Genomic DNA, 93,865 nt, shown 5'->3' with positions numbered 1-93,865 from the left:
TGAAGGAACGTTTAAGACTAAGACGTTGATAGGCTGGGTGTGTAAGTGCAGCGATGCATTGAGCTAACCAGTACTAATGATCCGTGAGACTTAACCTTACAACACCAAAAGTGTTTTGATTTGAGAGTATGATTTTCAGCGAGTTCCGAGATTGGTTCTGGTGGTTACTGAGGTAACGGCCGAGAATGAAACAGAATTTGCCTGGCGGCAATAGCGCGGTGGTCCCACCTGATCCCATGCCGAACTCAGAAGTGAAACGCCGTAGCGCCGATGGTAGTGTGGGGTCTCCCCATGCGAGAGTAGGACACTGCCAGGCATCAAACAAAGTCGAAAGCCTCATGCGAAAGCATGAGGCTTTTTGCTGTGTGCGAAAGAAAGAGCAGACGCCGCTACGCTGCGCCTTTCATGAGTGAGATCGACTTGGCCGGGCATGTGAATGGCTATTATGGTCCTGCGTACTATCAGGTATTAGCCACTGCCGACAAACAAATAGAAACACTGCTCAGTGAGTTGGATAGGCAGGATTTACGTGAAGATACCCTGGTGATTGTCTCGCCAGATCATGGTGGTGGCACTGAACAAGTCGATGGAACCCAAACTCAGAAAGAGCGGGTTCAGCATGCTGAACCCGCTGGTTTATGGTTAATGTGAACTGCCCTGGGAAATACCCAGGCCGGTTTGTGAACGTACAAATTGGAAGCGGAAACGTTCACGCTCTTGCTGTCCGGCCAATGAGCTGTCGGTCACCGAGAACAGCCAGGTACCGATAAAGGCGGCCAGCATCGAGAACAGTGCCGGATATTCATAAGGATAAATGGCTTTCTCGTGTCCCAGGATCTGCACCCAGATGGTTGGGCTGAGGATCATCAGGATCACCGCCGTCAGCAGACCTAACCAACCGCCGATCATCGCGCCGCGAGTGGTCAGGCGTGACCAGTACATCGAAAGAATGATAATCGGGAAGTTACAACTGGCAGCAATCGAGAAGGCCAGCCCGACCATAAAGGCGATATTCTGTTTCTCGAACAAAATCCCCAGTGCAATGGCCACAATACCCAGGATCACCACGGTAATCTTTGAAACCCGCAGTTCATCACGTTCAGTCGCCTTGCCGTTTTTAATTACGCTGGCGTACAAATCATGAGATACCGCAGAGGCCCCTGCCAGCGTCAGGCCGGCAACCACCGCCAGAATGGTGGCAAAGGCGACCGCCGAGATAAAGCCGAGGAAGAAGTTGCCGCCCACCGCATTGGCCAAATGCACCGCCGCCATGTTGGTGCCACCCAATAGTGCCCCGGTGGCGTCTTTGAACACCGGATTAGGGCCGACTAACAGGATCGCACCGAAGCCGATAATAAAGGTCAGGATGTAGAAGTAACCGATAAAACCGGTGGCATAGAACACGCTCTTACGGGCCTCTTTAGCGTCACTGACGGTAAAAAAGCGCATCAGAATGTGCGGCAGACCAGCGGTACCAAACATCAGCGCCAGCCCCAATGAGAGTGCAGAAATAGGATCGGACACCAGCCCGCCAGGGCTCATGATGGCGATGCCTTTCGGATGAACCTTCACTGCCTCGGCAAACAGGGTATTGAAGTCAAAATTGACCGATTTCATCACCATTAGCGCCATAAAGCTGGCACCAGCCAATAACAGCACGGCTTTGATAATCTGCACCCAGGTGGTCGCCAGCATGCCGCCGAACAGCACGTACAGCACCATCAAAATACCGACCAGGATGACCGCCACGTGATAGTTAAGGCCAAACAGCAACTGAATCAGCTTACCGGCCCCCACCATCTGAGCAATCAGGTACAGCGCGACCACCACCAGTGAGCCACAGGCGGAGAGGGTGCGGATCGGCTTTTGCTTTAGTCGGTAAGAAGCCACGTCAGCAAAGGTATAACGGCCCAGGTTGCGCAGGCGTTCTGCAATCAGGAACAAAATGATTGGCCAGCCGATCAGGAAGCCGATGGAGTAAATCAGCCCGTCATAGCCAGAGGTATACACCAGTGCGGAAATACCGAGGAAAGAGGCGGCTGACATAAAATCGCCGGCAATCGCCAGACCGTTCTGCAAACCGGTAATTTTCCCACCTGCGGTGTAATAATCCTGGCGTGAGCGGGTGCGTTTGGAAGCCCAGTAGGTGATGTATAGCGTAGCGCCGACAAACAGCACGAACATGACGATCGCCTGAATGTTCAAGGGTTGACGCTGAACTTCTCCCCCAATGGCATCGGCAAATGCCAGGCCCGGTAGCGTCAGCAGAGCGGCGGCAGGTAGTAAACGCTTCATTTCTTCACCTCACGCAGGATTTCTGCAGTCAGGCGATCGAACTCGCCGTTGGCGCGGAATACGTAGATCCCGGTCAGCACAAAAGAGATCACGATCAGGCCTACGCCTACCGGGATCCCGCGGGTAATGGTAGATCCTTCGGCGATCGGCGTGCCCAACCACTGAGGATCGAAAGCGATCAATAAAATAAAGCTGACATACAGTGCCAGTGTAATCAGTGAAAGCAGCCAGGCGAAGCGGCTACGTTTTCGCACCAATTCTATAAAGCGCGGGTTTTCCTCAATCCCTTGATAAATGGTGTCATTCATCAGAGCATCTCCAGTAGGTATTGATAGAGTCCGCCGCGCTTGAAGCCGACCATCGGGGACTTCCCGCTGATCGGCCTGAGGCGGCGGAAATTAGGACGGAACTTTCATTGATTGTTTTTCTTCCAACAGCTTTTCGACTACGGCCGGATCTGCCAGCGTTGAGGTATCCCCCAGGTTGCTGGTATCGCCGGCGGCAATTTTGCGCAGGATGCGGCGCATGATCTTGCCGGAACGCGTTTTAGGTAGTGAATCTGTCCAATGCAGGACATCCGGCGTGGCGATCGGCCCTATCTCTTTGCGTACCCAGTTACGCACTTCGGTATACAGCTCAGGCGTAGGTTCTTCACCGTGGTTCAGCGTGATATAGGCGTAAATCGCCTGGCCCTTGATGTTATGTGGAATGCCGACCACCGCCGCTTCGGCGATTTTCGGGTGGGAGACCAGTGCTGACTCAATCTCGGCGGTGCCCAGACGGTGACCGGAGACGTTAAGCACGTCATCGACACGACCGGTGATCCAGTAGTATCCGTCTTCGTCACGGCGTGCGCCGTCACCGCTGAAATACATGCCTTTAAAGGTGGAGAAGTAGGTTTGCTCGAAACGATCGTGGTCGCCGAACAGGGTGCGAGCCTGGCCAGGCCAGGAGTCGGTGATCACCAGGTTACCCTCACAGGCACCTTCTTGCGGGTTACCGAGGTTATCGACCAGCGCCGGCTGTACGCCGAAGAATGGTCGCGTAGCGGAACCGGCTTTCAGTTCGGTGGCGCCAGGCAGCGGCGTGATCATAAAACCGCCGGTTTCGGTCTGCCACCAGGTGTCGACGATCGGGCATTTACCGTTGCCGATTTTATTGTAATACCACTCCCAGGCTTCCGGGTTGATCGGCTCTCCAACCGAACCCATGATGCGCAGCGAGTCACGTTTGGTCCCTTCGATCGCCTTGTCACCTTCGGCCATCAGGGCTCGAATGGCGGTCGGTGCGGTGTACAGGATATTAACCTGATGCTTGTCGATCACCTGCGACAGACGGTTAACACCCGGGTAGTTTGGCACCCCTTCGAACATCAGCGTAATGGCGCCGCAGGCCAGCGGGCCGTACAGCAGATAGCTGTGGCCAGTGACCCAACCGACGTCGGCGGTACACCAGTACACGTCGCCGTCGTGATAATCGAATACATATTTAAAGGTCATGGCGGCATACACCAGATAGCCGCCGGTGGTGTGCAGCACGCCCTTGGGTTTACCAGTCGAGCCAGAGGTATAAAGGATAAACAGCGGGTCTTCCGCATTCATCTCTTCCGGTGGGCAGTCGGCCGAAACATCCTGGGTCAGTTCATGCCACCACAGATCGCGCCCTTCCTGCCAGTAACCGGGTTTACCGGTACGCTGGAATACCACCACGTTGGCGATGCTTTTTACGCCTGGATTTTTTAGCGCGTCATCGACGTTTTTCTTCAGCGGGACGGCACGCCCGGCACGCAGGCCTTCGTCAGCGGTGATAACCAGTTTGGAGTTGGAGTCGATAATGCGCCCGGCGACCGCTTCCGGCGAGAAACCGCCAAAGATCACCGAATGCACTGCCCCGATACGGGCGCAGGCCAGCATGGCGACGGCGGCTTCCGGCACCATTGGCATATAGATAGCCACGACGTCGCCTTTCTTCACGCCCAGCTTTTTCAGCACGTTGGCGAATTGGCAAACATCATGGTGCAATTGTTTGTAAGTCACCTGTTTTGACTGAGTGGGATCGTCACCTTCCCAGATAATGGCGGTTTGGTCGCCGCGTTCAGCCAGGTGGCGATCGAGGCAGTTAGCAGCCAGGTTCAGGGTGCCGTCTTCAAACCAGCGAATGCTGATATGGCCCGGATCGAACGAGGTGTTTTTGACCCGGCTATAAGGTTTAATCCAGTCCAGGATTTTCCCCTGCTCGCCCCAGAACGTTTCTGGGTCTTGCACAGACTGTTGATAATATTGTTGATATTGTGTCGAATTAATCAGGGCGTGTTCTGCAATTGCAGAAGGAATAGCGTGTTTATGCACTTGGCTCATGGCTTTTCTCCTTGAAGTTGTTAATAATATGTCAACTGAAGGTTAAGTATAGTTTGCTCCGATTCTTTGTTTCTTTTTTGCGCGGCAGATCACGCAACGAAGATATTGATTTGTAATAGTTCTGCCTCATTTGCGTTGAGCATCCACCCGCTTGGTGGGGCAAAATGCTTAGATAGGCGGTTTTTGCCAGAAAGCGCTATCTAAAGAACTAAAAAGAATAAACAACTCGCCAATAAATTCACTTTTTATCGGTATTAGTTAATATAAAATGCCGAGATTAAAATCTCTGTTAAACCTTTTCGGACCGTAGAGCACCTTTAATATTCGATGTCGATATTAATAGCCAAGCCGTCAGCCAAGAGTGCTAATAAGGAGAAGGTTTCAGAATCATCCTATTAAATAGGAGGCCTGTGAGGCCCGGATATTTTCATTTTGAAAACGTTAATGTAACAGAATACAAACATCTCTATCGGACTAAATATGCAAGATTAACGAAAGTTAACGCATTTTCATCATGTATCAAACTCAAGATCCCAGATGCTATTGTGATTCACCTCACATAAAATTAAGCTTTTAATAACAATAAATTATGCCTAGCGACACTAAAAATCAAATCACGTGAGTTCGTTTTTTGCACAAAACCCAGATAAAACAAGGCTTGCAGAGTATGCCTGCCAAATGGTAAAGATTTAAACAGCGTCACACTAAGGGCAGGTGAACGCTTCCTGGTCATTAACATAAGCCTGTATTAAATGATTAAGTATTCTTTTCGGCGCGTTATTATAAATGTGCCGAAAAGAGTCTTTGAGGACTTTTAGGGTATGAAGAGTGTAAAAATCAGTCTTGCCTGGCAAATTATGATTGCATTGGCGTTGGGCATTATTGTTGGGGCGGTGCTCCATAATCAAACTGAATCACGAGAGTGGTTAGTCAGTAATATTCTAAGCCCGGCCGGTGATATATTTATCCGCCTGATTAAGATGATTGTGGTACCGATCGTTATTTCTACGCTGGTGGTGGGGATTGCCGGCGTGGGGGACGCGAAGAAGTTAGGCCGTCTCGGGTTGAAAACCATTATTTACTTCGAAGTGATCACCACTATCGCCATTGTGGTGGGGCTGACATTGGCTAATGTTTTTCAACCCGGCCACGGTATCGACATGTCGACGCTGACCGCGGTGGATATCTCGCAGTATGAAAAAACCACGGAGCAGGTGCAAAGTGGCTCACACAGCCTGGTTGCCACTATTCTGTCGTTGATCCCGTCGAATATTTTCGCCTCGATGGCGAAAGGCGACATGTTGCCGATCATCTTCTTCTCGGTGCTGTTTGGCCTGGGCCTGTCGTCACTGCCGAAAGAAACCAAAGAGCCGCTGCTGAAGGTATTTAAAGCCGTTTCCGAAAGCATGTTCAAAGTCACGCATATGATCATGCGCTATGCGCCGATTGGGGTGTTTGGTTTGATCTCCGTGACGGTTGCCAACTTTGGCTTCGCCTCATTGCTGCCCCTGGCCAAACTGGTGCTGTTGGTGTACTTCGCGATTGCCTTCTTTGCGTTGGTGGTGCTGGGGGCGGTCGCTCGCCTCTGTAACCTGCGTATCTGGACGCTGATCCGTATCCTGAAGGATGAACTGATCCTGGCCTTTTCCACCGCCAGTTCGGAAACGGTGTTGCCGCGTATCATCGAAAAGATGGAGGCTTATGGCGCACCCAAGGCGATCACCAGCTTTGTGGTACCGACCGGTTATTCCTTCAATCTGGACGGTTCGACGCTGTATCAGAGCATTGCCGCCATCTTTATTGCGCAGCTGTATGGGATTGAGCTGTCCCTGGGCCAGGAGATTGTGCTGGTGGTGACGTTAATGCTTACCTCTAAGGGCATTGCCGGCGTGCCGGGTGTTTCCTTTGTGGTGTTGCTGGCGACCCTGGGAAGTGTAGGGATCCCGCTGGAAGGTTTAGCGTTTATTGCTGGCGTAGATCGCATCCTGGATATGGCACGTACCGCACTGAATGTCGTGGGCAATGCGCTGGCGGTGCTGGTGGTGGCTAAATGGGAGCATCAGTTCGACAGCAAAAAGGCGTTGGCCTTCGAGAAAGAGTTCTTGTCCGGCAAGATGAAACAGATAAAAGAGTCTTAATCGCCATTCTGCGCGATGATTGGAAAACCCGCCTGGTGGCGGGTTTTTTTATCGTCTATCTCGGGATCAACATGCGGGTGCGGAGCCCTGAGGCGGCAGGAAGCGCAGTGGATCCAATGCGGTAGCACGATAACGGATTTGGAAGTGCAGCATCACCTTGTCGGTACCGGTGCTGCCCATGGTGGCAATCTTCTGCCCGGCTTTCACTTCCTGAGCGTTGCGAACCAGCAGGGTGTTGTTGTGGGCGTAGGCGCTGATGTACTCATCATTGTGTTTTATCATAATCAGATTGCCGTAACCCCGGAGCTGGTTGCCAACGTACACCACTCGTCCTTTGGCTGCGGCAAACACTGGCTGACCACGGTTACCAGCGATATCAATACCTTTATTGCCTCCGTCGGCGGTGGAATACTTGCTGACGATATTGCCCTGGGTTGGCCAACGCCAGCATTTGATACTGCTGCGGATCGGTGGCGTTACGGCTGCAATCTGGCTGGTAGACTGCGTTTTGCGTGATTTGCCCTTCTTCGCCGTCGCATTATTTAGCGCCAGCTTTTGGCCAATCTCCAGGTTGTAGGGTTTGGGGATCTTATTACGCCGCGCCAACTCGCTGACTTCACTGTTGGTGATCCAGGCAATATAGAACAGCGTATCGCCGCGTTTAACGGTATAGGTATTGCCGTTATAACTGCCTCTGGCCAACTGATCATAATCACGGTTGTAGCTGTTCGATTTTTTTCCGGAGCCGCACCCCAGTAATCCCAGACTGATCATGCACACGGCAATCAGTCGCCATACAGCGAATGTGCTTCCCATACTCAAATATCGTCCTTAAACGTCGTCGCGCCCTATTGTGATCTGCCTATAGTAACATCAACGGTCAGGTGGTCAAAAACGCCGCCATGGACTAAATTTTGCCGGGCTAAGGCAGAAGGTTTTACCTTTTGGCTCAAAATGTTCATGGATTGGGAACAGCAAATATGCAAGAAACCTTAACGCTCTCCGGTTATCTGGTGCTGGCAGCCACACTATTAGTGGCTTATGTGATCTTCGGCATCGCCGGTTTTGGTTCCGCGTTAGTCGCCAGTCCGATAATGGCGCTTTATATGCCGGTGGCGAAAATCGTCCCGTTGCTGGCACTGCTGGATATGTGCGCGGCGATAGTTAACGTCAGTCGCGACGGGCGGAACGCTCAATGGCCTGAACTAAAACGGCTGATTCCATTAATGGTCATCGGCAGTCTGCTTGGGGCGGCGATCCTGCTGAAAACTCGGCCAGAGATCCTGTTGCTGGCGCTGGGGATTTTTGTTGTGTTTTACGCGCTCTATTCACTCAGTGGTTTAAAACCTGACCGGCAATTTTCACCCAGGGCGGCTGTGCCTTTCGGTTTGGTTGGCGGGGTATTCAGCGCGCTTTTTGGCAGCGGCGGTTTTATTTACGCCATTTATCTCAGTGGGCGGATTGAGAAAAAAGAAGCTTTCCGTATTACCCAAACCACGCTGATAGGTATGAGCACCCTGACCCGAGTGGCGATTTTTGCCCTGGCTGGTGTTTATATGGACGTTGATTTACTACTGCTGGCATTGGTGCTGGTACCGGGCATGCTGGTGGGGATTACGATGGGCCGTTACTTCACGCTGAAGATGTCGCGTGAGCAATTCCTCAAGCTCATCAATGTGATCTTGTTGGCTTCCGGCGCTATGTTGATTATTAAGTACTTTAGTTGACGGCGATGGCGAGGCTGGTTATACCTCAGAAAGCAAAAAACCCGCCATAGGCGGGTTCTTCTAAAGATGGTGCCCGGACTCGGACAACTGGCGTTTACGCCGGGTTGAACAACGCTTCAGCGTTGGCCCGTAGGGTGAGGCCTCTGGCCGAATAATCGAACCTGTTCGATGCAGAGTCCATACCTCAGAAAGCAAAAAACCCGCCATAGGCGGGTTCTTCTAAAGATGGTGACCGGACTCGGACAACTGGCGTTTACGCCGGGTTGAACAACGCTTCAGCGTTGGCCCGTAGGGTGAGGCCTCTGGCCGAATAATCGAACCTGTTCGATGCAGAGTCCATATCTCAGAAAGCAAAAAACCCGCCATAGGCGGGTTCTTCTAAAGATGGTGCCCGGACTCGGACAACTGGCGTTTACGCCGGGTTGAACAACGCTTCAGCGTTGGCCCGTAGGGTGAGGCCTCTGGCCGAATAATCGAACCTGTTCGATGCAGAGTCCATATCTCAGAAAGCAAAAAACCCGCCATAGGCGGGTTCTTCTAAAGATGGTGCCCGGACTCGGAATCGAACCAAGGACACGGGGATTTTCAATCCCCTGCTCTACCGACTGAGCTATCCGGGCAACGCGCAGCATTAAACCGTATTGGCCGAAGGCAGTCAACGGCTTTGTGAATGAAATCAGGTAAAACGCGACTGGTTGCTGGCTTTTCGGTCAAAGGGTTCGAAAATTGTGCCGAGTTGGCTATTATTTTACGGCGGCGGTATACCGCCGCACACTGAATTAGCTTAACGCACCGTTTCTGCGGCACTGGGCCACCTGCAAGATATCTTCCGCCAGCCGCTTGGCGACGGATACGTCCTGTAGCTGGCGTTTTACCAGCAGTTTGCTCAGGCAGCCTTCCTGGATCAGCTCCATTTGCTGCGCCACCATGTCGGCGTCGTCGGCATCCATTTCCCGCAGCAGATCGCGGGTCAGATCCAGCGAGGTGAGTTTCTGTTGCTCAGCCAACTGGTGGATCGGGTGGTCCACTTCCGGGAAGAAACTGCAGGCGGCGATAAACAGGCAGCCGGGGTAGCGGTCGTGTTTGACGTATTCTTCCAAAACGTCATAGCGTGCCAGCAGCTTTTGCTGTGGACTCAGGGTCTCGTCCAGCAGTAACTGGCGGCGCCAGGTATCAATTTGCTGGCCATGATAGCGCAGGCAGTCATACAGCAGCGCTTCGCGATCCGGCCAGAACCGTTTCAGGTCGTCCGGTTGCACGTCGAGTTTATCTGCCAGCATTTCCAATGTGGTGGTCGCCAGGCCCTGTTGTTCCAACAGCCCCAGTGCCGTATCAAGGACGTGTTCACGTTGCACTTGTGCTTCCTCCAAATTCGGTTCCGATCCTCAGTGTTATTTATTGCACCGTTTTCTGCAAATGCGCGTTGAACGCCGTCGCATCCATAAATCCGGTAACCCGTTGGGTTGTTAACTCTTGCCCGGTACCGTTAAAGAACAGAATCGTTGGCAATCCCAAGACTTTCAGGTGCTTAAGCAATGCGACCTGTTCGGCATCGTTGGCCGTGACATCGGCCTGTAGCAGCACCGCGTTAGCCAGCTTAGCCTGAACACTGGCATCGCTGAAGGTATATTTCTCGAACTCCTTACAGGCGACGCACCAGTCGGCGTACAAATCCAGCATCACCGGCTTTCCCTGCGCCTGCTGTAGCGCCAGATTGAGCTGATCTACATTACTGATCCGTGTGAAGTTCAGGTGTTGCACCGCTGCCTGCTGTGCGCTGTTGGCGCCAAAGGCCCAGTCTTGCAGCGGTCGTGCGGCGATCACTGCTGCCGCCAGCAGCAATAATTGCAGTGCCCGAACCCAACCACGGGAAGTCTTCAGGCTTAACGCAAATGCCCAACCGAAGAACGCCAGGCCGAGCAGGCTCCACAACCGCAGTCCCCACAGATCGCCAATCACTCGCTCCAGCAGGAACACCGGCAGCGCGAGGATCACGAAGCCAAAAGCTTCTTTGACATACTGCATCCATGGGCCGCTGCGTGGCAGCAGGCGGTTGCCGAACAGGGTCACCAGCACCAGCGGGATTCCCATCCCCAGCGCATAGAGATACAAGGTGCCACCACCGGCCCACATATTGCCGCTTTGGGCGATGTACAGCAGGATCGCGCTGAGCGGAGCTGTGGTGCAGGGGGAGCAAATCAGTCCGGCCAGTGCGCCCATAAGGAAGACGCCGGGCAGCGAACCGCCTTGCTGGCTGTTACTCCAGCCCGCCAATCGCGTTTGCAGCGAAGAGGGCAACTGCAGCGAATACAGACCGAACATCGACAGGGCCAGCGCGATAAACAGCACTGACAGGCCAATCAATACATATGGGTGTTGCAGCGCCGCCTGGAACTGCAACCCGGCGGCAGCGACTACCAGGCCGAGCACCGTGTAGGTCAGTGCCATGCCCTGCACGTAAACCACCGCCAGCGCCAGTATACGGCCGCTGCTGTGTGGCTTTTCACGCCCAAGGATGATGCCGGAAATCAAAGGATACATCGGCAACACGCAAGGGGTGAAGGCAATGCCAATACCAATCAGTAGCGCCCACAAAGGGGAGAACGGCAGACTGGTGGGTGCCGGTTCTTCCGGTCCGCTGGCCGGCGGTGCGGTTGAAGCACTCACCGCATCCAGAGGGATCACCCGCGTCTCCGGCGGATAGCAGAAACCCGCTTCGGCGCAGCCCTGATAAGTCACGCTCAGGCTGGCACCGCTGGCCGCCTTTTGCAGTGGGATCGATAGATTCAGCTGTTGTTTGAAAATGGCGACTTCGCCGAAGAACTCATCCTTGTGGCTCAGCCCGGGCGGCAGCTCGAAGGAGTCTAACGTCGCTTGCTGTGGCACCAGTTTAATCTGCTGGCGATAGAGGTAATAACCGGGGCGGATTTGCCAGTTCAGCGTCAGCTGGTGGTCCTGCTGCTTAAAATCGAAGGCAAAAGCCTGATCGACCGGCACGAACTGGTTGCCGCCGTTCTGGGAGAATAGCGATGCCTGGGCCGCCTGCGGCAAAAAAAACAGGCTGCAAAGCAGGAATATCAATTTAATGAGGCGTTGATCCATAACAGGTAGTCTTTATCTCCAGCCATCACCGGCAGCACCAGCAGCTCGGGCGTTTGATACGGGTGATGTTGTTTCAGGTAGTTGAGCAGGGCGTCTTGATGGCGGCGATCGCTTTTGAACAGCATTTGCACTTCATACTCCTGTTCCAGTTTCCCTTCCCAGTAGTATAACGATGATGCGCCGGGCAGCAGCGTGACGCAGGCCGCCAGTTTTTCACCCAGAACCCGGGCCGCCAGGTCTTGAGCCGTGCCCTCATCGGGTGCGGTGCAGAGTATGACGACAGCTTCGCAATCAGACATCTTCAGCCCTCTCATCCAGATTATCAGTGGGCACTATACCTTGAAGGGCGGTCGGCTAGAAGGCGAGTTTATCGCCAATGGGGCGGGGGAGAAACCGGGGCCGCAGCCCCGGTGAAAGCATTACAGCATTACGCTGCCCAGCAGGAAGCCGAACAGCACCGCCAATATCACCCCGATGGTGCCGGGAATAAAGAACGGGTGGTTAAACACAAAACGTCCGATGCGCGTGGTACCGGTGTCATCCATCTGTACTGCGGCGACCAGCGTAGGGTAGGTCGGCAGGATGAACAGGCCGGAGACGGCGGCAAAGGACGCAACGGCGGTCAATGGCGAGACGTTCAGCGCCAGTGCCATTGGCATCAGTGCCTTGGCGGTAGCGGCCTGAGAGTACAGCAGCGCCGAGCAGAAGAAGAAAATCACTGCCAGCAGCCACGGATGTGATTGGATCACGGTACCTGCAGTTTCTTTGATCCAGTCGATATTGGCCTGTACAAAGGTGTCACCCAGCCAGGCCACGCCCAAAATACAGATACAGGCGCTCATACCGGCCTTAAAGGTGCTGGAGTTGAGCACCATATCGGTATCGACTTTGCACAGCAGGGTGGTCAGGGTGGCGACGCTCAGCATGATGATCAAAATCGCGTTAGTGGTGTTCATCAAGGGTTTTGCCACCAGGCCGAGACCCGGGCTGTTGATGATGGCGTAGGCCACCACGCACAGTACGCCGAACAGGAACAGCAACACCGAGACTTTGGCGCGTGGTTTGATTTCCACCACCTTGTTGCCGCGCAGGGTAACCAGACCTTCTTCAAGGCGTTTCTGATAAACCGGATCGTCAGACAGTTTGGAGTCGAACATCCAACTGACCAGCAGCGACATCAGCACCACGGCGCAGAAGGTAGAAGGCATTACCACCATCAACAAGTGCAGATAGCTGACACCGTGGCCTTCCATCACGGAGGACATGTAGACCACTGCAGCGGAAATGGGGGAGGCGGTGATGGCAATCTGGGCAGATACCACGGCGGTAGATAGCGGACGGCAAGGCTTGATGCCCTGTTCTTTCGCTACTTCGGCAATCACGGGCAAGGCAGAAAGAGAAATATTGCCGGTACCGGCGAAGATAGTCAGAAAATAAGTGACGATCGGCGCCAGAATAGTGATGTGCTTGGGGTTCTTGCGCAGCAGCTTTTCAGTTTGCTGCACCAGATAATCCATCCCGCCTGCGACCTGCATTGCCGAGATCGCGGCAATCACTGCCATGATGATGGAAATGACATCGAACGGAATGCTGCCCGGCTTCACGCCAATCAGTGCCAGGACCAAAACGCCGAGCCCGCCTGCAAATCCAATCCCGATACCGCCCAACCTGGCCCCTAAAAAAATGGCCAGCAGAACGATAACCAATTCTACGGCTAACATAGTATCTACTCCTCAAAATAAGATTATTTGAAAATAAAAAGTTAAATTTTTGTGGGCGATGGAAAGTAAAAAGGCACGCTATCAAAATGATTTAGCGTGCCTTTTTGGGCTACCGGGTGTGTCTGTTATTGTTCATTTTCATCCGTATAGCGTTTGGCTTTATACGCCGGGTGCATCAGGTTCTCCACGGAGAAGATGTCATCCAGCTCGGCTTCGGTCAGCAGACCGCGTTCCAGCACCACTTCGCGTACGCTCTTGCCGGTTTCGGCACAGATCTTCCCGACGATGTCACCATTATGGTGGCCAATGAACGGGTTCAGATAGGTGACGATACCGATAGAATTGAAGACGTAGTGCTCGCAGACTTCTTTATTCGCGGTGATGCCGTTAATGCATTTTTCCAGCAGGTTATAACAGGCGTTGGTCAGGATGTGGATGGACTCAAACATCGCCTGGCCAATCACCGGCTCCATCACGTTCAACTGCAACTGGCCTGCTTCGGCCGCCATGGTAACGCAAGTATCGTTGCCAATCACCTTGAAACACACCTGATTGACCACTTCCGGGATCACCGGATTCACCTTGGCAGGCATGATAGAAGAGCCCGCCTGCAGTTCCGGCAGGTTGATTTCGTTCAGGCCGGCGCGTGGGCCTGAAGACAGCAGGCGCAGGTCGTTACAGATTTTGGAGAGTTTGACCGCCAAACGTTTCAGCGCGCTGTGCACCATGACGTAGGCACCGCAGTCTGAAGTGGCTTCGATCAAGTCTTCGGCCAGCACGACCGGCAGATTACTGACTTCCGCCAGTTTCTGTACCGCCAATTGCGCGTAACCTTCGGGCGTGTTCAGAGCGGTACCGATCGCCGTGGCGCCAAGGTTCACTTCCAGCAGCAGTTCGGCAGTGCGGTGCAGGTTGCGAGTCTCTTCTTTCAGCAGCACGCTGAAAGCATGGAACTCCTGACCCAGAGTCATAGGTACCGCATCCTGCAACTGGGTGCGGCCCATTTTCAGGATGGTTTCGAATTCTTTGGCCTTGTGGTCAAAACCTTCGCGCAGCTGGTTGATGGCGTCGATCAGCTTTTGGTTGGAAGCGTAAACGGCAATGCGAAAACCGGTAGGGTAGGCATCGTTGGTGGACTGGCATTTGTTGAGATGATCGTTAGGGTTCAGGTATTGGTATTCGCCTTTCTGATGACCCATCAGTTCCAGGCCGATATTCGCCAGCACTTCGTTGGTGTTCATATTCAGCGAAGTCCCTGCACCGCCCTGGAACACGTCTACCGGGAACTGATCCATACATTTGCCTTTATCCAGTACTTCATCACAGGCCTGGATGATGACATCGGCGATTTTGCGTGGGATGGTTTTTAATTCTTTGTTCGCCAGCGCAGCGGCTTTTTTTACCATCACCATGCCACGAACAAACTCGGGCACATCGCTAATTTTGCTATTGCTGATATAAAAGTTTTCAATCGCACGCAGAGTGTGAACACCGTAATAGGCTTCTGCGGGGACTTCACGTGTTCCTAACAGGTCTTCTTCGATACGAATGTTATTTGACATGAGAACCTTCTTTATATTGCTGCCGAATTAATTAATTGTCAGGTAACCAAATTATGTTGCCGAAGGCTTCAGGCGTGAAACGATTAACCACAGTGCCCGTTGCTGCCCAGATCATATGCTGGTTAGTAATAAATGACTGAATCCAGATCACCTTCTTAGCCTTCTAAAATCACGTGTTTCCCGTTCTGTGATCTCATTCACGTTTACTAACTTTAGCAATAAAAAAGGGCCTTTGGTTGAAATGACCATCGGCTGACCCCATTGTATTTAGGTCGGCCGTTTACCGGCCCCTTTTTCGCGTCGTCGCCTCCGTGCGGCGGCGTAGATCTACCAGAGGAGAACCAGGTGCGCTGGTTACCGTTACTGCTGATATTTCTGTTGGCATACATAGAAATATCTCTATTTATCAAAGTCGCCACCGTAATGGGCGTGGCGATTACCCTGTTGCTGGTGGTGTTCACTTCCTGCGTTGGTATTTCGCTGGTGCGTAATCAGGGCATGAAAACCTTCATGCAGATGCAACAGAAGCTGGCCGCGGGTGAAAGCCCAGCGGCGGAAATGGTGAAGAGCGTTTCACTGGTGTTGGCGGGCTTCCTGCTGCTGGTGCCGGGGTTCTTCACCGACTTCCTGGGTCTGTTGCTACTGCTGCCGCCGGTGCAGAAGTCGCTGACGCTGAAGCTGATGCCGCATCTTTCGGTCTATCGCCCCGGTGGTTGGGGGCAGGGCGGAAATGCGGCCAACGGCAATACTTTTGACGGCGAGTTTCAACGTAAGAACGACGATCGTTATACGTTGGATCACCAGCCTGACGATCACGACAAACCTAATGATCGATGAAAAAGCGCGGCCCAGGCCGCGTTTTTTGCATCCGTAGCCCAGTATGGCCATCAAAAGCGAAAATTTTTTTGTCTGGCCCCTTGAAGGGGGATGGAATGCCCCCATTTCAAATCCCACGAGGCCGGTAATAACAATCCGGTGACAACCCTAAATCTGATAGAGACCTTCTTACAGGAGAGCGTTCAATGAGTATTCGTCCATTGCATGACCGCGTTATCGTCAAGCGCAAAGAAGTTGAATCAAAATCTGCTGGCGGCATCGTTCTGACTGGCTCTGCAGCGGGTAAATCTACTCGTGGTGAAGTAGTAGCCGTTGGTAAAGGACGTGTTCTGGAAAGCGGCAGCATCCAGCCGCTGGATGTGAAAGTTGGCGATATCGTGATTTTCAACGACGGTTACGGCGTGAAAGCAGAGAAGATCGACAATGAAGAAGTGTTGATCATGTCCGAAAGCGACATTCTGGCAATTGTTGAAGCGTAATAACGCTTTATCTTCTGAACTGAACGAGTTGAAGGGAAATACCAATGGCAGCTAAAGACGTAAAATTCGGCAATGACGCTCGCGTGAAAATGCTCCGCGGCGTGAATGTTCTCGCTGATGCAGTAAAAGTGACCCTGGGCCCGAAAGGCCGTAACGTAGTGCTGGATAAATCCTTCGGCGCTCCTACCATCACTAAAGATGGCGTATCTGTTGCTCGTGAGATCGAACTGGAAGACAAGTTCGAAAACATGGGCGCGCAGATGGTGAAAGAAGTTGCCTCTAAAGCGAACGACGCTGCGGGCGACGGTACCACCACTGCAACCGTATTGGCTCAATCCATCATCACCGAAGGCCTGAAAGCAGTAGCTGCCGGCATGAACCCGATGGATCTGAAGCGCGGTATCGACAAAGCGGTTATCGCCGCTGTTGAAGAACTGAAAAAACTGTCCGTACCTTGCTCTGACTCCAAAGCCATCGCTCAGGTAGGCACCATCTCTGCAAACTCCGACGAAACCGTCGGTAAACTGATTGCAGAAGCGATGGAAAAAGTGGGCAAAGAAGGCGTTATCACCGTTGAAGAAGGCACTGGCCTGCAAGACGAGCTGGATGTTGTTGAAGGGATGCAGTTCGACCGTGGTTACCTGTCTCCGTACTTCATCAACAAACCAGAAACCGGTTCTATCGAACTGGAAAGCCCGTTCATCCTGCTGGCTGACAAAAAAATCTCCAACATCCGTGAAATGCTGCCAGTACTGGAAGCCGTGGCGAAAGCCGGCAAACCACTGCTGATCATTGCTGAAGATGTTGAAGGCGAAGCGCTGGCTACCCTGGTGGTTAACACCATGCGCGGCATCGTGAAAGTGGCTGCGGTTAAAGCACCTGGTTTCGGCGACCGTCGTAAAGCCATGCTGCAGGACATCGCTACCCTGACTGGCGGTACCGTAATCTCTGAAGAGATCGGTCTGGAGCTGGAAAAAACTACCCTGGAAGATCTGGGTACGGCTAAACGCATCGTGATCAACAAAGACACTACTATCATCATTGATGGTAATGGTGAAGAACCTGCGATTCAGGGCCGTGTGTCCCAGATTCGTCAGCAGATCGAAGAAGCAACTTCTGATTACGACCGTGAAAAACTGCAAGAGCGCGTAGCAAAACTGGCTGGCGGCGTTGCGGTAATCAAAGTCGGTGCAGCTACTGAAGTTGAAATGAAAGAGAAGAAAGCTCGCGTTGAAGATGCTCTGCACGCAACCCGTGCTGCAGTAGAAGAAGGCGTGGTTGCTGGTGGTGGTGTTGCACTGATTCGTGCAGCGTCCAAACTGGGTGAACTGCGTGGCGTGAACGAAGATCAGAACGTGGGTATCAAAGTTGCGCTGCGCGCAATGGAATCCCCACTGCGTCAGATTGTTCTGAACTGCGGCGAAGAGCCATCTGTTGTTGCTAACACTGTGAAAGCGGGCGAAGGTAACTACGGTTACAACGCGGCAACTGAAGAATACGGCGACATGATCGCGATGGGTATCCTGGATCCAACCAAAGTAACCCGTTCTGCTCTGCAGTATGCGGCTTCTGTGGCTGGCCTGATGATCACCACCGAGTGCATGATCACCGACCTGCCAAAAGGCGACGCTCCTGATTTAGGCGGCGCTGGCGGTATGGGTGGCATGGGCGGCATGGGCGGCATGATGTAATCATCCCCCACACGTTTGTGTGCTGAAAACCCCGGTCAATTGGCCGGGGTTTTTTATTTGCGTGCTTAGTCGCACTGTATTTGATGATATTTTTGCAGACCGGGCTGATTTAGCTGGTAAACTGATCTTTCATCAGCTGTCGCTCAAGACGTTGGCCTGGCACCATTGGCAACGGATGCTTAAGAGATGGCATCGCTTTCTGATAAGCTTTTGCGAAATTCTCAATATCATATGGGGAACAAGATGCGGATTAAAGCCTTACTGGGTCTTTCGGCAGCTGTGCTGCTGGCAGGTTGCAGCAGCACCAATGAACTGTCCGCCGCAGGTCAGCAGGTTAAATTTACTGACACCAAACCGGCAGCAGAGTGCCAGCTGGTTGGCGAAGTGACCGGCACCCAGAGCAACTGGTTGTCCGGTAACGGGGGTGAAGGCAGCTCCATGCGTGGCGCGGCAAACGATCTGCGCAACAAGGCGGCAGCGATGGGCGGCAATGTGATTTATGGCGCAACCAGCCCAAGTCAGAACCTGCTTTCAAGCTTTGCCCCGCTGGACAGCAAAATGGCCGGTCAGGTTTATAAGTGCCCGTAACGGCCTAATGAGCAACTCGTAACATAAAAAAGAGGCATGCCCCGGCATGCCTCTTTTTGTATCTGCAATATACCCGTCAGTCAGTCTTGCATCAGGCGCAGATCGAGAGGGGTTTTGCTTGGCTTTCCGCCGACTTCGCGGGTCAAACGCGGCACCAAATAGCCGGAAACCTTGCTCAACAGTGACTGTATGATAGCGCGCGCCTCGTCGTCGCTGACCATAAAGTGCGCTGCACCCTGCACCTTATCCAACACGTGGATGTAATAAGGCAGAATACCAGCGTCAAACAGTGCGTTGCTCAGGGCCGCCAGCGTATCGGCATCGTCATTGATACCGCGCAGCAGCACGCTTTGATTCAGCAGCGTGACGCCAGCCAGACGCAGTTGTGTCATGCTGGCCTGCAGCTCGCGGTCAATTTCATTGGCATGGTTGATGTGGGTGACCATCAGTACCTGAAGACGCGACGCCGACAGCCGCCGACACAGCTCTGGAGTAATACGCGCGGGGATAACCACGGGCAAACGAGTGTGGATACGCAGGCGTTTTAGATGCGTAATGGCTTCAAGTTCACCGATCAACCAGTCCAGTTCATGGTCCTTCGCCATCAGTGGATCACCACCGGAGAAAATAATCTCATCCAGTTCCGGGTGTTGACGGATATAATCCAACGCCTGACGCCAGTTGGCCTTATTGCCCTGGTTGTCCTGATACGGAAAATGGCGGCGGAAGCAGTAGCGGCAGTTGACCGCACAGCCGCCTTTAACCAGCAGCAAAGCACGATTACGGTATTTATGCAGTAGTCCTGGCACCACGCTACGCTGTTCATCCAGCGGATCGGTGGTGAAGCCGGGGGCGTTGATGAATTCCTCGCTGACGGTCAGTACCTGACGCAACAGCGGGTCATTGGCATCACCCGGACGCATTCGTGCAGCGAAGGCGCGAGGAACACGCAACGCAAAGAGCTGGCGTGCTTCGCGGCCCTGTGGCAGTTCCGGATGCGTATTCAGTGACAAAAGCTGCAGTAATTCATCGGGATCGGTAATAACATCGGCGAGTTGATGCAACCAATCTTCTCTATATGCCGTATTTTGGGTTATAATGTGTGCCATTTTTTTGGCTAAGCTACCAGTTTAAATATTCAGAGGGCCATCATGGCGACTTATTCTAGCAACGATTTCCGTCCGGGTCTTAAAATCATGTTCGAGGGCGAACCTTACGCTATCGAATCCAGTGAGTTCGTTAAGCCGGGCAAGGGCCAGGCGTTTGCACGCGTTAAAATGCGTCGCCTGCTGACCGGCAGCCGCGTTGAAAAAACCTTTAAATCTACCGACTCTTGCGAAGGCGCAGACGTGGTAGATACCAACATGAACTACCTGTACAACGACGGTGAGTTTTATCACTTCATGCACCCAGAAACTTTCGAGCAGCACGGGGTTGAAGAGAAAACCGTATCTGACGCGGCAAAATGGCTGCAAGATAACGCGGAATGTATCGTTACCCTGTGGGATGGTCGTCCTATCGCAGTTCAGCCACCGAACTTCATCGAAGCTGAAATCACTGATACCGACCCAGGCCTGAAAGGCGATACTGCCGGTACCGGCGGCAAGCCTGCGACCCTGAGCACCGGCGCAGTAGTTAAAGTGCCATTGTTCGTACAGATTGGCGAAGTTGTCCGTGTTGACACCCGCTCTGGCGAATACGTTTCACGCGTAAAATAAGTTTCAAAACAAAGGAGCCCAGCGTGGCTCCTTTGTTTACCCCTCCCGCGTATTGTTGGCAGAATCCACATAATGAAGAAAACTCTGTTGGCCATTATCTCCCTGTTGTTACTGATGTCCCTTAGCGGTTGTAATACTTTCCGTGGCTTCGGTGAAGACGTTCAGCACCTCGGCGGCGCTATCTCGCGAACAGCCAGTTAATAAGTATCAAATGCACTAATGTAATAGTGCGAAATAAGACCGTTTTAAACAGCAACTCCCGCTGATATTTACTAAGCTTAGAAAGCCGTACTTTTTCCTCACTGACAAATAAGGGCTTTCATATGCTGAAGAAAAGTATTATCGCGATTTTCTCTTTGATGATCTTAACCTCATTGACCGCATGCAATACCACTCAGGGCGTAGGCGAAGATATTCAGGCTGGCGGTAAGGCCATCCAGCGTAGCGCGCAATAACTTACCTTGCTGATTTCTGCGGTATTCCGCGAACCGCCACGAACAGGCATCGTCGTGGGATACCGTTTCCCCTGCTGAACTTCCTCCTGCAAGCACCTTTGTGCTGTTATCCTCTCCAGCGGAAGGTATAATCTCTGCGCATATCACAACGCTAAACGGGACGACCTGTTTACGCATCTGCATTCGGGGACGACCCCACCGTAATGGAGCCTGTTACATGGCTTGGATTATTCTGCTTATTGCCGGTTTACTTGAAGTGGTTTGGGCTATCGGCCTGAAATACACCCATGGTTTTACCCGCCTGACCCCTAGCCTTATCACTATTGCCGCCATGGTGGTCAGTATGCTGTTGTTGGCACATGCGATGAAAACGTTGCCCGCCGGCACGGCCTACGCGGTATGGACCGGTATTGGTGCAGTAGGGGCAGCGATTATGGGGATGGTGTTACTGGGCGAATCAACCAATATTGCGCGCATTCTCAGCCTGTGCCTGATTGTTGTTGGTATTCTCGGTCTGAAGTTCAGCAGTCACTGATTCTGCGGCTGTTTTACCCAAATCAGCTTATCGATAGCAAAACCGCTGTTCTTCGCGGTTTGTAATAACCTGTCGCGTGTGGCAGCGTCCAGCTCTGGCGTGCGCGACAGGATCCACAAGTAATCCCGGTTCGGGCCGCAGACCAGCGCGTAGCGGTAATCCGCATCCAACTCAATCACGTTATACCCGCCATAGAAAGGTCCAAAGAACGACACTTTTAGCGCAGCCACCTGCGGTGAGCCAATGAAATAGGCTTTGCCGGTGCTTTCTTGCCACTGTTGTTTTTGCGTATTAAAGCCACGGTTAATCACTTTCAGGCCGCCATCTTCGCGTGGGCTGTAATTGGCGGTGACCTGTTCAAGGCCACGTTCGAAGCGGTGGTCAAGGCGAGCGATTTCGTACCAGGTTCCAAGATAGCGCTGGCTGTCGAAATTATTCACTACTTTGACGTCCTTCGGCGGGGAAACGCTGCAAGCGACAGAGAGCACGGCGGAAAGCATCACACAAAGTTTTGACCAGAAATGCATGGCTGACTCCTGTTTACCTGATTGAGTTAAACAGTGTAGCCCAAAGGCAGAGCTGGCGACCTACGAAAGTGGGCCGCCAGAAGGGGTTTACAGGGTCACTACGCCGATAACGGTCACGACGCTGAGGATTGCAGCCAGGCCGTAGAATACCCATTTACCGGCCGGCACATGGATTTTCAGATCATGCATCGCATGGTGGATACGGTGAAGACCGCACCACAGCGGCAGGATAATCATCAGCAGCAGGAACAGGCGGCCGATCAGGCTTTGGCAGAATGCCAGTACGCGGTCATAGCCCAGCGCATCGCCGGGAAACAACCCCAGCGGCAGCAGAATGCCGACCAACAGTACGATAGCGGGGGCAATGATCGCTCCCCACATGCCACCGGCGCCAAATAATCCCCAGAAAACCGGCTCGTCTGAGCGTTTAGGTGCTTGATTTATCATGTTTCCTCCGGATTACACCAAGGCTACGGCCAGGATGACCACGCTGGCGATCAGGGTCACCGCCCACAGCGTTTTCACTATGGGCCCCGGGCCCATTTTCTCGCTGTTGACCACTATATTGGCGGCTTTCGGCGCCAAATCGAACCAGGTCTTGGTATGCAGCAGCGCGGCCAGCAGGGTGACGACGTTAATCAGCAGTACCAGCGGGTTTTGCAGAAAACCGACGAAACCCGCCCAGCTGTCTACGCCGCCTTTCAGCGCAAAGACGCCGTAGATCAGCACGATACTGAACCAGACTGCCGGTACCGAGGTACTTTCTCGCAGCATATAGAAACGGTAGAAGCCGAGCTTTTGCCACCAGGTCGGCGTCATGGTGCGCACATAGGGCTTACGTTGTGTTGTCATTACTGTTTATCTCCCTTATTGCGGCTTCAGCATGGCGATCATGAAGTCTTTGGCACTCTCTACCTTGCCCTGCTGAATAGCAGCGGCCGGGTCGACGTGCTTCGGACAAACCTCAGAGCAGTAGCCGACAAAGGTACAACTCCAGACACCATTTTCACCATTGAGCTGCGCCATACGCTGTTTCTGGCCGTGATCGCGGTTATCCAGGTTGTAGCGGTGCGCCAGAGTGATGGCCGCCGGGCCGATAAACTCTGGATTCAGACCGAACTGCGGGCAAGCGGCATAGCACAGGCCGCAGTTGATGCAGCCGGAGAACTGGTGATACTTGGCCATCTGCGCCGGCGTCTGCACGTTAGGGCCATCTTCCGGTTTGCGGTTATTGCCGATGATGTAAGGTTTAATCGCTTCCAGACTTTCGATAAAGTGGGTCATATCGACCACCAGATCGCGTTCAATCGGGAAGTTGCCCAGCGCTTCTACCTTCATGCCGCCGGTATATTCGCGCAGGAAAGTTTTACAGGCCAGCTTCGGCACCCGGTTGACCATCATGCCGCACGAGCCGCAGATTGCCATGCGGCATGACCAGCGGTAGGAAAGGTCGGGGGCCAGGTTATCCTTGATGTAGCCCAAGGCGTCGAGCAACGAGGTTTGCTCATCATAAGGCACCGCGAAGGTCTCGAAATGCGGCTCAGAGTCGCGTTCCGGGTTATAGCGCATGACCTCGATTTTCAGCGTGTTCATCTCAGCCATTTGCCTGCTCCTTATCCTTTTTATCCTGCGCTTCGGCTTCAGCGCCGTACACACGTTTGGCCGGTGGCAGTTTGGTGATCTTCACGTCGCTGTATTCCAGGCGGGGGGCACCGTTCGGGTTATGGAACGCCAGCGTATGCTTGAGGAAGTTCACGTCGTCACGTTCGGTGCAGCCTTCGTCCAGACGCTGGTGGGCACCGCGGGATTCTTTACGGTTGAAGGCGGAGTGCGCCATGCATTCGGCCACGTCCAGCCCGTAACCCAGCTCGATGGTGTACAGCAGATCGGTATTGAATACGCTGGAGCTGTCGGTAATTTTGACGCGTTTAAAGCGTTCTTTCAGCTCAGCCAGTTTATCGACGGTTTTCTGCATCAGTTCCGGCGTACGGTAAATACCGCAGCCTTCTTCCATCGACATACCCATCTCGTCGCGGATTTTGGCCCAGTTTTCGTTGCCTTCCTGCTTCATCAGGTTGCTCAGCCGGGTTTCGACGTCGCGCCCTTGTGCATCCAGTGTACTGCCGTTGGCCGGGCCGGTTTCCAGCGCGCGGCGAGCGGCTTGCTCACCGGCCACCCGGCCGAACACCACCAGTTCCGCCAGTGAATTGGAACCCAGGCGGTTGGCTCCGTGCAGCCCGACGGAGGAACATTCGCCGACGGCAAACAGCCCCTTGATGCGGGTTTCGCAGTTTTGATCGGTTTCAATGCCGCCCATGGTGTAGTGCGCGGTTGGACGCACCGGGATCGGCTCTTTCACCGGATCGACACCGACGTATGCCTTGGCCAGTTCACAGATGAACGGCAGGCGTTCCAGCAGTTTCTTTTCTCCCAGATGGCGCAGGTCGAGATAGACCACATCACCACGTGGGGTAGGGACGGTGCGACCGGCACGCCATTCGTGCCAGAAGGCCTGCGAGACTTTGTCACGCGGACCCAGCTCCATGTATTTGTTCTTTGGCTCACCCAGCGGAGTTTCCGGACCCATGCCGTAGTCCTGCAGGTAGCGGTAGCCGTCTTTGTTTACCAGAATACCACCTTCGCCACGGCAGCCTTCGGTCATCAGGATACCGGAGCCCGGCAGGCCGGTAGGGTGATATTGGACGAACTCCATATCACGCAGGGGGATACCGTGGTGGAACGCCATGCCCATGCCATCACCGGTGACGATGCCGCCGTTGGTGTTATAGCGATACACGCGGCCGGCACCGCCGGTCGCCATGATCACGGCATTGGCGCGGATCTGTACGCGAGTACCTTCCATCATGTTCATCGCTATCAGGCCGCGGGCCTGGCCATCATCTACCAGAATATCCAGTACAAAGTGCTCGTCGAAACGCTGGATTTGCGGGTATTTGAGGGAGGTTTGGAACAGGGTGTGCAGCATATGGAAGCCGGTTTTGTCGGCGGCGAACCAGGTGCGTTCAATCTTCATGCCGCCAAAGCGACGTACGTTGACCGAACCGTCTTCTTTACGACTCCATGGGCAACCCCATTGTTCAAGTTGGGTCATTTCGCGCGGGCAGTTGTGAACGAAATGGTCGACCACATCCTGCTCACACAGCCAATCGCCCCCGGCAACGGTGTCGTTGAAGTGGTAGTCGAAGCTATCGTGATCCTGAGTGACGGCGGCGGAGCCTCCTTCAGCAGCCACCGTATGGCTGCGCATCGGGTAGACTTTTGAGATAAGCGCGATTTTCAGTTGGGGGTTGGCTTCCGCTGCGGCTATTGCTGCACGTAAACCAGCACCCCCGGCCCCAATAATGGCAAGATCGGCGTTAAAGGTTTGCACTGCATTCCTCCAATATTCTTGTTAAGAACGGCAAATTAAATATCTATGCTTAATATTTATAAAAAACTTCGGGTGCTAACTAACTGAGTTTATTGTCGTTGCATTAATACTAAGGATAGATATCTCCCACCAATAATGTGGAATTAACTATACCTAAAGTTAAGTAGAAGAAATTTGATGTGATCGATTGTTTTGCCTTTTAACCGCCGGCCGGGAGGATAATTTACCGCAGGCAGGATTTAACGTTTATTCACCTTTTATTAACCTTATTACTAACTATTTATCAGGTAATGTCGCGGTTAAAAGTCCAGGGCCTGTTAAGAATTTGTTTGCATGCCGGGATACGAGTAGACTGCATCCCCTGTTTGATTTCGGAGTAATTACCATGAGCGAAACGGCAAGCTGGCAGCCAAGTGCACCCATCGCCAATTTGTTGAAGCGCGCAGCGATCCTGACTGAGATCCGGCGTTTCTTCGCCGATCGTGGCGTATTGGAAGTTGAGACGCCAACCATGAGCCAGGCGACGGTCACCGATATCCACCTGTTCCCGTTCCAGACGCGTTTCGTCGGGCCCGGCGCGGCGGATGGCCTGACGCTGTACATGATGACCAGCCCGGAATACCACATGAAGCGCTTGCTGGCGGCGGGTAGCGGTCCGATCTATCAGATGGGGCGCAGTTTCCGTAATGAAGAAGCCGGCCGTCACCACAACCCTGAATTCACCATGCTGGAGTGGTACCGTCCGCATTACGACATGTACCGGCTGATGAACGAGGTGGACGATCTGCTGCAGCAGGTGCTGGATTGCGACAGCGCAGAAACTCTGTCGTATCAGCAGGCTTTCCTGCGCCATCTGGATATCGATCCGCTGTCAGCGGAGAAGGCACAACTGCGTGAAGCGGCGGCCAAGCTGGATCTGAGTAACATTGCCGATACGGAAGAAGATCGCGATACGCTGTTGCAGTTGCTGTTTACCGTCGGCGTGGAGCCACACATTGGCCGTGACAAACCGGCGTTCGTTTATCACTTCCCGGCCAGCCAGGCGTCGCTGGCGGAGATCAGTACCGAGGATCACCGGGTGGCGGAGCGTTTCGAGGTTTACTTCAAAGGCATTGAGCTGGCGAATGGCTTCCGTGAACTGACGGACAGCCGCGAACAAGGGCAGCGTTTTGCCCAGGACAACCGCAAGCGTGCGGAACGTGGCCTGCCACAGCACCCGATTGATAACAACCTGCTGGATGCTTTGCAGCACGGCATGCCTGAATGCTCCGGTGTGGCGTTAGGGGTTGACCGCCTGGTGATGTTGGCCTTGGGTGCCGAGAGCCTGAGTGAAGTGATTGCCTTCCCGGTTGGGCGCGCGTAACCGACGATTCGTCATTGTCGCAATAAAAAAGGGTTCGGCCATGGCCGAACCCTTTTTACATTCTGCGCTTACAGACTGCCCGATTCGCGTTTGGTGTTTGGCGCTGGCGTTGACGGCGGAGTACGGCCATTACTGGTCAAGCGCGATAGCGTTTCGCTGCGTACCTGGAACGGTGGGTATGGCAGTGTAATGCCATGCTCGCGGTAACCGGCCAGAATCAACTGATGGATCTCGTGGCGTAGCGGCATGCGGTGACCCATCTCGGCGGCGTAAATACGCAGCTCAAAGATTTGAATACCCTGCTGCAGATCGACCAGATATACCTCTGGTGCTGGGGTATCCAACACCAGCGAACAGCGCTCGGCGGCGTTGGTCAGGATCTTGGTCACCTCTTCGCTGTTGGCTTCTCCCGGCGCGGGCACGGTCAGTACTACACGGGTCAGGTTGTCCGACAGCGACCAGTTAATGAACTGCTCGGTGATAAACGCCTTGTTCGGCACAATGATCTCTTTGCGGTCCCAATCCGAAATGGTGGTGGCGCGAGTATTGATCTTGGTAACGCTGCCGGTCAGGTTGCGGATCGTTACGGTATCGCCGATGCGGATCGGTTTCTCGAACAAAATGATCAGGCCGGAGATAAAGTTGGAGAAGATCTCCTGCATACCGAAGCCCAACCCCACGCTGAGCGCGGTCACGACCCACTGCAGTTTTGACCATTCAATGCCGATCCACGAGAAGCTGAGCAGGGCGCCGAACAGCAACAGCAGGTACTTGGTGATGGTGGTAATGGCATAGCCGGTGCCCGGCGTCAGGTCCAGGTGTTGCAGTACCGCCAGCTCCAGCAGTGCCGGCAGGTTACGTACCAACTGCATGGTGACAATCAGCACCAGAATGGCGATCAATACCGCACCCAGGGTAATCGGGTGCGCGGTATCGACGCCATTGACCGTCGAGCTGACGTTCCACAGGGTGATATTTTCCAGGAAGCTAAAGGCGGAATGGATCTCTGACCACAGCACGATCACCGACACCAACGCGATCATGGTCAGGATCGAACGAACCAGCCGCAACGACTGGGCGCTGATGGTGTCCAGATCGATCTCCGAATCATCCAGGTCCATCGAGCCTTCGGTACTGTTAGGCGTGTGTGAGCTTTCTTCCTCACCGCGAGCACGCTGGGCCAGGATATCGGCGCGGCGCTGCTTGGCACGGTCAAAGGCGATACGACGCCGCTGGATCAGCATCCAGCGGCGAATAATATGGTAAATCACCAGCAGGAAGAACCAGATGGCGACCGAGGTTTCCAGACGCGCCAGCAGCGCCTGTGAAGTGGTCAGGTAGCCGACGGCCGAGGCCAGCGCTGCCAAAACCGGTGCCGACAGCAGCAACCCCCACAGCGCGGTGTTGACCATGTTCTCGCCGGAGCCTTTCTTGTCCAGATACAGCGGGATCCCGGCACGTTTCAGGCTGTTGGTCACGAGAGCCAATGCCAGACACAGCAAGATAAAGCACAGCCGGCCGAGAGTGTTGGCAAATTCGCGTTCTTTCAGGCTGTCGAAGGTGATCAGAGCCATGATCAGCGGCACGATCAGCCAGATCGACATTTTGTAGTAACGCATGGCGCGCGAAACCTGTTTCGCCGGCCAGCGGAAATGAACGATAAACAGCCCTTGTGGATGGGCGAAGGCGGCGCAGATCATACAGACCCACAAGATCGGCAACGTGGCGGTGACGCCCTTACCGATGGCTTCGGCTACCGGGTAGTTCCAGGCACTTTGCAGGCCAAAGCCGAGCGCAGCCCACAGTACCGGCAGCGGCAGCGCCACCAGAATCGACCAGAACACGGTGCGTACCGTCAGGAAGAACTCATCCTGGGTGACTTTGCCCACCCGGCTGCTGGCGCGTGTCAGGAAGGCGTGGTAGTGCTTGCGGGAACTGATGCTGAAAATCACCAGCAACAGGGCGCCGAAAATGGGGATCAGCGTTTCTTTGCTGGTGACCATCATCATAAAGGCGCCGCCGAGCTGCGACAGCGTATCCAGTGACAGTAACAGGGTGAGATCGTGCGCCACGTTAATCGGGTAGGACAGGTTGATCGGATTAATGTCCGGTACCCAGAACAGATAGCGGTGGGTGGCGTCCCGGATTTCGTTCAGCGCTTCAATCAGCTGGGTGTTGGCGACTTTCAGCTTGGTCAGTTCGAGAATTTGGGTATCACAACCCGAGAGCAGTGAATTCAGCAGTTCGCGCTGGGTACGCAACTGGGCGTCAACGATACGCCGTTCCGCGCTGGTCAGCTCACTGCCGTCGTCGCGCTTAAACTCACGCTGTGAGAGCTTCTCCAGCTGGCTTTCAAACTGCAGCCGTTGCACGCGGAGTTGGGCCATATCACCGTCCAACTGCTGCGGCTTGGGCATTTCCGGCAGTGTCGCCACCTGGGCACGCAGGGTTTCACCCAGCGCCGATGAGGAGCCGAGCCACTGGGCCTGTTCGATGATGGTGCTTAATGCCTGGCGCACCTGCAGCGTTTGCGCGGCAGCCTGACGTTGTTGGGATGAGATCAGATCCATGCGCTGGGCCTGATTGTTCAACGCGGCGGAAAGCTCGCGGTTGATCTGTAGCTGCTGGCTGATGCTTTTCGGCAGGTCACCGTTCTGCTCGGCCAGCTGCTCGGTTTTTTCCAGTGCCAGTTCGGCTTCACGCTGCCGCTGGGCATTGAGGTTATTACGCAGCGCCTGCAGCTGGATGTCGATTTTCTCGTGGCGCTTTTTGTAGACCTCGGCGCGCATCCGCGCCAGTTCCTGGCGATTATTGGCCGACAGTTGTGCCAGTTCGAGTTCATCGACTTTGGCCTTGCGCGCAGCGGCTTCGGTTTGTAATAACGCCAGAGCGGCCTGAGCATGCGGGGTGGTCGGGTTGGCGGGCTGAGCCTGCAGGCGGCGCTGTACTTCCGTCAGCGCCCGGCGAGCATCGGTCTGCTGCTGGGGCAATTGGCCAAGAGAATCGCTGATTTCCCGCGTTCGCTCCTGTTCCTGCTGTAACAAACGAGCCTGTTCCAGCAGCAGGCTGCTGGTTTGCAGGATCTGCTGCTCGAGATCGCTGGCCGGCAGGTTATCGCCGTTCGGCAGGATCTTACTGTCTTCCACCACTAATTGACGGCGCAGTTCCTGCGTCATCTTCGGGAAATCGTCGATCACCCGCTGATACTGCTCAACGCGGGTCAACGACTCTTTGCGTTCCGATAACCAGTTAAGGGCGCTTTGCAGCGCCTCAGTGGTTTCCGCCTGATTAGGTGCGTTCTTGGTGCTCTCTACCTGCTTCAGCTCCTGTTTAAGCTGATTTTCGGTAGGCACCGTGGCGGCCAGCACCGATTGAGACAATAAACAACCGAGCAATAGCGTGATAATCAGGCGCACAGTATCAATTCCCTTAGATCTGCGGTGTTTGTGCGGCGGCAGGTACAGCCGGGATTTCTGCGAAGGCCTCGCCCATGCGGGTCACGGTGCCGTTGTTCAACTGCGGGGCAAACTGCACGCTGCCTGGGGTAAACAGGTTGATGACCGTTGAGCCCAACTTGAAGCGGCCCATTTCTGCCCCTTTCTCCAGTGTGATAGCGCCTTCAGTGCCTTCTGCCGGATAGGTCCAGCGTTTGATGACGCCTTCGCGCGGTGGCGTAACGGTGCCGGACCAAACGGTTTCGATGCTGCCAACGATGGTGGCACCCACCAGGATTTGCACCATGGGGCCGATGGCGGTATCGAATACGCAGATCACACGCTCATTGCGGGCAAACAGATTTGGCACGTTGGCGGCAGTCAGCGGGTTGACGGAAAACAGGTCGCCCGGGACGTAAATCATTTCGCGCAGCACGCCGTCGCACGGCATATGCACGCGGTGATAATCACGAGGTGCCAGGTAAGTGGTGGCAAACAGGCCATTGCGGAACGGCTCGGCCAGCATGTAGTTGCCGGCCAGCAGTGCTTCCAGGCTGTAGTAATGGCCTTTGGCCTGGAAAATCTGGTCGTCGTTGATTGGGCCGAGTTGGCTAATCGCACCGTCGGCAGGCAGCGCCAGCCAGTTGGCATCGCTGACGATAGGACGCACGCCATCACGCAGCGGGCGCACAAAGAATTCGTTGAAGCTGGCGTAAGAACTTAGCTCTGGGTGTTGCGACTCTTGCATATTCACACGGTAGTAACGGGCGAATGCCTTCAGTACCAGCTGGGTCAGCCAGCCGGCCTTTTTATCCGCGCCCCAGCCAGCCAGACGGGTCAGCGCCAGCTTGGGTAACCAATACTGCAATTTAATTTTGATGCTATCCAGCACATTAACCTCGTGAATCGGGGTAAAGGGCGCGCATTGTAACCGTGGCTCCGCCACAGTCAACGCCGCCCGGTATTATCAGCCTGCGGCGTCGGTAAAGTTCTTGCGAACCTTCACGGATGCCATGCTTTCCAGAATGCGATGGTAGTTTTCAAAACGCTCTTTCGCGATATCGCCTTTCTCCATCGCGCCGCGGATGGCGCAGCCTGGGTCGGTGTCGTGGCGGCAGTCGCGGAATTTACAACCGCCCAAATAGTCACGGAATTCGACATAGGCTTGAGTCACTTGTTCCGGCTCCAGATGCCACAGACCAAACTCACGCACACCCGGTGAATCGATCACATCGCCGCCGTGCTGGAAATGGTACAGCCGCGCGGCGGTGGTGGTATGTTGCCCGAGGCCTGAGACATCGGAAACCTGATTTACCAGAATTTGCTTATCGCTCGGTGGCAGCAGGGCATTCAACAGGCTGGATTTACCCACCCCGGACTGGCCGGCAAAGATACTGATGCGATCAACCAGAGCTTGTTCAAACGCCTCCATGCCTTCACGCGTCTGGCTGGAGACTTCCAACACCCGATAGCCGATATGGCGATAGATATCCATCATGCCGTCGACGTGCTTGCGTGCTTCGGCATCCAGCAGATCGATTTTGTTCAGTACGATCAGCGGTTCGACCTCCAGTGTTTCACAAGCCACCAGGTAGCGGTCGATCATATTCAGTGACAGCTCTGGCAGGATCGCGGAAACGATGACGATCTGATCGATATTGGCGGCGATGGGTTTCACGCCGTCGTAAATGTCAGGACGATTCAGGACGGAAGTGCGTTCATGCACAGCCTCGACGATGCCTTTGACCCCTGCATGAGTGCCGACGCCAGGGCGCCACACTACGCGATCGCCGGTTACCAGCGAACGCAATGTCCGGCGGATATTGCAGCGGTGCTGGGTGCCATCCGCGGCTTCAACGTCGGCATGCATGCCGAAGCGGCTGATGACGATGCCGTCCTGCGGCTCGCCCAGTTGGGAATCATCCAATTCCGGTTTCTTATCAGTGCGTTTCAGGCGACGTTGATGGTTCGCCTGCACGCGGCGTTCTTGACCTTTGGACAGTTTGTTCTTGCTCACTGCGCCTCACTTGAATCCGCTTTATCGCTCATGGCGACCAAAACGACTATGATACACGCTATTTTATATTAAATAACCGTTGTTAGCCGCTACGCGCAGCGGACCTCCGTCGGTAAATAGCCAGCGCCGGTCGCCGCCTTGTCTGCAGTTTGTTTATCTTTTGGCTTTTACGCAGGAAATATCATGACAGGAAACGAAAATAACCTGATTTGGATCGATCTGGAGATGACCGGATTGGATCCTGAACGCGATCGTATTATCGAGATCGCTACATTGGTCACTGACGCCAATCTGAACATTCTTGCGGAAGGGCCGGTGATCGCCGTGCATCAATCCGATGAGCAGCTTGGCCTGATGGATGACTGGAACGTGCGCACTCATACCGGCAGTGGGTTGGTGGAGCGGGTGAAGGCCAGCCAATTCGATGATCATGCCGCTGAGCAGGCCACCATTGCCTTCCTGCAGCAGTGGGTGCCGGCAGGTAAATCACCGATCTGCGGTAACAGTGTGGGCCAGGACCGCCGTTTCCTGTTCCGTTATATGCCTGAGCTGGAAGCCTACTTCCATTACCGCTATCTGGACGTCAGTACCTTGAAAGAGCTGGCGCGCCGTTGGAAGCCGGAAATTCTCAGCGGTTTTAAAAAGCAGGGCACTCATCAGGCAATGGATGATATCCGTGAGTCGGTGGGCGAATTGGCCTATTACCGTGAGCATTTCATTAAGTTGTAATGGATGCACGACCCCTTAACCGGGGTCGTATTGTCAAAAGCGGCCGATCCCGCCGCTTAATTAGCCAGTTTGGCGCTTTAATCGGCAATCAAACAAAAAACGTGTTTTTTTGCTTTCAGGGGCTTGCGGCAGAAAGGATTTCTCGTATAATGCGCACCCCGTACCGATGAAGAATTTCGTTTAGTTCCGACATCGTTACGCCGGGCGGGAATAGCTCAGTTGGTAGAGCACGACCTTGCCAAGGTCGGGGTCGCGAGTTCGAGTCTCGTTTCCCGCTCCAAATTCAACAATGCTGCTTTATGTGGCGTGATGAATAAAAAAGTATCAGGTAGTACCCATGCGACGCGGGAATAGCTCAGTTGGTAGAGCACGACCTTGCCAAGGTCGGGGTCGCGAGTTCGAGTCTCGTTTCCCGCTCCAAAAAATTCAAAGGCCATGTTGTTGTTTGATGGCCGGATGCACAAGCATCTCAATGCGGGAATAGCTCAGTTGGTAGAGCACGACCTTGCCAAGGTCGGGGTCGCGAGTTCGAGTCTCGTTTCCCGCTCCAATTTTATCTTCGGTTTAACTTAGTCCAACGCCTTTATCGGCGCGGCTTCTTGTCCCGTTATACATACCCTGTCGAAATGTTGTGAACAGACTTATCCACAGGTAGCGTACATAATACCCTCAGCTCAAAAAATCAACGCCACAGAAATGAAATATTTATTGCATTGATTTGTAAGCATTTTTATTTATCGAAAAACGTTATACCGATCACTTGCTCTTTTTGTTGCAGTTGAAAGACAAAGCATTTTTATTTTTATGCACAAATCCACAGAGTGACTGTTGGGCCTGGAAGCAAGGGTTTAGGCATCCCTCGGTAATCCTTTTTCCACAGCCCGAATCAATCGTTTTTTCTGCGTTGTCTGTACTTCTATACCCTGTGCCTCGCGCCGTCCCAACTGCTGCTCCAGCGCCCAATGAATATGTTCGTCCAGCATGGCGTCCTGTTCCAACCGGGAGCGCAGCGCAATGACTATCGCATCCTGATAAGGGGCATTGCCTAATGCCACGGCAATATTACGCAACCAGCGCAAATGGCCGATTCGCCGGATAGCGGACCCTTCGGTAATGCGCAGGAATTTCTCTTCCGTCCAATCGAACAGTTCAATCAGTTGCGGCGCATGCAACGCAGCTCGTGGGCTGAAGTCATCTTCGTCTGTGAGCTGTGAGAAACGGTTCCACGGGCAGATCAGTTGGCAATCATCGCAGCCGTAAATACGGTTGCCTAACAGTGGGCGGAACTCTTCCGGGATCGCGCCCTCCAGTTCGATGGTGAGGTAGGAGATGCAGCGTCGGGCGTCCACCGTGTAGGGCGCGACGATGGCGCCGGTCGGGCAGGTGGTGATACAGGCGACACAGCGGCCACATTGTTCCTGTTGCGGCTTGTCTACCGGCAGGGGCAAATCGATCAGCAGTTCGCCGAGAAAGAACCAGGAACCGGCTTCGCGATTGAGAATGAGTGAGTGTTTACCAACCCAGCCAATCCCGGCCTTGGAGGCCAAGGCGCGTTCCATCACCGGTGCGGAGTCAACAAAAGGGCGAAAATTTAGCTCGCCGCAATAGGCCTGGATCTGGTCGCCGAGCTTTTTCAGCCGTTGGCGCAGCAGTTTGTGATAGTCCCGCCCCAGCGCATAGCGGCTGACATAGCCCAATTCAGGGTTTTGTAATGTGCTGGCAAAGGCCGCTTTGGCCGGCAGGTAGTTCATGCGAACACTGATGACTCGCAGCGTGCCGGGCAGTAGCTCATGCGGCCGGGCGCGCAGCATGCCGTGGCGCGCCATCCATTCCATTTCGCCGTGGTATTGTTTGTCCAGCCACGCCTGCAGTTTGGGCTCTTCCGCGCTGAGATCGGTGTCGCAGATGCCTACCTGCTGGAATCCTAGCGATTGGCCCCATTGCTTGATATGTTGGGCTAGCTGATTGAGATCGAGGGGGTGAGTCATGACGGGCCACAGTGAAAAACAATACTCTGACAGTTTATCACACTCTGTCTGGTCTGCGGACTGGATCCGGCGTGCGGAAGCCCGCGCCGCCGCCTCGCAAGGTATTTCACTATACCAACTGATGCAACGTGCCGGAGAGGCCGCTTATACCCTGGCGCTTGACCAATACCCGGCCGGCCACCACTGGCTGGTGCTGTGCGGTCATGGCAACAATGGCGGTGACGGTTACGTGGTCGCCAGACTGGCTGCGGCGGCTGGTGTCAAGGTCAGCCTGATCGCCTGCGAAGGCACGCGCCCACTGCCGCCTGAGGCTGCCGAAGCACGGCAGGCCTGGCTGGCTGCTGGCGGCGAAATTCTTCCGGCTGAGAGCCATTGGCCGGAAAGCATCGACCTGATTATCGACGGCCTGCTTGGCACCGGGTTGAGCAGCGCACCACGAGCGCCGTACCCTGCCCTGATTGAAACCGCTAATCGCCACCCCGCACCGGTTATCGCACTCGACATTCCCTCTGGCCTGTTGGCTGAAAGCGGCGCTGCGCCTGGGGCGGTGATCCGCGCCAGGCACACTATGACGTTTATTGCCCTCAAACCGGGCCTGTTGACCGGTCAGGCCCGTGACTGGGTCGGGCAACTTCATCAGAGTACGCTAGGATTATCTGGCTGGTTGGCGAAGCAACCGACACAGATTCAGCGGCTTACTGCCGAGTCCTTGCCCCAGTGGCTGAAACCGCGTCGTCCCTGCTCACATAAAGGTGAACAAGGGCGTCTGCTGGTGGTCGGTGGCGATCACGGCTTTGGTGGCGCGATACGTATGGCGGCAGAAGCGGCATTACGCAGCGGTGCAGGACTGGTGCGAGTACTCACTCACATTGAGCATGTTGGACCCTTGCTGACCGCCAGACCTGAGCTGATGGTGCAGCCTTTGAGTGATGAGGCGCTGCAACAGGCACTCGAGTGGGCTGATGTGCTGGTCGTGGGACCGGGATTAGGTCAGGGAGAATGGGGTAGGAATGCGCTGAAAGTATTGCAAGCCAGTGATAAACCGGCGTTATGGGACGCGGATGCGCTTAACTTACTGGCATTAAACCCCGAGAAGCGTCAGAATCGTGTGATTACCCCGCATCCTGGGGAGGCGGCACGCCTATTGGGGTGCCGTACCGCCGAGATTGAGAGTGATCGCTTACTTGCAGTGCGTAACCTGGTGGCGCAATACGGTGGCATAGCCGTGCTGAAAGGTGCCGGCACGCTGATTGCCGATCGGCAAGGCCAAATGGCGATCGCTGACGTCGGCAATGCCGGCATGGCTTCTGGCGGGATGGGTGATGTCCTGTCGGGCATCATCGGCGGTTTGCTGGGGCAAAAGCTCTCGCTGTATGATGCTGCCTGTGCCGGATGTGTGGTGCATGGCGCAGCCGCCGATCGCGTGGCGGCAAGACAAGGAATCAGGGGGATGCTGGCGAGTGATTTACTGCCTGAAATTCCTTATTACGTTAATCCTGAGTTGGCATAAATAGAAACTATCGAATGAAAGAACTCGTTTTACCTCTGCCGGATGAGGCAGCGACTGTCGCATTGGGAGCCGTCTTGGCTAAGGCGTGCGATCGTGCCAGCGTAATTTATCTTTATGGTGACCTGGGTGCCGGTAAAACCACCTTCAGCCGGGGTTTCCTGCAGGCATTGGGGCATCAGGGCAACGTTAAAAGCCCAACTTACACGCTGGTGGAGCCGTATGCGCTGCAACCGCTGGCGGTGTACCATTTTGATCTGTATCGCTTAGCCGATCCGGAAGAACTCGAATTTATGGGTATTCGCGATTATTTTGCGCAGGATGCCATTTGCCTGGTGGAATGGCCACAGCAGGGCACGGGCGTATTGCCGGAACCGGATCTGGAACTGCATCTCAGCTATCAGGATCAGGGGCGAGAGGCAAAAATTCAGGCGGTTTCCGCCTACGGCAGCCAGCTTTTAGACCGTATTCACGGGCCACAGGAATGACGCCGCAATGACGTATGCGTTGAGAAAACTACTCGTAATCGCCCTGATCGCCGTATTGGGGCCCTTGGGTGCGGCCAGTGCGCTGGCGGCATCGTCGCTGTCTGATATTAAAGTCACCAATGCCCAGCGCGAAGCTACGGTTTCGGTGAGCTTCAATGGCCCGCCGGATTATGCCTTCTTCCCTTTGCACGGACCTGACCGGGTGGTCCTGGACGTTAACCAGAAAGGCAAAGTTGGCGGTCTGCCGCTGAATTTTAGCGGACAAAACCTGGTGAAAAGCATTCGCTCCAGTACGCCGAAAGATGCCCAGAGCGTGCGGTTGGTGTTTGATCTGACCCAGCGCGCGAAGACCCGGGTGGCGACACGCCAGAGCGGCAGTATTTATACCGTGGTGTTTACCATTGCCGCCGAAGGCCGTGCGAATACAAATGTCGTGCGTAAAGCCCCGGTGCCGGTGCCTGCTCCGGTGGCCGTGAGCCAGCCAACAGGCCAAACGCCGGTGGTGAGTGAACCTGAGCCTGAGCCAGTCCCGGTGCGTAAAGCACCGAGCGGTTCGAACCCCTTCACCAATAAGCCAACAGTGGTTGCAGGTACCGCATCGGAAGTTACGCCGCGCAGCAGCCGCGTTTCCGCAGGTTCCGGCGATCGGGTCGTGGTGGCGATTGATGCCGGTCACGGCGGTCAGGATCCGGGTGCCATCGGGCCGAACGGTCTGAAAGAGAAAAATGTCACTATTGCCATCGCTCGTCGCCTGCAGGCGTTGCTGGATGCCGATCCTCAATTCAAACCAGTCTTAACCCGTAATGGCGACTACTTCATCTCGGTGATGGGACGTTCCGACGTGGCGCGTAAGCAGGGCGCAAACGTGCTGATCTCCATTCACGCCGATGCTGCGCCAAACCGCAGTGCCAATGGGGCCTCGGTTTGGGTGTTGTCCAACCGCCGCGCCAACAGTGAGATGGCGGGCTGGCTGGAACAGCATGAGAAACAGTCTGAATTACTGGGTGGGGCGGGTGATCTGCTGGCCAACAGCCAGGCGGACCCTTACCTGAGCCAGGCGGTGCTGGATCTGCAGTTCGGTCACTCGCAACGCGTGGGTTACGATGTCGCGGTTAAAGTCTTGCAGCAGTTGCAGAGCGTCGGTTCATTGCATAAACGTCGTCCGGAACATGCCAGCCTTGGCGTGTTGCGTTCGCCGGACATTCCATCATTGCTGGTGGAAACAGGATTTATCAGTAATAGCACGGAGGAGCGGCTGCTCGGCAGTAGCGCGTATCAGGAAAAAATTGCCAAGGCGATCCATAACGGCCTGCGCAGTTATTTCCTGGCGCATCCGCTACAAGCCGACCCAAAGGTGGAAAACCGACCGCTGGACGTCGCAGCGGCGGTTAACTCCTCAACACCAGACGTCAGTCAGCCTGCACCGATCGTCAGTTCGACCGGCAGCAGCCGCATTAGCGGTAAAACACAGATTCACGTGGTGAAACGGGCGGAAACGCTCTCCGGTATCGCCGACAGTTATGGCACCACCATGGCGGCGTTGCGTGAGTTGAACAAGCTGAAGAAGGATGGCGTGTGGGTCGGCCAGCGCCTCAAAGTACCGGCGGGTAAAACTGCCGCTGCCAACACGGTCGCCAAGGCCAAGCCCAGCGTGAAGAAGCCGTCGAAGCACAAAGTGAGCCGCGGTGATACTTTGACATCTATTGCCAGTCGTTATGGTGTCAGCGTCAGCGACCTGAAACGCGTGAATAAACTGAAGTCGGACGTCGCGCCGCTGGATCGGACGCTGACCATTCCGCAGGCCTAGTGCCCACATTACAGGAGTCAGCATGCCCATCCAGGTGTTACCGCCCCAGCTTGCCAACCAGATTGCCGCCGGTGAAGTGGTCGAGCGCCCCGCGTCTGTGGTCAAGGAACTGGTGGAAAACAGTCTGGATGCCGGGGCGACGCGCATTGATATTGATATCGAACGCGGTGGCGCCAAGCTGATTCGCATCCGCGATAACGGCTGCGGTATTGGCAAGGATGACTTGGCTCTGGCGCTGGCCCGTCATGCCACCAGTAAAATCAGCACCCTCGATGATTTGGAAGCCATTGTCAGCCTCGGCTTTCGCGGTGAAGCTTTAGCCAGCATCAGCTCGGTTTCCCGTTTGACTCTCACTTCTCGCACCGCAGAACAAACCGAAGCCTGGCAGGCTTATGCCGAAGGCCGCGATCAGGCGGTGACGGTCAAACCAGCGGCGCACCCGACAGGCAGCACGCTGGAAGTTTTGGATCTGTTCTACAACACCCCGGCGCGGCGCAAATTTATGCGCACCGAGAAAACCGAATTCGGCCATATCGATGAAGTGGTGCGACGCATTGCGCTGGCACGCTTTGATGTGGCAATTAACCTGAGCCACAATGGCAAACTGATGCGCCAGTATCGTGCGGCGAAAGATGAAAGCCAGTACGAGCGTCGCCTGGGCAGCATTTGTGGACCGGCTTTTTTACAGCATGCGTTGAACATATCCTGGCAGCACGGTGATCTGACCATTCGCGGTTGGGTGGCCGATCCTGCCGGCGTGCGCCAACTGGGCGAAATGCAATATTGCTACGTCAACAGCCGCATGATGCGCGATCGTTTGATCAATCACGCCATCCGCCAGGCCTATCAGGATCAACTGAAAGACGACCAGCAGCCGGCTTATGTGCTGTATCTCGAGGTTGACCCGCATCAGGTGGACGTGAATGTCCATCCGGCCAAGCACGAAGTGCGTTTCCATCAGGCGCGGCTGGTGCACGACTTTATCTATCAGGCGGTAACCACCGTATTGCAGCAGGTTGGCAATGCACCATTGCCGCTGGCCGAGGAAACAGATCAGCCATCTGCACCCGTCTGGCAGCCGGAAAACCGCGTCGCCGCCGGTGGCAACCATTTCTCGCAGCCGGCACCGCGCCGCGAAACCGCATCGACCGAACCTGCCGTCGCGCGTGAGCGTGCGCCACAACCTGCTTATCATTCGGGCGGTGGTTATCAGAAACGTGAAGGTGAGCTGTACAGCAAACTGTTGCAGGCCACTCCGGCTGCTGAGCCTCTACGGCAAGAAACACCGAAACAGCCGCTGTTCCCTCCGGTAAAAACCGAGCAGGAAACGCCGCTGGCCGGCAGTCAGCACAGTTTCGGTCGGGTGCTGATGATCTACCCTCCCTGCTATGCGCTGATTGAAAACCGTCAGCAATTGATGTTGCTTAATCTGCCGGTGGCCGAACGCTGGCTACGCCAGGCGCAACTCAATCCTTCGCCAGAAGGTTTGCGGCCTCAGCCGCTGCTGATCCCGATCAAGCTGACGTTGAACAAGCAAGAGGCGGCTGCCTGTGTGCACCATCAGCCGCTATTGGTAAAAATGGGGCTGGATCTGCAGTCAGATCATGGGCGTGTGACGCTGCGCGCAGTACCTTTACCATTACGCCAACAAAATTTACAAAAACTGATACCCGAACTGTTAGGCTACTTGGCCGAGCATCAGGAGATGTCGCCCGCGGTATTGGCTACCTGGTTCGCCCGCCATTTAGGGAGCGAACATGAGCAATGGAATACCTCGCAAGCGATACAATTGTTGACCGACGTTGAACGACTTTGCCCGCAGCTGGTCAAATCACCACCGAGCGGACTTTTACAACCTGTTGATTTACAGGCTGCACTGGCAGCACTTAGGCATGATTGAAACTGAAATGACACCACGTCCCCCGGCTATTTTTATCATGGGGCCGACCGCCTCGGGCAAAACCGCTTTGGCGATCGCGCTGCGTGAACGCCTGCCTGTGGAATTGATCAGCGTGGATTCCGCGCTGATTTACCGCGGTATGGATATCGGCACGGCCAAACCGAGCGCTGAAGAATTGGCGCAGGCGCCGCATCAGCTGATTGATATACGCGATCCTGCCGAGGCCTACTCCGCTGCGGATTTTCGTGCCGACGCACTGAAAGAAATGGCTGCCATTACCGCTGCCGGGCGTATCCCGCTGCTGGTGGGTGGCACCATGCTTTATTTCAAGGCGTTGCTGGAAGGATTATCGCCGTTGCCGCCCGCAGATCCGGCGGTGCGCGAACGCATCGAACAGCAGGCGGCAGAGCAGGGTTGGGACGTTTTACACCGTCAGTTACAAGAGATTGACCCGGTTGCGGCATTGAGAATTCATCCGAATGATCCGCAGAGACTGTCCAGAGCACTGGAAGTTTTTTTTATTTCGGGTAAAACTTTAACGGAACTGACTAAAATTTCGGGTGAATCGTTGCCGTATCATGTTCACCAATTTGCGATAGCACCGACCAGCCGTGAGTTGATTCATCAACGTATCGAGCTGCGGTACCATCAAATGTTGGCGGCAGGTTTTGAAACGGAAGCGCGTGCACTTTTTGCACGGGGTGATTTGCATACGGATTTGCCTTCCATTCGCTGTGTCGGTTATCGCCAGATGTGGTCATATTTGTCTGGCGAAATTAGTTACGATGAGATGGTTTATCGTGGTATTTGCGCAACGCGTCAGTTGGCCAAGCGCCAAATGACCTGGTTACGAGGCTGGGACTCGGTACATTGGCTGGACAGCGAGAAGCCGGGAGAGGCTTTGGACTCGGTAATACAGGTTGTTAGTGCATAGGTTGAGTGATTGTGTACAATTGATGAGTATTCAGCGCGCAAATTTTTTAGGTCGTTTATTTTAGAGCCGACAGGTTCTTAGTTAAAAACAACAAGCAAATAAGGAAAAGATAGAATGGCTAAGGGGCAATCTTTGCAAGATCCGTTCCTGAACGCATTGCGTCGTGAACGTGTTCCGGTTTCTATTTATTTGGTGAATGGTATTAAGCTGCAAGGCCAGATTGAGTCTTTTGACCAGTTTGTCATCCTGTTGAAAAACACGGTGAGCCAGATGGTTTATAAGCACACTATCTCTACCGTTGTCCCGTCACGCCCGGTTTCGCACCATAGCAATACTCCGAGCGGCGGCACCAGTAATTATCACCATGGTAACAACCCGTCTGCGCCGCAACAGCCGCAGCAGGAAAGCGATGACGCTGAATAAAGCGCGTTGCGAGTCAACCATGACGGGGAGCATAAGCAGCCGTGGGCTGTTTATGTCCCCCAAACTCACGGGTTCCCGTTTGAGAGGTTGCACGCTTGTTTGACCGTTATGAAGCCGGTGAGCAGGCCGTCCTGGTTCATATCTATTTCTCGCAAGACAAAGATACAGAAGATCTCAGTGAGTTCGAATCCCTGGTGTCCTCTGCGGGTGTCGAAGCTTTGCAAGTGGTGACTGGTAGCCGCAAAGCCCCACATCCCAAGTACTTTGTCGGTGAAGGAAAGGCCGAAGAAATTGCAGATGCGGTAAAAGCCAGTGGCGCATCTGTTGTCCTGTTTGATCACTCCCTTTCTGCGGCGCAAGAGAGAAACCTTGAACGCCTGTGCGAATGCCGGGTGATCGATCGCACCGGGTTGATTCTAGACATCTTTGCCCAGCGTGCCCGTACCCATGAAGGTAAGCTGCAGGTAGAGCTGGCGCAGCTGCGTCACATCGCCACGCGTTTGGTTCGTGGCTGGACGCACCTTGAGCGTCAAAAAGGGGGGATTGGCCTGCGCGGGCCAGGGGAAACCCAGTTAGAGACCGACCGTCGTCTGTTACGCGATCGCATTAGCTTGATTCTACGCCGCCTGGAGCGGGTAGCTAAGCAGCGTGAACAGGGCCGACGTGCGCGTACCCGTGCTGAAGTGCCAACCGTATCGCTGGTGGGATACACCAACGCCGGTAAATCCACCCTGTTTAATCGAATAACGTCTGCTGATGTCTATGCTGCAGACCAGCTATTTGCCACCCTGGATCCAACCTTGCGGCGCATTGATGTGGCCGATGTGGGCGATACCGTGTTGGCGGATACCGTAGGCTTTATCCGGCACCTGCCGCACGATCTGGTGGCCGCCTTCAAGGCAACGCTGCAAGAAACGCGTCAGGCCTCTTTGCTGTTACATGTAATCGACGCCGCGGATACCCGTGTCGATGAAAACATTGAAGCGGTAAATACCGTGCTGGCAGAGATTGACTCGGATGAGATCCCTACACTGTTAGTGATGAACAAAATAGATATGCTGGATGATTTTGTTCCGCGTATCGACCGCAACGATGAAAACTTACCGATCCGGGTGTGGCTGTCCGCCGCCAGCGGTGAAGGTATCCCGTTGCTGTATCAGGCGTTGACGGAGCGCTTATCGGGGGAAATCGCGCATTATGAGCTGCGCTTACCGCCAGAGGCAGGCCGTCTTCGTAGCCGTTTTTACCAGCTTCAGGCAATTGAGAAAGAGTGGAACGAAGAAGACGGCAGCATTGGCGTGGTGGTGCGTATGCCCATCGTCGAATGGCGTCGCATCTGCAAACAGGAACAGGATCTGATTAACTTTATAGTATGATCATATCCTGTTACATTTGAGCTTCGCGTAAGCCTGAAGTACCCAATCACAGAATATGGAGCTAAAACATGGCGTGGAATCAGCCCGGTAATAACGGACAGGACCGCGACCCGTGGGGGAGCAGCAATAACAATGGCGGCAACTCTGGCGGTAATAACAAAGGCGGTCGCGATCAAGGGCCACCTGATTTGGACGATATCTTCCGCAAGCTGAGCAAGAAATTGAGCGGCTTGGGCGGGGGCAAAGGCTCCAATGGCAATAACAGCGGCGGCACGGGCGCCTCGGGTCCTGGCCTCAGCGGTCGTATTATCGGTATCGCCGCGGTTGCGGTGGTGGTGATTTGGGGCGCTAGCGGCTTCTACACCATCAAAGAAGCCGAGCGCGGTGTCGTGACTCGTTTTGGCAAGTTCAGTCACCTGGTACAGCCAGGTTTGAACTGGAAACCGACCTTCATTGATGAAGTTCGTCCGGTCAACGTGGAATCGGTGCGTGAACTGGCCGCTTCTGGCGTGATGCTGACCTCCGATGAGAACGTGGTGCGCGTAGAAATGAACGTGCAGTACCGCGTAACTAATCCGGAAGCGTATCTGTTCAGCGTGACCAATGCCGACGACAGCCTGAGCCAGGCTACTGACAGCGCCCTGCGTGGTGTTATCGGCAAGTACACCATGGACAAGATCCTGACCGAAGGTCGTACTATCGTGCGTAGCGATACCCAACGCGTACTGGAAGAAACTATTCGTCCGTACAACATGGGCATCACGCTGCTGGACGTCAACTTCCAGGCCGCTCGTCCGCCGGAAGAGGTAAAAGCCGCATTTGATGATGCGATTGCCGCACGTGAAAACGAGCAGCAGTACATCCGTGAGGCAGAAGCTTACGCCAACGAAGTTCAGCCACGTGCGAACGGCCAGGCGCAGCGTCTGCTAGAAGATGCCAAGGCGTATAAAGACCGTACCATCCTGGAAGCTCAGGGTGAGGTTGCTGGCTTTGCCAAGCTGTTGCCGGAATACAAGTCTGCACCGCAAATTACCCGCGAGCGTCTGTATATCGAAACCATGGAAAAAGTCCTGAGCCACACCCGTAAGGTGTTGGTGAATGACAAAGGCAATAATCTGATGGTGTTGCCACTGGATCAAATGCTGCGTGGCCAAGCCGGCGCGGCAGCTGACGGCAGTAAAGACACCAGCCTGATTCGTCTCAACCCGGGTACATCTGCCAACAGCGGCGCCAGCTCCAGCAGCCAGCGCACCAGCAACGGCTCGGTCATGGACCAGCGCCGGGCTAATGCACAGCGTGACGACACCACTCGCGTAGGGAGAGAATAATCAATGCGTAAGTCTTTTGTAGTAATCGTCCTCGCGGTGCTGGTGGCGTTGTACGCCTCTCTGTTCGTGGTTCAGGAAGGTCAGCGTGGCATCGTGCTGCGTTTTGGCAAGGTACTGCGTGACAGCGACAATAAACCGCTGGTTTATGCGCCGGGTCTGCACTTCAAGATCCCGTTCATTGAGTCAGTGAAAACGCTGGACGCACGTATCCAGACTATGGACAACCAGGCTGACCGCTTTGTTACCAGCGAGAAGAAAGACCTGATCGTCGATTCCTACCTGAAATGGCGTATCAGCGATTTCAGCCGTTACTACCTGGCAACCGGCGGCGGTGATGTTTCACAGGCCGAAGTGCTGCTGAAACGTAAATTCAGTGACCGTCTGCGTTCCGAGATTGGTCGTCTGGATGTGAAAGACATCGTAACCGACTCGCGCGGCAAGCTGATGTCCGACGTACGTGACGCGCTGAACACCGGTACCGTGGGTGATGACCAGGAAGTGGCGACCACCGAAGCCGATGACGCTATCGCCTCTGCGGCGGCGCGTGTTGAAAAGGAAACCACCGGCAAACTGCCGAAGGTTAACCCGAACAGCATGGCGGCATTGGGTATCGAAGTGATCGACGTGCGTATCAAGCAGATCAACCTGCCGGCCGAAGTGTCTGATGCAATCTACCAACGTATGCGCGCCGAGCGTGAAGCGGTAGCCCGTCGTCACCGTTCACAGGGTCAGGAAGAGGCTGAGAAGCTGCGCGCGACTGCAGACTATGAAGTGACTCGTACCCTGGCAGAAGCCGAACGTACGGCGCGTATCACTCGTGGTGACGGTAATGCCGAAGCGGCCAAACTGTTTGCTAACGCATTCAGCCAGGATCCAGACTTCTACGCCTTCATCCGTAGCCTGCGTGCTTATGAAACCAGCTTCAGCAGCAGTAACCAGGATGTGATGGTACTGAGCCCGGACAGCGATTTCTTCCGCTATATGAAGTCGCCTGATTCCGTGCGCAAGTAACCACGACAGGTTAATGATCGAGGGCCCGTTTAAACGCGGGCCCTTTCTTTTTGGGAGTCACTGATGAATTCAACGATCTGGCTGGCACTTGGGCTGGTTTTGGTGCTGGAAGGCTTGGGCCCGATGTTGTTCCCGCAGGCCTGGCGTAAAATGATACTGGCGATGACCCAGTTTCCTGACGCAACACTGCGTCGATTTGGCGGTGGAATAGTGGTTGCGGGCTGCGTGATCTACTACATGTTGCGTACACACGCAGGGGTTTAAAGTTTAGCCTAAAAAATATGCAACCCTATGCTAAAAGTGCTGAAACTCACGAATTACGGTGGTAGAATCCATTTTTAAGCAACCGGTGATTTTTAAAATGGGTAAGAACGTCGTCGTACTGGGCACTCAATGGGGTGACGAAGGTAAGGGCAAGGTCGTAGACCTGCTGACCGAACGGGCTCAATATGTTGTGCGCTACCAAGGGGGCCATAACGCTGGCCACACTCTGGTTATTAACGGTGAAAAAACCGTCCTTCATTTAATTCCTTCAGGCATTCTGCGTGCAAATGTGACCAGCATCATCGGCAACGGTGTGGTTCTGGCTCCAGACGCATTGATGAAAGAAATGGGTGAACTCGAAGCACGCGGCATCCCGGTACGCGAACGTCTGTTACTGTCCGAAGCCTGCCCGCTGATCCTGCCTTATCACGTTGCGCTGGATAACGCGCGCGAGAAAGCACGTGGCGCGAAAGCTATCGGCACCACCGGTCGCGGTATTGGCCCGGCTTACGAAGATAAAGTTGCTCGCCGCGGTCTGCGCGTTAGCGACCTGTTCAACAAAGAAACCTTCGCCGTTAAGCTGAAGGAAATCGTTGATTATCATAACTTCCAGTTGGTCAACTACTACAAAGTTGAAGCCGTTGATTACCAGGCGACTTTGGATTACGTGCTGTCTATCGCCGATATCCTGACCGCCATGGTTGTTGATGTGTCCGAACTGCTGGACGGCGCGCGCAAGCGTGGCGATCTGATCATGTTCGAAGGCGCACAAGGCACCCTGCTGGATATCGACCACGGTACCTATCCGTACGTGACCTCTTCCAACACCACTGCTGGCGGCGTTGCTACCGGTTCAGGTATTGGTCCGCGTTACGTGGATTACGTGCTGGGCATCGTTAAAGCCTACTCCACCCGTGTGGGTGCAGGTCCGTTCCCAACTGAGCTGTTCGACGAAACCGGTGAGTTCCTGTGTAAGCAGGGTAACGAGTTCGGCGCCACTACGGGTCGTCGTCGTCGTACCGGCTGGCTGGACGCGGTAGCGGTTCGCCGCTCAGTACAGATCAACTCCTTGTCCGGCTTCTGCCTGACCAAGCTGGACGTGCTGGATGGCTTGAAAGAAGTGAAGATCTGCGTGGGTTACCGCATGCCTGACGGCCGCGAAATGACTACCACTCCACTGGCGGCTGAAGGTTGGGAAGGTATCGAGCCAATCTACGAAAGCATGCCGGGCTGGAGCGACACCACCTTTGGCGTGAAAGAACACAGCAAACTGCCACAGGCGGCGCTGAACTACATCAAGCGCATTGAAGAGCTGACTGGCGTACCGGTAGACATTATCTCTACTGGCCCAGACCGTAGCGAAACCATGATCCTGCGCGACCCGTTCGACGCATAATCTGGCCTTGCTGTAGTAAAACAAACCGGGCTATGTCCCGGTTTGTTTTTATCATTTTTCTCCCCGGTTGCGGTTTCACTTCGAAAAATCCTTTCTTTAACCTGTCCAGTGCCCGAGATACGCTAAATAATTAGCGGCGAACTCTCTGGCTGGTTTATTATCCAATAAGTAATCTTTTGAATAATGCCGAAAATCGGCGTATCAGACGGGTAAAATGATACCCAGAGGTAGATGTGCAGTTAACAAGTTTTACTGATTACGGCCTGCGGGCGTTGATCTACATGGCCTCGCTGCCACCGGACAAAATGACCAGCATCTCGGAAGTTACCGAGGTCTACGGCGTGTCCAGAAACCATATGGTAAAGATCATCAATCAGTTAAGCCGGGTTGGGTTTGTGACCGCAGTGCGCGGTAAGAACGGTGGCATCCGTTTGGGCAAACCGGCCGAAACCATTCGCCTCGGCGATGTCGTCAGGGCGCTGGAGCCGCTCTCACTGGTTAACTGCAGCAGTAACTTTTGCCACATAACCCCTGCTTGCCGCCTGAAACTGGTGCTGCAACAGGGCGTACAGAATTTCCTTGAAGAGCTGGACAGCCATACGCTGGCCGATATGGTCGAAGACAATCCATCGCTCTACAAGCTATTGCTTGTCGAATAAAGCGTCGCTGAGAAGACAAGGCTCAGTGGCACCCTGCTGATGACAACGGAGGAACCGCAATGTCACAAGATCCATTCCTGGAACGAGAAGCAGAAAAATATGAATCCCCAATCCCAAGCCGTGAATTCATTCTGGCCCATCTGGCGAAAAGAGAAACGCCGGCTAGCCGCGAAGAGCTGGCCAAAGAGCTGAATTTAACCGGTGAAGAACCTTTAGAAGCGTTGCGCCGCCGTCTGCGTGCGATGGAGCGTGACGGTCAGTTAATCTTTACCCGCCGCCAGTGTTATGCACTGCCGGAACGTCTTGATCTGCTGCGCGGCACCGTTATCGGTCACCGTGATGGCTTTGGTTTCCTGCGTATTGAAGGCAGCAAAGACGACCTGTATCTGTCAGCCGAGCAGATGAAAATGGCGATCCACGGTGATGTGGTGCTGGCACAGGCAATGGCTGCAGACCGTAAGGGCCGCCGTGAAGCGCGTATCGTCCGCGTATTGGTGCCAAAAACCAGCCAAATCGTCGGCCGCTTCTTTATGGACGCCGGTACCGGCTTTGTGGTGCCGGACGACAGCCGCCTGAGCTTTGACATCCTGATCCCTGCCGAGGCCGCCAGCGGTGCGCGCATGGGCTTTATGGTGGTGGTTGAGCTGACCCAGCGTCCGACCCGCCGTACCAAAGCGGTGGGTAAGATCGTTGAGATCCTCGGCGATAAAATGGGCACCAGCATGGCGGTGGATATCGCTCTGCGCACCCATGAGATCCCGCATGTCTGGCCACCACAGGTAGAAAAACAGGTTGCCGACCTCAGCGAACAGGTACCGGAAGCCGCCAAGAAAGGCCGTGTCGATCTGCGTCAGTTACCGCTGGTGACTATTGATGGTGAAGACGCGCGCGATTTCGATGATGCGGTTTACTGCGAGAAGAAACGCGGTGGTGGCTGGCGCCTGTGGGTAGCTATTGCCGACGTCAGCTACTACGTACGTCCGCGCACGGCGCTGGATGACGAAGCGCGTAACCGTGCGACTTCGGTGTACTTCCCGTCGGAGGTTATCCCGATGCTGCCGGAAGTGCTGTCCAACGGCCTGTGCTCGCTTAACCCGCAGGTTGACCGCCTGTGTATGGTGTGTGAGATGACCATCTCCGCGCAGGGGCGTCTGTCGACGGCCAAATTCTATGAAGCGGTAATGAGTTCTCATGCCCGTTTAACCTACAACAAAGTCTGGCACATCTTGCAGGGCGATCAGGAGCTGCGTGAGCATTATCACCCGCTGGTCAAGCACCTGGAGGAACTGCACACCATGTACAAGGTGCTGGATCAGGCGCGTGCCGAACGTGGCGGTATTGCTTTCGAAACCGAAGAAGCCAAGTTTATCTTCAACGCCGAACGCCGTATTGAGCGCGTAGAGCCAACGGTGCGTAACGACGCCCACAAGCTGATCGAAGAGTGCATGATTATGGCGAACGTCGCCGCGGCGCGCTTCGTTGAGAAGAATAACGAGCCGGCGCTGTTCCGTGTGCACGATCGTCCGAGCGACGATCACATTACCGCATTGCGCAGCGTGTTGGGCGAACTGGGTCTGACGTTGGGCGGCGGTAACAAGCCGCAGCCGAAGGACTACGCTACCTTGATGGATGAAGTGTCCGAACGTCCTGACCATGAAATGTTGCAAACCATGCTGTTGCGCTCCATGAAGCAGGCCGTCTACGATCCGGAAAACCGGGGCCACTTTGGTCTGGCGCTGGCTTCTTATGGCCACTTCACCTCACCGATCCGCCGTTACCCGGATCTGGCGATGCACCGCGCGATCAAATATCAGCTGGCTAAAGAGCACGGCGAGCCGAAAGAGCGCTGGACGCCGACCGGTGGCTGGCACAGCGAGTTTGAAGAAATGCTGCAGCTGGGCGAACACTGTTCGATGGCCGAACGCCGTGCTGATGAAGCTACGCGTAACGTGGCCGACTGGCTGAAATGCGACTTTATGCAGGATCACGTTGGCGAAGTGTTCAGCGGTATTATTGCCAGCGTGACCGGCTTTGGTTTCTTCGTCCGCCTGAATGATTTGTTTATCGACGGTCTGGTGCACGTATCATCGCTGGATAATGACTATTATCGCTACGATAATATCGGTCAGCGTCTGATTGGCGAATCCTCCGGCGTGGTTTATCGCCTGGGCGATACGGTGGAGATCCGCGTTGAAGCGGTGCATATGGACGAGCGTAAAATCGACTTCGCTCTGGTCTCCAGCACTCGCAAACCGCGTGGTGAAGGCAAAACCGAACGCGATCGTGCCAAGAATGGTGGCCAACGCACTCTGCGTGGCGGGGCCGGTGCAGGCCGTACTTCTGCGCCACGCAAACGTCGTGGTGGCAAAGCGCCAGCCAATTTTGAACCTGACAGCGCCTTCCGTAAAGACGAAGCCAAACCCGCTGACAAGGTGAAGAAAGACAAAAAGGCGAAAGCCAAGAAAGTGTCCGACAAAACCCGGAAAATAGCGTCGGCGACCAAGGCCAAACGCGCCGGCAAGAAGAAAGGTGCTGAGCAGGCTTAATCTGCCACACGTCATTATCACCGGCTGGCATACGCCAGCCGCACAGTTAAAAGAGCATCATGAGCGAAATTATTTACGGTATTCATGCCGTCAAGGCCCTGTTAGACAACGATCCGCAACGCTTCCTGGAAGTGTTTATCCTCAAAGGGCGTGACGATCGCCGCTTGCAGCCGTTGATTGCCGAGCTGGAAGCGACCGGCATTGTGATCCAGGTGGCAAACCGCCAGTGGCTGGATGAGAAAGTCGAGGGCGCGGTGCATCAGGGCATTATCGCCCGGGTGCGCGAAGGGCGTCAGTATCAGGAAAATGACTTGCCGAAGTTGCTTGAAAGCGTGGATACGCCGTTCCTGCTGGTGCTGGATGGCGTGACCGACCCGCATAACCTCGGGGCCTGTCTTCGCAGCGCCGATGCGGCCGGTGTACACGCGGTCATTGTTCCGCGCGATCGTTCTGCCCAGTTGAATGCCACGGCCAAAAAAGTGGCCTGCGGCGCGGCGGAAAACGTTCCGTTGATTCGCGTGACCAACCTGGCGCGAACCCTGCGTTTGCTGCAGGAAATGAACGTCTGGGTCGTCGGTACTGCCGGCGAAGCGGACCACACCTTGTTCCAGAGCAAAATGACTGGCCCAATGGCGCTGGTGATGGGCGCGGAAGGCGAAGGCATGCGTCGCCTGACTCGCGAGCACTGCGATGAGTTGATCAGCATCCCGATGGCAGGCACGGTATCTTCACTGAACGTTTCAGTCGCCACCGGCATCTGTCTGTTTGAAGCGGTGCGTCAGCGCAGCTGATTTACCGGTAAGGGCGCAGAATTTTGCGCCCTTATTACTTTCTCAATTCCCACCCTGTGATCTTACCTGCGGCAGAAATCCCCCTGACGACCATAATTACTCCTGACGCTTTTATCAGGGAGCAAGCCCATGGTCTGGAATACACACACCGTTTTTAATCAGCCGAAGCCACTGGGGAACAGTAATTTGTTCCTGTCCGATACGCCGCTGCATGAAGCGGTACAGCGCGAACAAGCCGGTTGGGATGTCGAGGTGCTGGCCTCACTGGGCCAACAGTTGGGCACCCAGGAGTCACTGGAGCTGGGGCGACTGGCCAATGCCAATCCGCCGGAGCTGCTGCGCTATGATGCCACCGGCCAGCGGTTGGACGATGTCCGTTTCCATCCCGCCTGGCATATCCTGATGCAGGGCCTGATTGCCAACCGGGTGCATAACCTGCCGTGGCAGGAGGATGCCCGCATTGGTTCGTTTGTGGCACGCGCTGCGCGCTTTGTACTGCATGCCCAGGTCGAAGCCGGCACCCTGTGTCCAGTGACCATGACTTTTGGCGCTATTCCACTGCTGCAGCGCTCATTACCTGCAGAATTCCAATCTTGGCTGACGCCGCTGCTTTCCGACCGTTATGATGCGCATTTGTTGCCCGGTGGGCAAAAGCGCGGTTTGTTGATTGGCATGGGGATGACTGAAAAACAGGGCGGTTCCGACGTATTGAGCAATACCACCACCGCCAGCCCGTTAGCGGCCCGCGGCCCGGGGGAGGCTTACCGACTGGTGGGGCATAAATGGTTCTTCTCGGTGCCGCAAAGCGATGCGCATCTGGTGCTGGCGCAGGCCGATGGCGGTTTGTCCTGCTTCTTTCTGCCGCGTATTTTGCCGGACGGCACGCGCAACGCCATACGGCTGGAGCGGTTGAAGGATAAACTGGGTAATCGTTCCAATGCCAGCGGTGAGGTGGAGTTTCAGGATGCCAGCGCCTGGCTGGTGGGCGAGGAAGGAGATGGCGTGCGGCATATCCTGAAAATGGGCGGTCTGACGCGCTTTGACTGTGCGTTGGGCAGCCAGGGTTTGATGCGGCGCGGGCTATCGGTGGCGTTATACCACGCTCTGCAGCGGCAGGCGTTCGGCAAACCCTTGATCGAACAACCGATGATGCGTCAGGTGTTGGCACGGATGGCGCTGCGGCTGGAGGGGCAAACGGCGGCCCTGATGCGCCTGGCGCGAGCCTATGACAGCATCGGCGTCGGAGCCCCTTTGGAACAGGCGCTGTGTCGGGTGATGACCCCGGCGGCGAAGTTTGAAGTCTGCCGACAGGGCATCCCTTTTATCGGTGAAGCGATGGAGGCGCTGGGTGGTATTGGCTACTGTGAAGAGAGTGAACTGCCGCGGCTGTACCGTGAAATGCCGGTGAACAGTATCTGGGAAGGTTCCGGCAATATTATGTGTCTGGACGTGATGCGGGCCTGGGGAAAGTTGCCGGTGGTGCAGGAGGCGCTGGAGCTTGAGTTTGGCGAGGTCAGGGGACAGAACCGCCACTTTGATCACCAATGGCGACGTCTGCTCCAGTTGATGCGCAAACCCCAGGAAGAGCAGGGCCGGACGGTTACCGGCGCGTTATTCAATCTGTTCGCCGCGGCACAGCTTCTGCGTTACAGTTCACCGCCGTTGGCGGAAGCCTGGTGCCAAATGATGCTTGATGCCCGCGGTGAACGAGCATTACCAGACCGACTGTGCGAGACGCTGTTCGCCCGAGCGATGGGAGGCTAGGGAAAACAGTGGCGCTACAGCGGGAAAAGCTTTTTAATTCAGCACTTGGCCCGTAAGGGATACTGACCTCTGACCAGGAAAATGACATGGATATTCTCAGCGCGTTGGCGGCATTCGCCTCTTATTTCTTCAGTGGCTTTGCCATGGTTCTGGTGTTTTTGTTTGTCTATACCCGCATTACGCCGCATGACGAATGGGCGTTGATCAAGGCCGACAATCAGTCAGCCGCCTTTGGTTTTGTCGGTGCCTGCCTGGGTTATGTGATCCCGCTGGCCAGTGCGGCGATCAACTCAGTCAGCCTGCTGGACTACCTGTTATGGGGCGTGGTGGCATTGGTGGTACAGCTGCTGCTGTTTGCGGCGGTGAAAATCTACATGCCGCGTATCAGTGACAAGATTGAAGCTAATCACGTAGCTGCCGGGATTTTCCTGGGGGGCGTATCGATCAGTGGCGGCGTGTTGAATGCGGCCTGTATGACCTACTAAAGATAGAGTATTGCCGAGGCGCACCAGCCTGGCTGATGCGCCTGTTCTTCCAGCCGCAGGATCCGGTAATAGCTCGCGCCATGCTCATCAGCCTTGCGGGCAATCAATTGTTCGACATCCTGAGGCGAGCCGGACAGATTATTCAGGGTGATTTCCGCAATTTCGCTAAGCGGCGTAACGCGGTCTGCGGGCGCCAATTCAGCAGATTGGGCGCTGGCGCTGAGTAACCCCATTGAAAGCAGGAGGGCGGTGAGTGCGGCGGAGCGTGTCATGGCGTTCCCCTTGGTCGGATCTTGGATCCACGCCCGCAGGCTGCGGCGCGCTGACCGCCAGTGTGCAACAGCCAACTTCAGTCTGTGCAAAGCCAATGTAAATCTTTTTAAAACTCCAGCGTTTACCGGTACAGGATCGCTTGCGAATACCATTGGCCGGGAACCACGGTTTCACTGTTCATCATGATCATGTAATAGCGTGCACCGCTGGCGTTGGCTTTCTTCTGAATTTCCGCCTCTACATCCATTGGACTACCGCGGACCAGCGCGCTGGTGGTGCCCATTTTCACCAGACTGCCGGTTTGCGCCCGGGTGATCTCTTGCGCTTGCCCGGTGGGTGCCGGCGGGGCTTTTGGCGTAGTGGTCATCATGCCACAGGCACTAAGCAGCGTGACCAGCGTCAGGGGCAGTAACAGGCGGGACGGTTTCATAGGCACCTCGGTATAGCGGATAGCATGATTTCAGTGTAACCCATTATAAATTGGAACAGATTGAGCTAATGCTTTTTAGCGCAAGTTTGCCATTATGAAGGCCAATAGAAACGCAGAGGGAAAACGGATGATTGAAATCTATGACGAGCGAGTGGGAGACATTGCGGTGATCCACGCGCTGCCCGCGGGACAGTATCATCAACCGCTGCCGACGGTATTTTTCTACCATGGCTATACCTCGTCGAAAGAAGTCTATGCCTACTTTGCCTATGCCTTAGCCAAGGTCGGGTTTCGCGTAGTACTGCCAGATGCCGATCTGCACGGCGAGCGTTTTGATGGTGATGAACCGAAGCGACTGGCCAGATTTTGGGAGATCCTCCGACGCAATATTGACGAGTTACCGGCACTGAAGGCGCATTTTGAGCAGCGCGGTCTGGTTGCAGGAGGGCGTATTGGCGTGGCTGGGGCATCAATGGGCGGGATGACGACGCTGGGCAGCTTTGCCCGTTATCCGTGGGTGAGGGCTGCTGCCAGTCTGATGGGGGCAGGTTATTACACCTCTCTGGCGCAAACGCTGTTCCCGCCGCTGGATGAGCAGGGGGAGCCTTTGTCGCCCAGCGGCTTTGACGCGCGCATTGCCGTGCTGGCGGATTACGGTCTGGAGCACCAGTTGGCAAAAATTGCCGACCGCCCACTGTTGCTGTGGCACGGTGAGGCGGACGATCTGGTACCGGCGGCAGAAAGCCTGCGGTTGGCGACTGAACTGCGCCAGAGCGGCTGGGACCGGCAATTGACGTTGCTCACCGAGCCGGGGGTCAAGCATCGCATTACGCCGCAGGCGCTCAGTGCCACCGCTGATTTCTTCGCGAGAACGCTGTAAAAAAAGCCCCCTGCATGCAGGGGGCTGATGGTGACTTGCGTATTTTAATTGGCTGTTTTGGGCACGACTTGCTTCCCTGGTACTGCATTTTCACTTAGCGATACAGCTCGGCGCTGACGTGGATGGTGCTGTTGTTTTCAGGCTCATGCAGGGCAATGATCCGATAGGCAGTGGCGCCGCGCTGATCGGCTATCTTGCTCACCTGGCTGGTGGCGTCATCCGGGGAGACCACATTTTGGTTCAGCGTGACGAATCCTACGCTCTGACGTTGGTCAGCCTGATGGGAAGTGATCTCGGTCGCGGCCATGACGTTGGCGGAAAACAGCAAAGCAATGGCGGTAGCGATGGTAATACTTTTCATAATTGCCTCTCTTAACTGATTGCTTCAACGGCCTGACAGCCGATGCCAGTGCAGCAAAAAGTTATTTGCATGTATTGAATAACCTAAAATCTTTTTCGTCGCGCTGTCTGCGGCGGATAACTACCATTTTAGACCTTACCGCCGGATTAAATAGGCCGTCATTTTGACAACCTCTTTCAAAAAAAATGAATGAAGTTCACACGGCAGTGATGATTTTATTGAGAGATTTTTTGAACTGATGGATTTGTGTACATAGGTTTTACCGACAGCAAATCGTGCTATTTATGCGTCCGCATCGCATTGCCGATAATAAGCCTCCTTCGACCCTTGAGTTTTTCAGCCTGCGCAAGTATGATTACGCGTCATTTTTTCAGCCGCACACACATACACGTTCCTTGCTTCCATGGGCCGCGGTTGACCCTGACAGGAGGCTGAATAATCCGTAAGGAGCAATTCGATGCGTCATTACGAAATCGTTTTTATGGTCCACCCTGACCAAAGCGAACAGGTTCCGGGCATGATCGAGCGTTACAGTGCTACCATCACTAACGCTGCTGGTCAGATTCACCGTCTGGAAGACTGGGGCCGCCGTCAACTGGCTTACCCGATCAACAAACTGCACAAAGCTCACTACGTTCTGCTGAACGTTGAAGCTCCGCAGGAAGCGATCGATGAGCTGGAAACAAACTTCCGCTTCAACGACGCCGTTATCCGCAGCATGGTTATGCGCGTTAAGCACGCGGTAACTGAAGCATCTCCGATGGTTAAAGCGAAAGACGAACGTCGTGGCGATCGCCGCGAAGACTTCGCTAACGAAACCGCAGATGATGCAGATGCTGGGGATTCTGAAGAGTAATTTACCGTGACGGCTAATCGGCTGACGTTGTCTGGCACTGTGTGCAAGACGCCGACGCGTAAAGTGAGCCCGTCAGGTATTCCACATTGCCAGTTCGTGCTTGAGCACCGTTCAGTGCAAGTGGAAGCCGGTTTTACCCGGCAAGCCTGGTGTCGTATGCCGGTGATTATCAGCGGCAAAGCCCATCAGGCCATTACTCAAAGTATAACGGTCGGTACGCCTCTCACCGTTTCAGGTTTCATTAGCAGCCATCAAGGGCGCAATGGACTGAACAAGACGGTGTTGCATGCCGAGCAGATTGAATTGATAGATTCTGGAGACTAGCCTAATGGCACGTTATTTCCGTCGTCGCAAGTTCTGCCGTTTCACAGCGGAAGGCGTTGTTGAGATCGATTACAAAGATATCGCAACGCTGAAAAACTACATTACCGAAAGCGGTAAAATTGTCCCGAGCCGTATTACCGGTACTCGTGCAAAATACCAGCGTCAGCTGGCTCGCTGCATCAAGCGTGCTCGCTACCTGTCCCTGCTGCCATAAACTGATCGTCATCAGTAATCGGCCGCCGTCTATTAACGACTTTAAGAGGATAAGGTAATGCAAGTTATTCTGCTTGATAAAGTAGCAAACCTGGGCAGCCTGGGTGATCAAGTTAACGTTAAAGCGGGCTACGCCCGTAACTTCCTGGTACCACAGGGCAAAGCTGTTCCTGCTACCAAGAAAAACGTAGAGTTCTTCGAAGTACGCCGTGCAGAACTGGAAGCCAAACTGGCTGAAATTCTGACTGCTGCTGAAGCTCGCGCAACCAAGATCAACGAACTGGGTTCAGTCACCATCGCGTCTAAATCAGGCGACGAAGGTAAACTGTTCGGCTCTATCGGCACCCGCGACATCGCTGACGCAGTTACTGCGGCTGGCGTTGAAGTTGCCAAGAGCGAAGTTCGTCTGCCGAATGGCGTTCTGCGTACCACTGGTGAACACGAAGTTCAGTTCCAGGTACACAGCGACGTATTCGCACAGCTGAATGTAGTTGTGGTAGCAGAAGCTTAATTGCTGCTGCTCACCAAGTTAAAACGCCAGCCTTGTGCTGGCGTTTTGCTTTTCTGCGTCCGGCAAAACGCGTTACCCTGTTATCACCCTGGGTGAGGAGCAGCGGCAAATGGCAGAGATTAACCTACAGCGTGTGTATGACTTTACCGGCCCGGCGCCGGAGAACTGCTATCTGATTGATCGACTGTGGCCGCGAGGCGTCAGTAAGGAACGGTTGCAGGGCGTACAGTGGCTAAAGCAGGTCGCGCCGGATAATGCACTGCGGCAGTGGTTTCATCAGCATATCGAGCAGTGGGAAGAGTTTGAAAGCCGCTACCGACGGCAACTGGCGGAAAATGACGCCTGGCAGCCGCTGGTGGCGTTATTACGGCAAGGGCAACCCGTGACCTTGCTTTATGGCAGTAAAGACACACAGCACAACCAGGGCGTCGTGCTGCGCGACTTTCTGTTGGCGCAGTTAGCGAATTAACGCTCGCGGCGATAGCTGCCGTCAGCCTGGCGGCGGAATAGCACCTGGCTATTATCTGCTGTAGTGACCGAAAGGGCGGTGATAACACCGTTGGTATCCCGTTCGATACGCACTTCCTGGCCGGCCTTCATATTGCTGAGTGGCTTGTCGTTGCCTTCCACCTGCGCCATGGCGAACACTTCGTTCACCGGCAGGCTATTGTCGCGGAACAACTGCGCCAGCGTCTGGCCCGGCTGGATCTGGTAGCGTTGCCAGTTACCCGCCGGTTCCGCCTCTGGGGCGTGCTGTTGCTGAGCGTCATTTTGCAAATCGGCCCGCAATGGGACGCTGTTATCCTGTTGGGTGACCGGGAAGGGCTGCCCGCTGTTTTCCGAAGAATATGGCCACAGCAGCGCCAGCAGCAGGATGATGCCGAAAATCAGGGTCCAGCGGCGGTGAAAATAGGGTAATGGTTCCATCCAACCAAAACCGTCCGGCAGGTGCCAGATCTTCAGCAGTAACGCTTTGATATTCTGTCCCTTACCTTTTTCCGGTGGTTGTTCTGATTCCGGATCTTCTACCGCCTCTGGCGCGGAGCCTGGTTTCAGGCGCTGGCTGAAGTTCAGCCAGGTGCGCAGCAATGGCTGGTAGACACGGGTGGTTTTCCTTCTCCTGGGCGAGATTCTGCCCATGGTGACCTCTCTTCAACGGCGTAAAATATCAGAGTACAAAAGGCTGTACCGACGGCCCGATGCCCTGCTTCCAGTATAGCCCGCTAACTGATTGAAGTGAAAGGCAGCAGCAAACTCATGCCTGTTGCGGCAGGCGATTCGCCTGGGATCGCGGGAGCGGGCGTTAACAGAAGGTTATTGTTTCTTTTTCTACGACAAAAGTCATCATTCTCCACACAAGATTTTACCCGGCTTTGCGGCGCTGTTATGCTGCGCTTTCGACTTTTTACAGACTAAAGGAAAACCCCATGACAACCCCTTCTTTTGACAGCGTTGAAGCGCAAGCGAGTTACGGGATTGGTTTACAGGTCGGCCAGCAGTTGCAAGAGTCCGGTCTGGAAGGTTTACAACCGGAAGCTTTGCTGGCAGGTTTGCGTGACGCGCTGGAAGGGAATGCCCCGGCGGTTCCGGTAGACGTGGTTCACCGTGCCCTGCGTGAAATCCACGAACGTGCGGATGCCGTGCGTCGTGAGCGTCAGCAGGCAATGGCCGTTGAAGGTCAGAAGTTCCTGGAAGATAACGCCAAGCGTGACGAAGTGACGCTGACCGAATCCGGTCTGCAGTTCTCCGTGCTGGAGCAGGGCAATGGCCCAATCCCGTCCCGTCAGGATCGCGTGCGTGTGCATTACACCGGTCGTCTGATTAACGGCGACGTGTTCGACAGCTCTGTAGAGCGTGGCCAACCGGCTGAGTTCCCGGTTAGTGGCGTGATCCCAGGCTGGATCGAAGCACTGACCCTGATGCCGGTTGGTTCCAAATGGCAGTTGTATATCCCACATGACCTGGCCTACGGCGAGCGTGGTGCAGGCGCATCCATCCCGCCATTCAGCGCGTTGGTGTTTGACGTAGAACTGCTGGAAATCCTGTAATCCTATAACAGGTTTCTCTGGGCGCCTTGGTGGCGCCCTTGTTTTATGCGCTGTTTAGCGCGCGAGGGAACAGCAGGTTATTTTCCAGATTGATGTGTTCCATCAGATCATCGATGAACTCGTCTATACCGCCATACAGCGCCTGCCAGGTATTGCAGGCTCCTTCCGGTGGCGTCACGTTATTGGTGAGGAATTTCACCACTTCTAACTGCTCGCCCGCTTCGTCATGCTCATGTTCCATTACCGAGATCGGCCCAGACGCCTGGCGTCCCATCCCCTGTCTGATCATCGGGAACAGGATCTGTTCTTCTTTCATCATATGATTTTCCAGATCCAGCCGGATCAGGTTCAGCTGTTTAGCCAGACCGCGTGGACAGGTGGGCTTGTCTGCGTGAACCCGTTCGACTTTTTCCGCCATCAGCACCAACTCGGCCAGTTGTTCGCGGTGCCGCTGATGGAAGCGTGGCAGGATATAGTCAATCACGTCGCCGAGGGGCGCCGTGCGCCAATCATGGCTTGGTTCCGGTTCGGCGGCGAGGGTAGCCAGCTGGTTCTCTAGCTGCTCGATATCCAGTCCTTTACGCTCGGCGGCGTGTTGCAGCGTTTGTTTGCCCCCACAGCAGAAATCCAAATCGTTCAGGCGGAACAGGCGCGATGCACGGGGAATGGCGATGGCGAGAGCGCCAAGGGATTGGTTACGGTAATCCATGGGAGTGCCTCTTTAAATGAAAGAATTCATAACATGTATTATAAATGCAATTTAAAGGTCGCGCCAGAGAGTAAAAGGGGTAGATGGCCAAGGGAAGGTAGACTCCCTCGGCCTACTGCTTATTTATTTACGGCTCAAATCAATCTGATAAACCGCAAAACCTACGCTGTCTGTCCCTTCGGCTTTCATCGGGTATTGGGCGTGCGCTTTGATAAACGCAGTGGCTTTGTCACTCGGTGAGGTTTCGAAGCGGATATCCAGTGGCTGCGAACTGCTGAACGTCGCCAGGCGCCAGTTGTTATCCACCTGTGGCCGTACCGCGCCGTGCCGTTGGGTTTCAGCGCTGATATAAGCCGCCAGTACCGAACGGTTCTCATCCGGTGAGGCGAAGGCGATGTGCTGATCGCCGGTTCCTGCAAACTTGCCGCCGTAGGCGCGGTAGTTATTGGTGGCAACCAGGAAGGTGGCTTTCGGATCGATCGGTTTGCCTTTGAACGTCAGATCCTTAATGCGCTCTGCCTTGTCGTTGATCAACTGGCATTCGCCGTCGTAACGCGCCGGCTGGCTGACGTCGACCTGATAATTAACCCCGTCAATCACATCGAAGTTATAGGTGCGGAAACCGTCCCAGTTGATCAGGCCCTGGGGTTTGCTGCTGTTAACGTCGATCTGGTTGAACTGCCCGGCGGAACACTCCAGCCATTCTTTCACCTCTTTGCCACTGGCCTTCACCACCACCAGCGTATTGGGGTAAAGGTAGAGATCGGACGCATTACGGAAGGTGAGCTGACCTTTTTCCACTTCAACAAAGCTGGCCGGATCGTTCTTGCGTCCGCCCACCTTGAACGGTGCCGCGGCTGACAGAACCGGCAGGTCGGCCAAATCCGGATCGCCCTGAATATAGTGCTCGACGTAGGCTTTCTGCGCGTTATTCACGATTTGCACCGTCGGGTCATCCTGTACCAGCGCCAGATAGCTGTACATGTTGTCGTCAGCCTTGCCGACTGGCTTGCTGACGAAGTCCCGCGTGCCTTTATGATCTTCCGCCAACACTTTCACCAGTTTGGCGTCTTCCGCTGCCAGCGATTTCTTGGTCTCTTTGTCGTAAATCGGTCGTGCTTGCGCCTTGGCTGCCATGACCTTCCAGGTGCCGCTGTCGTTATTCAATTGCAGATCGACCACGCCGAGGTGATCGCCCCACTGGCCCGGCATCACCGCCGGTATGCCATTCAGCGTACCCTGTGCGATGTCAGCCCCTTTGATATTGGCGAAATCCTTGCTTGGGAATACCGCGTGAGCATGGCCGAACATGATGGCATCGATGCCTGGCACCTGGCTGAGGTAGTACACCGAGTTTTCCGCCATGGCCTTATAGGGCTCGCTGGACAGGCCGGAGTGTGGAATAGCGACGACCAGATCGGCGCCCTGTTTGCGCATTTCCGGCACGTAGCGTTTAGCCGTTTCGGTGATGTCATTGACGGTGACCTTGCCCTGCAGATTGGCTTTATCCCACACCAGGATTTGCGGCGGTACAAAGCCGATATAACCGATGCGTAAACTATGTTCTTTGCCGTCACGGTCTTTTACCGGTGTATCGACGATAATGTAAGGAGTGAACAGCGGTTTCTGAGTTTTGGCGTCGATCACGTTGGCGTTGATGTACGGGAATTTGGCACCGGCAATGGCATTTTTCAGGTAGTCGAGCCCGTAGTTGAATTCATGGTTACCGATATTGCCGACCACATAGTTCAGGGTATTCATTGCTTTATATACCGGGTGTACATCACCGGGTTTCAGACCCTTGGCCGCCATATAATCGCCGAGCGGGCTGCCCTGAATAATGTCGCCGTTGTCCACCAGTACCGTATTGGCGGCCTGCTGGCGGGCCTGTTCAATCAGGCTGGCGGTGCGAACCAGGCCGAATTTATCGGTCGGTTTATCCTTGTAATAATCAAAGTCCATCATGTTGCTGTGCAGGTCAGTGGTTTCCAGCACGCGCAGATCGACCGTTGCCGCCTGCGCCGAGGCGCAAACCAGCACCGCGAGGGCAGACAACGTCAGCGGACGCTTCATCATTGTTGGCTTTCTCCATTCCATTTTTCGAGTTTTATCGCAGAGGGACATGTAATTAACATTGGTCGTCTCACCAAACTGTGAAGTGTGGCAGAAAATTAGCCGAGGGAGCGCAGGAAATGTCACAGTTGTGACGGCAAAGACTTGAACGATTACCGCAGGTTAAATCGTTGTGATGGATATTCCATGCAAAAAAAACTAGGCTGCTAGCAATGAGAAAGGGGAAATGACCCACGGAACTGCCTATCTGAGGTGAATGATGTTAGAGCAAATTTGCCAACTGTCCCGCGAGGCGGGCGCGGCAATCATGGCGGTGTATGACGGTGAACAACCGCTTGATGTCGCACAGAAAAAAGATGACTCCCCGGTGACTGCGGCCGATCTGGCAGCGCACCACATAATCAAACGTGGCCTGGCGGCACTAACGCCGGAAATCCCCTTGCTGTCGGAGGAAGATCCACCGGCCTGGGAAGTACGGCAGAATTGGACGCGCTACTGGTTGGTCGATCCGCTGGACGGCACCAAGGAATTCCTTAATCGTAACGGCGAATTCACGGTAAATATCGCGCTGATAGAAGGCGGTGAGGCGGTGATGGGCGTGGTGTATGCCCCGGCGATCGACGTACTGTATCTGGCAGAGCGCGGTAAAGCCTGGAAAGAAGAAAAGGGCCAGCGTCAGGTGATTGGCGTCAGTAATGCCAATCCGCCGCTGGTGGTGGTGAGCCGTTCGCACAGTGACGAAGAACTGAAGGATTACCTGAAACAGTTGGGGGAGCATCAGACCGTTTCTGTCGGCTCCTCACTGAAGTTCTGTCTGGTGGCAGAGGGCAAAGCGCAGCTCTATCCGCGTTTTGGGCCCACCAATATATGGGATACCGCTGCCGGTCACGCAGTCGCGGTGGCCGCCGGGGCGCAGATCCACGACTGGCAGGGCAGACCGCTGCTCTATACACCGCGTGAATCTTTCCTCAACCCCGGCTTCCGGGTCTCGCTGTTCTAAATCAGTTCGCCAGGAGCTGGTGCAGTTGGGTCATTACCTGCTGCACCTCTTCCGGCGTCAGCGCGCCGTCTTTGGCGAACTGGATCCTGCCTTGCTTATCCAGCACTACAATGGCTGACCCCTTCGGCTGCAGATCCCAGGCTTTACGCACGTTACCGTTGCTGTCGACCACAAACTGCGACCAGGGGAACTCTTTCTTGCTGTCTTCAATGCTGCTGCGGACAAACATCGCGGTGCCGAGCAGGGCATCGTCGGTGTTCACGATTGTCGTCGTTTGGTAACGATCGTGCGGTAGCTTGGCTTTCTTAATTGCTTCTATCAGTGAGTCGTTCATGTCTTTGGCGGAACTGCGTCCGGCAATATGCTGGATGACTCGCACTTTCCCACTGAGCTGCGCGCTATTCCAGTTTTGATAGCTAAACTTAGCATTAGCGTAATTCAACTCTCCCTTGTCGCTGACGCCGACCGGCGCGATGCGTTGCTGGAGCTGGAAGTTGTGCGCAGAGGCCAAAAGGGGGGCAAACAGCAGGGATACAATGAGCATGTTACTTTTTTTCATGCCTTCTCCTTGAAGGGGAAACGGTGCCGACAGCACCCGACAGCCTAAAGCATAGGTGGTGATCGGAGGTCTGTCCTGTTAGCCGGGTCTCAGTTTTTCCTTCTGGGGAGTAATGCCTGTATTTTGAAGGGATATACTGAAAAAGTTATATATTATCATATACAATTCTGTCAAAAAGTGTAAATCCAGTGAAGATATCCGGGCGGAAGTGAACGATATGGTCTTTACTAGGTCTACTACATGGCAATCAAGTTGCGTTCTTACTTTAGAGGCTGCCACCTTGGCGGCTAGCTGAGCGCATGGACCAAACGGAGGAGAGTAATAGAATGAGAATCTTCCAGCGTTATAATCCGTTGAAAGTGGCGAAGTACGTAAAGACCCTGTTTCGTGGCCGGCTGTATATCAAAGATGTAGGCGCGTTCGAATTCGACGAAGGGAAAATTCTGCTGCCGAAAATTCGCGACCGGCGTCACTTCAGCGTGATGTCAGAGGTTAACCGTCAGGTGTTGTTGTTGCAGACCGAGATGGGTTGACGAACGAGCTATTGAAGTACCCTGCAAAAGCTAAAATAATTGCGGCCCCGTTTGGGGCCGCTGACGTTTTTATCGCTTGGGATCAGGCTACGGGATTTTCTTCCGGTGCCTTCGGCAGCACCGATGCCGGCTTGTCGCTCAATCGGGTCACCAACAGCTGGTCAATCTTGTAGCTGTCGATGTCGACCACTTCAAACTTGTAGCCGGCATACTTCACGAAGTCGGTGCGTTTCGGGATTTTGCGCAGCATGTACATCATAAAGCCGCCGATGGTTTCGTAGTTGCCCGCCTGCGGGAACTCATCAATGTGCAGAACACGCATCACATCGTCTATCGGTGTACCGCCCTCAATCAGCCACGAGCTCTCATCACGCGCCACGATCTGCTCTTCCTGGCCCTGGCCTACCAGATCGCCCATCAGCGTGGTCATCACGTCATTCAGTGTGATGATACCCACGACCAACGCATATTCATTGAGAATAACCGCAAAGTCTTCACCGGCGGTTTTAAAGCTTTCCAGCGCTTCGGACAGCGTCAGGGTATCCGGCACGATCAGCGCCGAACGGATCTGCACGCCGCTGCTCAGTACCAGGCTCTGATTGCCCAGCACGCGGTTCAGCAGGTCTTTGGAATCCACATAGCCGACCACCTGGTCGATATTGCCGTCACACACCAGGAACTTGGAGTGCGGATGGGTCGAGACCTTTTGGATAATGCTTTCTTCGGTCTCACGCAGATCGAAGTAAACCACGCTTTCACGCGAGGTCATCGACGAAGGCACGGTACGTGATTCCAGTTCGAACACGTTTTCGATCAGCTCATGTTCCTGTTTACGCAGCACGCCTGCCAGAGCCCCGGCTTCCACCACCGCATAGATGTCGTCAGAGGTGATGTCGTCCTTACGCACCATCGGCAGTTTGAACAGGCGGAAGATCAGGTTTGCCATGCCGTTGAAGAACCACACCAGCGGCCGGAAAATCATGATCGAGAAACGCATCGGGTTGATGATCCGGACGGCAAACGTCTCTGGTGCAATCATACCGATGCGCTTCGGGGTCAAATCTGCGAACAGAATAAACAGGCTGGTCACCAGCACGAACGAACAGATGAAGCTGGCCTGCTCTGCCAGTTCAGGCGACAGGAAACGGTCGAAAATCGGTTGGAAAGTGGGGGAAAAGGCTGCATCGCCAACGATACCGCCGAGAATTGCCACGGCGTTCAGGCCAATCTGCACCACGGTAAAATACAACCCCGGCGTTTCCTGCAGTTTGAGGACTTTGGCGGCATTGACGTTACCTTCGTCTGCCATCAGTTTCAGTTTAATCTTGCGTGACGCAGCCAGAGAAATTTCCGACAGTGAGAAAAACGCACTCACTGCGATCAGAAAAAGAATCAGTAAAATACTGTTTAACATAATCTATCCATACGTACCGACGGGATGACGGCGCTCTTGAGGAAGGGTAGTACATTGTAAAAAAAGTAGCGATAACAACCAGAAGGAAGGTTATCGGGCCGCAGAGGCGGCCCGCACAGTATAGCAGCAGCCCTACAGGGGCCGCCAGCGGTTAAAAAATTACCGTCAATCGGTGTTTTAGCCCTGTGGTGGTAAACAAACACCGATACCGCCCAGGCCACAGTACCCTTCCGGATTTTTGAACAGATACTGCTGGTGGTCGTCTTCGGCATAGTAGAACGGCAGTGCCGGAGCCACTTCGGTGGTGATGGCGCGTTTATCACCGGCTTCGTTCATCGCCTGCTGGAAACGCTGCAGGCTGTTTTCCGCTTCGGCCTGCTGTTCTGGTGACAGCGTATAAATCGCTGAACGGTACTGGGTGCCGACGTCACCGCCCTGACGCATACCCTGCGCCGGGTCGTGGTTCTCCCAGAATACCTGCAGCAACTGTTTGTAGCTGATGATTTTCGGGTCGAACACCACGCGTACCACTTCCGTGTGGCCAGTTTGGCCGCTGCACACTTCGCGGTAAGTCGGGTTTGGCGTATAGCCACCGCTGTAGCCTGCTGCGGTGCTGTAAACCCCTTGCTGCTGCCAGAATAGGCGTTCCACTCCCCAGAAACACCCCATGGCGAAGATCGCCACCGCCATGCCGTCCGGCACTTGGGTCATTGAGTGATCGGTGACCACGTTAAGCGTGGCAACCGGCATGGGAGTGGTGCGGCCAGGTAATGCGTTTGCCTGGTCGACAGTTTGTGTTTTATCAAAAAATGGCACCACGGTTGACTCCTGTTGTCACAGTAAGAATTGGCCCAAGAGGCGGCAGTTAAGTTGTATCTAACCGCAACTTTGCCCACAATAAGCTACATATTGAGATTATGTATCAGCTTAACGCAGTATCTAGAGCGCCAAAAGATAAGAATGCGCCAGTTCACTGCGGCAGTAAAACCGTAACATGCAGCGTCTGGAAAAATGCTGAAAAGGGCCGCCGTCCTGATAGCGCGGAGTAGGCCCTGGCCCCAGAGCGAGTGTTATTACAGGAAAGTAAAATAAATTAAGGAGAACACGTGCCACGATACCGTGCCCTGTGCTTTTTGTGCGCGCTGCTCGCCACGCCTGCGGCCTATTCGGCGAATGTGCGGCTGCAGGTTGAAGGACTTAGTGGGGAATTGGAAAAAAACGTCCGGGTGCGTTTGTCGTCCATCACGCCGGAGGAGGTCAGTACGGATGGCCGTTTTCGCGCACGTGTGGATGAAGCCGTCCGTCAGGGGCTGAGAGCACTTGGCTATTATCAGCCAACCATCGACTTTACGCTGGATGACCGGCCAGGGCTGGCTCGTCCGGTGCTGCACGCCAAGGTTAACCCCGGTGAGCCGGTAAGAATTGCCGGCACCAATATCGTGCTGGAGGGCGGCGCGAAAACCGATGACGACTATCTGGCGTTAGTCAAAAAAGGCAAGCCGACGATAGGCGAGATCCTCAATCACGGCAAATACGACAGTTTTAAAGGTTCGCTGACCGGCCTGGCATTGCGTAAAGGCTATTTCGATGCCGATATGACCAAGAGTCAGCTTGGCGTGGCGGAGGATCTGCATAAGGCCTATTGGGACATCGATTTCAACAGTGGGCAGCGTTACCGCTTCGGCCAGGTGAAGTTCACCGGCTCGCAAATCCGTGAAGACTATCTGCAAAATCTGGTGCCCTTTCATCAGGGGGATTATTACAGTTCGGAAGATCTGGCCGAGCTGAATCGCCGTTTGTCCGCCACTAACTGGTTTAACTCGGTGGTGGTGTCCCCTGATTTCCAAGATGCCAAAGAGAACAAGATTTTGCCGTTAGATGCGTTGGTGTCACCGCGCACGCGCAACACCATCGAAACCGGGGTGGGCTATTCCACCGACGTGGGTCCCCGGATCAAAGGCACCTGGAAAAAGCCGTGGCTCAATGACCGCGGCCACAGTCTGGAAACCAGCGCCAGCATTTCGGCTCCGGAACAGCAGCTCGATTTGACCTATAAAATCCCGTTATTGAAGAACCCGCTGGAGCAGTACTACCTGCTGCAGGGCGGCTTCAAGAACGTCGATCTCAACGATACCAAGTCCGTCACCTCAAAAGCGGTGGTTTCCCGTAACTGGGATCTCTCCAGCGGCTGGCAACGGGCGTTGAACCTGACCTGGCGTCTTGACCACTTTACTCAGGGTAACGTCACCAACACCACCATGCTGCTGTACCCGGGCGTCAGCGTTAACCGTACCCGCTCGCGCGGCGGTTTGATGCCAACCTGGGGTGACAGCCAGCGTTATTCTATCGATGTGTCCGACAGCACCTGGGGCTCCGACGTGGACTTTGCGCTGATGCAGGCGCAGAACGTCTGGATCCGCACGCTGGCCGACAAGCACCGTTTTGTCGCGCGTGGGCAGGTGGGCTGGATAGAAACCAACGACTTTGAAAGGGTACCGCCGGATCTGCGATTCTTCGCCGGTGGTGACCGCAGTATCCGTGGCTATAAGTACAAGGGCATTTCACCCCGTGATGATGACGGCAAGCTGACCGGTGCCTCCAAAATGCTGACCGGCTCGCTGGAGTATCAATACAACGTGACCGGCAAATGGTGGGGCGCGGTGTTTGTCGACTCCGGCGAGGCGGTGAACGATATCAAGCAGAGCGACTTTAAGACCGGTGCCGGTTTCGGCGTGCGCTGGCAGTCACCGGTTGGTCCGGTGAAACTGGATATCGCGGCTCCGGTTGGGGATAAAGACACCCACGGGGTGCAGTTCTATATTGGTTTGGGGCCTGAACTATGAGCCTGATAAAAAAGATTTGTCTCGGATTTCTGATTGTCCTGCTGTTGTTGATCGGCGGCGTTGCATACCTGCTCGGGACCACCAGTGGTCTGCATTTGGTTATCAACAGTGCGGCGCGCTGGGTGCCGGGGCTGGATATTGCCAGTGTCACTGGCGGCTGGCGTGACCTGACGCTGAAAGGCGTGAAATACCAGATGCCGGGCGTGACGGTGAATGCCGGACAGTTCCATCTGTCGCTCGATCTGGCCTGTTTTAAAAACAGTTCGCTGTGTGTCAATGCTCTGACCGCACAGGACGTGGACGTGGTGGTGAAAACCAAAGAGATGACGCCGTCCGCGCCGGTGACAGAAAACAGCGAGCCAACCACTAACCTGAGTACACCATACCCGATTACCCTGCGAATGCTGGCGTTGAACAACGTCAAAGTCAGCGTAGACGACACGGCAATTTCCCTTGGCGAATTCCGCACGGGGGCGCAGTGGCAGGAACGTGCGCTGACCCTGCTGCCAACCAAAATCAGCGGCTTGTTGATAGCCCTGCCGAAAACGCCGCAGAACCCACTGCCGGAGGCCGTGCAACCGGTGGTTGAGGTGGCGAAAAAGGTAGAGGAAAAAGCCAATCAGGGCGCGAAGCCGGCTCCTCAGCCTGAAGAGAAGCCGCTGGGCGAAACCTTGAAAGAACTGTTTGCCAAGCCGTTGCTGCCGGATCTGCCGGACATTCGCCTGCCGCTGGATATCACCGTTAAGGAGATCAGCGGCGAACAGCTGCGGTTGACCGGTGATACCGACGTGCTGATCACCAGCCTGCTGCTGCAGGCCAGTACTCTGGATCAGCATATCCAGCTGGACAATTTCGACGTCAAATCCCCACAAGGCACGCTGTCGGCACAGGGACAGGCCACGCTGACGGGCACCTGGCCGGTGGAGATGGTGGCGAATAGCACACTGAACATCGATCCGCTTAAGGGCGAAAAGGTCAAACTGAACATCGGCGGTGGGTTGCGTGAAGAACTTAAGGTGGCACTAAACCTGTCCGGTCCGGTCGGCGCGCAGCTTGATCTGCAAACCCAACTGGCCGAAGTCGGTTTACCGCTGGCGCTGACGCTGCAAAGTAAACAGCTGAAATGGCCGCTGAGCGGCGAATCGCAGTACCAGATCAACGATTTCCGCCTGCGCTTTAACGGCAAGGCAACAGACTATGCGTTGTCGACCCGCGCCAACATCAAAGGGCAGGACTTGCCACCGGCGGTATTGACGCTGGACGGCAAAGGCAACGTTGAACAGTTCAAAATGGATCGCCTGCGTTTGGCAGCCTTGCAGGGCAATACCGATCTGACCGCGCTGGTGGACTGGAGCAAGGCCATCAGTTGGAATTCACAACTGACGCTGAGCGGCATCAATACCGCCAAACAGTGGCCGGAATGGCCGGCGAAGCTGGATGGCAAGATCACCACCCGCGGCAGTCTGCACGGTGGCAGTTGGCAATTACAGGTGCCGGTGCTGCAGCTCGACGGTAATGTGAAGCAAAACAAGGTCACCGCGCGCGGTACGCTCAGTGGCAATGCTGCCGGCCAGTGGAAAATACCGGGTATCGATCTGACCCTGGGACGCAACCAACTGAACGTGAAAGGCCAACTGGACGAGAAGAGTTGGAACCTGGATGCGAACATCGACGCACCGCGTCTGGACGGGGCACTGCCAGGATTGGGTGGTACGGCGAAAGGCTTGCTGAAACTGCGCGGTAACCTGCAGGCGCCTCAGTTGCTGGCTGACTTGACAGCTTCCGGTCTGCAGTGGCAGGCGCTGCATATCAACCGGGTGAAAATTGACGGTGACGTACGCTCCAGCGACCAGATCCAGGGGCAACTGGCGGTACGCGTCGAACAACTGAAACAGGATGCGTTGGACATCAACCTGCTGACTTTGGATGCCAAAGGCAGTGAGAAGCAGCATCAGCTGCAATTGAAAATTGATGGCAAGCCGGTTTCCGGCCAGTTGGCGCTGCAGGGCAGTTTTGACCGCCAACAGCAACGCTGGCGTGGCAACCTGAACAATACTCGCTTCGATACCCCGGTGGGGGAGTGGCGGTTAACCCGCGCTATTGCGCTTGATTACCTGAATACCGCACAGAAAATCAGCATTGGGCCACACTGCTGGCAGAACCCGAATGCCGAACTCTGCGTGCCGAAAACCATCGAGGCTGGCCAGAGCGGCCAGGCTAGCGTGGTGCTGAACCGCTTTGATCTGGCGATGATTAAACCTTTCCTCGGTCCGGAAACGGCGCTGAGTGGCGTGTTCACCGGACGGGCGGACGTGAGCTGGAAACCGGGTGGTGCGCTGCCGGAGGCAAAAGTCTCGCTGGTGGGCAACGGGGTGAAGGTGGTACAGCAGGTGCAGGGTAATGCGCTGCCGATTGCCTTTGACAAGCTGAATCTTAATGCCGGGCTGACCAATGGCCGTGCGCAGGCCGACTGGTTGATCAAGCTGACCAATAATGGCCAGTTTGACGGTAACGTACAGGTTGTCGATCCACAGGTGCGTCGCAATATCAGCGGTAACGTCAACATCACCAATATTTCCCTGGCGATGATTAATCCGGCGCTGATGCAGGGGGAGAAAGCCGCGGGCATGCTGAATGCCAACCTGCGTCTGGGCGGTAACGCGCAGAAACCTTTGGTGTATGGTCGTATGGCATTGGACAAGGTCGATATCGACGGTCACTGGATGCCGTTTGACATGACCGAAGGTCGTCTGGCGATGAACTTTGACGGTATGACCTCGACGCTGGAAGGTCTGGTCAGCACCACCCACGGTCAGCTTAATCTGTCCGGCGACGCTGACTGGCGCGACATCAACGCCTGGCGTGCGCGTATCGCCGCCAAGGGCGATAAATTGCGGGTGACGGTGCCGCCGATGATCCGTATCGATGTTTCGCCGGATCTGATATTCGAAGCAACGCCGCAGTTGTTCTCACTCAATGGCTCTGTCGACATTCCATGGGCACGCATTACAGTACAAGAGCTGCCGGAAAGTGCGGTGGGCGTCTCTTCCGACGAAGTGATGCTGGATGACCAACTTAAACCGATACAGCCGAAAACGGCGGGGATCCCGATCAACAGCAACCTGATGATCCACGTTGGCAACGATGTGCGATTGGATGCCTTTGGCCTGAAGGCCCGTTTGAAGGGCGATCTGAAAGTGGTGCAGGATAAGAATGGCCTGGGCTTGAACGGTCAGATTGACATCCCTTCCGGTCGCTTCCATGCTTATGGTCAGGATTTGATCGTTCGCAAGGGCCAGTTGATGTTCTCTGGGCCGCCGGATCAGCCGTTGCTCAATCTTGAGGCGATCCGTAATCCGGATTCTACCGAAGACGACGTCACCGCTGGGGTGCGGGTCACTGGGTTGGCGGATGCACCGAAGCTGGAAGTGTTCTCGGATCCGGCCAAATCCCAGCAGGAAGCGTTGTCCTATCTGCTGCGCGGACAGGGATTGGGCAGTTCCGGCGCTGATGGCAACGCAATGACCTCAATGTTAATTGGGATGGGGGTTGCACAAAGTGGTCAACTTGTGGGTAAAATCGGCGAGGCGTTTGGCGTAAGTAATTTGGCCCTGGATACTCAGGGGGTTGGCGACAGTTCCCAGGTTGTCGTGAGTGGTTATGTTCTCCCAGGCTTACAAGTAAAATATGGGGTGGGCATTTTCGACTCGCTGGCCACGCTGACGTTGCGTTACCGCCTGATGCCTAAATTGTATCTTGAAGCGGTGTCTGGTCTCGACCAGGCATTAGATTTGCTCTATCAGTTTGAGTTTTAGCGATGCGAATAATTGTCTACGGCAGTTTACGACGCAAACAGGGAAACAGCCATTGGATGACCAACGCCCAATGGCTCGGCGAGCATGAGCTCGAAGGCTATCAGATTTATAATCTGGGCCATTACCCGGCGGCGATCCCTGGAGAGGGCACGGTACATTGTGAGGTGTACCGCATCAACTCATCGATTTTGGCTGAGCTGGACGAACTGAAAAGCAACACCAAGGACTATAAGCGCGAGCTGATTCAGACGCCTTATGGGAGTGCGTGGATCTACCTGTATAAACACAGCGTGGATGGTTACCCGCGGATTAATAGCGGTGACTGGCTGAAGCGTCTCGACGAAAAGTAAAAAAAAAACACCGCTCACAGAGCGGTGTTTTTTTATCGGACGGCGGCTAAGAATTACTTCTTGGCAGCACGTTCGAAAGAGGCAATGATTTCAGCTTTAGCCGCGGCAGCGTCTGCCCAGCCTTCGACTTTCACCCATTTGCCTTTTTCCAGATCCTTGTAGTGCTCGAAGAAATGAGCGATCTGGGCACGCAGCAGTTCTGGCAGGTCGTTCACATCTTTGATGTGATCGTACTCTTTGGTCAGCTTGCTGTGCGGAACGGCAACCAGTTTAGCATCTTCACCGGCTTCGTCGGACATCTTCAAAACGCCAACCGGACGGCAGCGGATCACAGAGCCAGGCTGCAGTGGGAATGGGGTCGGCACCAGCACGTCAACCGGGTCACCGTCCAGAGACAGGGTGTGGTTGATGTAGCCGTAGTTGCACGGGTAGAACATCGCGGTGGACATGAAACGGTCAACGAACAGCGCGCCGGTGTCCTTGTCGATTTCATATTTGATCGGATCGGCGTTGGCCGGGATTTCGATAACTACGTAGATGTCTTCCGGCAGGTCTTTGCCAGCAGGGACCAGGTTCAAGCTCATGTCGGTTTCCTTTAATCAAACCAGAAATGGAGTGGCGGCTATTATAGCGGACTCTTTTGCGATTTCCTGCCCTTTTCATCACCCTCGCCCCGGCAGACGGCCATCCACTGAATTTCCAGATTAATCCTCCAACGGCGTTAAGTTTTTCCCGCGGTTGCCGATAACTTCATCAAATAATAATGAGTCGGCGAAGTCTGGCTCTGCGTTTTACCTCCTCTACGTTAGAACTCACTATTTCTGAAGCCGGGAACAACTCATGTTAAAAAAGATTACGGTCAAGGCCGGGCTGATTGCCCTGCTGAGCCTGATGACGCTGCTGTTGATTATGGTCAGCACGATCGGCGTCAACGCCATTAACGAAGGCTCGCGTTCGTTAAATACCCTGAACCAGATCCTGGGGGAAGAACTGGGATCGCTGGCCAGCAGTTCCAACCTGACGCTGCGGGCCAGAACGGCCGCCTCACTGGCGGTGCGCCAGCGCGAAATTGGCCAGATCGAAGTGTCTGATGCCACGGTGGGCCGCATTTATGATTACCTTGCGCAGTCAAAGCAGGAAATGGCGCGCTTTGTCAGCGTCGGCACCGTGACCGAACGTGGGCGCGAATTGTCCACTCGTTTGCAAAACAGCTATCGCGCTTATCTGGAGCAGGGCGTCAGGCCAATGGCCGATGCCATCAAGGCCGGCAAAGTTGATGATTATTACGACATCCAGGAAACCAAAATCTCCGCCCTGAGCATCGCTTTCGAAAAAGACCTCAGCGATTTCCGTAGCTTTGCCATGAAGATTGGCCAGCAACGGGTGCATGAGGCGGAAAGCAACGCCAGCACCAAGATTACCCTGATCCTGATCGCCGGCCTGCTCAGTGTATTGCTGGCGGTACTGGCCTGGTTTGCGTTGCGGGTGATTATCCTGCGGCCACTGGATGAATCTATCGCTCAGCTGGAACATATCGCCGGCGGCGACCTGACGCACCACATCATCGGCGAAGGGGAAACCGAAATGGGCCGTCTGGTGCGTGCGATGCAGCGGATGCAACAGGCATTGGTCAGTTCAGTCAGTAAGGTGCGTGATGCCAGTAGCCAAATTGACACCGGTTCACGCGAACTGGCTGCCGGTAACCAGCACCTGGCACAGCGTACCGAAGAGTCGGCTGCTTCGCTGGAGGAAACCGCCGCCAGCATGGAGCAACTGACCTCAACGGTGAAAATGAATGCCGAGAACTGCGAACAGGCCAATCAACTGGCGCTTAGCGTCTCTGATATCGCGAATCAGGGCAGTGAGGTGGTCAGCCAGGTAATGGACAAGATGCAGGCGATAACCGACAGTTCACGGCGCATCGCCGATATCATCAGCGTGATGGACGGCATCTCTTTCCAGACCAATATTTTGGCACTGAATGCGGCGGTAGAGGCGGCACGTGCGGGTGAACAAGGGCGAGGTTTCGCCGTGGTAGCCGGTGAGGTTCGCAACCTGGCCCAACGTAGCGCGCAGTCGGCGAAAGAGATTAAAGGGCTGATCGAAGCATCGCAAAACCGGGTGCAGGAAGGCGAACAGATGGCCGAGTCAGCGGCGAAAACCATGAATGGGATCACCGGCGAAGTGGGACGTGTAACGGCGTTGATGCGGGAGATTTCTGCGGCTACGCGCGAGCAAAGCAGCGGTATTGAGCAGGTCAACCTGGCGGTGGCACAGATGGATCAGGTGGCTCAGCAAAATGCGGCATTAGTCGAAGAGTCGGCGGCAGCGACGCGCTCGCTGGAGGAGCAGGCTCAGTTGCTGGCGCAGAGTATGGCGGCGTTCAAACTCTAATGCAGGGGGGCGAAATGCGCCCCCCGCATAGAACCGGTTATTCGTCCGGGTTCTCGGCGATAAAGCGCTCGGCGTCTTCCACCATGGATTTGGTGCCGACGAAGAACGGTGCACGCTGGTGCAGTTTCACCGGGGTAATGTCCAGAATACGGTTTTTACCGTCGCTGGCTTTACCGCCGGCCTGTTCCGCCAGGAACGCCATCGGGTTGCATTCATACAGCAGGCGCAGCTTGCCTTGCGGGTGGCTGGCGGTGCTTGGATAAATATAGATGCCGCCTTTCAGCAGGTTGCGGTGGAAGTCGGCAACCAGTGAACCGATGTAGCGGGAGGTGTAAGGCCGCTGCGTCGCTTCGTCCTGCTCCTGACAATATTTAATATATTTCTTCACACCGCGCGGGAACTTGATGTAGTTACCTTCGTTGATGGAATACATATTGCCGCTAGTCGGGAAGCGGACTTTCTCATGGGAGAGACAGAACACGCCCAGAGAAGGATCGTAAGTAAAGGCATGCACGCCATAACCGGTGGTGTACACCAGCATGGTGGATGAACCATAAACCACGTAGCCGGCGGCGACCTGAGCGCTACCTGGTTGCAGGAAGTCTTCTTCGGTCACTGGAATGCCGACCGGGGTAATGCGACGATAGATAGAGAAAATCGTACCGACCGAGACGTTGACATCGATGTTGGACGAGCCGTCCAACGGATCCATCAGCACCACGTACTTGGCATTTTCAGCCCGCTCGCCGTCGAATATCACGATTTCATCTTCTTCTTCAGAAGCGATACCCGCAACTTCACCGCGCGCTTTCAATGCTGCTTTCAGCTTTTCGTTGGCATACAGGTCCAGTTTCATCTGAACTTCACCCTGTACGTTGGAAACGCCGCTGGTGCCGAGAATATCAACCAGGCCCGCTTTGTTGATATCGCGGTGGATGATTTTGGCGCCCAGTTTAATTGCAGAAAGTAATGCTGTCAGCTCGCCGGTGGCGTGAGAGAAGTCGTGCTGTTTCTCGACGATAAATTCGCCTAACGTTTTCATGACACAATCCCTGAATCTACGGATGGGTAGCGGTTTGTTAACAAACCGCCAACGTATTCGCGAGCAGTGTAGCCCAAAGATGAACGCTATTCATAGGCAAATCCATTTCTTCTGGACGATTCTGAGCGTTAGAATGGGGGCAACATTCGACGTACTCTATGAGAAAACTATGCGCATTCACATTCTTGGGATCTGTGGCACCTTTATGGGCGGGCTGGCGGTGCTGGCACGTTCGCTAGGGCATGAGGTGACCGGCTCTGACGCTAATGTCTATCCGCCGATGAGCACGCTGTTGGAGAGGGAAGGGATCGATCTGATCCAGGGTTACGATCCGGCTCAGTTGGATCCTGCACCAGACCTGGTGATCATCGGTAACGCCATGACACGCGGCAATCCATGCGTTGAAGCGGTACTGGAGCAGGGTATCCCTTACGTTTCCGGCCCACAGTGGCTGCACGATTATGTGCTGCGCGATCGTTGGGTGTTGGCCGTTGCCGGGACACACGGTAAAACCACCACCGCGGGCATGGCGACCTGGATCCTGGAAGCCTGCGGCTACCAGCCGGGCTTTGTTATTGGTGGGGTTCCGGGCAACTTTGACGTTTCTGCTCGCCTGGGCGATAGCCCGTTCTTTGTGATCGAAGCCGACGAGTATGATTGCGCGTTCTTCGACAAGCGTTCCAAGTTTGTGCATTACAGCCCGCGTACGCTGATCCTGAACAACCTTGAATTTGATCACGCCGATATCTTCGACGATCTGAAAGCGATCCAAAAACAGTTCCACCATCTGGTGCGTTTGGTGCCGGGCAAGGGCAAGATCATTTTGCCTGATAACGACAGCCACCTGAAACAGGTGATGGCGATGGGCTGCTGGAGTGAGCAGGAACTGATTGGGGAAGAGGGAGCATGGCGTGCGCAGAAACTGACGCCGGATGCCAGCCATTATGCGGTATTCCTCAATGGCGAACAGGTAGGTGAAGTGAAGTGGTCTCTGGTGGGTGAACACAACATGCATAACGGTTTGATGGCCATTGCCGCCACCCGTCATGTTGGCGTGCTGCCTGCCGATGCTTGCCGTGCACTCGACGACTTTATCAATGCTCGTCGTCGCCTGGAGTTACGTGGTGAAGCCAATGGCATCACGGTATATGACGATTTTGCCCATCACCCAACGGCGATCCTGGCGACCCTGGCCGCGTTGCGTGGCAAAGTCGGCGGCACCGCCCGCATTCTGGCTGTGCTCGAGCCGCGTTCCAACACCATGAAAATGGGGATTAGCAAGAACGATCTGGCGCCATCCCTTGGCCGTGCTGATGAAGTGTTCCTGTTCCAGCCGCACCATATCCCCTGGCAGGTTGCGGAAGTGGCGGAAGCCTGCGTTCAGCCGGCCCACTGGAGTGCCGACCTCGACACGCTGGTGGATATGATCGTGAAAACAGCCCAGCCGGGTGACCATATTTTGGTGATGAGTAACGGCGGCTTTGGTGGGATCCACGATCGGCTGTTGGAGGCTTTGGCCAACAAACCGGAACCGAAAGCAACCTATTGATTGTTTGGGAATTTGAAATACTTTGTGCCAAGGGCCGGTCACGGCCCTTTTTTACGCCCATAAAAAAGCCCTCGCGAGCGAGGGCAACGGGGTCCGTCGGATAGGACGACGAAGTTTCTCCAGAGAATCAGTGCTTACGACAGAACTCGGCAGTGGCAGTGACGAGGGTAATCAGTTCGGTAAGCATGTCCTCTGAATTGTTATTTGTAGATTTCTGCTGTTGCGTGCCAGTTGCCGTTTTCGTAGGCTTCGATCACGCGGTAGGCTTTAGCGCCTTGCTTGTCGGCCTTGTCGGACAGGACCTGGCGAATATCGGAAGGCGCGCCGGTAATACCGCTGGCGGTAATGGTACCGACCGACTGAAGATTGTTGGCCTGATCATTAGTGATTAACGTGGCGGCAGAAGCACCGAACGAAACGACTGACAGCAGGCTGAGTGCGGCGAGGGTAGTTTTCATGTTCATGATATTGGGTCCTGTTGCGATAACCGCCTGGAAGGGCTTTTGCAGCGTTTTTATTCTTGAAGGCTGTTATCGGTAATGCTGGGTTCCAGAGTTTTATTGCCCGTTTCCGGGTAACACCTTGTACTTATTTGTAAATTTCTGCGGTGGCGTGGAAGTTACCTTCGTTGCGCGCTTCGATTACACGGTAAGCGGTTGCCCCTTTGGCATCGGCTTTTTCAGACAGTGCCTGACGGATGTCTGAAGGTGCACCGGCAACGCCGCTGACGGTAATGGTGCCTGCGGCCTGCATTTTTGCGGCCTGATTTGCATCAACAGATTGTGCTGCAAATGCGCCGAAAGAAAGCATGGATAGAATGCTCATAGTTGCGATGGTAGCTTTAATTTTCATGATTTATCCTTTTCGTATTCTTTTATCAGTTCCAATGAACTGTGATTTACGTCACGGAAATGAGTATACATCTAGTAACTCTAAAAATTAATAGTTAGCTAACAGTTTCTTGTGAAACTTTATTATGGCGTTGCTTATTTTTAATAACCAGATGGAATAAAAACCGCTCATAAAACGATCTTTCAATGTTAAAATTATGTAATTTCAATAAGGTAAGTGTTTTTGACCAAAAGTGCGGAAGATAGCAGTAGCTATCACTGGTTACGGTGAAATGTCATTTAAATGTGTTGTGGTGTGGAGGAAACCTGGTTTTAAACGTGGTAGATGATGGGGGAAAGGTAAGGGTAGGGTTAAAGAAGTGCTAACAAAACGCGACCGTTGGCCGCATTTGGTTAGCGCTATGCATCATAACTCTTGTTCGAACAGCGTCAGGATGGCTTCGTACAGCTGACGAGCGGTAAAGCTGCTGGCCGGGGTAACGAAAATAGTGTCGTCACCGGCGATAGTGCCGAGGATGCCTTCAGATTTACCCAGCGAGTCCAGCAGGCGGGCTATTAACTGTGCTGCGCCGGGACTGGTGTGGATCACTACCACAGCATCGTTATGATCGACGTCCAACACCAGGTTTTTCAGCGGACTGGTGGTGGTGGGTACGCCGAGTTCGGCCGGAAGGCAATACACCATTTCCATTTTGGCATTGCGCGTACGCACCGCACCGAACTTGGTCAGCATGCGCGATACTTTGGATTGGTTGATGTTTTCGAAGCCTTCTTCTTGCAGCGCCAAAACAATCTCGCCTTGAGAACTGAATTTTTCTTCTTTCAATAACGCCTTAAACGCCTTGATCAGATCTTCCTGCTTTGCGGGATTACGCATTTTGCACCGTGGAATGTTGACAATTGAAGTGATTATTATGCATATAAATGAATTTTTATGCAATAAAAGGACGCCCGGAAAAAACAAAAAGGCCCGGACAATGAGGAAAGGGCAGCATTTTAACAAAATCCGTATCCCATGAATATGCCCTTTCCGTGACCGAAAAAACCGTCTGAGGTAGTAAAGAAAATGTTATTAAAATGATGTTGTTCTGATGTTGTGTAAGGGTGTAATGTAACCGCCGGTTAACTTGCTCGTGAATAACCTCGCAGTATTTTTGATTAGTGTGCGCTATGCCCTTAATGCGTAAGCGATTTAATCTAAGATGAGCGCGATATCGGCCGTTTTATTGCGCCAGTTCTCAAACAGACTGTTAAGAGATTGTTTTTAAAGGTGTAATAATTTAAGGTCCGTACCCAACATATTCACGGCGCTTTATATATTTAAGATAATAAAGGAGTATAGGATGAAAGTTGCAGTTCTCGGTGCTGCTGGCGGTATCGGCCAGGCCCTCGCCCTTCTACTCAAAACCCAGCTTCCTTCAGGTTCTGAACTCTCTCTCTACGACATTGCCCCCGTTACCCCAGGCGTTGCCGTCGATTTAAGCCACATCCCAACCGCAGTTAAAATCAAAGGCTTCAGTGGCGAAGACGCGACTCCAGCCCTGCACGGCGCGGACGTGGTACTGATTTCTGCCGGCGTTGCACGTAAACCAGGCATGGATCGTTCAGATCTGTTCAACGTGAATGCGGGCATCGTGCGTAATCTGATCCAGCAAGTGGCAACAACCTGCCCGAAAGCCTGCATCGGTATTATCACCAACCCGGTTAACACCACCGTGGCTATCGCAGCAGAAGTGCTGAAGAAAGCCGGTGTTTATGACAAAAATAAACTGTTCGGCGTGACTTCGCTGGATATCATCCGTTCCAACACCTTCGTGGCTGAGCTGAAAGGCAAACAGCCGGAAGAGCTGAACGTGCCGGTAATCGGCGGACACTCTGGCGTGACCATCCTGCCATTGTTGTCACAGATCCCTGGCGTGAGCTTTACCGAGCAGGAAGTGGCCGATCTGACCAAGCGTATCCAGAATGCGGGTACTGAAGTGGTTGAAGCTAAAGCCGGTGGCGGGTCTGCAACCTTGTCAATGGGTCAGGCGGCGGCGCGTTTCGGCCTGTCTCTGGTTCGTGCGCTGCAAGGCGAAAAAGGCGTGGTGGAATGTGCTTACGTGGAAGGGGATGGCAAATATGCTCGCTTCTTCGCACAACCGCTGGTGCTGGGTAAGAATGGCGTTGAAGAACGCAAAGACATCGGGACTCTGAGCGCGTTCGAACAGAAAGCGCTGGAAGACATGCTGGATGTTCTGCACAAAGATATCGAACTGGGCGAAAAGTTTATCAATAACTGATCATTCAGTGGTGCATGAGTATACATAGGCCGCCGGACAGCGTACCGGCGGTTTTTTTATGCCCGCAGCTATGACCGGATGCGGGCTTTTCGATCCAGCAGGTTGTGGGTGTGCGGATCGAAATAACGGCTTGGCCAAATCTCTGCAGGATGGATGTTAAGTGATTCGGCAATTAACCATTCCCCTTTTGGCCAGGGGCGCGATAGCGCATTCGCCAGCGTTGATGAGCTTAGCCCTGCCTTGCGCGATACCGCCGCCAGTGTAGTTCCCTTCTTACGTAAAGCCGCAATGATATCCGCCGGATGCCAGTCCTTGTTCCTTGAGTTCATGTTTGCATTCCTTTTTTGATTAGCGAAAGTTCTGTTAGTGGTATAACTAACAGGTCAAAATTAATCGTTTGAACAACATGAAACGCTTATACGGAGACTAGGATACCACTAAATTTCTTAAAAAATATCCCATAAATTTCCAAAAAAAGATATTTGCCGACTTTTGCCCAGAGAACATGGCCATGAAAAAAGAGTGGTTTGCCGCCAAGGAGCTGACAGGCGTAGCAGGATTACCCTCCTCAGCACAGGGAATAAATTTGATGGCGCGTCGTGAAGGCTGGATCAGCCGCCGGCGTAAAGGCGTGCAGGGGAAAGCGCTGGAATACCATATTGACAGCTTGCCTGCCGGGATACGTAATTTATTGGTATTAAAAGAAGAACCTGCAAGCTATGAGTTTGACCGCAAGGATCCGCTGGCCGTGTGGATCGAATATTTCTATCACCTGACGGAGAGCGAACGTGAGAAAGTTTTGGCGTTCCTGATGCGAGAAGGGATCGGTAGCTTATTGGCGCGTATTTCAGCGGAGAAATGATCAGACCCGCAGCGCGGGTCTGTGGAAACAGCAAGACGTTTATTGTTTCTTAAAAATCACGTTGAACCGCAAGATGCGCTAATCCTTCCAGCGCGGAACGATGAGCGGATTCCGGCAGAACTTGCAACGAGGCAATGGCCTTGTCGGCCTCTTCCTCAGCACGCTGGCGGGTATATTCCAGCGAGCCGCATTTCTGCATGGCCTCCAACACGGGTTCCAGCAAATGACGGCCGTTACCTTGTTCAATAGCCCCACGGATCATGGTTTTCTGTGCGCCTTCGCTGTTATGCATGGCGTGCAGTAACGGCAGTGTCGGCTTCCCTTCATTGAGATCGTCACCGGTATTTTTACCCAGGGTGCTGCCGTCGGCACTGTAATCGAGCAGGTCATCGATCAACTGGAAAGCGGTGCCAAGGTAGCGACCGTAATCCTGCAGCGCTTTTTCTTCTGCTTCACTTGCATCTGAAAGGATGGCTGAGGACTGTGCCGCTGCTTCAAACAGACGTGCGGTTTTGCTGTAGATCACCCGCATGTAGCTTTCTTCGGTAATGTCCGGATCGTTGACGTTCATTAACTGCAGCACTTCGCCTTCGGCTATTACGTTGACGGCCTCGGACATCAGCGCCAACACGCGCAGCGATTCCAGACTGGTCATCATCTGGAAAGCACGGGTATAAATGAAGTCGCCGACCAGAACGCTGGCAGCATTGCCGAAGGCGGCATTGGCGGTGGCCTTGCCGCGGCGCATATCTGATTCATCCACCACGTCATCATGCAACAAGGTAGCGGTGTGAATGAATTCGATCAGCGCAGCCACGGTAATGTGTTTATCACCCTGATAATGCAACGCCCGCGCCGCCAGAACGGCGATCATCGGGCGGATGCGTTTACCGCCACCACTGATAATGTAATAGCCAAGCTGATTGATGAGCGTGACATCGGAATTCAGCTGTTCGAGAATTGTTGCGTTCACGGCCGCCATATCTTGCGCGGTTAACTCGGTAATTTGCTCTAGGTTCATTGTATTTTTTTCAGCTGTGTTTCTCTTCACCGCGTTGAGATCGCTGCTCACATCGGTACATGGCGGTAACTGTCCCTCTGATTGTACTTGAAAAACGGCTCAGATAAACGCCATGAAAGAAACTGTGCTTTTTTTCTTCTTTTTTCTGCTTCTGGTCTTATTCTGCTCTTGTCATATGCTGGATTATTGCGTAGAATTCGCGCCCTATTGTGAATATTTATAGCGCGCTCTGTACTAAACAGTTGGGCACGCGGAAAGCGGAGTTTTATATGTACGCGGTTTTCCAAAGTGGTGGTAAACAACACCGAGTAAGCGAAGGTCAAACCATTCGCTTGGAAAAGCTGGACATCGCAACTGGTGAAGCAGTTGAGTTTGACCAGATTCTGATGATCGCTAATGGCGAAGATATCAAAATCGGCGTTCCTTACGTCGATGGCGGTAAGATCAAAGCTGAAGTCGTTGCTCACGGTCGTGGCGAGAAAATTAAGATCGTTAAGTTTCGTCGTCGTAAGCACCATCGTAAGCAGCAGGGCCACCGTCAGTGGTTCACTGACGTTAAAATCACCGGCATCAGCGCTTAAGTTAGGGGAGCAGATTAATGGCACACAAAAAGGCTGGCGGCTCGACTCGTAACGGTCGCGATTCAGAAGCTAAACGTCTGGGCGTAAAACGCTTTGGCGGCGAAGCAGTACTGGCAGGCAGCATCATCGTTCGTCAGCGCGGCACTAAATTCCACGCTGGTACCAACGTGGGTTGCGGCAAAGACCACACTCTGTTTGCTTTGAAAGACGGTAAAGTCAAATTCGAAGTTAAAGGCCCGAGCAATCGTAAATTTATCAGCATCGAAGCTGAATAATTTTCCGAGCCTTACTAAATAGATGTAAGCCCCGCAATTCGTTGCGGGGCTTTTTACATTTATGGGCTACTTGTGTATCGGCCCGTCAGCGCTGGCAAAGGTAAGATGGAAACGAAACAGCAGGTCGGAATTGGCATTTCTCTGGCGGTGACTACGGCAGTTTGCTGGGGTGCATTGCCGATTGCGATGAAAGAAGTGCTGGTAGTGATGGAGCCGTTTACCATCGTTTGGTATCGATTTACCATTGCTGCACTTGGATTGGGGCTTATTTTGGCCGTGCGCGGCAAGTTGCCGCCGGTGACCCTGTTCCGTCAACCGCGCTGGTTGTTGATTCTGGCCATCGCCACCGCAGGCTTGCTGGGGAATTTTATTTTCTTCAGCTCTTCACTGCAGTATCTCAGCCCGACAGCATCGCAAGTGATCGGCCAACTATCGCCGGTCGGCATGATGTTTGCCAGCGTGCTGATTTTAAAAGAGCGCATGCGCATTACCCAGGTGATTGGCGCGCTGATGCTGATCTGCGGGTTGCTGTTGTTCTTCAATGTCAGCCTGATTGAAATTTTCACCCGCCTGACGGATTACACCCTTGGGGTGTTGTTGGGTGTGTGTGCGGCAACGGTCTGGGTTACTTATGGCGTTGCGCAGAAAGTGTTGCTGCGTCGATTGGCCTCGCCGCAAATCCTGGTAATGTTGTACACTTTATGTGCAGTGGCGTTATTTCCTCTGGCCAGGCCGGAGGTGATTTTCCAGCTCAGCGGTTGGCAATTAGCCTGTCTGCTGTTTTGTGGTGCCAACACGCTGATTGGTTATGGTGCGCTGGCTGAGGCCATGGCGCGCTGGCAGGCGGCACAGGTGAGCGCGTTAGTGACGCTGACACCGCTGTTTACCCTGCTTTTTTCAGATTTATTGGCGCTGGCCTGGCCACACGTATTCGCCGCCCCGACATTAAATGTCGTCGGCTATGTCGGTGCTTTCGTGGTGGTAGCGGGCGCCATGTTTTCCGCAATTGGTCACCGTTGGTGGCCGCGACGGGCAGAACCCCGCCTGGTTGCTCCTTTGAAGCAGCCTGGTGAATGATTTACGGAGACGGTAAATGAAGTTTGTAGATGAAGCAGCGATTTTGGTCGTTGCAGGTGACGGTGGTAATGGTTGCGTCAGCTTCCGTCGCGAAAAGTATATCCCGAACGGCGGGCCTGATGGTGGTGACGGCGGCGATGGCGGCGACGTCTATCTGTTGGCGGACGAAAACCTCAACACGCTGATCGACTACCGCTTTGAGAAATCTTTCCGCGCCGAACGTGGCCAGAACGGTCAGAGCCGTGACTGTACCGGCAAGCGTGGCAAAGATATTACCATCAAGGTACCGGTAGGTACCCGCGTGCAGGATCAGGGCACCGGCGAGATCCTCGGTGACATGACCCGTCATGAGCAGCGTCTGATGGTGGCGAAGGGCGGTTGGCACGGTTTGGGCAACACCCGTTTTAAATCATCTGTCAACCGTGCTCCGCGTCAGAAAACGTTGGGTACCGCCGGTGAAGCTCGTGACATCCTGTTGGAGCTGTTGCTGCTGGCCGATGTGGGTATGTTAGGCCTGCCGAACGCCGGCAAGTCGACCTTTATCCGCGCAGTGTCTGCTGCCAAGCCGAAAGTGGCTGACTATCCGTTTACCACTCTGGTACCAAGCCTGGGTGTGGTACGTATGGACCACGAGCAAAGCTTCGTGGTTGCCGATATCCCAGGGCTGATCGAAGGTGCCGCTGACGGCGCTGGTCTGGGTATTCGCTTCCTGAAGCATCTGGAGCGTTGCCGCGTGCTGCTGCACCTGGTGGATATCGCCCCAATCGATGAGTCTGACCCAGTAGAAAATGCCAAAATCATCATCAATGAGTTGAATCAGTATAGCGAGAATCTGTCGCAGAAGCCTCGTTGGCTGGTTTTCAACAAGATTGATGTAATAGGCGAAGAAGAAGCTGCCGAACGTGCCAAGGCGATTGCAGAGGGCATGGGTTGGGAAGGTAAATACTACATGATCTCCGCCGTCAATCGCGAAGGTGTCAATGCGCTGTGCTGGGATGTGATGAAGTTTATCAATACCCAACCGAAAGCCATGGCCATAGCAGAAAGCGCGCCGGAGAAAGTCGAGTTCATGTGGGATGATTACCATCGTGAACAGATCGCTGAAGTGGAAGCTGAAGCGGATGACGACTGGGATGACGACTGGGATGAAGAAGACGACGAAGGCGTCGAAATCGTTTACCAGAAGTAATCTTGCGAAGAGAGGGGCTCAGTTAATACTGGGCCCTTTTTTTATTTCAGTACGTTTTCCGGCAACCAGCATTGAGCATTGAGCCCGTGGGTATCCTGACGGTTTTCCAGCGTTAAACGCCCCTGATGCAGCTGTACAATACGGGTCACGATGTTCAGCCCCAGCCCACTGCCGCCATAGCGCTGATCCATACGGCGGAAGGCCTGGGTGAGTTCGCCTACCATTTTCTCTTTGACGCCCGGTCCTTCATCGCTTACCTGTAGCCGATGCCCGCGATCCTGCCGAGTCAGTTGCACCTGGATCCTGCTGCCCTCGGGGCTATAACGATGGGCATTCTCCACCAGGTTGCGCAGCAGCAGACGTAACAGCACCGGGTCGCCATGTACCGGGGCGGTGGCTGGAAGCTGCCATTTCAGACTTTGTCCGCGTTGCGCTGCCAACTCTTCGAGTTCTTCCCGTAGCGGTTGAATAACGTCGTTCACCCAATCGAAGCGTTGATAATGGCCACTGGCAAAATCTTGCCCGGCGCGCGCAAGCATCAGCAATTGCTCGACGGTGTGCATCAGTTGGTCAATGCGGGTAATCAGCGGTCCGCTTTGCGGGATCCCCTGCTTTCCCATTAACTCCAGATGCAGACGGATTCCCGCCAGAGGTGTACGCAGCTCATGGGCGGCATCGGCGGTAAACAGCCGTTCCTGTTGGATGGTGTTATCCAGCCGCGAGAACAATTGGTTGAGTGTGGTGGTAACCGCCATCATTTCCAGACTGTCACTGTTGAGCGGCAGTGGCGTCAGGTTATCGGCGGAGCGCTTTTCCAGCCGCTGTTGCAGTTGATTAAGCGGTCGGATAATCCAGCTGATAGCCCAAAATGAGGCCAGCAGGGTGACGATCATCATGATCAGTGAAGGGGCGAGCAACGAGGCTATCGCTTCGGCGATTTCCGTATCGACACGCTCGGTACGAACCTTGGCCGACAGGGTTTCATCCACCAGGAAGCTGATTTGCTCCTGGCTTTCATGCCACAGCCAAAAGGCACTGATAAGCTGGGTGACCAAAAGGATCAGCGCCAGCATCAACAACAGACGACGGCGCATGCTGATCATGATGAGGACTCCAGGCGATAGCCGATACCGCGAACGGTACGGATGCGATCCTTACCCAATTTGCGGCGCAGGTTATGGATATGCACTTCCAGCGTGTTAGAGCCCAAATCATCCTGCCAGGTATAAAGATCCTGCTGCAGCAGTTCACGGTTGACCGTTTGTCCGGCGCGCATCATCAGACGCGACAGGATGGCGAACTCTTTTGGAGTGACTTCCACCGGCTGTTGTTGAACATAAACCTGCTGACTGGAGAGATTGAGCTGGAGATCGTCCAACTGCATGAGATTGTCACTGTGGCCCTGGTAACGGCGGATCAGAGCCCGCACGCGCGCCTGCAGCTCAACCAAAGCAAAGGGCTTCACCAGGTAATCGTCGGCACCGGCATCCAGCCCGTCGACACGATCTTCCAGTGCGTCACGTGCTGTCAGAATCAGTACCGGCAATTCAACTTGCTGGCGGCGCCACTGCCGAAGCAGGCTGGCGCCGTCCATGTCGGGCAGACCCAGATCGAGGATAATCATACTGTACTGACTGGTGAGGAGCAGAGCACTGGCCTCCGCCGCCGTGGCGGCGCAATCGCAGGCATAGCCTTCCCCGGCTAATGCCAGTGCCAGGCCTTGTTGCAGCAGCTCATCGTCTTCAACAATCAGCAGTTTCATCATAACCCTCAGTTATTCTGATAAATATCCCGGTACAGGCGGCTTTCGAAACGCACCAAGGGAGCTCGGCGCTGTTTCTGATCTTCCGGCGGCACGGCATAACCTGACAGATACTGTACGAAGGCAAAACGCTGTCCGCTGGCGGTGGTGATAAATCCGGCCAGGTTATACACGCCTTGCAGCGCACCGGTTTTGGCAGAAACCTTGCCGTCGACACCGGCTTCATGCAGACCGCCACGGTAACGCAGGGTACCGTCGTAGCCGGATAACGGCAGCATCGAAATAAAGTTCAGCTCGCTGTCATGCTGCGCAATGTACTGCAATGCCTGCATCATGGTTGCCGGGGCCAGCAGGTTATGGCGTGACAGGCCTGAGCCGTCTACCACGATGCTGTTACCCAAATCGACACCGGCTTTCTGACGAAGGACCTGACGCACCGCGTCGGCACCGGCACGCCAGGTGCCCGGAACGCCAAAACGCTCATGACCGATAGTGCGGAATACGGTATCGGCGATCATGTTGTCCGATTTCTTCAGCATGATCTTCAACAACTCGTGCAGCGGCGCTGATTGAGCTTGGGCGATCACCGTTCCTTTCAGGCCTGGCTGGGTCTGACGCTTCAGGTGGCCGTCGATCTGAATGCCGGCCTGTTTCAGCTCATCTTTTAAAATAGCACCGGCATAGCTGGCGCCATCCTGGATAGCGAAAGCCAGCGGCAGTGGGTCGCTGCGTTGGGTCAGACAGCCGGTCAGCGTAAAGCGGTTCAACTCGCCCGGCACCACATCCAGTTCGCAATATTGGGCGTCTGCAGAACCTTTCGCCAGCGTACGTACCTGGCTGAACATATTCACCGGGTAATAGGAGGCCACGCGAATAAAGGCCATGTCGCCCGGATTTGGCGCGCTGTACAGCGACACAGAGAAGCAGTTACGGTCGACTATCGCCGCCGCCGGTGGTGCGCTGAAGCACTGCGTCAGGTCGTTCCACGGCCAGCCGGGGGCTTTGTCATGGCTGGCGAATACCGAAGTATCGACCAACACATCGCCGGTGATCTGGCGTACGCCCTGCTTTTTCAGGATCGCCACCATGTTGCGCAGGCTTTGGCGCTTAAAGGTCGGATCGCCGCTGAAGCGGGCAATCAGGTTGCCGCGCAGCACGCCGTCACTGATATCACCCTGGCTTTCCAGCGTGGTCGTGAAGCGATAGTCGGGGCCGAGCTGCAATAATGCAGCCAGCGCGGTCAGCACTTTCTGGGTACTGGCCGGCAACGCCATTTGCTGAGAGTGATAATCGATGGTCGGTGTGTCTGCACCGATCTTCTGAACTACCAGGGCAAGGTTGGCCCCATCAGGCAAATATTGTGTGTAATCTTCAACCGGGGCCGCATTCGCATTTAGAACAAATGCGCAAGCCAATGCACTGACAATTCGTGAAAAACGCATAATCTCGGGATAACAGCTGGATAACGTGCCGTCATACTACGGTGCATTCAGGGAAAAAGTAAACGATGACCCTCAAGGAACTCTACGCTAAAATGCGTATCAAAATGCAAAATCGATCCTGACTTGGGCAACAGTTCCGAGTCAGGCTTCTTTTGTTTGTCGCCTGGAGGCGGGGGGCATGTATCCACCGTTTTTTCATTCGAACACGTCAGGATGACGGTTATTTGAACAGGAAAGATTTAGAGGTATTTACATTATGAAACAGATTCCGATGACCTTGTTTGGCGCTGAAAAACTGCGTGAAGAACTCGATTTTTTGAAAGGGGTGCGCCGTCCGAAAATCATTGCGGACATCGCTGACGCCCGTGAACACGGCGATTTGAAAGAAAACGCAGAGTACCATGCCGCGCGTGAGCAGCAGGGTTTTTGCGAAGGACGTATCCAGGAAATTGAAGCCAAGCTGTCGAACGCGCAGGTGATCGATATCACCAAGATGCCAAATAATGGCCGCGTGATTTTTGGCTCCACCGTATCGGTGATGAACCTGGATAGCGAAGAAGAAGTGACCTACCGCATCGTTGGTGACGACGAGGCCGATTTCAAGAAAAATCTGATTTCGGTGAATTCACCGATGGCGCGCGGTTTGATCGGTAAAGAAGTTGATGACGTGGTAGTGATAAAAACCCCGGGTGGCGATGTCGATTATGAGATCTTGAAGGTTGATTATCTCTGATCATTCTGCATTCGTTCAGAAAATCGCCAGGGTTTTGTAAAGAAAGGAAAAAGGCCGCACGCGGCCTTTTATCTGAATCAGGTGCATGGCACCTTTTCGTTAACCCAATGCTTATTAACGCGGTAGACTGATCTTGCGCTCTTTAGACGGGCGGTAAAGAATAAGCGTACTGCCGATGACTTGCACGTTGCAGGCACCCGTTTCACGCACGATAGCGTCGGCGATCAGGGTTTTGGTCTCGCGATCTTCAGCAGCGATTTTTACCTTGATCAGCTCATGATGCTCCAGAGCCTGTTCAATTTCAGCCAGCACCCCTTCGGTGAGACCGTTATTACCCAGCATGACAACCGGTTTTAACGGATGCGCCAGGCCTTTCAGGTGCTGTTTTTGTTTATTATTCAGATTCATTGTCTTTTTTGCTTAAGTTGGGATTGAAAACGGTACATTCTACCGCCATCTCATGTATATCACCAAATCGGTCTTCACCGGTGTGAGTCTACATGAGCAGCGAACCTGACATTAAGACTCTTTTTATGATAGTTGGAAAACGAGATGGCTAATAAAAAGCGTTCTGCTAGCTCCAGTCGCTGGTTACAAGAACACTTTAGCGATAAATATGTTCAACAGGCGCAGAAAAAAGGGCTGCGTTCGCGCGCCTGGTTTAAACTTGATGAAATACAGCAGAGTGACAAACTGTTTAAACCCGGTATGACCGTAGTGGACTTGGGTGCGGCACCGGGGGGCTGGTCGCAATATGTCGTGACCCAGATCGGCGGTTCCGGCCGTATTATCGCCTGTGATATTTTGCCAATGGATCCTATCGTTGGCGTCGATTTCCTTCAGGGCGATTTTCGTGATGAACTGGTGCTCAAGGCTCTGTTGGAACGTGTAGGTGAAAGCAAGGTTCAGGTGGTTATGTCTGACATGGCCCCGAATATGAGTGGCACTCCGGCCGTCGATATTCCAAGATCGATGTACCTGGTGGAATTAGCACTGGGAATGTGTCGTGATGTCCTCGCACCAGGCGGAAGTTTCCTGGTGAAGGTGTTCCAGGGAGATGGTTTTGACGAGTACCTACGGGAAATTCGCTCCCTGTTTACGAAGGTTAAGATTCGTAAGCCAGACGCTTCCCGCGCACGTTCGCGCGAAGTGTACATTGTAGCGACAGGGCGCAAGCTGTAGTACCCTAACGCTGTTTGTTAACACAGTTGTAATATGAGGTTAATCCCTTGAGTGACATGGCGAAAAACCTAATTCTCTGGTTAGTCATCGCGGTAGTGTTGATGTCTGTATTCCAGAGCTTTGGGCCCAGCGAGTCGAATGGCCGTAGGGTGGATTACTCTACCTTCATGTCCGAGCTGACCCAGGACCAGGTTCGCGAAGCGCGAATCAACGGACGTGAAATTAACGTTACCAAGAAAGACAGTAACAAATACACGACCTACATCCCTGTCAACGATCCTAAATTGTTGGATACGTTGTTAACCAAGAATGTGAAAGTTGTTGGTGAACCGCCTGAAGAGCCGAGTTTGCTGGCTTCTATCTTTATTTCGTGGTTCCCGATGCTGTTGCTGATCGGGGTTTGGATCTTCTTTATGCGGCAAATGCAGGGCGGCGGCGGCAAGGGCGCGATGTCCTTCGGCAAGAGCAAGGCCCGCATGCTGACGGAAGACCAGATCAAAACCACTTTTGCTGACGTTGCTGGTTGCGACGAAGCAAAAGACGAAGTGAGCGAACTGGTGGAATACCTGCGCGAACCGAGCCGTTTCCAGAAGCTGGGCGGCAAGATCCCTAAAGGCGTGCTGATGGTTGGCCCTCCAGGGACCGGTAAAACGCTGTTGGCGAAAGCGATCGCCGGCGAGGCAAAAGTGCCGTTCTTCACCATTTCCGGTTCCGACTTCGTGGAAATGTTTGTGGGTGTCGGTGCGTCTCGTGTGCGTGACATGTTCGAACAGGCCAAAAAAGCGGCTCCGTGCATCATCTTTATCGATGAAATCGACGCCGTCGGTCGCCAGCGTGGCGCAGGTCTGGGTGGCGGTCACGATGAACGTGAGCAAACGCTGAACCAGATGCTGGTTGAGATGGACGGCTTTGAAGGCAACGAAGGCATTATCGTCATCGCTGCGACCAACCGTCCAGACGTGCTTGACCCGGCATTGCTGCGTCCAGGCCGTTTCGACCGTCAGGTTGTGGTTGGTCTGCCTGACGTACGTGGCCGTGAACAGATCCTGAAAGTGCATTCTCGTCGCGTGCCTTTGGCGCCAGATGTTGATGCTTCAGTATTGGCACGTGGTACTCCGGGCTTCTCCGGTGCTGACCTGGCTAACCTGGTCAACGAAGCAGCGCTGTTTGCCGCTCGCGGCAACAAACGCGTCGTGTCGATGGTTGAGTTCGAAAAAGCCAAAGACAAGATCATGATGGGTGCGGAACGTCGCTCCATGGTGATGACCGAAGCGCAGAAAGAGTCGACCGCGTATCACGAAGCAGGCCACGCCATTATCGGCCGTCTGGTTCCTGAGCACGACCCGGTACACAAGGTAACGATTATTCCTCGTGGCCGTGCATTGGGTGTCACCTTCTTCCTGCCGGAAGGCGATGCAATCAGCGCCAGCCGTCAGAAACTGGAGAGCCAAATCTCTACTCTGTACGGTGGTCGTCTGGCTGAAGAGATCATTTACGGGCCAGAGAAAGTCTCTACCGGTGCGTCGAACGACATTAAAGTGGCGACCTCGATTGCCCGCAACATGGTGACCCAGTGGGGCTTCTCCGAGAAGCTGGGGCCACTGCTGTATGCGGAAGAAGAGGGCGAAGTGTTCCTGGGCCGCTCCGTGGCCAAGGCGAAACACATGTCGGATGAAACCGCGCGCATCATCGACCAGGAAGTTAAATCCCTGATCGAACGCAACTACATCCGTGCGCGTGCGTTGTTGATGGAAAACATGGACATCCTGCATTCAATGAAGGATGCGCTGATGAAGTATGAAACCATCGATGCGCCACAGATCGACGATCTGATGAACCGCAAAGACGTGCGTCCGCCAGCGGGTTGGGACGATGCGAGCAAAGGCAGCAACTCCGACAATGGTGGCACACCAAAGGCCCCAACGCCGGTAGATGAGCCACGTACGCCAAACCCAGGCAATACCATGTCTGAACAGCTAGACAAGTAACTTTAGCTGTGTAATAACATCGAACCCCGGCATGCCGGGGTTTTTTATTGTCCGGCGGGCAGTGAACCAGGCAACAGTAAGGTGGATTAGTAATGCAGTTAACCGTGCGAGACACAACTTTCGATCTTTCCCATCCACGGGTGATGGGGATCCTCAACGTAACACCGGATTCTTTTTCTGACGGCGGCCAACACAACTCGCTAAATCAGGCGTTGCTGCATGCCCATGCACTGATTTCGGCCGGTGCGACCATGATTGATGTGGGTGGCGAGTCGACCAGACCGGGAGCGGCAGAGGTCAGTGAAGAAGAAGAGATCGCACGCGTAGTGCCCGTGGTGGAAGCGATAGCCCGTCGTTTTGAAGTCTTTATCTCGGTGGATACCTCAAAAGCCGGGGTGATCCGTGAATCGGCCCTGGCGGGGGCGCATTTGATTAACGACGTTCGCTCGTTGCAGGAGCCGGGTGCGCTGGCCGCAGCCGCAGAAACTGGGCTACCGGTATGCCTGATGCATATGCAGGGTGAACCGCGAACCATGCAGCAGGCGCCGCACTATGATGACCTTATCGGTGACGTAAACGCCTTTTTCCAACGGCATATTGAACGCTGTAACGCCGCCGGGATTACAAATCAGAAATTGCTGCTCGACCCAGGATTCGGTTTCGGTAAGAATTTAGCGCACAATTATCAGCTTCTGGCCAGATTGTCAGAGTTTCATCACTTCGGCCTGCCGTTGTTGGTGGGAATGTCGCGTAAGTCGATGATTGGGCAACTACTGAACGTGCCCCCTGAGCAGCGGGTCATCGGCAGTGTGGCCTGCGCGGTGATCGCCGCCATGCAGGGCGCGCAGATTGTCAGAGTGCATGACGTTAAAGAAACCGTCGAGGCGATGCGTGTCGTCGAGGCAACACTTTCAGCTAAGGGATGATAGAGACATGAGCGAGCGCAAATATTTTGGTACCGACGGCATTCGTGGCAAGGTCGGTGATAGTCCTATTACCCCTGAGTTTGTTCTGAAGCTTGGCTGGGCGGCGGGTAAGGTACTGGCACGTCACGGTTCTCGTAAAATTATTATCGGTAAAGATACCCGAATCTCCGGCTATATGCTGGAG

At 54.4% G+C, this 93,865-nt stretch carries 93 protein-coding genes, 4 tRNA genes and 2 rRNA genes (1 of these 99 only partly in view); 59 read left to right on the top strand and 40 right to left on the bottom strand.

The features are described 5' to 3' along the window. From F8R23_RS15870 to F8R23_RS15860, 3 genes are all read left to right on the top strand, one after another. Positions 1-98, top strand: a 23S ribosomal RNA gene (locus F8R23_RS15870); the annotation flags it as partial. A 102-nt stretch (positions 99-200) separates the two neighbouring features. Further along, a 5S ribosomal RNA gene (gene rrf, locus F8R23_RS15865) occupies positions 201-316 on the top strand. 32 nt (positions 317-348) lie between these two features. Continuing rightward, positions 349-651 carry an alkaline phosphatase family protein gene (locus F8R23_RS15860; protein ID WP_151415800.1) on the top strand — a complete coding sequence of 101 codons (303 nt, stop codon included), beginning with the start codon at positions 349-351 and terminating at the stop codon, positions 649-651. Here the strand turns inward: F8R23_RS15860 and actP are convergent. From actP to acs, 3 genes are all read right to left on the bottom strand, one after another. Then, positions 643-2,295 carry a cation/acetate symporter ActP gene (actP, locus tag F8R23_RS15855; RefSeq protein ID WP_151415799.1) on the bottom strand — a complete coding sequence of 551 codons (1,653 nt, stop codon included), beginning with the start codon at positions 2,293-2,295 and terminating at the stop codon, positions 643-645. The genes F8R23_RS15860 and actP overlap by 9 nt on opposite strands. Then, the gene (locus F8R23_RS15850) at positions 2,292-2,603 is read right to left on the bottom strand and encodes a DUF485 domain-containing protein (protein WP_112347862.1); all 312 of its coding nucleotides are present in this window, start codon (positions 2,601-2,603) and stop codon (positions 2,292-2,294) included. Before F8R23_RS15850 ends, actP begins: the two co-directional genes overlap by 4 nt. 90 nt (positions 2,604-2,693) lie before the next feature. Beyond that, on the bottom strand, positions 2,694-4,652 hold the full coding sequence (gene acs, locus F8R23_RS15845; RefSeq protein ID WP_129935290.1) for an acetate--CoA ligase: 1,959 nt from the start codon (positions 4,650-4,652) through the stop codon (positions 2,694-2,696). An 821-nt stretch (positions 4,653-5,473) separates the two neighbouring features. Between acs and gltP the strand changes: the two genes are divergently transcribed. Then, positions 5,474-6,790 (top strand): glutamate/aspartate:proton symporter GltP, encoded by a 1,317-nt coding sequence (gltP, locus tag F8R23_RS15840; RefSeq protein WP_129935288.1) that lies wholly within the window; start codon positions 5,474-5,476, stop codon positions 6,788-6,790. A 66-nt stretch (positions 6,791-6,856) separates the two neighbouring features. On the opposite strand, the gene actS is transcribed toward gltP, so the two are convergent. After that, positions 6,857-7,606, bottom strand: coding sequence for an amidase activator ActS (actS, locus tag F8R23_RS15835; protein ID WP_099065733.1), 750 nt, complete (start codon positions 7,604-7,606; stop codon positions 6,857-6,859). 164 nt (positions 7,607-7,770) lie between these two features. Between actS and F8R23_RS15830 the strand changes: the two genes are divergently transcribed. Further along, on the top strand, positions 7,771-8,517 hold the full coding sequence (locus F8R23_RS15830; RefSeq protein WP_151415798.1) for a sulfite exporter TauE/SafE family protein: 747 nt from the start codon (positions 7,771-7,773) through the stop codon (positions 8,515-8,517). Positions 8,518-9,061: 544 nt separating this feature from the next. Here the strand turns inward: F8R23_RS15830 and F8R23_RS15825 are convergent. From F8R23_RS15825 to aspA, 6 genes are all read right to left on the bottom strand, one after another. Then, positions 9,062-9,137 (bottom strand) — tRNA-Phe (locus F8R23_RS15825). Positions 9,138-9,296: 159 nt separating this feature from the next. Further along, positions 9,297-9,872, bottom strand: coding sequence for a transcriptional regulator (locus F8R23_RS15820; RefSeq protein WP_129935284.1), 576 nt, complete (start codon positions 9,870-9,872; stop codon positions 9,297-9,299). A 40-nt stretch (positions 9,873-9,912) separates the two neighbouring features. Next, the gene (locus tag F8R23_RS15815) at positions 9,913-11,619 is read right to left on the bottom strand and encodes a protein-disulfide reductase DsbD (protein WP_129935282.1); all 1,707 of its coding nucleotides are present in this window, start codon (positions 11,617-11,619) and stop codon (positions 9,913-9,915) included. Next, on the bottom strand, positions 11,595-11,918 hold the full coding sequence (gene cutA, locus F8R23_RS15810; protein WP_099065432.1) for a divalent cation tolerance protein CutA: 324 nt from the start codon (positions 11,916-11,918) through the stop codon (positions 11,595-11,597). The genes F8R23_RS15815 and cutA overlap by 25 nt, the downstream gene beginning before the upstream one ends. A 120-nt stretch (positions 11,919-12,038) precedes the next feature. Beyond that, complete coding sequence (locus tag F8R23_RS15805) at positions 12,039-13,340, bottom strand: anaerobic C4-dicarboxylate transporter (RefSeq protein WP_129935280.1); 1,302 nt, start codon at positions 13,338-13,340, stop codon at positions 12,039-12,041. Positions 13,341-13,465: 125 nt separating this feature from the next. Beyond that, positions 13,466-14,902: an aspartate ammonia-lyase gene (gene aspA, locus F8R23_RS15800; protein WP_129935278.1), complete on the bottom strand. Its 1,437-nt coding sequence runs from the start codon at positions 14,900-14,902 to the stop codon at positions 13,466-13,468. Between the two features lie 345 nt (positions 14,903-15,247). On the opposite strand from aspA, the gene F8R23_RS15795 reads away from it, so the two are divergent. The 4 genes from F8R23_RS15795 to F8R23_RS15780 all read left to right on the top strand — a co-directional run bounded on the left by F8R23_RS15795 (position 15,248) and on the right by F8R23_RS15780 (position 18,497). After that, positions 15,248-15,739, top strand: coding sequence for an FxsA family protein (locus F8R23_RS15795; protein ID WP_151415797.1), 492 nt, complete (start codon positions 15,248-15,250; stop codon positions 15,737-15,739). A gap of 185 nt (positions 15,740-15,924) precedes the next feature. Next, complete coding sequence (locus tag F8R23_RS15790) at positions 15,925-16,218, top strand: co-chaperone GroES (RefSeq protein WP_085119369.1); 294 nt, start codon at positions 15,925-15,927, stop codon at positions 16,216-16,218. Positions 16,219-16,262: 44 nt separating this feature from the next. Further along, positions 16,263-17,909 carry a chaperonin GroEL gene (gene groL, locus F8R23_RS15785; protein WP_099065429.1) on the top strand — a complete coding sequence of 549 codons (1,647 nt, stop codon included), beginning with the start codon at positions 16,263-16,265 and terminating at the stop codon, positions 17,907-17,909. 243 nt (positions 17,910-18,152) lie between these two features. Next, complete coding sequence (locus F8R23_RS15780; RefSeq protein ID WP_012004874.1) at positions 18,153-18,497, top strand: DUF4156 domain-containing protein; 345 nt, start codon at positions 18,153-18,155, stop codon at positions 18,495-18,497. An 80-nt stretch (positions 18,498-18,577) separates the two neighbouring features. Here F8R23_RS15780 and epmB read toward each other — a convergent pair whose 3' ends face one another. After that, a complete protein-coding gene (epmB, locus tag F8R23_RS15775; protein WP_129935276.1) occupies positions 18,578-19,606 on the bottom strand; it encodes an EF-P beta-lysylation protein EpmB in 1,029 nt (342 codons plus the stop codon). 42 nt (positions 19,607-19,648) lie between these two features. Between epmB and efp the strand changes: the two genes are divergently transcribed. The 4 genes from efp to sugE all read left to right on the top strand — a co-directional run bounded on the left by efp (position 19,649) and on the right by sugE (position 21,205). Further along, entirely contained in the window at positions 19,649-20,215 is a 567-nt protein-coding gene (gene efp / locus F8R23_RS15770) for an elongation factor P (RefSeq protein WP_004952647.1), read from the top strand. Positions 20,216-20,284: 69 nt separating this feature from the next. Beyond that, positions 20,285-20,416 (top strand): entericidin A/B family lipoprotein, encoded by a 132-nt coding sequence (locus tag F8R23_RS15765; protein WP_085119376.1) that lies wholly within the window; start codon positions 20,285-20,287, stop codon positions 20,414-20,416. A gap of 122 nt (positions 20,417-20,538) precedes the next feature. Next, entirely contained in the window at positions 20,539-20,670 is a 132-nt protein-coding gene (locus tag F8R23_RS15760) for an entericidin A/B family lipoprotein (protein WP_044553925.1), read from the top strand. A gap of 217 nt (positions 20,671-20,887) precedes the next feature. Beyond that, a complete protein-coding gene (gene sugE / locus F8R23_RS15755; protein ID WP_017891350.1) occupies positions 20,888-21,205 on the top strand; it encodes a quaternary ammonium compound efflux SMR transporter SugE in 318 nt (105 codons plus the stop codon). On the opposite strand, the gene blc is transcribed toward sugE, so the two are convergent. The 5 genes from blc to frdA form a co-directional block, all read right to left on the bottom strand. Continuing rightward, complete coding sequence (blc, locus tag F8R23_RS15750; RefSeq protein ID WP_129937993.1) at positions 21,199-21,732, bottom strand: outer membrane lipoprotein Blc; 534 nt, start codon at positions 21,730-21,732, stop codon at positions 21,199-21,201. The two genes, sugE and blc, sit on opposite strands and share 7 nt — an antisense overlap. An 87-nt stretch (positions 21,733-21,819) precedes the next feature. Continuing rightward, on the bottom strand, positions 21,820-22,179 hold the full coding sequence (gene frdD, locus F8R23_RS15745) for a fumarate reductase subunit FrdD (RefSeq protein WP_085119381.1): 360 nt from the start codon (positions 22,177-22,179) through the stop codon (positions 21,820-21,822). Positions 22,180-22,191: 12 nt separating this feature from the next. Further along, complete coding sequence (frdC, locus tag F8R23_RS15740; RefSeq protein WP_151415796.1) at positions 22,192-22,584, bottom strand: fumarate reductase subunit FrdC; 393 nt, start codon at positions 22,582-22,584, stop codon at positions 22,192-22,194. Between the two features lie 15 nt (positions 22,585-22,599). Continuing rightward, the gene (locus F8R23_RS15735) at positions 22,600-23,334 is read right to left on the bottom strand and encodes a succinate dehydrogenase/fumarate reductase iron-sulfur subunit (RefSeq protein ID WP_085119384.1); all 735 of its coding nucleotides are present in this window, start codon (positions 23,332-23,334) and stop codon (positions 22,600-22,602) included. Continuing rightward, a complete protein-coding gene (frdA, locus tag F8R23_RS15730) occupies positions 23,327-25,123 on the bottom strand; it encodes a fumarate reductase (quinol) flavoprotein subunit (RefSeq protein WP_151415795.1) in 1,797 nt (598 codons plus the stop codon). The genes F8R23_RS15735 and frdA overlap by 8 nt, the downstream gene beginning before the upstream one ends. 385 nt (positions 25,124-25,508) lie before the next feature. On the opposite strand from frdA, the gene epmA reads away from it, so the two are divergent. Then, positions 25,509-26,486, top strand: a complete 978-nt coding sequence (epmA, locus tag F8R23_RS15725; protein ID WP_099064460.1) for an elongation factor P--(R)-beta-lysine ligase — start codon at positions 25,509-25,511, stop codon at positions 26,484-26,486. 68 nt (positions 26,487-26,554) lie between these two features. On the opposite strand, the gene mscM is transcribed toward epmA, so the two are convergent. From mscM to rsgA, 3 genes are all read right to left on the bottom strand, one after another. Further along, positions 26,555-29,902: a miniconductance mechanosensitive channel MscM gene (mscM, locus tag F8R23_RS15720; RefSeq protein ID WP_129935268.1), complete on the bottom strand. Its 3,348-nt coding sequence runs from the start codon at positions 29,900-29,902 to the stop codon at positions 26,555-26,557. 13 nt (positions 29,903-29,915) lie between these two features. Next, positions 29,916-30,812, bottom strand: coding sequence for an archaetidylserine decarboxylase (gene asd / locus F8R23_RS15715; protein ID WP_129937991.1), 897 nt, complete (start codon positions 30,810-30,812; stop codon positions 29,916-29,918). 75 nt (positions 30,813-30,887) lie between these two features. After that, on the bottom strand, positions 30,888-31,937 hold the full coding sequence (gene rsgA / locus F8R23_RS15710; RefSeq protein WP_078459334.1) for a small ribosomal subunit biogenesis GTPase RsgA: 1,050 nt from the start codon (positions 31,935-31,937) through the stop codon (positions 30,888-30,890). Between the two features lie 183 nt (positions 31,938-32,120). Here rsgA and orn point away from each other — a divergent pair, with 183 nt between their 5' ends. The 4 genes from orn to F8R23_RS15690 all read left to right on the top strand — a co-directional run bounded on the left by orn (position 32,121) and on the right by F8R23_RS15690 (position 33,216). Next, positions 32,121-32,666 carry an oligoribonuclease gene (gene orn, locus F8R23_RS15705; protein ID WP_129937990.1) on the top strand — a complete coding sequence of 182 codons (546 nt, stop codon included), beginning with the start codon at positions 32,121-32,123 and terminating at the stop codon, positions 32,664-32,666. A 204-nt stretch (positions 32,667-32,870) separates the two neighbouring features. Continuing rightward, positions 32,871-32,946 (top strand) — tRNA-Gly (locus tag F8R23_RS15700). Positions 32,947-33,010: 64 nt separating this feature from the next. Beyond that, positions 33,011-33,086, top strand: a tRNA-Gly gene (locus tag F8R23_RS15695). A 54-nt stretch (positions 33,087-33,140) separates the two neighbouring features. After that, positions 33,141-33,216: transfer RNA gene (locus tag F8R23_RS15690), tRNA-Gly, on the top strand. Positions 33,217-33,514: 298 nt separating this feature from the next. Here the strand turns inward: F8R23_RS15690 and queG are convergent. Next, positions 33,515-34,654, bottom strand: a complete 1,140-nt coding sequence (queG, locus tag F8R23_RS15685) for a tRNA epoxyqueuosine(34) reductase QueG (RefSeq protein WP_099064464.1) — start codon at positions 34,652-34,654, stop codon at positions 33,515-33,517. On the opposite strand from queG, the gene nnr reads away from it, so the two are divergent. The 16 genes from nnr to F8R23_RS15605 all read left to right on the top strand — a co-directional run bounded on the left by nnr (position 34,653) and on the right by F8R23_RS15605 (position 53,333). After that, positions 34,653-36,164 carry a bifunctional ADP-dependent NAD(P)H-hydrate dehydratase/NAD(P)H-hydrate epimerase gene (nnr, locus tag F8R23_RS15680; protein WP_129937989.1) on the top strand — a complete coding sequence of 504 codons (1,512 nt, stop codon included), beginning with the start codon at positions 34,653-34,655 and terminating at the stop codon, positions 36,162-36,164. The two genes, queG and nnr, sit on opposite strands and share 2 nt — an antisense overlap. A gap of 14 nt (positions 36,165-36,178) precedes the next feature. Further along, positions 36,179-36,649 carry a tRNA (adenosine(37)-N6)-threonylcarbamoyltransferase complex ATPase subunit type 1 TsaE gene (gene tsaE / locus F8R23_RS15675; RefSeq protein WP_012004890.1) on the top strand — a complete coding sequence of 157 codons (471 nt, stop codon included), beginning with the start codon at positions 36,179-36,181 and terminating at the stop codon, positions 36,647-36,649. A gap of 7 nt (positions 36,650-36,656) precedes the next feature. Continuing rightward, the gene (amiB, locus tag F8R23_RS15670; protein WP_151415794.1) at positions 36,657-38,456 is read left to right on the top strand and encodes an N-acetylmuramoyl-L-alanine amidase AmiB; all 1,800 of its coding nucleotides are present in this window, start codon (positions 36,657-36,659) and stop codon (positions 38,454-38,456) included. Between the two features lie 22 nt (positions 38,457-38,478). Continuing rightward, the gene (gene mutL / locus F8R23_RS15665) at positions 38,479-40,356 is read left to right on the top strand and encodes a DNA mismatch repair endonuclease MutL (protein WP_151415793.1); all 1,878 of its coding nucleotides are present in this window, start codon (positions 38,479-38,481) and stop codon (positions 40,354-40,356) included. Beyond that, positions 40,349-41,290, top strand: coding sequence for a tRNA (adenosine(37)-N6)-dimethylallyltransferase MiaA (gene miaA / locus F8R23_RS15660; protein ID WP_112347894.1), 942 nt, complete (start codon positions 40,349-40,351; stop codon positions 41,288-41,290). The genes mutL and miaA overlap by 8 nt, the downstream gene beginning before the upstream one ends. A gap of 114 nt (positions 41,291-41,404) precedes the next feature. Next, positions 41,405-41,713 carry an RNA chaperone Hfq gene (hfq, locus tag F8R23_RS15655; RefSeq protein WP_151415792.1) on the top strand — a complete coding sequence of 103 codons (309 nt, stop codon included), beginning with the start codon at positions 41,405-41,407 and terminating at the stop codon, positions 41,711-41,713. 95 nt (positions 41,714-41,808) lie between these two features. Further along, positions 41,809-43,089: a ribosome rescue GTPase HflX gene (hflX, locus tag F8R23_RS15650; protein WP_151415791.1), complete on the top strand. Its 1,281-nt coding sequence runs from the start codon at positions 41,809-41,811 to the stop codon at positions 43,087-43,089. A gap of 68 nt (positions 43,090-43,157) precedes the next feature. Beyond that, positions 43,158-44,417: an FtsH protease activity modulator HflK gene (gene hflK / locus F8R23_RS15645; RefSeq protein WP_151415790.1), complete on the top strand. Its 1,260-nt coding sequence runs from the start codon at positions 43,158-43,160 to the stop codon at positions 44,415-44,417. Between the two features lie 3 nt (positions 44,418-44,420). Continuing rightward, positions 44,421-45,428 (top strand): protease modulator HflC, encoded by a 1,008-nt coding sequence (gene hflC / locus F8R23_RS15640; protein ID WP_085119409.1) that lies wholly within the window; start codon positions 44,421-44,423, stop codon positions 45,426-45,428. 63 nt (positions 45,429-45,491) lie between these two features. Next, complete coding sequence (locus tag F8R23_RS15635) at positions 45,492-45,692, top strand: DUF2065 domain-containing protein (protein WP_017891360.1); 201 nt, start codon at positions 45,492-45,494, stop codon at positions 45,690-45,692. Between the two features lie 97 nt (positions 45,693-45,789). After that, complete coding sequence (locus tag F8R23_RS15630) at positions 45,790-47,088, top strand: adenylosuccinate synthase (RefSeq protein WP_099064530.1); 1,299 nt, start codon at positions 45,790-45,792, stop codon at positions 47,086-47,088. Between the two features lie 233 nt (positions 47,089-47,321). After that, positions 47,322-47,747, top strand: coding sequence for a nitric oxide-sensing transcriptional repressor NsrR (gene nsrR / locus F8R23_RS15625; protein WP_085119411.1), 426 nt, complete (start codon positions 47,322-47,324; stop codon positions 47,745-47,747). A 59-nt stretch (positions 47,748-47,806) separates the two neighbouring features. After that, on the top strand, positions 47,807-50,293 hold the full coding sequence (gene rnr, locus F8R23_RS15620) for a ribonuclease R (RefSeq protein ID WP_017891362.1): 2,487 nt from the start codon (positions 47,807-47,809) through the stop codon (positions 50,291-50,293). A 59-nt stretch (positions 50,294-50,352) separates the two neighbouring features. Next, a complete protein-coding gene (rlmB, locus tag F8R23_RS15615) occupies positions 50,353-51,084 on the top strand; it encodes a 23S rRNA (guanosine(2251)-2'-O)-methyltransferase RlmB (RefSeq protein WP_085119414.1) in 732 nt (243 codons plus the stop codon). A 129-nt stretch (positions 51,085-51,213) separates the two neighbouring features. Next, on the top strand, positions 51,214-52,848 hold the full coding sequence (locus tag F8R23_RS15610; protein WP_129937987.1) for an isovaleryl-CoA dehydrogenase: 1,635 nt from the start codon (positions 51,214-51,216) through the stop codon (positions 52,846-52,848). Positions 52,849-52,934: 86 nt separating this feature from the next. Continuing rightward, positions 52,935-53,333 carry a DUF350 domain-containing protein gene (locus tag F8R23_RS15605; RefSeq protein WP_099064471.1) on the top strand — a complete coding sequence of 133 codons (399 nt, stop codon included), beginning with the start codon at positions 52,935-52,937 and terminating at the stop codon, positions 53,331-53,333. Here F8R23_RS15605 and F8R23_RS15600 read toward each other — a convergent pair. Next, positions 53,330-53,605 (bottom strand): YdgH/BhsA/McbA family protein, encoded by a 276-nt coding sequence (locus F8R23_RS15600; RefSeq protein WP_129935253.1) that lies wholly within the window; start codon positions 53,603-53,605, stop codon positions 53,330-53,332. The two genes, F8R23_RS15605 and F8R23_RS15600, sit on opposite strands and share 4 nt — an antisense overlap. A 122-nt stretch (positions 53,606-53,727) precedes the next feature. After that, entirely contained in the window at positions 53,728-54,036 is a 309-nt protein-coding gene (bsmA, locus tag F8R23_RS15595) for a biofilm peroxide resistance protein BsmA (protein ID WP_129935251.1), read from the bottom strand. Positions 54,037-54,163: 127 nt separating this feature from the next. Here bsmA and yjfP point away from each other — a divergent pair, with 127 nt between their 5' ends. After that, on the top strand, positions 54,164-54,916 hold the full coding sequence (gene yjfP, locus F8R23_RS15590) for an esterase (protein WP_129935249.1): 753 nt from the start codon (positions 54,164-54,166) through the stop codon (positions 54,914-54,916). A 94-nt stretch (positions 54,917-55,010) separates the two neighbouring features. Here yjfP and F8R23_RS15585 read toward each other — a convergent pair whose 3' ends face one another. Next, positions 55,011-55,277 (bottom strand): YdgH/BhsA/McbA family protein, encoded by a 267-nt coding sequence (locus F8R23_RS15585; RefSeq protein ID WP_112347901.1) that lies wholly within the window; start codon positions 55,275-55,277, stop codon positions 55,011-55,013. Positions 55,278-55,734: 457 nt separating this feature from the next. Between F8R23_RS15585 and rpsF the strand changes: the two genes are divergently transcribed. The 5 genes from rpsF to F8R23_RS15560 all read left to right on the top strand — a co-directional run bounded on the left by rpsF (position 55,735) and on the right by F8R23_RS15560 (position 57,650). Then, positions 55,735-56,133, top strand: coding sequence for a 30S ribosomal protein S6 (rpsF, locus tag F8R23_RS15580; protein ID WP_006317459.1), 399 nt, complete (start codon positions 55,735-55,737; stop codon positions 56,131-56,133). 6 nt (positions 56,134-56,139) lie between these two features. Then, complete coding sequence (priB, locus tag F8R23_RS15575; protein WP_085119426.1) at positions 56,140-56,457, top strand: primosomal replication protein N; 318 nt, start codon at positions 56,140-56,142, stop codon at positions 56,455-56,457. A gap of 4 nt (positions 56,458-56,461) precedes the next feature. Next, complete coding sequence (rpsR, locus tag F8R23_RS15570) at positions 56,462-56,671, top strand: 30S ribosomal protein S18 (protein ID WP_151415789.1); 210 nt, start codon at positions 56,462-56,464, stop codon at positions 56,669-56,671. Between the two features lie 57 nt (positions 56,672-56,728). Further along, positions 56,729-57,181 carry a 50S ribosomal protein L9 gene (gene rplI, locus F8R23_RS15565; RefSeq protein ID WP_012004910.1) on the top strand — a complete coding sequence of 151 codons (453 nt, stop codon included), beginning with the start codon at positions 56,729-56,731 and terminating at the stop codon, positions 57,179-57,181. Positions 57,182-57,290: 109 nt separating this feature from the next. After that, on the top strand, positions 57,291-57,650 hold the full coding sequence (locus tag F8R23_RS15560) for a DUF488 domain-containing protein (protein ID WP_129935247.1): 360 nt from the start codon (positions 57,291-57,293) through the stop codon (positions 57,648-57,650). Here F8R23_RS15560 and F8R23_RS15555 read toward each other — a convergent pair. Next, on the bottom strand, positions 57,647-58,321 hold the full coding sequence (locus F8R23_RS15555) for an OapA family protein (protein ID WP_112347903.1): 675 nt from the start codon (positions 58,319-58,321) through the stop codon (positions 57,647-57,649). The two genes, F8R23_RS15560 and F8R23_RS15555, sit on opposite strands and share 4 nt — an antisense overlap. 287 nt (positions 58,322-58,608) lie before the next feature. Between F8R23_RS15555 and bamJ the strand changes: the two genes are divergently transcribed. After that, a complete protein-coding gene (gene bamJ, locus F8R23_RS15550; RefSeq protein WP_020824922.1) occupies positions 58,609-59,229 on the top strand; it encodes a BamJ family beta-barrel-assembly machinery protein in 621 nt (206 codons plus the stop codon). 43 nt (positions 59,230-59,272) lie between these two features. Here the strand turns inward: bamJ and ytfE are convergent, their stop codons facing one another. Beyond that, positions 59,273-59,938: an iron-sulfur cluster repair protein YtfE gene (gene ytfE / locus F8R23_RS15545; RefSeq protein ID WP_151415788.1), complete on the bottom strand. Its 666-nt coding sequence runs from the start codon at positions 59,936-59,938 to the stop codon at positions 59,273-59,275. 123 nt (positions 59,939-60,061) lie between these two features. After that, complete coding sequence (locus F8R23_RS15540) at positions 60,062-62,014, bottom strand: bifunctional 2',3'-cyclic-nucleotide 2'-phosphodiesterase/3'-nucleotidase (protein WP_129935243.1); 1,953 nt, start codon at positions 62,012-62,014, stop codon at positions 60,062-60,064. 256 nt (positions 62,015-62,270) lie between these two features. Here F8R23_RS15540 and cysQ point away from each other — a divergent pair, with 256 nt between their 5' ends. After that, on the top strand, positions 62,271-63,011 hold the full coding sequence (gene cysQ / locus F8R23_RS15535) for a 3'(2'),5'-bisphosphate nucleotidase CysQ (RefSeq protein WP_085119618.1): 741 nt from the start codon (positions 62,271-62,273) through the stop codon (positions 63,009-63,011). A gap of 1 nt (position 63,012) precedes the next feature. Here the strand turns inward: cysQ and F8R23_RS15530 are convergent, their stop codons facing one another. After that, positions 63,013-63,570, bottom strand: coding sequence for a YtfJ family protein (locus tag F8R23_RS15530; RefSeq protein WP_151415787.1), 558 nt, complete (start codon positions 63,568-63,570; stop codon positions 63,013-63,015). Positions 63,571-63,896: 326 nt separating this feature from the next. Here F8R23_RS15530 and F8R23_RS15525 point away from each other — a divergent pair, with 326 nt between their 5' ends. Beyond that, complete coding sequence (locus tag F8R23_RS15525) at positions 63,897-64,103, top strand: DUF1107 domain-containing protein (RefSeq protein ID WP_012004917.1); 207 nt, start codon at positions 63,897-63,899, stop codon at positions 64,101-64,103. Positions 64,104-64,185: 82 nt separating this feature from the next. Here the strand turns inward: F8R23_RS15525 and paeA are convergent, their stop codons facing one another. Continuing rightward, positions 64,186-65,517, bottom strand: coding sequence for a polyamine export protein PaeA (gene paeA, locus F8R23_RS15520; RefSeq protein WP_129935240.1), 1,332 nt, complete (start codon positions 65,515-65,517; stop codon positions 64,186-64,188). Positions 65,518-65,694: 177 nt separating this feature from the next. Next, positions 65,695-66,336, bottom strand: coding sequence for a peptide-methionine (S)-S-oxide reductase MsrA (msrA, locus tag F8R23_RS15515; protein WP_165366339.1), 642 nt, complete (start codon positions 66,334-66,336; stop codon positions 65,695-65,697). Positions 66,337-66,623: 287 nt separating this feature from the next. On the opposite strand from msrA, the gene tamA reads away from it, so the two are divergent. Genes tamA through F8R23_RS15500 form a run of 3 tightly spaced genes read left to right on the top strand, consistent with a single transcriptional unit; the run spans position 66,624 to position 72,525 of the window. Next, positions 66,624-68,360, top strand: a complete 1,737-nt coding sequence (tamA, locus tag F8R23_RS15510) for an autotransporter assembly complex protein TamA (protein ID WP_129935238.1) — start codon at positions 66,624-66,626, stop codon at positions 68,358-68,360. After that, on the top strand, positions 68,357-72,175 hold the full coding sequence (gene tamB, locus F8R23_RS15505; RefSeq protein WP_151415786.1) for an autotransporter assembly complex protein TamB: 3,819 nt from the start codon (positions 68,357-68,359) through the stop codon (positions 72,173-72,175). Before tamA ends, tamB begins: the two co-directional genes overlap by 4 nt. Positions 72,176-72,177: 2 nt before the next feature. Further along, the gene (locus F8R23_RS15500; protein ID WP_006317485.1) at positions 72,178-72,525 is read left to right on the top strand and encodes a gamma-glutamylcyclotransferase family protein; all 348 of its coding nucleotides are present in this window, start codon (positions 72,178-72,180) and stop codon (positions 72,523-72,525) included. A gap of 53 nt (positions 72,526-72,578) precedes the next feature. On the opposite strand, the gene ppa is transcribed toward F8R23_RS15500, so the two are convergent. After that, positions 72,579-73,109, bottom strand: a complete 531-nt coding sequence (gene ppa, locus F8R23_RS15495) for an inorganic diphosphatase (protein ID WP_112347910.1) — start codon at positions 73,107-73,109, stop codon at positions 72,579-72,581. Between the two features lie 256 nt (positions 73,110-73,365). On the opposite strand from ppa, the gene F8R23_RS15490 reads away from it, so the two are divergent. Next, entirely contained in the window at positions 73,366-74,919 is a 1,554-nt protein-coding gene (locus F8R23_RS15490) for a methyl-accepting chemotaxis protein (protein WP_151415785.1), read from the top strand. Positions 74,920-74,956: 37 nt separating this feature from the next. Here F8R23_RS15490 and fbp read toward each other — a convergent pair whose 3' ends face one another. After that, the gene (gene fbp, locus F8R23_RS15485; protein WP_151415784.1) at positions 74,957-75,961 is read right to left on the bottom strand and encodes a class 1 fructose-bisphosphatase; all 1,005 of its coding nucleotides are present in this window, start codon (positions 75,959-75,961) and stop codon (positions 74,957-74,959) included. Positions 75,962-76,130: 169 nt separating this feature from the next. On the opposite strand from fbp, the gene mpl reads away from it, so the two are divergent. Further along, entirely contained in the window at positions 76,131-77,510 is a 1,380-nt protein-coding gene (gene mpl / locus F8R23_RS15480) for a UDP-N-acetylmuramate:L-alanyl-gamma-D-glutamyl-meso-diaminopimelate ligase (RefSeq protein WP_129935233.1), read from the top strand. A gap of 200 nt (positions 77,511-77,710) precedes the next feature. Here the strand turns inward: mpl and yhcN (F8R23_RS15475) are convergent, their stop codons facing one another. From yhcN (F8R23_RS15475) to argR, 3 genes are all read right to left on the bottom strand, one after another. Then, positions 77,711-77,974, bottom strand: a complete 264-nt coding sequence (gene yhcN, locus F8R23_RS15475; RefSeq protein ID WP_151415783.1) for a peroxide/acid stress response protein YhcN — start codon at positions 77,972-77,974, stop codon at positions 77,711-77,713. 124 nt (positions 77,975-78,098) lie between these two features. Beyond that, on the bottom strand, positions 78,099-78,362 hold the full coding sequence (yhcN, locus tag F8R23_RS15470; protein ID WP_085119454.1) for a peroxide/acid stress response protein YhcN: 264 nt from the start codon (positions 78,360-78,362) through the stop codon (positions 78,099-78,101). Positions 78,363-78,767: 405 nt separating this feature from the next. Beyond that, complete coding sequence (gene argR, locus F8R23_RS15465) at positions 78,768-79,238, bottom strand: transcriptional regulator ArgR (RefSeq protein ID WP_020824937.1); 471 nt, start codon at positions 79,236-79,238, stop codon at positions 78,768-78,770. 466 nt (positions 79,239-79,704) lie between these two features. Between argR and mdh the strand changes: the two genes are divergently transcribed. Next, complete coding sequence (gene mdh, locus F8R23_RS15460) at positions 79,705-80,643, top strand: malate dehydrogenase (protein WP_099064489.1); 939 nt, start codon at positions 79,705-79,707, stop codon at positions 80,641-80,643. A 68-nt stretch (positions 80,644-80,711) separates the two neighbouring features. On the opposite strand, the gene F8R23_RS15455 is transcribed toward mdh, so the two are convergent. Further along, positions 80,712-80,972, bottom strand: coding sequence for a helix-turn-helix domain-containing protein (locus F8R23_RS15455; protein ID WP_085119457.1), 261 nt, complete (start codon positions 80,970-80,972; stop codon positions 80,712-80,714). A gap of 182 nt (positions 80,973-81,154) precedes the next feature. Here F8R23_RS15455 and F8R23_RS15450 point away from each other — a divergent pair, with 182 nt between their 5' ends. Continuing rightward, positions 81,155-81,505: a DNA-binding protein gene (locus F8R23_RS15450; RefSeq protein ID WP_129935231.1), complete on the top strand. Its 351-nt coding sequence runs from the start codon at positions 81,155-81,157 to the stop codon at positions 81,503-81,505. Positions 81,506-81,554: 49 nt separating this feature from the next. Here the strand turns inward: F8R23_RS15450 and ispB are convergent, their stop codons facing one another. Continuing rightward, entirely contained in the window at positions 81,555-82,526 is a 972-nt protein-coding gene (gene ispB, locus F8R23_RS15445) for an octaprenyl diphosphate synthase (protein ID WP_129935229.1), read from the bottom strand. A gap of 269 nt (positions 82,527-82,795) precedes the next feature. Between ispB and rplU the strand changes: the two genes are divergently transcribed. From rplU to cgtA, 4 genes are all read left to right on the top strand, one after another. Then, the gene (gene rplU / locus F8R23_RS15440) at positions 82,796-83,107 is read left to right on the top strand and encodes a 50S ribosomal protein L21 (RefSeq protein WP_012004933.1); all 312 of its coding nucleotides are present in this window, start codon (positions 82,796-82,798) and stop codon (positions 83,105-83,107) included. Positions 83,108-83,124: 17 nt separating this feature from the next. Further along, a complete protein-coding gene (gene rpmA, locus F8R23_RS15435) occupies positions 83,125-83,382 on the top strand; it encodes a 50S ribosomal protein L27 (protein WP_004933559.1) in 258 nt (85 codons plus the stop codon). A 105-nt stretch (positions 83,383-83,487) separates the two neighbouring features. After that, positions 83,488-84,459 (top strand): DMT family transporter, encoded by a 972-nt coding sequence (locus tag F8R23_RS15430; protein WP_099064492.1) that lies wholly within the window; start codon positions 83,488-83,490, stop codon positions 84,457-84,459. A gap of 16 nt (positions 84,460-84,475) precedes the next feature. Then, entirely contained in the window at positions 84,476-85,648 is a 1,173-nt protein-coding gene (gene cgtA / locus F8R23_RS15425; protein ID WP_099064493.1) for an Obg family GTPase CgtA, read from the top strand. Positions 85,649-85,689: 41 nt separating this feature from the next. Here cgtA and pmrB read toward each other — a convergent pair whose 3' ends face one another. From pmrB to dacB, 3 genes are read right to left on the bottom strand one after another with little or no spacing between them, the layout of a single operon-like run. Then, a complete protein-coding gene (gene pmrB / locus F8R23_RS15420) occupies positions 85,690-86,751 on the bottom strand; it encodes a two-component system sensor histidine kinase PmrB (protein ID WP_129935227.1) in 1,062 nt (353 codons plus the stop codon). After that, positions 86,748-87,410: a two-component system response regulator PmrA gene (gene pmrA, locus F8R23_RS15415; protein WP_099064532.1), complete on the bottom strand. Its 663-nt coding sequence runs from the start codon at positions 87,408-87,410 to the stop codon at positions 86,748-86,750. The genes pmrB and pmrA overlap by 4 nt, the downstream gene beginning before the upstream one ends. A gap of 8 nt (positions 87,411-87,418) precedes the next feature. Continuing rightward, the gene (dacB, locus tag F8R23_RS15410) at positions 87,419-88,852 is read right to left on the bottom strand and encodes a serine-type D-Ala-D-Ala carboxypeptidase (RefSeq protein ID WP_099064495.1); all 1,434 of its coding nucleotides are present in this window, start codon (positions 88,850-88,852) and stop codon (positions 87,419-87,421) included. Positions 88,853-89,108: 256 nt separating this feature from the next. On the opposite strand from dacB, the gene greA reads away from it, so the two are divergent. Further along, a complete protein-coding gene (gene greA, locus F8R23_RS15405; RefSeq protein ID WP_085119470.1) occupies positions 89,109-89,585 on the top strand; it encodes a transcription elongation factor GreA in 477 nt (158 codons plus the stop codon). Positions 89,586-89,699: 114 nt separating this feature from the next. On the opposite strand, the gene yhbY is transcribed toward greA, so the two are convergent. After that, a complete protein-coding gene (gene yhbY / locus F8R23_RS15400) occupies positions 89,700-89,993 on the bottom strand; it encodes a ribosome assembly RNA-binding protein YhbY (RefSeq protein WP_004933536.1) in 294 nt (97 codons plus the stop codon). Between the two features lie 144 nt (positions 89,994-90,137). Here yhbY and rlmE point away from each other — a divergent pair, with 144 nt between their 5' ends. The 4 genes from rlmE to glmM all read left to right on the top strand — a co-directional run. Then, positions 90,138-90,767: a 23S rRNA (uridine(2552)-2'-O)-methyltransferase RlmE gene (gene rlmE / locus F8R23_RS15395; protein WP_012004940.1), complete on the top strand. Its 630-nt coding sequence runs from the start codon at positions 90,138-90,140 to the stop codon at positions 90,765-90,767. A 56-nt stretch (positions 90,768-90,823) separates the two neighbouring features. Then, on the top strand, positions 90,824-92,755 hold the full coding sequence (gene ftsH / locus F8R23_RS15390) for an ATP-dependent zinc metalloprotease FtsH (RefSeq protein WP_085119471.1): 1,932 nt from the start codon (positions 90,824-90,826) through the stop codon (positions 92,753-92,755). Between the two features lie 92 nt (positions 92,756-92,847). Then, positions 92,848-93,681 (top strand): dihydropteroate synthase, encoded by an 834-nt coding sequence (folP, locus tag F8R23_RS15385; protein ID WP_099064497.1) that lies wholly within the window; start codon positions 92,848-92,850, stop codon positions 93,679-93,681. Between the two features lie 7 nt (positions 93,682-93,688). Next, positions 93,689-93,865: the start of a phosphoglucosamine mutase gene (gene glmM / locus F8R23_RS15380; RefSeq protein WP_085119475.1), read on the top strand. 1,161 nt of this gene lie beyond the right edge of the window; 177 of the gene's 1,338 nt are visible here — the first part of the coding sequence; the start codon lies at positions 93,689-93,691; its stop codon lies off the right edge, out of view.

Source organism: Serratia proteamaculans (assembly GCF_008830365.1).
GTDB classification, from domain to species: Bacteria; Pseudomonadota; Gammaproteobacteria; order Enterobacterales; family Enterobacteriaceae; genus Serratia; species Serratia proteamaculans.
This window is presented reverse-complemented; position numbering and strand designations above follow the sequence as displayed.

Excerpts from the sequence above, each read along its gene's own strand:
- mpl (WP_129935233.1), top strand. The coding sequence starts at position 76,131 with ATGCGCATTCACATTCTTGGGATCTGTGGCACCTTTATGGGCGGGCTG.
- F8R23_RS15860 (WP_151415800.1), top strand. The coding sequence starts at position 349 with ATGAGGCTTTTTGCTGTGTGCGAAAGAAAGAGCAGACGCCGCTACGCT.
- rnr (WP_017891362.1), top strand. The coding sequence starts at position 47,807 with ATGTCACAAGATCCATTCCTGGAACGAGAAGCAGAAAAATATGAATCC.
- F8R23_RS15610 (WP_129937987.1), top strand. The coding sequence starts at position 51,214 with ATGGTCTGGAATACACACACCGTTTTTAATCAGCCGAAGCCACTGGGG.
- cysQ (WP_085119618.1), top strand. The coding sequence starts at position 62,271 with ATGTTAGAGCAAATTTGCCAACTGTCCCGCGAGGCGGGCGCGGCAATC.
- rplU (WP_012004933.1), top strand. The coding sequence starts at position 82,796 with ATGTACGCGGTTTTCCAAAGTGGTGGTAAACAACACCGAGTAAGCGAA.
- amiB (WP_151415794.1), top strand. The coding sequence starts at position 36,657 with ATGACGTATGCGTTGAGAAAACTACTCGTAATCGCCCTGATCGCCGTA.
- F8R23_RS15525 (WP_012004917.1), top strand. The coding sequence starts at position 63,897 with ATGAGAATCTTCCAGCGTTATAATCCGTTGAAAGTGGCGAAGTACGTA.
- yhcN (WP_151415783.1), bottom strand. The coding sequence starts at position 77,974 with ATGAACATGAAAACTACCCTCGCCGCACTCAGCCTGCTGTCAGTCGTT.
- F8R23_RS15780 (WP_012004874.1), top strand. The coding sequence starts at position 18,153 with ATGCGGATTAAAGCCTTACTGGGTCTTTCGGCAGCTGTGCTGCTGGCA.
- F8R23_RS15500 (WP_006317485.1), top strand. The coding sequence starts at position 72,178 with ATGCGAATAATTGTCTACGGCAGTTTACGACGCAAACAGGGAAACAGC.
- miaA (WP_112347894.1), top strand. The coding sequence starts at position 40,349 with ATGATTGAAACTGAAATGACACCACGTCCCCCGGCTATTTTTATCATG.
- F8R23_RS15850 (WP_112347862.1), bottom strand. The coding sequence starts at position 2,603 with ATGAATGACACCATTTATCAAGGGATTGAGGAAAACCCGCGCTTTATA.
- rpsR (WP_151415789.1), top strand. The coding sequence starts at position 56,462 with ATGGCACGTTATTTCCGTCGTCGCAAGTTCTGCCGTTTCACAGCGGAA.
- F8R23_RS15450 (WP_129935231.1), top strand. The coding sequence starts at position 81,155 with ATGAAAAAAGAGTGGTTTGCCGCCAAGGAGCTGACAGGCGTAGCAGGA.
- queG (WP_099064464.1), bottom strand. The coding sequence starts at position 34,654 with ATGACTCACCCCCTCGATCTCAATCAGCTAGCCCAACATATCAAGCAA.
- hfq (WP_151415792.1), top strand. The coding sequence starts at position 41,405 with ATGGCTAAGGGGCAATCTTTGCAAGATCCGTTCCTGAACGCATTGCGT.
- aspA (WP_129935278.1), bottom strand. The coding sequence starts at position 14,902 with ATGTCAAATAACATTCGTATCGAAGAAGACCTGTTAGGAACACGTGAA.
- groL (WP_099065429.1), top strand. The coding sequence starts at position 16,263 with ATGGCAGCTAAAGACGTAAAATTCGGCAATGACGCTCGCGTGAAAATG.
- F8R23_RS15585 (WP_112347901.1), bottom strand. The coding sequence starts at position 55,277 with ATGAAAAGTATTACCATCGCTACCGCCATTGCTTTGCTGTTTTCCGCC.
- F8R23_RS15600 (WP_129935253.1), bottom strand. The coding sequence starts at position 53,605 with ATGACACGCTCCGCCGCACTCACCGCCCTCCTGCTTTCAATGGGGTTA.
- F8R23_RS15760 (WP_044553925.1), top strand. The coding sequence starts at position 20,539 with ATGCTGAAGAAAAGTATTATCGCGATTTTCTCTTTGATGATCTTAACC.
- F8R23_RS15605 (WP_099064471.1), top strand. The coding sequence starts at position 52,935 with ATGGATATTCTCAGCGCGTTGGCGGCATTCGCCTCTTATTTCTTCAGT.
- frdC (WP_151415796.1), bottom strand. The coding sequence starts at position 22,584 with ATGACAACACAACGTAAGCCCTATGTGCGCACCATGACGCCGACCTGG.
- ppa (WP_112347910.1), bottom strand. The coding sequence starts at position 73,109 with ATGAGCTTGAACCTGGTCCCTGCTGGCAAAGACCTGCCGGAAGACATC.
- mdh (WP_099064489.1), top strand. The coding sequence starts at position 79,705 with ATGAAAGTTGCAGTTCTCGGTGCTGCTGGCGGTATCGGCCAGGCCCTC.
- F8R23_RS15490 (WP_151415785.1), top strand. The coding sequence starts at position 73,366 with ATGTTAAAAAAGATTACGGTCAAGGCCGGGCTGATTGCCCTGCTGAGC.
- F8R23_RS15455 (WP_085119457.1), bottom strand. The coding sequence starts at position 80,972 with ATGAACTCAAGGAACAAGGACTGGCATCCGGCGGATATCATTGCGGCT.
- rpmA (WP_004933559.1), top strand. The coding sequence starts at position 83,125 with ATGGCACACAAAAAGGCTGGCGGCTCGACTCGTAACGGTCGCGATTCA.
- sugE (WP_017891350.1), top strand. The coding sequence starts at position 20,888 with ATGGCTTGGATTATTCTGCTTATTGCCGGTTTACTTGAAGTGGTTTGG.
- actS (WP_099065733.1), bottom strand. The coding sequence starts at position 7,606 with ATGGGAAGCACATTCGCTGTATGGCGACTGATTGCCGTGTGCATGATC.
- F8R23_RS15635 (WP_017891360.1), top strand. The coding sequence starts at position 45,492 with ATGAATTCAACGATCTGGCTGGCACTTGGGCTGGTTTTGGTGCTGGAA.
- blc (WP_129937993.1), bottom strand. The coding sequence starts at position 21,732 with ATGCATTTCTGGTCAAAACTTTGTGTGATGCTTTCCGCCGTGCTCTCT.
- F8R23_RS15530 (WP_151415787.1), bottom strand. The coding sequence starts at position 63,570 with ATGAAAAAAAGTAACATGCTCATTGTATCCCTGCTGTTTGCCCCCCTT.
- rlmE (WP_012004940.1), top strand. The coding sequence starts at position 90,138 with ATGGCTAATAAAAAGCGTTCTGCTAGCTCCAGTCGCTGGTTACAAGAA.
- rlmB (WP_085119414.1), top strand. The coding sequence starts at position 50,353 with ATGAGCGAAATTATTTACGGTATTCATGCCGTCAAGGCCCTGTTAGAC.
- F8R23_RS15790 (WP_085119369.1), top strand. The coding sequence starts at position 15,925 with ATGAGTATTCGTCCATTGCATGACCGCGTTATCGTCAAGCGCAAAGAA.
- hflK (WP_151415790.1), top strand. The coding sequence starts at position 43,158 with ATGGCGTGGAATCAGCCCGGTAATAACGGACAGGACCGCGACCCGTGG.
- ispB (WP_129935229.1), bottom strand. The coding sequence starts at position 82,526 with ATGAACCTAGAGCAAATTACCGAGTTAACCGCGCAAGATATGGCGGCC.
- pmrB (WP_129935227.1), bottom strand. The coding sequence starts at position 86,751 with ATGATCAGCATGCGCCGTCGTCTGTTGTTGATGCTGGCGCTGATCCTT.
- paeA (WP_129935240.1), bottom strand. The coding sequence starts at position 65,517 with ATGTTAAACAGTATTTTACTGATTCTTTTTCTGATCGCAGTGAGTGCG.
- rpsF (WP_006317459.1), top strand. The coding sequence starts at position 55,735 with ATGCGTCATTACGAAATCGTTTTTATGGTCCACCCTGACCAAAGCGAA.
- frdD (WP_085119381.1), bottom strand. The coding sequence starts at position 22,179 with ATGATAAATCAAGCACCTAAACGCTCAGACGAGCCGGTTTTCTGGGGA.
- cgtA (WP_099064493.1), top strand. The coding sequence starts at position 84,476 with ATGAAGTTTGTAGATGAAGCAGCGATTTTGGTCGTTGCAGGTGACGGT.
- greA (WP_085119470.1), top strand. The coding sequence starts at position 89,109 with ATGAAACAGATTCCGATGACCTTGTTTGGCGCTGAAAAACTGCGTGAA.
- F8R23_RS15555 (WP_112347903.1), bottom strand. The coding sequence starts at position 58,321 with ATGGGCAGAATCTCGCCCAGGAGAAGGAAAACCACCCGTGTCTACCAG.
- cutA (WP_099065432.1), bottom strand. The coding sequence starts at position 11,918 with ATGTCTGATTGCGAAGCTGTCGTCATACTCTGCACCGCACCCGATGAG.
- bamJ (WP_020824922.1), top strand. The coding sequence starts at position 58,609 with ATGACAACCCCTTCTTTTGACAGCGTTGAAGCGCAAGCGAGTTACGGG.
- hflC (WP_085119409.1), top strand. The coding sequence starts at position 44,421 with ATGCGTAAGTCTTTTGTAGTAATCGTCCTCGCGGTGCTGGTGGCGTTG.
- F8R23_RS15540 (WP_129935243.1), bottom strand. The coding sequence starts at position 62,014 with ATGATGAAGCGTCCGCTGACGTTGTCTGCCCTCGCGGTGCTGGTTTGC.
- F8R23_RS15830 (WP_151415798.1), top strand. The coding sequence starts at position 7,771 with ATGCAAGAAACCTTAACGCTCTCCGGTTATCTGGTGCTGGCAGCCACA.
- F8R23_RS15805 (WP_129935280.1), bottom strand. The coding sequence starts at position 13,340 with ATGTTAGCCGTAGAATTGGTTATCGTTCTGCTGGCCATTTTTTTAGGG.
- acs (WP_129935290.1), bottom strand. The coding sequence starts at position 4,652 with ATGAGCCAAGTGCATAAACACGCTATTCCTTCTGCAATTGCAGAACAC.
- dacB (WP_099064495.1), bottom strand. The coding sequence starts at position 88,852 with ATGCGTTTTTCACGAATTGTCAGTGCATTGGCTTGCGCATTTGTTCTA.
- folP (WP_099064497.1), top strand. The coding sequence starts at position 92,848 with ATGCAGTTAACCGTGCGAGACACAACTTTCGATCTTTCCCATCCACGG.
- fbp (WP_151415784.1), bottom strand. The coding sequence starts at position 75,961 with ATGAAAACGTTAGGCGAATTTATCGTCGAGAAACAGCACGACTTCTCT.
- orn (WP_129937990.1), top strand. The coding sequence starts at position 32,121 with ATGACAGGAAACGAAAATAACCTGATTTGGATCGATCTGGAGATGACC.
- pmrA (WP_099064532.1), bottom strand. The coding sequence starts at position 87,410 with ATGAAACTGCTGATTGTTGAAGACGATGAGCTGCTGCAACAAGGCCTG.
- yhbY (WP_004933536.1), bottom strand. The coding sequence starts at position 89,993 with ATGAATCTGAATAATAAACAAAAACAGCACCTGAAAGGCCTGGCGCAT.
- F8R23_RS15630 (WP_099064530.1), top strand. The coding sequence starts at position 45,790 with ATGGGTAAGAACGTCGTCGTACTGGGCACTCAATGGGGTGACGAAGGT.
- F8R23_RS15560 (WP_129935247.1), top strand. The coding sequence starts at position 57,291 with ATGGCAGAGATTAACCTACAGCGTGTGTATGACTTTACCGGCCCGGCG.
- tamB (WP_151415786.1), top strand. The coding sequence starts at position 68,357 with ATGAGCCTGATAAAAAAGATTTGTCTCGGATTTCTGATTGTCCTGCTG.
- epmA (WP_099064460.1), top strand. The coding sequence starts at position 25,509 with ATGAGCGAAACGGCAAGCTGGCAGCCAAGTGCACCCATCGCCAATTTG.
- gltP (WP_129935288.1), top strand. The coding sequence starts at position 5,474 with ATGAAGAGTGTAAAAATCAGTCTTGCCTGGCAAATTATGATTGCATTG.
- F8R23_RS15815 (WP_129935282.1), bottom strand. The coding sequence starts at position 11,619 with ATGGATCAACGCCTCATTAAATTGATATTCCTGCTTTGCAGCCTGTTT.
- tsaE (WP_012004890.1), top strand. The coding sequence starts at position 36,179 with ATGAAAGAACTCGTTTTACCTCTGCCGGATGAGGCAGCGACTGTCGCA.
- F8R23_RS15430 (WP_099064492.1), top strand. The coding sequence starts at position 83,488 with ATGGAAACGAAACAGCAGGTCGGAATTGGCATTTCTCTGGCGGTGACT.
- yjfP (WP_129935249.1), top strand. The coding sequence starts at position 54,164 with ATGATTGAAATCTATGACGAGCGAGTGGGAGACATTGCGGTGATCCAC.
- efp (WP_004952647.1), top strand. The coding sequence starts at position 19,649 with ATGGCGACTTATTCTAGCAACGATTTCCGTCCGGGTCTTAAAATCATG.
- argR (WP_020824937.1), bottom strand. The coding sequence starts at position 79,238 with ATGCGTAATCCCGCAAAGCAGGAAGATCTGATCAAGGCGTTTAAGGCG.
- rplI (WP_012004910.1), top strand. The coding sequence starts at position 56,729 with ATGCAAGTTATTCTGCTTGATAAAGTAGCAAACCTGGGCAGCCTGGGT.
- bsmA (WP_129935251.1), bottom strand. The coding sequence starts at position 54,036 with ATGAAACCGTCCCGCCTGTTACTGCCCCTGACGCTGGTCACGCTGCTT.
- actP (WP_151415799.1), bottom strand. The coding sequence starts at position 2,295 with ATGAAGCGTTTACTACCTGCCGCCGCTCTGCTGACGCTACCGGGCCTG.
- nnr (WP_129937989.1), top strand. The coding sequence starts at position 34,653 with ATGACGGGCCACAGTGAAAAACAATACTCTGACAGTTTATCACACTCT.
- epmB (WP_129935276.1), bottom strand. The coding sequence starts at position 19,606 with ATGGCACACATTATAACCCAAAATACGGCATATAGAGAAGATTGGTTG.
- mutL (WP_151415793.1), top strand. The coding sequence starts at position 38,479 with ATGCCCATCCAGGTGTTACCGCCCCAGCTTGCCAACCAGATTGCCGCC.
- F8R23_RS15735 (WP_085119384.1), bottom strand. The coding sequence starts at position 23,334 with ATGGCTGAGATGAACACGCTGAAAATCGAGGTCATGCGCTATAACCCG.
- ytfE (WP_151415788.1), bottom strand. The coding sequence starts at position 59,938 with ATGGATTACCGTAACCAATCCCTTGGCGCTCTCGCCATCGCCATTCCC.
- ftsH (WP_085119471.1), top strand. The coding sequence starts at position 90,824 with ATGGCGAAAAACCTAATTCTCTGGTTAGTCATCGCGGTAGTGTTGATG.
- yhcN (WP_085119454.1), bottom strand. The coding sequence starts at position 78,362 with ATGAAAATTAAAGCTACCATCGCAACTATGAGCATTCTATCCATGCTT.